The sequence below is a fragment of the Pseudomonas sp. B26(2017) genome (genome assembly GCF_002113045.1).
Lineage (GTDB): Bacteria > Pseudomonadota > Gammaproteobacteria > Pseudomonadales > Pseudomonadaceae > Aquipseudomonas.
In genome coordinates this window covers 1-111,396 of the sequence record NZ_NEJJ01000023.1, presented here as the reverse complement: position 1 = coordinate 111,396, position 111,396 = coordinate 1, and the positions used below count along the sequence as shown (strand labels likewise).

At 58.4% G+C, this 111,396-nt stretch carries 121 protein-coding genes (1 of these 121 only partly in view); 52 read left to right on the top strand and 69 right to left on the bottom strand.

Annotated features, from left to right (window positions below):
- On the top strand, positions 1-546 hold the 3' portion of the coding sequence (locus CAF79_RS27465; protein ID WP_085701204.1) for a 1-acylglycerol-3-phosphate O-acyltransferase. The gene continues 177 nt to the left of window position 1, outside the view; only the last 546 of its 723 coding nucleotides appear in the window; its start codon lies off the left edge, out of view; it ends in the stop codon at positions 544-546.
- Between the two features lie 134 nt (positions 547-680).
- A complete protein-coding gene (locus CAF79_RS27460; RefSeq protein ID WP_011333223.1) occupies positions 681-1,652 on the top strand; it encodes a magnesium and cobalt transport protein CorA in 972 nt (323 codons plus the stop codon).
- A 40-nt stretch (positions 1,653-1,692) separates the two neighbouring features.
- Here CAF79_RS27460 and CAF79_RS27455 read toward each other — a convergent pair whose 3' ends face one another.
- From CAF79_RS27455 to CAF79_RS27445, 3 genes are all read right to left on the bottom strand, one after another.
- Entirely contained in the window at positions 1,693-2,415 is a 723-nt protein-coding gene (locus tag CAF79_RS27455; RefSeq protein WP_085701195.1) for an amidotransferase, read from the bottom strand.
- Positions 2,416-2,510: 95 nt separating this feature from the next.
- Entirely contained in the window at positions 2,511-4,655 is a 2,145-nt protein-coding gene (locus tag CAF79_RS27450; RefSeq protein WP_085701194.1) for a 3-hydroxyacyl-CoA dehydrogenase NAD-binding domain-containing protein, read from the bottom strand.
- 17 nt (positions 4,656-4,672) lie between these two features.
- Positions 4,673-5,878, bottom strand: a complete 1,206-nt coding sequence (locus tag CAF79_RS27445) for an acetyl-CoA C-acetyltransferase (RefSeq protein WP_085701193.1) — start codon at positions 5,876-5,878, stop codon at positions 4,673-4,675.
- A 612-nt stretch (positions 5,879-6,490) separates the two neighbouring features.
- On the opposite strand from CAF79_RS27445, the gene CAF79_RS27440 reads away from it, so the two are divergent.
- Positions 6,491-7,288 carry a cytochrome c gene (locus tag CAF79_RS27440; RefSeq protein WP_085701192.1) on the top strand — a complete coding sequence of 266 codons (798 nt, stop codon included), beginning with the start codon at positions 6,491-6,493 and terminating at the stop codon, positions 7,286-7,288.
- A gap of 14 nt (positions 7,289-7,302) precedes the next feature.
- Here the strand turns inward: CAF79_RS27440 and CAF79_RS27435 are convergent, their stop codons facing one another.
- The 10 genes from CAF79_RS27435 to CAF79_RS27390 all read right to left on the bottom strand — a co-directional run bounded on the left by CAF79_RS27435 (position 7,303) and on the right by CAF79_RS27390 (position 16,375).
- Positions 7,303-8,112 carry a transglutaminase family protein gene (locus CAF79_RS27435; protein ID WP_085701191.1) on the bottom strand — a complete coding sequence of 270 codons (810 nt, stop codon included), beginning with the start codon at positions 8,110-8,112 and terminating at the stop codon, positions 7,303-7,305.
- Positions 8,109-9,059 carry an alpha-E domain-containing protein gene (locus CAF79_RS27430; RefSeq protein ID WP_007959974.1) on the bottom strand — a complete coding sequence of 317 codons (951 nt, stop codon included), beginning with the start codon at positions 9,057-9,059 and terminating at the stop codon, positions 8,109-8,111. The genes CAF79_RS27435 and CAF79_RS27430 overlap by 4 nt, the downstream gene beginning before the upstream one ends.
- A 12-nt stretch (positions 9,060-9,071) precedes the next feature.
- Positions 9,072-10,481 carry a circularly permuted type 2 ATP-grasp protein gene (locus CAF79_RS27425; RefSeq protein WP_039769936.1) on the bottom strand — a complete coding sequence of 470 codons (1,410 nt, stop codon included), beginning with the start codon at positions 10,479-10,481 and terminating at the stop codon, positions 9,072-9,074.
- Between the two features lie 478 nt (positions 10,482-10,959).
- Complete coding sequence (locus CAF79_RS27420) at positions 10,960-11,307, bottom strand: ribonuclease E inhibitor RraB (RefSeq protein WP_085701190.1); 348 nt, start codon at positions 11,305-11,307, stop codon at positions 10,960-10,962.
- A 209-nt stretch (positions 11,308-11,516) separates the two neighbouring features.
- On the bottom strand, positions 11,517-11,750 hold the full coding sequence (locus tag CAF79_RS27415) for a hypothetical protein (RefSeq protein ID WP_085690506.1): 234 nt from the start codon (positions 11,748-11,750) through the stop codon (positions 11,517-11,519).
- Positions 11,751-11,907: 157 nt separating this feature from the next.
- Entirely contained in the window at positions 11,908-12,783 is an 876-nt protein-coding gene (speE, locus tag CAF79_RS27410) for a polyamine aminopropyltransferase (RefSeq protein WP_085701189.1), read from the bottom strand.
- A 253-nt stretch (positions 12,784-13,036) separates the two neighbouring features.
- Entirely contained in the window at positions 13,037-13,228 is a 192-nt protein-coding gene (locus CAF79_RS27405; protein WP_003223221.1) for a PLDc N-terminal domain-containing protein, read from the bottom strand.
- A gap of 71 nt (positions 13,229-13,299) precedes the next feature.
- The gene (locus CAF79_RS27400; protein ID WP_085701188.1) at positions 13,300-13,830 is read right to left on the bottom strand and encodes a hypothetical protein; all 531 of its coding nucleotides are present in this window, start codon (positions 13,828-13,830) and stop codon (positions 13,300-13,302) included.
- Positions 13,831-13,920: 90 nt separating this feature from the next.
- On the bottom strand, positions 13,921-14,439 hold the full coding sequence (locus tag CAF79_RS27395; protein ID WP_085701187.1) for an ankyrin repeat domain-containing protein: 519 nt from the start codon (positions 14,437-14,439) through the stop codon (positions 13,921-13,923).
- Between the two features lie 97 nt (positions 14,440-14,536).
- A complete protein-coding gene (locus CAF79_RS27390) occupies positions 14,537-16,375 on the bottom strand; it encodes a long-chain-acyl-CoA synthetase (protein ID WP_085701186.1) in 1,839 nt (612 codons plus the stop codon).
- 387 nt (positions 16,376-16,762) lie between these two features.
- On the opposite strand from CAF79_RS27390, the gene CAF79_RS27385 reads away from it, so the two are divergent.
- On the top strand, positions 16,763-17,041 hold the full coding sequence (locus CAF79_RS27385; protein ID WP_085701185.1) for a DUF3509 domain-containing protein: 279 nt from the start codon (positions 16,763-16,765) through the stop codon (positions 17,039-17,041).
- 78 nt (positions 17,042-17,119) lie between these two features.
- On the opposite strand, the gene mtnC is transcribed toward CAF79_RS27385, so the two are convergent.
- The 5 genes from mtnC to aroC all read right to left on the bottom strand — a co-directional run bounded on the left by mtnC (position 17,120) and on the right by aroC (position 21,336).
- Complete coding sequence (gene mtnC / locus CAF79_RS27380; protein WP_085701184.1) at positions 17,120-17,803, bottom strand: acireductone synthase; 684 nt, start codon at positions 17,801-17,803, stop codon at positions 17,120-17,122.
- 4 nt (positions 17,804-17,807) lie between these two features.
- Positions 17,808-18,353, bottom strand: a complete 546-nt coding sequence (locus CAF79_RS27375; RefSeq protein ID WP_039770173.1) for an acireductone dioxygenase — start codon at positions 18,351-18,353, stop codon at positions 17,808-17,810.
- Between the two features lie 91 nt (positions 18,354-18,444).
- Positions 18,445-19,071, bottom strand: coding sequence for a methylthioribulose 1-phosphate dehydratase (locus tag CAF79_RS27370; RefSeq protein WP_085701183.1), 627 nt, complete (start codon positions 19,069-19,071; stop codon positions 18,445-18,447).
- Positions 19,068-20,213 (bottom strand): MFS transporter, encoded by a 1,146-nt coding sequence (locus CAF79_RS27365; RefSeq protein WP_085701182.1) that lies wholly within the window; start codon positions 20,211-20,213, stop codon positions 19,068-19,070. Before CAF79_RS27365 ends, CAF79_RS27370 begins: the two co-directional genes overlap by 4 nt.
- 31 nt (positions 20,214-20,244) lie before the next feature.
- Positions 20,245-21,336, bottom strand: coding sequence for a chorismate synthase (gene aroC / locus CAF79_RS27360; protein WP_085701181.1), 1,092 nt, complete (start codon positions 21,334-21,336; stop codon positions 20,245-20,247).
- A 130-nt stretch (positions 21,337-21,466) separates the two neighbouring features.
- On the opposite strand from aroC, the gene CAF79_RS27355 reads away from it, so the two are divergent.
- Both CAF79_RS27355 and CAF79_RS27350 read left to right on the top strand, forming a co-directional pair.
- Positions 21,467-22,420 (top strand): alpha/beta hydrolase, encoded by a 954-nt coding sequence (locus tag CAF79_RS27355; protein WP_085701180.1) that lies wholly within the window; start codon positions 21,467-21,469, stop codon positions 22,418-22,420.
- Positions 22,421-22,568: 148 nt separating this feature from the next.
- A complete protein-coding gene (locus tag CAF79_RS27350; RefSeq protein WP_085701179.1) occupies positions 22,569-23,360 on the top strand; it encodes a hypothetical protein in 792 nt (263 codons plus the stop codon).
- A 42-nt stretch (positions 23,361-23,402) separates the two neighbouring features.
- On the opposite strand, the gene prmB is transcribed toward CAF79_RS27350, so the two are convergent.
- A complete protein-coding gene (prmB, locus tag CAF79_RS27345; RefSeq protein ID WP_085701178.1) occupies positions 23,403-24,311 on the bottom strand; it encodes a 50S ribosomal protein L3 N(5)-glutamine methyltransferase in 909 nt (302 codons plus the stop codon).
- A gap of 239 nt (positions 24,312-24,550) precedes the next feature.
- Here prmB and CAF79_RS27340 point away from each other — a divergent pair, with 239 nt between their 5' ends.
- The 4 genes from CAF79_RS27340 (at position 24,551) to CAF79_RS29025 (ending at position 27,455) form a co-directional block, all read left to right on the top strand.
- Entirely contained in the window at positions 24,551-25,141 is a 591-nt protein-coding gene (locus tag CAF79_RS27340; protein ID WP_011333204.1) for a cysteine hydrolase family protein, read from the top strand.
- Positions 25,142-25,272: 131 nt separating this feature from the next.
- Positions 25,273-25,593, top strand: coding sequence for a hypothetical protein (locus CAF79_RS27335; RefSeq protein WP_007960009.1), 321 nt, complete (start codon positions 25,273-25,275; stop codon positions 25,591-25,593).
- A 74-nt stretch (positions 25,594-25,667) separates the two neighbouring features.
- Entirely contained in the window at positions 25,668-26,225 is a 558-nt protein-coding gene (locus tag CAF79_RS27330; RefSeq protein ID WP_039769915.1) for a Smr/MutS family protein, read from the top strand.
- A 381-nt stretch (positions 26,226-26,606) separates the two neighbouring features.
- Positions 26,607-27,455, top strand: a complete 849-nt coding sequence (locus CAF79_RS29025; protein ID WP_139832637.1) for a DUF2971 domain-containing protein — start codon at positions 26,607-26,609, stop codon at positions 27,453-27,455.
- Positions 27,456-27,553: 98 nt separating this feature from the next.
- Here the strand turns inward: CAF79_RS29025 and CAF79_RS29020 are convergent, their stop codons facing one another.
- On the bottom strand, positions 27,554-28,039 hold the full coding sequence (locus tag CAF79_RS29020; protein ID WP_139832636.1) for a hypothetical protein: 486 nt from the start codon (positions 28,037-28,039) through the stop codon (positions 27,554-27,556).
- A 379-nt stretch (positions 28,040-28,418) separates the two neighbouring features.
- On the opposite strand from CAF79_RS29020, the gene CAF79_RS27320 reads away from it, so the two are divergent.
- A complete protein-coding gene (locus CAF79_RS27320; RefSeq protein ID WP_085701176.1) occupies positions 28,419-28,634 on the top strand; it encodes a hypothetical protein in 216 nt (71 codons plus the stop codon).
- A 221-nt stretch (positions 28,635-28,855) separates the two neighbouring features.
- Here the strand turns inward: CAF79_RS27320 and CAF79_RS27315 are convergent, their stop codons facing one another.
- Positions 28,856-29,734 (bottom strand): DUF2971 domain-containing protein, encoded by an 879-nt coding sequence (locus CAF79_RS27315; RefSeq protein ID WP_170929803.1) that lies wholly within the window; start codon positions 29,732-29,734, stop codon positions 28,856-28,858.
- Positions 29,735-29,942: 208 nt separating this feature from the next.
- On the bottom strand, positions 29,943-31,181 hold the full coding sequence (locus CAF79_RS27310) for a Shedu anti-phage system protein SduA domain-containing protein (RefSeq protein WP_085701174.1): 1,239 nt from the start codon (positions 31,179-31,181) through the stop codon (positions 29,943-29,945).
- 299 nt (positions 31,182-31,480) lie between these two features.
- On the opposite strand from CAF79_RS27310, the gene CAF79_RS27305 reads away from it, so the two are divergent.
- On the top strand, positions 31,481-32,641 hold the full coding sequence (locus CAF79_RS27305; RefSeq protein ID WP_085701173.1) for an IS30 family transposase: 1,161 nt from the start codon (positions 31,481-31,483) through the stop codon (positions 32,639-32,641).
- A 155-nt stretch (positions 32,642-32,796) separates the two neighbouring features.
- On the opposite strand, the gene CAF79_RS27300 is transcribed toward CAF79_RS27305, so the two are convergent.
- The 3 genes from CAF79_RS27300 to CAF79_RS27290 all read right to left on the bottom strand — a co-directional run bounded on the left by CAF79_RS27300 (position 32,797) and on the right by CAF79_RS27290 (position 36,974).
- Positions 32,797-35,061 carry a restriction endonuclease gene (locus tag CAF79_RS27300; protein ID WP_085701172.1) on the bottom strand — a complete coding sequence of 755 codons (2,265 nt, stop codon included), beginning with the start codon at positions 35,059-35,061 and terminating at the stop codon, positions 32,797-32,799.
- A 217-nt stretch (positions 35,062-35,278) separates the two neighbouring features.
- Entirely contained in the window at positions 35,279-36,556 is a 1,278-nt protein-coding gene (umuC, locus tag CAF79_RS27295) for a translesion error-prone DNA polymerase V subunit UmuC (protein ID WP_085701171.1), read from the bottom strand.
- Positions 36,549-36,974, bottom strand: a complete 426-nt coding sequence (locus CAF79_RS27290) for a LexA family transcriptional regulator (RefSeq protein ID WP_085701170.1) — start codon at positions 36,972-36,974, stop codon at positions 36,549-36,551. Before CAF79_RS27290 ends, umuC begins: the two co-directional genes overlap by 8 nt.
- 95 nt (positions 36,975-37,069) lie before the next feature.
- Between CAF79_RS27290 and CAF79_RS27285 the strand changes: the two genes are divergently transcribed.
- On the top strand, positions 37,070-37,789 hold the full coding sequence (locus CAF79_RS27285; protein ID WP_085701169.1) for an SOS response-associated peptidase family protein: 720 nt from the start codon (positions 37,070-37,072) through the stop codon (positions 37,787-37,789).
- Here CAF79_RS27285 and CAF79_RS27280 read toward each other — a convergent pair.
- The 35 genes from CAF79_RS27280 to CAF79_RS27110 all read right to left on the bottom strand — a co-directional run bounded on the left by CAF79_RS27280 (position 37,770) and on the right by CAF79_RS27110 (position 65,977).
- Complete coding sequence (locus CAF79_RS27280) at positions 37,770-37,997, bottom strand: hypothetical protein (RefSeq protein ID WP_085701168.1); 228 nt, start codon at positions 37,995-37,997, stop codon at positions 37,770-37,772. The genes CAF79_RS27285 and CAF79_RS27280 overlap by 20 nt on opposite strands.
- Before the next feature lie 208 nt (positions 37,998-38,205).
- Complete coding sequence (locus tag CAF79_RS27275) at positions 38,206-39,000, bottom strand: DNA adenine methylase (protein WP_085701167.1); 795 nt, start codon at positions 38,998-39,000, stop codon at positions 38,206-38,208.
- Between the two features lie 150 nt (positions 39,001-39,150).
- A complete protein-coding gene (locus CAF79_RS27270; protein ID WP_085701166.1) occupies positions 39,151-39,693 on the bottom strand; it encodes a lysis system i-spanin subunit Rz in 543 nt (180 codons plus the stop codon).
- Entirely contained in the window at positions 39,684-40,238 is a 555-nt protein-coding gene (locus tag CAF79_RS27265; RefSeq protein ID WP_085701165.1) for a glycoside hydrolase family 19 protein, read from the bottom strand. The genes CAF79_RS27270 and CAF79_RS27265 overlap by 10 nt, the downstream gene beginning before the upstream one ends.
- Positions 40,239-40,269: 31 nt before the next feature.
- The gene (locus CAF79_RS27260; protein ID WP_085701164.1) at positions 40,270-41,319 is read right to left on the bottom strand and encodes a phage late control D family protein; all 1,050 of its coding nucleotides are present in this window, start codon (positions 41,317-41,319) and stop codon (positions 40,270-40,272) included.
- 90 nt (positions 41,320-41,409) lie between these two features.
- Complete coding sequence (locus tag CAF79_RS27255) at positions 41,410-41,616, bottom strand: tail protein X (protein ID WP_085701163.1); 207 nt, start codon at positions 41,614-41,616, stop codon at positions 41,410-41,412.
- Positions 41,591-42,436 carry a phage tail protein gene (locus CAF79_RS27250; protein WP_085701162.1) on the bottom strand — a complete coding sequence of 282 codons (846 nt, stop codon included), beginning with the start codon at positions 42,434-42,436 and terminating at the stop codon, positions 41,591-41,593. Before CAF79_RS27250 ends, CAF79_RS27255 begins: the two co-directional genes overlap by 26 nt.
- A 12-nt stretch (positions 42,437-42,448) precedes the next feature.
- On the bottom strand, positions 42,449-45,073 hold the full coding sequence (locus CAF79_RS27245) for a phage tail tape measure protein (RefSeq protein WP_085701161.1): 2,625 nt from the start codon (positions 45,071-45,073) through the stop codon (positions 42,449-42,451).
- 149 nt (positions 45,074-45,222) lie between these two features.
- Complete coding sequence (locus tag CAF79_RS27240) at positions 45,223-45,543, bottom strand: phage tail assembly protein (RefSeq protein WP_085701160.1); 321 nt, start codon at positions 45,541-45,543, stop codon at positions 45,223-45,225.
- A gap of 12 nt (positions 45,544-45,555) precedes the next feature.
- A complete protein-coding gene (locus CAF79_RS27235) occupies positions 45,556-46,059 on the bottom strand; it encodes a phage major tail tube protein (protein ID WP_085701159.1) in 504 nt (167 codons plus the stop codon).
- Between the two features lie 12 nt (positions 46,060-46,071).
- A complete protein-coding gene (locus tag CAF79_RS27230; protein ID WP_085701158.1) occupies positions 46,072-47,238 on the bottom strand; it encodes a phage tail sheath family protein in 1,167 nt (388 codons plus the stop codon).
- A 104-nt stretch (positions 47,239-47,342) separates the two neighbouring features.
- The gene (locus tag CAF79_RS27225; RefSeq protein ID WP_081794207.1) at positions 47,343-47,786 is read right to left on the bottom strand and encodes a phage tail assembly chaperone; all 444 of its coding nucleotides are present in this window, start codon (positions 47,784-47,786) and stop codon (positions 47,343-47,345) included.
- Positions 47,787-47,788: 2 nt separating this feature from the next.
- Positions 47,789-49,765, bottom strand: a complete 1,977-nt coding sequence (locus tag CAF79_RS27220) for a phage tail protein (protein ID WP_047598898.1) — start codon at positions 49,763-49,765, stop codon at positions 47,789-47,791.
- Positions 49,758-50,366, bottom strand: coding sequence for a phage tail protein I (locus tag CAF79_RS27215; RefSeq protein WP_085701157.1), 609 nt, complete (start codon positions 50,364-50,366; stop codon positions 49,758-49,760). Before CAF79_RS27215 ends, CAF79_RS27220 begins: the two co-directional genes overlap by 8 nt.
- A 1-nt stretch (position 50,367) precedes the next feature.
- The gene (locus tag CAF79_RS27210) at positions 50,368-51,252 is read right to left on the bottom strand and encodes a baseplate J/gp47 family protein (RefSeq protein WP_085701156.1); all 885 of its coding nucleotides are present in this window, start codon (positions 51,250-51,252) and stop codon (positions 50,368-50,370) included.
- Positions 51,249-51,575: a GPW/gp25 family protein gene (locus CAF79_RS27205; protein ID WP_085701155.1), complete on the bottom strand. Its 327-nt coding sequence runs from the start codon at positions 51,573-51,575 to the stop codon at positions 51,249-51,251. Before CAF79_RS27205 ends, CAF79_RS27210 begins: the two co-directional genes overlap by 4 nt.
- Before the next feature lie 5 nt (positions 51,576-51,580).
- Positions 51,581-51,811, bottom strand: a complete 231-nt coding sequence (locus CAF79_RS27200) for a hypothetical protein (protein ID WP_085701154.1) — start codon at positions 51,809-51,811, stop codon at positions 51,581-51,583.
- Positions 51,812-51,864: 53 nt separating this feature from the next.
- Positions 51,865-52,452 (bottom strand): phage baseplate assembly protein V, encoded by a 588-nt coding sequence (locus CAF79_RS27195; RefSeq protein WP_085701153.1) that lies wholly within the window; start codon positions 52,450-52,452, stop codon positions 51,865-51,867.
- A complete protein-coding gene (locus CAF79_RS27190) occupies positions 52,449-52,988 on the bottom strand; it encodes a hypothetical protein (protein WP_085701152.1) in 540 nt (179 codons plus the stop codon). The genes CAF79_RS27195 and CAF79_RS27190 overlap by 4 nt, the downstream gene beginning before the upstream one ends.
- A 1-nt stretch (position 52,989) precedes the next feature.
- Positions 52,990-53,646, bottom strand: coding sequence for a hypothetical protein (locus CAF79_RS27185; RefSeq protein ID WP_085701151.1), 657 nt, complete (start codon positions 53,644-53,646; stop codon positions 52,990-52,992).
- Complete coding sequence (locus CAF79_RS27180; RefSeq protein ID WP_085701150.1) at positions 53,643-53,957, bottom strand: hypothetical protein; 315 nt, start codon at positions 53,955-53,957, stop codon at positions 53,643-53,645. Before CAF79_RS27180 ends, CAF79_RS27185 begins: the two co-directional genes overlap by 4 nt.
- Positions 53,957-54,175 carry a hypothetical protein gene (locus tag CAF79_RS27175; protein WP_085701149.1) on the bottom strand — a complete coding sequence of 73 codons (219 nt, stop codon included), beginning with the start codon at positions 54,173-54,175 and terminating at the stop codon, positions 53,957-53,959. Before CAF79_RS27175 ends, CAF79_RS27180 begins: the two co-directional genes overlap by 1 nt.
- Before the next feature lies 1 nt (position 54,176).
- Positions 54,177-55,205, bottom strand: a complete 1,029-nt coding sequence (locus tag CAF79_RS27170; RefSeq protein WP_085701148.1) for a major capsid protein — start codon at positions 55,203-55,205, stop codon at positions 54,177-54,179.
- 13 nt (positions 55,206-55,218) lie between these two features.
- Positions 55,219-55,569 carry a head decoration protein gene (locus tag CAF79_RS27165; RefSeq protein WP_085701147.1) on the bottom strand — a complete coding sequence of 117 codons (351 nt, stop codon included), beginning with the start codon at positions 55,567-55,569 and terminating at the stop codon, positions 55,219-55,221.
- 12 nt (positions 55,570-55,581) lie between these two features.
- The gene (locus CAF79_RS27160) at positions 55,582-56,814 is read right to left on the bottom strand and encodes a S49 family peptidase (protein ID WP_085701146.1); all 1,233 of its coding nucleotides are present in this window, start codon (positions 56,812-56,814) and stop codon (positions 55,582-55,584) included.
- A 2-nt stretch (positions 56,815-56,816) separates the two neighbouring features.
- Positions 56,817-58,427: a phage portal protein gene (locus tag CAF79_RS27155; protein ID WP_085701145.1), complete on the bottom strand. Its 1,611-nt coding sequence runs from the start codon at positions 58,425-58,427 to the stop codon at positions 56,817-56,819.
- 2 nt (positions 58,428-58,429) lie between these two features.
- Positions 58,430-58,645: a hypothetical protein gene (locus CAF79_RS27150; RefSeq protein ID WP_083366729.1), complete on the bottom strand. Its 216-nt coding sequence runs from the start codon at positions 58,643-58,645 to the stop codon at positions 58,430-58,432.
- 10 nt (positions 58,646-58,655) lie between these two features.
- Positions 58,656-60,644 (bottom strand): phage terminase large subunit family protein, encoded by a 1,989-nt coding sequence (locus CAF79_RS27145; RefSeq protein ID WP_371917948.1) that lies wholly within the window; start codon positions 60,642-60,644, stop codon positions 58,656-58,658.
- Positions 60,589-61,113 (bottom strand): terminase small subunit, encoded by a 525-nt coding sequence (locus tag CAF79_RS27140; RefSeq protein ID WP_085701143.1) that lies wholly within the window; start codon positions 61,111-61,113, stop codon positions 60,589-60,591. Before CAF79_RS27140 ends, CAF79_RS27145 begins: the two co-directional genes overlap by 56 nt.
- 133 nt (positions 61,114-61,246) lie before the next feature.
- A complete protein-coding gene (locus CAF79_RS27135) occupies positions 61,247-61,585 on the bottom strand; it encodes a phage holin family protein (protein WP_085701142.1) in 339 nt (112 codons plus the stop codon).
- 525 nt (positions 61,586-62,110) lie between these two features.
- A complete protein-coding gene (locus CAF79_RS27130; protein ID WP_047598933.1) occupies positions 62,111-62,470 on the bottom strand; it encodes a hypothetical protein in 360 nt (119 codons plus the stop codon).
- Positions 62,463-64,682, bottom strand: a complete 2,220-nt coding sequence (locus CAF79_RS27125) for a VapE domain-containing protein (RefSeq protein ID WP_085701141.1) — start codon at positions 64,680-64,682, stop codon at positions 62,463-62,465. The genes CAF79_RS27130 and CAF79_RS27125 overlap by 8 nt, the downstream gene beginning before the upstream one ends.
- Positions 64,672-64,902, bottom strand: coding sequence for a TraR/DksA family transcriptional regulator (locus CAF79_RS27120; RefSeq protein WP_085701140.1), 231 nt, complete (start codon positions 64,900-64,902; stop codon positions 64,672-64,674). The genes CAF79_RS27125 and CAF79_RS27120 overlap by 11 nt, the downstream gene beginning before the upstream one ends.
- Positions 64,895-65,413, bottom strand: coding sequence for a phage regulatory CII family protein (locus tag CAF79_RS27115; RefSeq protein ID WP_047598937.1), 519 nt, complete (start codon positions 65,411-65,413; stop codon positions 64,895-64,897). Before CAF79_RS27115 ends, CAF79_RS27120 begins: the two co-directional genes overlap by 8 nt.
- A gap of 330 nt (positions 65,414-65,743) precedes the next feature.
- Positions 65,744-65,977 (bottom strand): hypothetical protein, encoded by a 234-nt coding sequence (locus CAF79_RS27110; RefSeq protein ID WP_047598938.1) that lies wholly within the window; start codon positions 65,975-65,977, stop codon positions 65,744-65,746.
- Positions 65,978-66,075: 98 nt separating this feature from the next.
- Here CAF79_RS27110 and CAF79_RS27105 point away from each other — a divergent pair, with 98 nt between their 5' ends.
- The 10 genes from CAF79_RS27105 (at position 66,076) to CAF79_RS27055 (ending at position 72,170) form a co-directional block, all read left to right on the top strand.
- Positions 66,076-66,723, top strand: coding sequence for a LexA family transcriptional regulator (locus tag CAF79_RS27105; RefSeq protein WP_047598940.1), 648 nt, complete (start codon positions 66,076-66,078; stop codon positions 66,721-66,723).
- A gap of 265 nt (positions 66,724-66,988) precedes the next feature.
- On the top strand, positions 66,989-67,579 hold the full coding sequence (locus CAF79_RS27095; RefSeq protein WP_085701138.1) for a hypothetical protein: 591 nt from the start codon (positions 66,989-66,991) through the stop codon (positions 67,577-67,579).
- A gap of 10 nt (positions 67,580-67,589) precedes the next feature.
- Positions 67,590-67,871, top strand: a complete 282-nt coding sequence (locus tag CAF79_RS27090) for a phage antirepressor KilAC domain-containing protein (RefSeq protein ID WP_085701137.1) — start codon at positions 67,590-67,592, stop codon at positions 67,869-67,871.
- A gap of 158 nt (positions 67,872-68,029) precedes the next feature.
- Positions 68,030-68,350: a pyocin activator PrtN family protein gene (locus CAF79_RS27085; RefSeq protein WP_085701136.1), complete on the top strand. Its 321-nt coding sequence runs from the start codon at positions 68,030-68,032 to the stop codon at positions 68,348-68,350.
- A 72-nt stretch (positions 68,351-68,422) separates the two neighbouring features.
- A complete protein-coding gene (locus tag CAF79_RS27080) occupies positions 68,423-68,962 on the top strand; it encodes a hypothetical protein (RefSeq protein ID WP_371917947.1) in 540 nt (179 codons plus the stop codon).
- Positions 68,959-69,501: a phosphohydrolase gene (locus tag CAF79_RS27075; protein WP_085701135.1), complete on the top strand. Its 543-nt coding sequence runs from the start codon at positions 68,959-68,961 to the stop codon at positions 69,499-69,501. Before CAF79_RS27080 ends, CAF79_RS27075 begins: the two co-directional genes overlap by 4 nt.
- Positions 69,498-70,079 (top strand): hypothetical protein, encoded by a 582-nt coding sequence (locus CAF79_RS29585; RefSeq protein ID WP_256579511.1) that lies wholly within the window; start codon positions 69,498-69,500, stop codon positions 70,077-70,079. Before CAF79_RS27075 ends, CAF79_RS29585 begins: the two co-directional genes overlap by 4 nt.
- Complete coding sequence (locus CAF79_RS27065; RefSeq protein ID WP_256579513.1) at positions 69,980-71,128, top strand: site-specific integrase; 1,149 nt, start codon at positions 69,980-69,982, stop codon at positions 71,126-71,128. The genes CAF79_RS29585 and CAF79_RS27065 overlap by 100 nt, the downstream gene beginning before the upstream one ends.
- A gap of 22 nt (positions 71,129-71,150) precedes the next feature.
- The gene (gene folE / locus CAF79_RS27060; RefSeq protein WP_085701133.1) at positions 71,151-71,696 is read left to right on the top strand and encodes a GTP cyclohydrolase I FolE; all 546 of its coding nucleotides are present in this window, start codon (positions 71,151-71,153) and stop codon (positions 71,694-71,696) included.
- A 102-nt stretch (positions 71,697-71,798) separates the two neighbouring features.
- Positions 71,799-72,170, top strand: coding sequence for a glutathione S-transferase N-terminal domain-containing protein (locus CAF79_RS27055; protein WP_039769909.1), 372 nt, complete (start codon positions 71,799-71,801; stop codon positions 72,168-72,170).
- A gap of 32 nt (positions 72,171-72,202) precedes the next feature.
- On the opposite strand, the gene CAF79_RS27050 is transcribed toward CAF79_RS27055, so the two are convergent.
- Complete coding sequence (locus CAF79_RS27050) at positions 72,203-73,369, bottom strand: PLP-dependent aminotransferase family protein (RefSeq protein ID WP_085701132.1); 1,167 nt, start codon at positions 73,367-73,369, stop codon at positions 72,203-72,205.
- A gap of 82 nt (positions 73,370-73,451) precedes the next feature.
- Between CAF79_RS27050 and CAF79_RS27045 the strand changes: the two genes are divergently transcribed.
- The 4 genes from CAF79_RS27045 (at position 73,452) to CAF79_RS27030 (ending at position 77,878) form a co-directional block, all read left to right on the top strand.
- Positions 73,452-73,895 (top strand): MarR family winged helix-turn-helix transcriptional regulator, encoded by a 444-nt coding sequence (locus tag CAF79_RS27045; protein WP_011333199.1) that lies wholly within the window; start codon positions 73,452-73,454, stop codon positions 73,893-73,895.
- A gap of 196 nt (positions 73,896-74,091) precedes the next feature.
- The gene (locus CAF79_RS27040) at positions 74,092-75,441 is read left to right on the top strand and encodes an NCS2 family permease (RefSeq protein ID WP_039769903.1); all 1,350 of its coding nucleotides are present in this window, start codon (positions 74,092-74,094) and stop codon (positions 75,439-75,441) included.
- Between the two features lie 87 nt (positions 75,442-75,528).
- Positions 75,529-76,158: a LysE family translocator gene (locus CAF79_RS27035; protein ID WP_085701131.1), complete on the top strand. Its 630-nt coding sequence runs from the start codon at positions 75,529-75,531 to the stop codon at positions 76,156-76,158.
- A gap of 139 nt (positions 76,159-76,297) precedes the next feature.
- Positions 76,298-77,878 carry a hypothetical protein gene (locus CAF79_RS27030; protein ID WP_085701130.1) on the top strand — a complete coding sequence of 527 codons (1,581 nt, stop codon included), beginning with the start codon at positions 76,298-76,300 and terminating at the stop codon, positions 77,876-77,878.
- 107 nt (positions 77,879-77,985) lie between these two features.
- Here the strand turns inward: CAF79_RS27030 and uraH are convergent, their stop codons facing one another.
- The gene (gene uraH / locus CAF79_RS27025) at positions 77,986-78,339 is read right to left on the bottom strand and encodes a hydroxyisourate hydrolase (RefSeq protein WP_011333195.1); all 354 of its coding nucleotides are present in this window, start codon (positions 78,337-78,339) and stop codon (positions 77,986-77,988) included.
- Between the two features lie 430 nt (positions 78,340-78,769).
- On the opposite strand from uraH, the gene puuE reads away from it, so the two are divergent.
- From puuE to CAF79_RS26985, 9 genes are all read left to right on the top strand, one after another.
- Positions 78,770-79,696 (top strand): allantoinase PuuE, encoded by a 927-nt coding sequence (gene puuE / locus CAF79_RS27020; protein ID WP_085701129.1) that lies wholly within the window; start codon positions 78,770-78,772, stop codon positions 79,694-79,696.
- Positions 79,693-80,208, top strand: a complete 516-nt coding sequence (gene uraD / locus CAF79_RS27015; RefSeq protein WP_007960034.1) for a 2-oxo-4-hydroxy-4-carboxy-5-ureidoimidazoline decarboxylase — start codon at positions 79,693-79,695, stop codon at positions 80,206-80,208. Before puuE ends, uraD begins: the two co-directional genes overlap by 4 nt.
- Before the next feature lie 90 nt (positions 80,209-80,298).
- On the top strand, positions 80,299-81,294 hold the full coding sequence (gene alc, locus CAF79_RS27010) for an allantoicase (protein ID WP_085701128.1): 996 nt from the start codon (positions 80,299-80,301) through the stop codon (positions 81,292-81,294).
- 117 nt (positions 81,295-81,411) lie between these two features.
- A complete protein-coding gene (locus CAF79_RS27005; protein WP_027613342.1) occupies positions 81,412-81,915 on the top strand; it encodes an ureidoglycolate lyase in 504 nt (167 codons plus the stop codon).
- Positions 81,916-81,966: 51 nt separating this feature from the next.
- Positions 81,967-83,280 carry a urate hydroxylase PuuD gene (locus CAF79_RS27000; protein WP_085701127.1) on the top strand — a complete coding sequence of 438 codons (1,314 nt, stop codon included), beginning with the start codon at positions 81,967-81,969 and terminating at the stop codon, positions 83,278-83,280.
- Positions 83,281-83,448: 168 nt separating this feature from the next.
- A complete protein-coding gene (locus CAF79_RS26995; protein WP_011333188.1) occupies positions 83,449-84,807 on the top strand; it encodes a nucleobase:cation symporter-2 family protein in 1,359 nt (452 codons plus the stop codon).
- Positions 84,808-84,891: 84 nt separating this feature from the next.
- A complete protein-coding gene (locus tag CAF79_RS26990; RefSeq protein WP_085701126.1) occupies positions 84,892-85,677 on the top strand; it encodes an outer membrane protein OmpK in 786 nt (261 codons plus the stop codon).
- Between the two features lies 1 nt (position 85,678).
- Positions 85,679-86,053 (top strand): hypothetical protein, encoded by a 375-nt coding sequence (locus CAF79_RS29010; RefSeq protein ID WP_139832634.1) that lies wholly within the window; start codon positions 85,679-85,681, stop codon positions 86,051-86,053.
- Entirely contained in the window at positions 86,050-86,835 is a 786-nt protein-coding gene (locus CAF79_RS26985; protein WP_085701125.1) for an outer membrane protein OmpK, read from the top strand. Before CAF79_RS29010 ends, CAF79_RS26985 begins: the two co-directional genes overlap by 4 nt.
- Before the next feature lie 130 nt (positions 86,836-86,965).
- Here the strand turns inward: CAF79_RS26985 and CAF79_RS26980 are convergent, their stop codons facing one another.
- Together CAF79_RS26980 and CAF79_RS26975 are read right to left on the bottom strand one after the other, a co-directional pair.
- Positions 86,966-88,138 carry a patatin-like phospholipase family protein gene (locus CAF79_RS26980; protein ID WP_085701124.1) on the bottom strand — a complete coding sequence of 391 codons (1,173 nt, stop codon included), beginning with the start codon at positions 88,136-88,138 and terminating at the stop codon, positions 86,966-86,968.
- 36 nt (positions 88,139-88,174) lie between these two features.
- Positions 88,175-89,107, bottom strand: a complete 933-nt coding sequence (locus CAF79_RS26975) for a lipid A biosynthesis lauroyl acyltransferase (RefSeq protein WP_085701123.1) — start codon at positions 89,105-89,107, stop codon at positions 88,175-88,177.
- A gap of 117 nt (positions 89,108-89,224) precedes the next feature.
- On the opposite strand from CAF79_RS26975, the gene minC reads away from it, so the two are divergent.
- The 8 genes from minC (at position 89,225) to CAF79_RS26940 (ending at position 96,476) form a co-directional block, all read left to right on the top strand.
- Positions 89,225-89,962, top strand: a complete 738-nt coding sequence (gene minC, locus CAF79_RS26970; protein ID WP_085701203.1) for a septum site-determining protein MinC — start codon at positions 89,225-89,227, stop codon at positions 89,960-89,962.
- Positions 89,963-90,131: 169 nt separating this feature from the next.
- Positions 90,132-90,944, top strand: a complete 813-nt coding sequence (gene minD, locus CAF79_RS26965) for a septum site-determining protein MinD (protein WP_085690474.1) — start codon at positions 90,132-90,134, stop codon at positions 90,942-90,944.
- Complete coding sequence (gene minE / locus CAF79_RS26960; RefSeq protein ID WP_007960071.1) at positions 90,944-91,198, top strand: cell division topological specificity factor MinE; 255 nt, start codon at positions 90,944-90,946, stop codon at positions 91,196-91,198. The genes minD and minE overlap by 1 nt, the downstream gene beginning before the upstream one ends.
- A gap of 91 nt (positions 91,199-91,289) precedes the next feature.
- The gene (locus tag CAF79_RS26955; protein ID WP_007960072.1) at positions 91,290-91,925 is read left to right on the top strand and encodes an RluA family pseudouridine synthase; all 636 of its coding nucleotides are present in this window, start codon (positions 91,290-91,292) and stop codon (positions 91,923-91,925) included.
- 46 nt (positions 91,926-91,971) lie between these two features.
- Positions 91,972-92,565 (top strand): hypothetical protein, encoded by a 594-nt coding sequence (locus tag CAF79_RS26950; protein ID WP_085701122.1) that lies wholly within the window; start codon positions 91,972-91,974, stop codon positions 92,563-92,565.
- Between the two features lie 76 nt (positions 92,566-92,641).
- Positions 92,642-93,931 (top strand): M18 family aminopeptidase, encoded by a 1,290-nt coding sequence (locus CAF79_RS26945; RefSeq protein ID WP_007960074.1) that lies wholly within the window; start codon positions 92,642-92,644, stop codon positions 93,929-93,931.
- Positions 93,932-94,063: 132 nt separating this feature from the next.
- A complete protein-coding gene (locus CAF79_RS29255; RefSeq protein WP_007960078.1) occupies positions 94,064-94,240 on the top strand; it encodes a hypothetical protein in 177 nt (58 codons plus the stop codon).
- A 76-nt stretch (positions 94,241-94,316) separates the two neighbouring features.
- Positions 94,317-96,476 carry a mechanosensitive ion channel family protein gene (locus tag CAF79_RS26940; protein WP_085701121.1) on the top strand — a complete coding sequence of 720 codons (2,160 nt, stop codon included), beginning with the start codon at positions 94,317-94,319 and terminating at the stop codon, positions 96,474-96,476.
- A gap of 409 nt (positions 96,477-96,885) precedes the next feature.
- Here the strand turns inward: CAF79_RS26940 and CAF79_RS26935 are convergent, their stop codons facing one another.
- Positions 96,886-97,599, bottom strand: a complete 714-nt coding sequence (locus CAF79_RS26935; protein ID WP_085701120.1) for a UTRA domain-containing protein — start codon at positions 97,597-97,599, stop codon at positions 96,886-96,888.
- Between the two features lie 351 nt (positions 97,600-97,950).
- Between CAF79_RS26935 and CAF79_RS26930 the strand changes: the two genes are divergently transcribed.
- The 6 genes from CAF79_RS26930 to CAF79_RS26905 all read left to right on the top strand — a co-directional run bounded on the left by CAF79_RS26930 (position 97,951) and on the right by CAF79_RS26905 (position 103,303).
- A complete protein-coding gene (locus tag CAF79_RS26930; RefSeq protein ID WP_085690470.1) occupies positions 97,951-99,015 on the top strand; it encodes an ABC transporter substrate-binding protein in 1,065 nt (354 codons plus the stop codon).
- 178 nt (positions 99,016-99,193) lie between these two features.
- Positions 99,194-100,000 (top strand): alkaline phosphatase family protein, encoded by an 807-nt coding sequence (locus CAF79_RS26925; protein WP_085701119.1) that lies wholly within the window; start codon positions 99,194-99,196, stop codon positions 99,998-100,000.
- A 5-nt stretch (positions 100,001-100,005) separates the two neighbouring features.
- Positions 100,006-100,842 carry an ABC transporter permease subunit gene (locus CAF79_RS26920; RefSeq protein ID WP_170929806.1) on the top strand — a complete coding sequence of 279 codons (837 nt, stop codon included), beginning with the start codon at positions 100,006-100,008 and terminating at the stop codon, positions 100,840-100,842.
- On the top strand, positions 100,829-101,629 hold the full coding sequence (locus CAF79_RS26915; protein WP_085690467.1) for an ABC transporter permease: 801 nt from the start codon (positions 100,829-100,831) through the stop codon (positions 101,627-101,629). The genes CAF79_RS26920 and CAF79_RS26915 overlap by 14 nt, the downstream gene beginning before the upstream one ends.
- Positions 101,626-102,615: an ABC transporter ATP-binding protein gene (locus tag CAF79_RS26910; protein ID WP_085701117.1), complete on the top strand. Its 990-nt coding sequence runs from the start codon at positions 101,626-101,628 to the stop codon at positions 102,613-102,615. Before CAF79_RS26915 ends, CAF79_RS26910 begins: the two co-directional genes overlap by 4 nt.
- A gap of 34 nt (positions 102,616-102,649) precedes the next feature.
- Complete coding sequence (locus CAF79_RS26905) at positions 102,650-103,303, top strand: HAD family phosphatase (RefSeq protein ID WP_085701116.1); 654 nt, start codon at positions 102,650-102,652, stop codon at positions 103,301-103,303.
- A gap of 45 nt (positions 103,304-103,348) precedes the next feature.
- Here CAF79_RS26905 and CAF79_RS26900 read toward each other — a convergent pair whose 3' ends face one another.
- Positions 103,349-104,311: a zinc-binding dehydrogenase gene (locus tag CAF79_RS26900; RefSeq protein ID WP_085701115.1), complete on the bottom strand. Its 963-nt coding sequence runs from the start codon at positions 104,309-104,311 to the stop codon at positions 103,349-103,351.
- 181 nt (positions 104,312-104,492) lie between these two features.
- Between CAF79_RS26900 and CAF79_RS26895 the strand changes: the two genes are divergently transcribed.
- Together CAF79_RS26895 and CAF79_RS26890 are read left to right on the top strand one after the other, a co-directional pair.
- Positions 104,493-106,577 (top strand): carboxy terminal-processing peptidase, encoded by a 2,085-nt coding sequence (locus CAF79_RS26895; RefSeq protein WP_170929802.1) that lies wholly within the window; start codon positions 104,493-104,495, stop codon positions 106,575-106,577.
- 133 nt (positions 106,578-106,710) lie between these two features.
- The gene (locus CAF79_RS26890; protein WP_085701113.1) at positions 106,711-108,501 is read left to right on the top strand and encodes a bifunctional diguanylate cyclase/phosphodiesterase; all 1,791 of its coding nucleotides are present in this window, start codon (positions 106,711-106,713) and stop codon (positions 108,499-108,501) included.
- 88 nt (positions 108,502-108,589) lie between these two features.
- Here the strand turns inward: CAF79_RS26890 and CAF79_RS26885 are convergent, their stop codons facing one another.
- From CAF79_RS26885 to CAF79_RS26870, 3 genes are all read right to left on the bottom strand, one after another.
- Positions 108,590-109,006 carry a hypothetical protein gene (locus CAF79_RS26885; RefSeq protein ID WP_085701112.1) on the bottom strand — a complete coding sequence of 139 codons (417 nt, stop codon included), beginning with the start codon at positions 109,004-109,006 and terminating at the stop codon, positions 108,590-108,592.
- Between the two features lie 519 nt (positions 109,007-109,525).
- A complete protein-coding gene (locus CAF79_RS26875; RefSeq protein ID WP_085701111.1) occupies positions 109,526-109,840 on the bottom strand; it encodes a contact-dependent growth inhibition system immunity protein in 315 nt (104 codons plus the stop codon).
- Positions 109,830-111,396 (bottom strand): RHS repeat-associated core domain-containing protein (locus CAF79_RS26870; RefSeq protein WP_139832633.1); only part of this gene is annotated, 1,567 nt, incomplete at its 5' end. The genes CAF79_RS26875 and CAF79_RS26870, both read right to left, overlap by 11 nt.

Below are 111,396 nucleotides of genomic sequence, written 5' to 3'. Positions count from 1 at the left end.
CCATTGATGAACAAACCCGACAGCTGCGTGATCATTGCCAACCACCAGTCCAACTACGACCTGTTCGTGTTCGGTAACGTGGTGCCGCGTCGTACGGTGTGCATCGGCAAAAAAAGCCTGAAGTGGGTGCCGCTGTTCGGGCAGCTGTTCTGGCTGGCGGGCAATGTGTTGATCGATCGCGGGAACGCGCACAAGGCGCGCCGGTCGATGCTGACCACCACTGACACCTTGCAGCACAAGGACACCTCGATCTGGGTCTTCCCGGAAGGCACTCGCAACCTGGGTGAGGAAATGCTGCCGTTCAAGAAAGGCGCATTCCAGATGGCCATCGCCGCCGGAGTGCCGATCGTTCCGGTGTGTGTCAGCAGCTACATCAAGCACATGCGCCTGAACCGCTGGCACAGCGGGAAAATTCTCATACGCTCGCTGCCGGCCATTCCTACCGCCGGACTGACCATGGACGACATGCCCATGCTCATCAGCCAGTGCCGCGAGCAGATGCGCGAGTGCATCGATGCAATGGATCGGCAACTGCAAGCCGCATAAAAAAGAAGCCCGCCCCGTGCGGGTTTTCTTTTGCCCGGTGAACTGTGCAGATTTCACTGACTCTCAAGCAGCGACATGGCTAAGCTGAAGTCATGTCTCCCCTGCCATCTGTCAAGAAGAAGTGAATCACCACCATGGGTCGAGTTGTTGCTGCTGCGGTTTACAGCGCCGGTAAGAAAGTCACCAATATTTCCCTCGACGAAGGCGCGGCCTGGGCCGCCAAGACCGGCCACTTCGTCTGGATCGGCCTCGAAGAGCCGAACGCTCAGGAACTGTCCAACCTGCAACGCCAGTTCAACCTGCACGAACTGGCCATTGAAGACGCCCTGGAAAAGCACAGCCGGCCGAAGCTGGAAACCTTTGGCGACGCGCTGTTCATCGTCACCTACTCGCCGGTGCGCGAACACGGAATTCTGCAGTTCATCGAAACCCACATCTTCGCCGGCAAGGGCTACATCATCACCGCCCGCAACGGTCATTCGGCGTCCTACGCCCACGTCCGCCAACGCTGTGAGGCGCGGCCACTGTTGCTGGAACACGGGGAAGATTTCGTACTGTATGCGCTGCTGGATTTCGTCATCGAAAACTATCAGCCGGTGGGTGAAGCGATCCACGCCGAGATCGATGAACTGGAGCGCAACGTGTTGTGCAGCGCACTGAATGAGCACGACATCCAGAAGCTTCACGGCCTGCGTCGCGATGTCCTGCGTTTGCGTCGATACGCCGCGCCGATGGTGGAAATCGGCGAGGAACTGCAGAAGCTGAGCTTCCCCTTCATCGACAAGAACATGCGCCCGTACTTTCGCGACGTACAGATCCACGTGAACCGGCAAATGGAAGATCTGACCACCCTGGCCGACATCGCCAGCCAGACCATCGAAATCGGCGTGCTGCTGGAAGCCTCACGCCAGAGCGTCGTGCAGCGTAAATTCGCTGCGTGGGCGGCGATTCTGGCGTTCCCGACAGCGGTGGCCGGGATTTACGGGATGAACTTCCAGAACATGCCGGAGCTGAGCTGGCATTACGGCTATTTCGGCGTGCTGGGATTTATCACGGTCGGCTGCGTGAGCCTGTGGGCAAGCTTCAAGAAATCCGGCTGGCTATAAGAAAAAACGCCCCCGTTGCAAGGCACGAGGGCGTCAGGGCTCAAGCAGCGGTCGGTTTGTGCGCCACGAAGCGCATCATCCATTCCGCCACGGTGGTGCCGTGGTGCTGATGTTCCAGACTGGCCACGCCCTTGCTGTAGACCTGCTCGCCCAGCGCTTCCTGACGCAGATCCAGCAGCGCTCGCGAATAGTCGTGAATGAATTCCGGATGTCCCTGGAAGCACAGCACCTGATCGTTGATGTGGTACGCCGCGTACGGGCAGAAATCGCTGGAAGCAATCACCGTTGCGTTCTCCGGCAGCGCCGTCACCTGATCCTGGTGGCTGATCAAAAGCGTCAGCTCTTCGCGCACCGGGCTCATCCACGGTGCCTTGGCCGCCAGTTTGTAATTGTGAATGCCGACGCCCCAACCTTGCGTAGCACGCTCGCTCTTGCCGCCCAGCAGCAGTGCCAGCAACTGATGGCCGAAGCACACGCCCAGCAGTTTGTCGCCGCGTTCATAACGGGTCAGGAGGTATTGCTTGAGTGTCTGGATCCACGGATCGGTACCAAACGAGTCGGCCTTGCTGCCGGTCACCAGGTAAGCATCGAAGGTCAGGTCATCACTCGGATAATCGCCCTGCATCACGTTGTAGACCGTGAACTCGGCGGCGATCGGTTGTTGCGAGAACAGGCGCTGGAACATCTGCCCGTAACCCTGATATTGATCGACCAGTTCCGGACGCAGGATGTCGGTTTCCAGAATGCAGATGCGTAGCGACATAAAAAATACCTGACACGTGATGGGAATAATGCACACCCCAGAGCCTGCCTTGAAACCACCCGGCAAGGCAAGCCCCGAAATGCGTTCCCAAACCGTTAGAACAACGCGCCTTTCGCAGCCTTCTCCAGCAGCAGCGCTGGCGGTGCGAAACGCTCACCGTACTGTTCCGCCAGGTACTGCGCCCGCGCGACAAAGTCCTTCACCCCGTATTGGTTGATGAACTGCAGCGCACCGCCCGTCCATGCCGCGAAGCCGATACCGAAAATCGAGCCGACGTTCGCATCCGCCGTCGACGTCAGCACGCCCTCCTCCACGCAACGTACGGTTTCAATCGCCTGCACGAACAGCAGTCGATCACGCACGTCCTTCGGCGAAATCTGCCCGTCGGCTTTCTCGAAGCGGGTTTTCAGTTCGGGCCACAGATGCTTCTGCCCACCCGACGGGTACTCATAAAAACCGCCTCCCGCGGCCTTGCCCGGCCGCTTGTATTCGTTGAGCAGCAAGTCAATCACGGCAAACGCCGGGTGCTCAATCAGCGGTTTCCCTTCTGCTTGAAGGTCTTTGGCCGTTTGTTGACGGATATGGCTCATCAGGCTGAGGGAAACTTCGTCAGAGATCGCCAGCGGCCCGACAGGCATGCCGGCCTTGCGCGCTTCGGTCTCGATCATCGGCGCACTGACGCCCTCACCCAGCATCGCAATGCCTTCATTGATAAAGGTGCCGAATACTCTCGAAGTGAAGAAGCCGCGACTGTCGTTGACCACAATCGGGGTTTTCTTGATTTGCAGTACGAAATCGAACCCGCGTGCGAGGGTTTCGTCGCTGGTTTGCGCGCCTTTGATGATTTCCACCAACGGCATTTTTTCCACCGGACTGAAGAAGTGCAGGCCGATGAACTTGCCTTGATCCGGTACTGCAGTCGCCAAACCAGTGATTGGCAAGGTAGAGGTGTTGGAAGCAATCACCGCGTCGGCGCCGACCACTTGCTGCGCCGCTGCCGAGACCTTGGCCTTGAGTTGACGATCCTCGAACACCGCCTCGATGATCAGATCGCAGCCTGCCAGATCGGAATCGCTTTCAGTGGTCTGGATACGCGCCAGAATCGCCTCACGCTGTTGCGCAGTCATCTGCCCGCGAGCAACTTTCTTGTCCAGCAACGCCGCCGAATGCGCCTTGCCCTTTTCCGCAGCCGCGAGGTTGACGTCCTTGAGCACGACGTCGATCCCGGCCGATGCACTGACATAGGCAATTCCCGCGCCCATCATGCCCGCGCCGAGGACGCCCACACGCTTCGTCACATAAGGCGCAAAACCCTGCGGCCGAGAACCGCCGGCATTGATTTCATTGAGCTGGAACCAGAAGGTGCCGATCAGGTTTTTCGAGATCTGGCCGGTGGTCAGTTCAGTGAAATAACGGGTTTCGATCAGGTGCGCCGTGTCGAAATCCACCTGCGCGCCTTCCACCGCCGCGCACAGAATCTTCTCCGGCGCCGGCAACGTGCCCTGGGTTTTGGTGCGCAGGATCGACGGCGCAATCGCCAGCATCTGCGCGACTTTCGGGTTCGACGGCGTACCGCCGGGGATCTGATAGCCCTTCACATCCCAACGCTGTACGGCCGCAGGATTGGCCAGAATCCAGGCCCGGGCCTTGGCCAGCAACTCATCGCGATCCGCCGCCAGCTCATCGATCAAACCCGCCTGCAATGCCTGTTGCGGACGAACCTTCTTGCCTTCGAGCAGATATGGCAGAGCCTTTTCAATACCGAGCATGCGCACCATGCGCACCACGCCACCGCCGCCCGGCAACAGCCCGAGGGTCACTTCCGGCAAACCGAGCTGTACCGACGCATCGTCCAGGGCCACGCGGTGGTGGCAGGCCAGGCAGATTTCCCAGCCGCCGCCGAGCGCCGCGCCGTTGATCGCCGCGACCACCGGTTTGCCGAGGGTTTCCAGGGTGCGCAACTGCCCCTTGAGGGTCAGCACCATGTCGTAGAAAGCCTTGGCTTCGGGCTTGCCAACCTTGATCAGTTCATTCAGGTCGCCACCGGCGAAGAAGGTTTTCTTGGCCGACGTGATGATCACCCCGGCGATGTCATCTTTTTCCGCCTGCAATCGGGCGACGCTTTCGGCCATGGCCTCGCGGTACACCGCGTTCATGGTGTTGGCGCTCTGGCCCGGCATGTCGATGGTCAGGAGGACGATGCCGTCCTGGCCTTTTTCGTAACGAATGGCTTGGGTCATGACAGGATTCCTTGGGGTCAGAGGCGTTCGATGATGGTGGCGATACCCATGCCGCCGCCGACGCACAGCGTCGCGAGGCCGTAGCGCAGGCGTCGGGCTTCCAGTTCATCGAGCAAGGTGCCGAGGATCGCGCAACCGGTGGCCCCCAACGGGTGGCCCATGGCGATCGAGCCGCCATTGACGTTGACCTTGTCCGGGTCGACAGCCATGTCCTTGATGAATTTCAGCACCACCGAGGCAAACGCCTCGTTGACCTCGAACAGGTCGATGTCTTCCACCCGCAGCCCGGCCTTGGCCAGCGCCTTGCGAGTGGCCGGCGCCGGGCCGGTGAGCATGATGGTCGGGTCAGTGCTGGTGACCGCCGTGGCGACGATCCGCGCCCGGGGTTGCAGGCCCAGCGCCCGCCCCTTGGCCTCGGAGCCGATCAACATCAGTGCCGCGCCGTCGACGATCCCCGAGCTGTTGCCCGGCGTGTGCACATGGTTGATGCGCTCGACATGGCTGTAGACCCGCAATGCCGTGGCGTCGAAACCCATCTGGCCGATCATCTCGAAGCTCGGCTTGAGCTTGCCCAGACCTTCAAGGGTCGACTCTGCACGAATGAACTCATCGTGATCGAGCAGGATGATGCCGTTCTGGTCCTGCACCGGCACCAATGACTTATTGAACGAACCGTCGGCCCGGGCGCGAGCGGCTTTGTGCTGCGAGTGCAGCGCGTAGGCATCGACGTCCTGACGGCTGAAACCTTCAAGCGTGGCGATCAGATCCGCGCCGACGCCTTGCGGTGTGAAATGGCTGTGCAAATTGGTTTGCGGATCCAGCGCCCAAGCGCCGCCGTCGCTACCCATCGGCACGCGGGACATGGATTCCACACCGCCGACCACCACCAGGTCTTCGAACCCGGAGCGCACTTTCATCGCCCCCAGGTTTACCGCCTCCAGCCCTGACGCGCAGAAGCGGTTGATCTGCACGCCCGCGACGCTGACGTCCCAATCGGCCACCTGCACGGCAGTCTTGGCGATGTCCGAGCCCTGATCGCCAATCGGCGTGACACAACCGAGCACGACGTCATCGACCTGGCTGGTGTCCAGTTCGGTACGAACCTGCAAAGCGCTCAAGAGCCCGGCCACCAGGTTCACCGGTTTGACGCTGTGCAGCGAACCGTCGGCCTTGCCCTTGCCACGGGGCGTGCGTAACGCGTCGAAAATCAAAGCTTGGGTCATGACGTCCTCGAACCTGTGCGGTGAGTGAAATTCGTGCTGTCACTGTTGTCTTCGCAGGTCATGGATTCAATGACCACAGCGCTCAATGACGTTGACGCGCACGCTCAGACGGACGGTCATCCGTGCCTTGGTTAACCGGTTCAGGTGCGCGAGCTGTCTAGCAAAAGGGCGACAAAGAAGCTGGCAATGGGCCTCATGCCTTTTTAATCGCAATCAGTATGAAATACATACGAAATGGATCTAAGCGAAGCGTGACGCGGGCCCTAAGGTGAAGATGTACGTCATTGTCGTCGGGTTTTGCCGAGACAGGCGTTCGCTACAGGAAGTGCAGCGCTTGCCGTCATGGATATGCAGGCAAGCATCAGGAAATAACAAAAAAGGCGGTCAAGCCATGTTCAAACAACCGAAAGTTCGTCAAGCAGGGCTCATTCTTTTCGCCACGACGCTGTTGTTGATTCTGCCGAACCTGACCAAGGTCATCGGCTGATTCAAGCGGCAGGTATTGTTCATCGCCACTGAAAATGTGCCTGGCCCGCTACCCGGGCCAGCGTGGCTGTGCCAACCTTTGCGCATTTCCACGACACGGATGGCGATCACTTGAAAAAGCTCATTATGTTTGGGGCCATGCTGCTGAGCATGCCCCTGTCTGCCGCGCAGCTGAACCTGGAGCTGGGCGCGAACAGCCGCACCTGGCAGACAGAGGAATTACTCAAGCATCCTCAGGTGCAAACCCTCACGATCAAGAATGATGTGTCTTACAAAAAGGACATGACTTATCGCGCCGTGCCGGTTGCCGCGCTGCTGACCGGCATCAAACCCGAGGATCACCTGCAAGCCGTGGCGCTGGACGGTTTTGCCGCAGAGCTGTCTGCCGCGCCGCTCCTGAACAACAAGGGTTCACGCGCATGGCTGGCCATCGAGGATCCGGCGCAGCCCTGGCCGCCGCTGTCGGAAGGCAAGCACAGCGCCGGGCCGTTCTATCTGGTGTGGACCGATCCGCAGGCCGGCAATATCAGCCCGGAACAATGGCCGTTTGAAGTGGCGAGCATCAAGCGCATGGCCCCAGTGGCCGAACGCTTCCCTGCCCTGCTGCCGGACCCTGCCTTGAAGGCCGATGACGCGGTGAATCAGGGTTTTGCGCTGTTCCAGAAGAATTGTCTGGCCTGCCATCGCCTGAATGGCGCGGGGGATGCGCAATTCGGGCCGGACCTGAATATTCCGTACAACCCGACCGAATACTTCGGCGCGGATTTCCTCAAGCGCTATATCCGCGATCCACAGAGTCTGCGTCAGTGGCCGCAAGCGAAGATGCCGGGATTTTCCGCCGAGGTGTTGCCGGATGCGGATCTGCAGAAACTGATCGGGTATTTGCAGCACATGGCCGGGCGCAAGATTGCGCCCGCCAAGTAAACCGACCACATCGTTTACTGCTGCTGCACCGAGATGATTGGCGCTGGTGTCGGCGACACCAGCACTTTCGCGTGCATCTGCTCTGAGCCGCCGCCCCGGCGCATGCCGCGCACCGGGCAGGCATCGAGGTAATCCAGGCCCACCGCCAGTTTCAAATGCCGCTCCGGCCGCGCCAATTCATTGGTCACGTCAAAGCTGTACCAGGCGTCATCGATCCAGGCCTCGGCCCAGGCATGGCTGGCCAGATGCTCGCAATCCTCGCTGTACAGATAACCCGACACATAACGTGACGGCACCCCGAGGCTGCGTGCGCAGGCCAGAAACGCGTGAGCATGATCCTGGCAAACACCCGCGCGGCCGGCAAACGCCTGCGCGGCGCTGGTGTCGACTTCGGTGGCGCCCGGCTTGTAGGTCATGTGCTGGTTAAGCCCGTGCATCAGGTCGATCAGAGCGTTGCGGTCACGCCGTTGTTTGCAGGATTTCTCGGCAAACGCCCGCAATGCCTCGTCAGCTTCGGTGAGCCGGGTGAAACGCAGGAACGGCAGCGCCGACTGGCTCTCGTGCTCCGCCTCGCGCAACTCGTCGATATCGACCTGCCCCCGGGCGCCGATGATGATCGCCTCGTGGGGCTCGTCCATGGTCAACACATGCAGGATGTTGCCGAACGGATCGAGCTGGGCGCGCACCGGGCGCGGCAGGTCGAGCTGCCAGCTCAGCACATGCTGACGCTCGCTGTCGTGGGGCGTCAGGCGCAGATACTGGATGCTCGCGCGCACCTGATCTTCGTAGTGATAGGTGGTCTCGTGGCTGATGGAAAGTCTCATGCGGCCTCCAGGTAAGAACTGTGAATGGCGTTGCCCAGCTGGCGCACCAGCGGGATGAATTCGGTGAGCCAGGCGTGCAGCCCTTCCTCGAGAATTTCCTGAATGCCGGTGTAGCGCAGACGCGCGTCCATTTCCGCCGCCAGCCGTTGCGCGGGACGACCGTTGGCCCCCGGCAACTGCGCCAGGATCTGGTCGATTTCTTCAGTGCAGGCCCGCAAGGAACGCGGCACATCGGCACGCAACAGCAGCAACTCGGCCACATGCCGGGCGCCCGGCGCATCGCGATAGATCTCGGTGTAGGCCTCGAACGATGACAGCGCTCGCAACAGCGCACTCCACTGGTAATAGGCGTGAGCGGTGCCATCGCTGACCGCTTCGGCTTGATCACCCGCCATTTCATAGCGAGCATCGAGTAGTCGCAGCGTGTTGTCCGCGCGCTCGATGAACGTGCCCAGGCGAATGAAACGAAACGCATCGTTACGCATGATGGTGCCGTAGGACGCGCCCCGGAACAGATGCGAACGTTCCTTGATCCACTCGCAGAAGCGGCTCATGCCATAGCGACTGAGGCCCTGATTGGCGATCCCGCGGATCTCCAGCCAGGTGGCGTTGATGTTTTCCCACATGTCGGCAGTGATTCGCCCGCGCACCGCGTGGGCGCTGGCTCGCGCCGCACCGAGACAGCTGTAGATGCTCGCGGGGTTGGCCGCATCGAGGGCGAAAAAGTGCAGCAAGCGTTCGGCATGCAACTCGCCGTGGCGTTCCAGATAATCGTCCAGCGTGCCGGTGATCAACAGCGGCATCGCCAGTTCGTGCAGACCGTCGCCACGGCCGTCCTGCGGCATCAGCGACAGCGAATAGCTGACATCGAGCATCCGTGCGAGGTTTTCCGCCCGCTCCAGGTAACGCGACATCCAGTACAGATCCGAGGCAGTTCTACTTAACATGGCAGGCTTCCTTCAATCCTCGACCACCCAGGTGTCCTTGGTTCCGCCGCCCTGGGATGAATTCACCACCAGAGAGCCTTCACGCAGGGCGACACGGGTCAAACCGCCGGGCACGACCCGGGTTTCGCGGCCGGATAATACGAACGGGCGCAGGTCGATATGGCGCGGCGCAATGCCGTTTTCGACAAAGGTCGGACAGGTTGACAGCGACAGCGTCGGTTGCGCGATGTAGGCGTGAGGCTTGGCCTTGATCCGCTCGCGGAATGCATCGATTTCCGCTGTCGTCGCTGCGGGCCCCACGAGCATGCCGTAACCGCCGGAGCCCTGAGTCTCCTTGACCACCAGATCAGGAAGATTGGCCAGCACGTGGGAAAGCTCGGACGGATTACGGCATTGCCAGGTCGGCACGTTCTTCAGGATCGGTTCTTCGTCGAGGTAGAAACGGATCATCTCGGTGACAAACGGATACACCGATTTGTCGTCCGCCACGCCGGTGCCGATCGCGTTGGCCAGCACCACGTTGCCCGAGCGATAGGACGACAGCAGCCCCGGCACGCCGAGCATCGAATCCGGGCGGAAGGCCAGCGGATCCAGAAACGCGTCGTCGAGCCGACGGTAGATCACGTCCACCGCTTTCGGGCCGTCGGTGGTGCGCATGAAAACCTTGTCGTCGCGCACGAACAGGTCCGCGCCCTCCACCAGTTCCACGCCCATTTCCCGAGCGAGGAACGCGTGCTCGAAAAACGCGCTGTTGAAACGACCTGGTGTCAGCACCACGACGCTCGGGTCGTCGATCGGGCTTGAACTTTTCAGGGTGTCGAGCAACAGGTTCGGATAATGGTCGATCGGGGCGATGCGCTGGGCGGCGAACAGTTCGGGGAACAGGCGCATCATCATCTTGCGGTCTTCGAGCATGTAGCTCACGCCGCTCGGCGTGCGCAGGTTGTCCTCGAGCACGTAATACGTACCGTCGCCGTCACGCACCAGATCGACGCCGGAAATGTGCGAATAGATATCGCGGTGCAGATCCAGCCCCTGCATCGCCAACTGGTATTGCTCGTTGGCCAGCACCTGCTCGGCTGGAATGATCCCGGCCTTGATGATGCGCTGCTCGTGGTAAAGGTCGGCGAGGAACATGTTCAGCGCCTTGACCCGCTGGATGCAGCCGCGCTCGACAATCCGCCACTCGCTGGCGGGGATGCTGCGCGGAATGGTGTCGAAGGGAATCAGGCGTTCTGTCCCTTGCTCGTCCCCGTAGAGCGTGAACGTGATCCCGGCACGATGGAACAGCAGATCGGCCTCGCGTCGCCGCTGGGCCAGCAATTCGTCAGGCGTCTCGGCCAGCCAGCGGGCAAACTCCCGGTAATGCGGGCGGATCTGGCCGCCGGCATCGTACATTTCATCAAAATAGGTGCGGATCATGCCGTACTCCTTGTCACTCCGGACATACAGGCCATCGCAAGGCCCGTGCCATCGGCATAAACGCTTTGATATCAATCGGTTGGATATTCACGTCGCACGCACCGCACCATTCCTGTGCGGCAAATGCCCCAACCTGATCGCCCCCGCTTCATTGCGACGCAGTCCCGTCGCCTATCACCAGCATAGTCAGAGTTGATTTCACTGCCCGCCGGCGGCTGAGGATAATCCGCGCATCCGCTGCAAAAACGTCCCTGACGAAGCCCGCAGCCCCCACTGATCCGGCTTGCCTCGGCAGCCCTCCCGGCCGTAACCCTGACCGGTTTCCTCTCCTTCCGGTCTTCCCTTTCAGCCACCTCTTCAGGTGGCTTTTTTTTGCGCCGGTTTCTTGTTTCAGGGTTTTGCCGTGCAATGTTCAAGGTGCAGAAACGACAACGGCCGACCCGAAGGTCAGCCGTAGCTCGACGTGTTGCGAGAGTAATCAGTTCAAACGGTGCCGGCTGCGGATCTCCTGTTTCACGCCCCAGCCTTCGATGATGCCGCCCAAAGGCTCGACCACCGCCGAAAAGCCCTGCTCGAAATCGCCAATATCGTCGTAGGTTGCGTACATCACTTTGCTCAATTCCAGCGACCAGGCGCCGTCGTCGCGCGCACTGACCTGGGCATTGATGGATTCACCGCGAAACTTGCCTGCCGCCCTGCGCGCCCGCTCCTCGTCCGGGAAAATGGCGTAGAACTCGATGGGATGGAATCGGGAAAAATCGAAACCGCCTTCTTTCATGCGGCGCAGCACGCTGCTGCTGATGTCTTCTTGATAGGCTGTGCTCATGAAACGTCCCCCTCGCATAGATGGATAGACTTTCCGTATTCCCTGCACCTGGCCGAACAGCCTAGGCATTACGGCAACCGCGTTGCCGCCGGGAAACAAGCATGTAGCTGACAAGACCAGACCTTAGCGATCCGTTCGCTGATCTCGCTTGCAGAGTAGCCCCAAGAGAGAGCCGCTGCCAAGGCCTGGCAAGTAATGTAAAAGAAGATTCAGATTGGGGTGATGCTGCGGATTTCGATGCTGTGCTGGGTTTTCAGGCTTTTTACGCCGGCATCGGCGGTGCGCCCTTCCAGGTCGTTCAGGTCAAGCTCGGCGGCGACCGGCAGCAATCGTTCCTTGATGAGGCGGGCTGCCCGTTCATGGCTGGGGCATTCCTCGCACTCGAAGACTTCGTCGATCGTTTCACCATGATCGTCCACGAAAGTGACTTTCCACTTTGACATCGGAGCCTCCTCGATCAAACCCGCAAGTGGGCTTACATCTATCTCGACTTTTGTCAGGATTGATCGTTCCCGGGGATTGCAGCCTTGAACATTAAAAAAAAGCCGAGGCCGGTGTGTTTTCGCACACCGGCCTCGGCTTTTTCTTACCCGCGAAGGATCAGTCGTTGCTTGGCTTGTTCACCGCTTGCAGCACGTATTGCGGCAAGGCGAAGGCGCCAATGTGAATTTCCGGGTTGTAGTAGCGGGTGACGATGCCGCTGCCGATGAAGCGCTGTTGCAGGATTTCGCGGCTCAGCTTGCGGTAGGCCGGGTTGGTCGAACCCCAGGCGAACGTCATCGAACCGCCGATGTAGGTCGGCACGGCCGCCTGATAGAAGTGCCAGTCCGGGAACAGGCTGCGCAGGCGGCCGGCGGTGGTTTTCACTTCTTCGATCTGCATGAACGGCGTGCCGTTCTGGGTCACGAGGATGCCGCCCTCGTTCAGGCAGCGGTGGCAGGCCTGGTAGAAGTTTTCCGAGAACAGCACTTCGCCCGGGCCGATCGGGTCGGTCGAGTCGGAAATGATCACGTCGAATTTTTCGGTGGTGGTGGCGACGAAGCGCATGCCGTCGTCGATCACCAGATTCAGGCGCGGATCGTCGTAGGCGCCCCTGGAGTGGTTCGGCAGGAACTCCTTGCACATGTCGACCACGGTGCCGTCGATCTCGACCATGGTGATGTGCTCGACGCTCGCGTGTTTGGTCACTTCGCGCAGCATTCCGCCGTCGCCGCCGCCGATGATCAGCACGCGTTTGGCGGTGCCGTGAGCAAGGATCGGCACGTGGGTGAGCATTTCGTGATAGATGAATTCATCGGCTTCGGTGGTCTGGATCACGCCGTCCAGCGCCATCACCCGGCCCATGCGCGGGTTCTGGAAGATCACCAGGTGCTGATGTTCGGTGCGCACTTCGTGCAGCAGTTTTTCCATGCGAAAACGCTGGCCGTAGCCTTCGTACAGGGTTTCCAGGTATTCGCTGGTCTTGGTGACGGTCATGGTGAAGTGCTCCGATGAATGCGCGGGCGCCAATCGTCAGGTTCGATTGCCCGGGAAAGGCGCGCATTCTACGTTGCCGAAGATGACAGGTCGAACCTTCCGCTGACAGACGACATTTTGAAGCCGCAGAAAGGCAAATGTGGGAGCGAGCTTGCTCGCGAAGAGGCCATCCGACTCAACACATTTGCTGAATGAAAAATCGCCTTCGCGAGCAAGCTCGCTCCCACAGGAAAGAACCTGTTCAGTTGTGAAACTAGATCCGCACATTGCCCCGCGGCCCGGCAATCGCCCAAATGATCAGGCCCAGTACCGGCAGAAGGATGATCAGCAGCACCCAAAGGATTTTCATCCCGGTCTCGGCGCCGCTTTTCAGCACATTGATGATCGCCCAGATGTCGAGCGCAAGAATGATCAGGCCGATCAGGCCGTTGAACGTGGAACCCATAGTGTCGCTCCAGAATAGTGGCATGCACTTTTAGGATAGACGGCCGCGCACAGGGTTCCCTTTTATTGCGTTCAAACGTGAACGGCGACCTTCAGGGCTTCCAGCGACGGCGCGGCAGCAATGCCGACTTCGGCGCACAGTTCCATTACCCGTGGCACGTCGTTGCCGTAGACCAGCACCACTTGCAGCTCGTCGTCGAGCAACTGGCTGAAGTTCATCAGCGTGTAACCGCCGTTTTCCTTGTTCAGGCTGCTCATCTGCACCTGGATGCGGTTGAGCGCGGTCAGCGCTTCGGTCTTGGCCAGTTGCTTGGGCTTGAGGTTGAACTCGACGCCTGGCCCGAACGAGGCAATGATCTGCGCGAACAGGTCAACGTAGGTGTCGGCCTGGAACAGCACGGTCTCCGGCAAACTGCCGACCACGACCCACTCGCCCAGCGGAATCGGGAAAGTGTCGTCGTAGTTGATGTCCGGGTTGGCGGTCAGAAAGGCGTCGGCATCGGCGTAGGCCTGTGCCGCTTCGTCAGCGACCTTCAGGATCTCGTCTTCGCCCATGCAGCCGGAGCTGATTTTGCTGATGAGTTCGGCGAGTGCGGCTTTCATGGGGGCGGATCCTGTGGCGAAGGGAATTTTGAGGGCGCGAAGGATAGCGCATTCTCGCCTTCGCCACAGAGCGGGTTCCGGCCAGCGGCTTCAGCCCAGCAGTTTTTCCAGCTGCGCGGTGGTGTCCACAGCGCCCATGGTGCGGGCAGCGTCCAGCGCGGTGATGCCGTTGGCATCCTTGGCTTTCGGGTCGGCGCCCTGGTCGATCAAGTAGTCGACGATTTCAACGCGGTTGAACATCGCCGCCATCATCAGCGCCGTGCGTCCGTCAAAGGAAGCGCCTTCGATCTGCGCCCCACCGGCGACCAATGCCTTGACCACCGCCAGATCACCCTTGAACGCCGCGCCGGCAATCGGGCTCTGGCCGTTGCCGTTGCGTTGTTCCGGGTCGGCCTTGTGCTTGAGCAGCACTTGCACCGCGTCCAAGTGACCGTAGTAGCTGGCGAGCATCAGCAGGGTGTCGCCCTTGCTGTTGGTCAGGTTCACCGGTAGGCCCGCAGTGATCAGGCGATCCAGCATCACCGCATCGCCCTCGCGCGCCTTGTTGAATACCTGTTCGGTGAATTCGGCAGCTTCTTCGGGGGTCATCTGGCGGCTTTGGTCGGACATTGGGCAACTCCACTTTCGGTCAATCGGAAAGCCGATAGTTTCCCGAGCGCGGCGATAGCTGTCATCCCCTTTTTTCCAAGACCACCGATAGCCAATATCAATAGCGGTACTTGCCTGCCCGGATATCCGCGAGAATTTCATCCGTCAACTGCACGTAGGTTTCGGTCCCCGGCAGCCAGGCATAGATCGGGTCATCCCCCGTCAGGCCGGGATCGAAGCCTTCGTTTTTCAAGCGCGTCTTCTGGTATTTGAAGGTGCCGGTGGTTTCCATTTTCACCTTGACCCGCAAGAACAGCGGCACCGCGTAGGCCGGCATCCGTTGGCGGGCGAAGGCCAGCAATTCGGCGAAATCCAGGGTTGCCAGCGACTCGGCCGGGGTGATCGCCGCCATCCCGGCGCGGCCATTGGTGTTGGGGATTTCCACGCCATAGGCCACGGCTTCGGAAATGTGCGGGTGCTGGAGCAGCAGATTTTCAACCTCGGTGGTCGAGACGTTCTCGCCCTTCCAGCGGTAGGTATCGCCGAGACGGTCGACAAACTGCGCATGACCGAAACCGATGTTGCGCAGCAGATCGCCAGTGTTAAAAAAGCGATCGCCCTTGGTGAATACGTCCTGCAGTACGACCTTGGCGGTTTTCTGCGGATCGGTGTAACCGTCCAGCGGCGCCTTGTCGTCGATTCGCGCCAGCAGCAGGCCCCGCTCGCCCCGGCCGACCTTGCGCATGAACCCGTCAGCGCCACGAATCGGCTCGCCGCTTTCCTGATCGTAGGCGACCAGCTCCCAGGCCATCAGCGAGAAACCGATGGTGTTGTCGAAGTTGAGGATGTTGGTGAAGCCGATATTGCCGTCGCTGGCGGCGTACAGCTCGCAAATGTGTTGCACCCCGAAACGGGTCTTGAACTCGGCCCACGCGCCGGGCCGCAGACCATTGCCGATCATCTTGCGCACGTCGTGACGGCTGTCGTCGGCGCTGAGCGGCTGATCCACCAGATACCGGCACAACTCGCCGACGTAACCGATGGTGGTGGCGCGGTAGCGGCGCACATCGCTCCAGAATTGCCGGGCGCTGAACTTGCGGCGAATGGCAAAGCCGGACGCGCCGTTGACCGCCGAGCCCCAGCACACGCAAAGCCCGGTGGCGTGGTACAGCGGCAGGGTGCAGTAGACGATGTCGTCCGGGCGCATGTCGAGGGCGATCATGCCGAAGCTCGCCGAACTGCGCATCCAGCGCCCGTGCTTGAACACGCCGGCTTTCGGCAAACCGGTGGTGCCGGAGGTGTAGATATAGAAACAGGGGTCGTCGAAAAAAATCTGCCGGCTGCTGGCCGGGTTGTCGCCCGAGGCGTCGGCACTGGCGCTGATCAGGTTGATATAGCCCTCGGGCGCGATGCCTGGATGGCTGAAGGTATCCTGATCGGCGACGAACCAGACACGCGTTGCCGGGATCGACACTTGCTCGCGTACCGCCGCAAATGCCGGCAGCAGTTCCTCACCGACGACGATCGCCGCCGGCATCACCAGGTTGATGCTGTGAATCAGCGTATCGCGGGTCTGCGAGGTATTGAGTAGCGCGCTGACGGCGCCGACCTTGGCCAGCGCCAGAATCGTCACCAGCAGTTCCGGGCGGTTCTCGATGAACACCGCCACCACATCGCCCTTGCCTATGCCCTGCCCGATCAGATAGTGGGCGATGCGGTTGGCCCACTGGTTGACCTGTGAATAACTCAGCACCACCTCGCCCGAGAGCAGCGCAGGGCCATCAGGGTTGCGCAGGGTCGCTTGCTCGAATGTCCAGCCCAGGCCACAGGTTTGGGTCGGATCCTTGACGTTGGCCACCTTCATGCCTTTCACCACCCGGGGGATGGCTCTGGCAATCGTCGGCAGTTTGCGGAGCATCATGCCCCAGGTAATCGTGTCGCTCGGCGCGTGGCGCATGGCAGCTCCCGTTCGACCTTGACGTGCAGGCCGGATTTTTATTGTCGGGCAATCGGGTGAGGCAACCGGCGCTTCTCGAGCGAGGGTCGAGGCCGAAAATACGTCAGGGATTCGCGGGCTGTACACGCGGTTTTTGCAATGTTTTGTATCCGCCAGCGCTACAAGACGAAGCGCGATTGCGGCAGCCCGGAATGGTTCCATCAGATCGACAACGATCCCGCAAAATGCAGGATGCACGATGGCCATTCATGCAGATTGCACGACAGGAGAAATCAATGAATTTTATATGTTATTGATTTATAAGGATTTTTAAAAACGAAAATACTGGCACAATCGCTGCAACTCCCTACGCATGCTTGCCATTCAAGTGCATACGGAGCGAAAGACATGAACCTGATCCAAGAAAAATTTACTTCCCTGTTCTCCAACTTCGCCGTCACCACTGCGCCACGTCCTGATGGCGGGATTTTGCTGACCCTGAAGAGTGCCGACGGCAAAGTGTTCAAACGCGTGCTCTCCTATCAGCAATTGCACGCCGCCGACCAATTGTCGTGGGCGATCAGCGCGATCCGCCGTGATCTCGCGGAACAAGCCAGCGAGCTGCCGCAAATCGGCATGCTGCAAAGTCAGCAGCGTTTTGCCCTGCCGACCTATCACTCGATGTAATTCGAACACCGTAAAAAAAAACAGGCCGTGAAGCTTTCGCTTCACGGCCTGTTTTTTTTACGCGTCGATTGTGTGAACTCAGAAGGCTTCCGGTTCGATCCCGGTAAAGCTGTCGACGGTCACATGCCCTTCCAGCTCCCCGCCCTCACGGGCCAGCCCGCAAGTTTGCAAACCGGCGGCCCTGGCGGCGTCGAGTTCCTGGACGATGTCGGACAGAAACAGAATTTCTTTCGGCTCCACTCCGATGGCCTGCTGGATATTGCTGTATGACTGCGCTTCGCGCTTCGGGCCCGACGTGGTGTCGAAGTAGCCGCTGAACAGCGGCGTCAGATCCCCGGCTTGCGAGCAGCCGAAAATCAGCTTCTGCGCCTGGATCGAACCGGACGAATAAACAAACAGTTGATATCCGGCCTGATGCCAGCGCTGGAGCGCTTCGACGGCGTCCGGGTAAACATGCCCCTTCAACTGCCCGGCCTGATAACCCTGTTCCCAGACCATGCCCTGCAACGCTTTCAGCGGCGTGGCTTTGCGGTCTTCGGCGATCCACGCCAGCAGAATTTCCACGACCCGCTCAACGTCGGCGTGCGGTTCGTTGCTGTCGCGGCGCACCGCGTCCAGTTGCTCGGCGACGTCAGCGCGCTGGGCATTCTGGCGAACGAAGTCCGGCAGATGTTTCGCTGCGTACGGGAACAGCACGTCGAACACAAAACTCACCGCGCTGGTGGTGCCTTCGATGTCGGTGAGAATGACCTTGATCGACATCGGCTCAGTCCTCCAGACGCGGGAAGCGGCCGGCAATGTCTTCGCCGGTGAAGTTGGCAACCCAGCCTTCAGGGTTGTTGAACAGACGGATCGCCACGAAATGCGGGTTCTCGCCCATATCGAACCAATGCTTGGTACCGGCCGGCACCGAAATCAGGTCGTTCTTCTCGCACAGCACGGCGTAGACGTAATCGTCGATGTGCAGGGTAAACAGGCCACGACCGGCGACGAAAAAACGCACTTCGTCTTCGCCATGGCGATGTTCTTCGAGGAACTTGGCGCGCAATTCGGCTTTTTGCGGATGGTCGCTGTTGAGGCTGATCACATCCACCGTGATGTAGCCGCGCTCGGTCATCAGTTTGTCGATCTGCTCTTTATAGGCTCCGATCACCTCTTCCTGGCTGGCACCGGGCTGGATTTTCGCGGCGGCCTGCCAGCGGTCGAAGCGTACGCCCTGCTCGGCCAGGGTCGAGGCGATGTCTTCGAAATGGGTCAGCACCTTGTTCGGAATTTCGGGGCTGGAAACGTGATAGACGGACAGGCTGCTCATGGGGCACTCCTCGGTATCGGCCTTGCCGTCCGGTTCTTTCAGACCGGTCGGGCACTGCATTCATCAGGCAAATGGGCTGGTTCTGGTGAAGTCAGCCTTGGCGGTTCATGACGCTGCGGGTCTTCAACTCGCATTCAAACAGGAATTCAAAGGCCTCGATCTGGCGCAACGCGTCGCTCATCTGCGCGCCCCAGGTGTAGAGGCCGTGGCCACGAATCAGATAACCGACGCAATCGGAATGGGCGTCGAGCCAAGGCTGCACCTTGGCGGCAAGGCGCGCAATGTCCTGATCGTTGTCGAAGATCGGCACGCGCACCCGGGATTCGTGGGTGGAGATGCCGCTGAAGGCCTTTTGCAGTTCGTAGTCTTCGAACTCGATAAAGTCTTCCGGCGTCAGGCGCGACAGCACCGTGGCGTTCACCGAATGGGTGTGCAACACGGCGCCGATTTCCGGACGCCAGCTATAGAGCTGGGTGTGCAGCAGAGTTTCGGCGGACGGTTTTTTGCCCGGTTCCAGGCTGTTGCCGGACAGGTCGGTAGCGAGCACATCGTCCAGACCCAACTGGCCCTTGTGCTTGCCGGACACGGTCAGCAGCGCTTCGCTCGGTGACAGGCGCGTCGAGTAATTGCTGCTGGTGGCCGGCGACCAGCCGCGACCATAAAGAAAACGCCCGGCGTCGACAATTTGCTGGGCGAGCTGTTCACGGGTAAGGCTCATGGCCTGTCCTCTTGCATTCGAATGGCAATGATAACGGCAGCGGCGAGCGCTGCGAGACTGGCAATACTAAAGGTCAATGTCGCGCCGAGGGCATTCCAGCTGTAGCCGGAATACAACGCGCCGAGCGCTCCGCCCGTGCCGGCCAGCGCTGCGTACAACGCCTGGCCCTGCCCTTGCTGGCGCGCGCCGAAGCTACGTTGCACGAACGCGATGGCAGCCGCATGAAAGCTGCCGAACGTCGCCGCGTGCAGCACCTGGGCAAACAACAGGATCCACAGGAATTCGGCGAACGAACCTAGCAGCAACCAGCGCAGCGCCGCCAGCAGAAAACTTGCCATCAGCACCCGTCGCAGGGAAAAACGCGCAAGGATCCGGCTCATGGCCATGAACATCAGCACTTCCGCCACCACGCCGACCGCCCAGAGCATGCCGATCACGCCACGGCTGTAACCCAGTCGTTCGAGGTGCAAGGTCAGAAACGTGTAATACGGCCCGTGACTCATCTGCATCAGCGCCACGCAACCGTAGAACGCCAACACGCCGGGATTGCGCAACTGTTTGAGAAAGCCTTCGCCCGTCGGCCGGTTACCCTGAGGCGGCTGAGCGTTCGGCACCCACAAACTGCTGAGCACGATGCCGGCCATGATCAACACCAGCGCCGCCGGGTAAGTGTCGAGGCTGAGCCATTCGAACAGGCGCCCGAGGGCGACCACGGTGATGATGAAACCGATCGAGCCCCACAGGCGAATCTGACTGTAGCGGGCGGTCTGGCCCTGTAAATGCGCCAAGGTGATGACTTCGAACTGCGGCAGCACCGCGTGCCAGAAGAAAGCGTGCAAGGCCATGACCATCGCCAGCCAGGCGTAGGTCTTGCTGACGAAGATCAGTGAGAAGGTCAGCAGCGTACACACCGCGCCAAAGCGCACGATCGCCAGGCGTCTGCCGGTGTAATCGCCAAGCCAGCCCCAGATGTTCGGCGCCACGCAGCGCATCAGCATCGGGATCGCCACCAGCTCGCCGATGCGCGCGGCGCTGAATCCGAGGTGATCGAAGTACAGCGCCAGAAACGGCGCCGTCGAGCCAAGCAAGGCGAAATAGAACAGATAGAAACTGGACAGCCGCCAGTACGGGAGCGCCGCCACGGTCAGACCGCGGCGGCTTTGAGATCACCCATCAAAGCTGACCCAGCACCGGAGTGCTCACACGCACGTCGGCGTTCTGGCCACGGTGACGCAACAGGTGATCCATCAACACGATGGCCATCATCGCCTCGGCAATCGGCGTGGCGCGGATGCCGACGCACGGATCGTGGCGGCCTTTGGTAATCACTTCGACCGGGTTTCCATCGATGTCAATCGAACGGCCCGGAGTGGTGATGCTCGAGGTCGGCTTCAAGGCCAGGTGCGCGATGATCGGCTGACCCGAAGAGATCCCGCCGAGGATGCCGCCGGCGTTGTTGCTGAGGAAACCTTGCGGGGTCAGTTCGTCACGGTGCTCAGTGCCGCGTTGGGCGACGCAGGCGAAACCGGCGCCGATTTCCACGCCTTTGACCGCGTTGATGCTCATCAGCGCGTGGGCCAGTTCGGCGTCGAGGCGGTCGAAGATCGGCTCGCCCAGGCCCGGCATCACGCCTTCGGCAACCACGGTGATCTTCGCCCCGACGGAGTCCTGATCGCGGCGCAACTGGTCCATGTAGGCTTCCAGCTCCGGCACTTTGTCCGGATCCGGGCTGAAGAATGCATTCTGCTCGACCGATTCCCAGGTCTTGAACGGGATTTCGATCGGGCCCAGCTGGCTCATGTAGCCGCGAATGACGATGCCCTGGCTGGCCAGGTACTTCTTGGCGATGGCGCCAGCGGCGACGCGCATGGCGGTTTCCCGCGCGGAGCTGCGACCGCCGCCGCGATAATCGCGCTCGCCGTATTTGTGGTGGTAGGTGTAGTCGGCGTGGGCCGGGCGGAACAGGTCCTTGATCGCCGAGTAGTCCTTGGATTTCTGGTCGGTGTTGCGGATCAGCAGGCCGATGGAGCAGCCGGTGGTGCGACCTTCAAACACGCCAGAAAGGATTTCGACTTCGTCGGCTTCCTGGCGCTGGGTGGTGTGGCGGCTGGTGCCCGGCTTGCGACGGTCGAGGTCGCGTTGCAGGTCTTCAAGGGAAATCTCCAGGCCCGGCGGGCAGCCGTCGACAATGGCGACCAACGCCGGACCATGGCTTTCGCCCGCGGTGGTGACAGTGAACAGCTTGCCGTAGGTATTGCCGGACATGCAGGACGCTCCGTGAAATCGAACCCAAATTCGTGATGCGCGCCAGTATACGCAGGCTAACCGAGTAGTTCATCCTCGAACCTTAGCGGTGTGGGTGAGTCCAACCGGCACCTTGGCAAATGATGGCGTGATGATGCTGCGAGTTTTGATCTTGAGTCTTTCCCTGTTTACCGGCTTCGTCCAGGCGACTGTCCTGCAACGTCCGGTCACGTTGACGACTGACAACGGCGAACTTTTCGGCTCGCTGTTGCTGCCGAAATCCGACAACCCCGTGCCGGTTGTCCTGATCCTTTCTGGCTCGGGTCCTACGGATCGTGACGGAAACAACCCCGATGGCGGGCGCAATGACAGCCTCAAGCGATTGGCCTGGGTGCTGGCCAGACACAACGTCGCCAGTGTGCGTTTCGACAAGCGCGGCGTGGCTGCCAGCCTGGCGGCGACCCCGGATGAGCGAAACCTGTCGGTGGAAGCCTATGTGGCGGACGCCGTGGCCTGGGGACAGAAGCTGAAAGCCGATCCGCGCTTCGGCCCGTTGATCCTGCTCGGCCACAGCGAAGGCGCGCTGATTGCCAGCCTTGCTGCTCCAAAGGTCGACGCAGCGGCGGTCATTTCGCTCTCCGGCACGGCTCGACCGATCGATCAGGTGCTGCGCCGGCAACTGGCCCGCAGCCTCCCTCCTGCGCTGATGCTGCGCAGCAATGAACTGCTCGATAGCCTCAAGGCCGGGCGCACCGACGACAATGTGCCGGCGCCGTTGCAGGTGATTTTCCGTCCGAGCGTGCAGCCGTACCTCATTTCGCTGTTCCGTCAGGATCCGGCAGCGGCCTTCGCCCGGCTGAAAATGCCGGCGCTGATCGTGCAAGGCAGCAACGACATTCAAGTTCAGGTCGATGATGCGAAATTGCTCAAGGCCGCCAAACCGGACGCGCAACTGGCGCTGATCGAAGGCATGAACCACGTGTTGCGCATCGTGCCCAACGACGTGAAGCGGCAACTGGCTTCCTACAAGGACCCGAATTTGCCCCTGGCGGCGGAGCTGGGGACCCGCGTCCTTGAATTTATTGACGGACTTCGCACCCGTTAAGCGCTAGGGGGCGTTCTCAGCTAGTTTTCACGCGTAAAAACTAGCTGAGAACGCCCCCAGACCCTCTAGGACTTTGAAAAACGGCCGATAAGCCTTTGTCGCCAGCGTACCGGCTGGCGGCAAGCAGCTTGGACAGGATCTCGCCGTTATGACTGATACCCAGACTTCACCCGACACCACCGCTGAAAAGGACGCACCGCCAGCGGTCGAGCTGCCATGGGCGGACGTCCACGTCGAGCACCACAAGATGCTCCGCCTGGCGCCGTTACAGACCGACCGCAACACCGGCGGACGGCCGCTGCGCTTCGTTGAGTTCGGTTACGCGGAACGCAACAGCAAAGAACACAGCCTGATGCGCATGGCGATCAAGTTGCCCGCTCAGCGCGTGCGCAAGGAACAGAATCATCTGGACGTGTGGGTCGACCACGCGACCAAACGCGTGCATTTCGGCCCGGACAGCGGTTTGCAGATCGAACCGATGAACCGTGGCATCGGCCGTTTCATGGCCGCCCAGGGCATCAATTGGGCGAAAAAGCGCTGGCCCACCTACACCGTCGACGGCATGGACTTGAACAACAAGGACGCGCTGAACGAAGACACCCGCCTGCGCCGCGACCATTTTCTGCGGGTGCATGGCTTCGACGTGGTTTACGCCGACGCCCAGCATTTGAAGGGTAGCGTCAAGGAAGTCCAGGTCGGTGACCTGCTGGGCGACTGGAACAGCGAAAAGCTGCAGATCGTCGAAATTCTTGAAGCTGCACAGATGTTGCAGCAGGCCGAGCAGAATCTGGCCGAGCAGGAAGTGAAGCTGAAGAAGCAGGAAGACAAGGTCAGCAAGTTCAAGCGCGAAGACGCCGGATTGCGCTTCACCATTACCTGCCTGGTGGCGTTTGCGGTGTTTCAGGCCGGGCTGCTGATCTGGATTGCAACGCACCGCTAAGCCAATGATCGTTCCCACCGGGGTGGGAACGATCGTTTCAGGTCAGACGCGGGAAGCGAACAGCGCCTGATGTTCGCGGCACTGTTCGGCAGTCAGCATGAACACGCCATGCCCGCCGCGCTCGAACTCCAGCCAGGCGAAATCGACTTCCGGGTACAGCGCTTCGACGTGTACCTGGCTGTTGCCCACCTCGACAATCAGCAAACCCTTCTCGGTCAGATGATCCGCCGCTTCGGCGAGCATCCGACGCACCAGGTTCAAACCATCGTCGCCGCAGGCCAGGCCCAGTTCCGGCTCGTGCTGGTATTCGTCCGGCATGTCGGCGAAATCTTCCGCATCGACGTAGGGCGGGTTCGACACGATCAGGTCGAAACGTTGACCCGGCAGCCCATCGAAACCATCGCCCTGCACGGTGAACACACGCTCATCGACGCCATGACGCTCGATGTTCTGGTTCGCCACTTCCAGCGCTTCGAATGACAGATCCGCCAGCACCACTTCGGCGTTCTGGAACTCGTATGCGCACGCGATACCGATGCAACCGGAGCCGGTGCACAGATCGAGAATGCGCGCGGGTTCGTCACCGATCCATGGGGCAAAACGGTTTTCGATCAGCTCGCCAATCGGCGAACGCGGGATCAGCACGCGTTCATCGACGATGAACGACATGCCGCAGAACCAGGCTTCGCCCAGCAGGTAAGCGGTCGGAATGCGTTCTTCGATGCGGCGCTTGAGCAGGCGCTGAAGGTTGACCAGCTCATCGTCTTCCAGCGCGCAATCGAGATAGCTGTCGGCGATTTCCCATGGCAAGTGCAAGGCACCGAGCACTAGCTGTCGGGCTTCGTCCCAGGCATTGTCGGTGCCATGGCCGAAAAACAGATCCTCCCCATGGAAGCGGCTGACGGCCCAACGGATGTGGTCGCGCAGGGTACGAAGTCGGGAAGTGATCACGGGGCAGAACTCCAGAAAAAACGACTGGCGATTCTAGCAGCCAAAACGCTCCACGACGACGCAGGAAGGATTCCGGGGCGACGGTAGGACGCTTCCGATTTTCCACTCGGCTATTGAACAGATCGTGTAACTTGACAAGGCTGCAGGCCAGCAACGACGGTGCCTACGATGGTAGCGATTCACAGAACCGCTCAGCCAGAGGACAATGTCGCAAAAGCCCCACCCGAAGGAGCCCCAGAATGTCCGTTCCAAAAACGATGTTTCAACTCAGCGGTCGCGGTTACGCAGCGGCCACGTTGAGCCATGCCACCGTGGTCATCATCGATGCCCAGAAAGAGTACCTCAGCGGCCCGCTGGCCCTGAGCGGCATGGACGCGGCGGTTGCGAACATCAAACAACTGGTTGCCGCCGCCCGTGCAGCCGGCCGGCCAATCGTGCACGTGCGTCACCTCGGCACTGTCGGCGGTCTGTTCGACCCGCAGGGCGAGCGCGGCGAGTTCATCCCCGGCCTGGAACCCCAGGGCGATGAAACCATCATCGGCAAGTTGCTGCCGAGCGCCTTTCACGGCACCGAACTCTACGATCGTCTGCAAACCATCGGCTCGCTGGACCTGATCGTCTGCGGTTTCATGAGCCACTCCAGCGTCAGCACCACCGTGCGCGCGGCGAAAAACCTGGGTTTCCGTTGCACCCTCGTCGAAGACGCCTGCGCCACCCGCGATCTGCCGTTCAAGGGCCGCGTGCTCAGCGCCGAACAGGTGCAGGAAGCGGAAATGGCAATCATGGCCGACAACTTCGCCACCCTCGCGCTGACCCAGGATCTGATCTGATCGACCGAAAATGAGCGGCTCAGCCCGCCGCTCATCTGCAAAGACCTCGCATTTGCTTCAATTACCCTAGCCTCAGGAACAACCCGGTCAACTCCCGGTCGAAGGGCCGATACCCATTGAGGAAGGTCGGAATGAAGTTATCCGATGGATTTGACGCACGCCGCTTGCGGCCCAAAGGCCAAAGCAACTGGCGATTTCGATTCGGCGCGGCGATCGCGGCCATTCTGGCCACGTTCGGCGTGCTGCTGGCGATGGCCGGGGCCGCCAGCCTGCTGGGGCGCCCGCCGGCGCTCGGCGATCTGAATGCAACACCGCTCGGCTCGGCAATCATTCTCGCGGTCGGCCTGCTGTTCCTGTATTTCGGTGTGGCCCTGTGGCGTCGGTGCCGGCGTCGCGCACGGCAATCGCGGGAGCTGAACATGTCCCCGCACCTGATGAAAAAACATGATTGAATCGACGGCCTGGCTTTTTGCCGGGCCGTTTTGTGTCTGTTTGGGTAAACTGGCCGCCCTTCGCGGAGGCTGACATGCAAGACGACGATTTTTCCCTGTTCAAAAGTGCGATCCAAGGCGTCAAGCCGATCAAGCACGACCGCGCCGACACCGGCAAACCCAAGGCTGACCGTGACCGGATCGCCAAGCTGCGCCAGTCTGCCACCGTGCGCACCGACACCACGACCGTTGACGGTTTGTCCGATCAGTTCGTGATTGACGTCGGCCCGGAAGACGAGCTGATGTGGGCTCGCGACGGGGTGCAGGAAAGCCAGATGCGCAAGCTCAAGATCGGGCAGATCCCGTTCGAAGGCAGCCTCGACCTGCACGGCATGAGCGTGGAAAAGGCCCGCGAAACCCTTTGGGCCTTTCTGGCCGAAGCGACCAAATTCGAAATCCGCTGCGTGCGCGTCACCCACGGCAAGGCTGTGCGTCTGGACGGCAAGCGGCCGATGATCAAAAGCCACGTCAACACCTGGCTGCGCCAGCACGCGCAAGTGCTCGGTTTCTGCTCGTGCCAGGCGAAACATGGCGGTGCCGGCGCCGTGTATGTGATGCTCAAACGCACCATGATGGAAGGCCGCGACGAATAATCCCGTTACACCGAACTTGCAGGGTCGTGTCCGCCACCGTACCCTTGCCCTTTGCGAAAATCCCCACAGGTAGTTTCATGTCCCTGGAACAGAATTACACCGCCATGTTAGGTAGTGTGCACTCGGTCTTCTGGGTTAATGAAATCAGGGATTTAGAGTCCCAGTCATACTTGTTGACCCATGCCAAAACACGGTTATTGGTACGGGAATTGGTACGGACTCCTGCTTCGCTATCCCGTCTGAAAGCCTCGAATCGTTAGTCGCGATACGGGGCTTTTTCCAAGATGCGGGTATCTCAATTACGGGCAGGTTCTAGATCAGAGGTGGTCGTAGGCTGTTCAAAAAATCGTTGCAATTCATGGATCAGAGGCAGCATAAGACATGGACATTCATCATTACACCCAAGCGTCGACCCTTCCTCTGATTCTTCAAAGCGGAAAAATTCGCTTTACGAGAGCTGATCAGCTCGATGATGGAAGTGAGATGCCTTTTAAAACGGCTCACATAGACGCACGTAACTTCTTCGTTAGCTCATGGACAAATTCCGTTACGGAGCATTCCGGGCAGTGGTTTCGCTATGGAGACCAACATCGAGGGATAAGGATCACTCTTCCAAGTAATCCATTTGACTTCCACCACGTCAACATTGAGCTCCGCAGAAATTGCACCAAACCACCTTTAAAAGGGAATAGTGTCGGCATCCGCGTTAAAGATGTCACAGTTCCATTTTCCATAAATGAGATGCTAGGCAATGGCTATATAATTGCTCCCTACGCAGATGACATGTCGAAAAGCTTCGGTGGCGCGGTGGAATATGTCGAGTCTCCAGCACAGCGAGCGGCAGAGCTTATTTCAGAGATTAACGGGACCACAAGTTTCGATGACACAGGCGGACTTGGTCGGATAAAATCAAAGGCTTGGGCTGATCAATTAGAATATCGTTTCGTCCTTATGGCGACAGAAGGGCCGAAATTAGATCGTATATACTCTCAACACTCTTACGATGAAGCCCTATTTGACATGTACGAACGTAGTTTGGGCGCTGGCGTTTTGTCTAGCAGTTCGGTAAAGCATATAGACCTACCGCTATCTAAATCTGCAATCAGTACAATGCTTGTCACACTGGGATCGCATATTTCCAATGAAGACCGAAAAATAGTGATGAGCGCGATTGAGCCCTATGCATCTACGATTCGTATAGCGGAGAGCACCATGAGCGTGCGTACCTAGCAACCAACATGATCTCTACGAAGGTTGATACCTTAGCGATATAATCATTTATTTTCTTGAAACCTGAGGCTAATCAATTACTAAAACCTCGTTGAGAGCTATGTCTTCGCTATAAGCTTTACTTCTAGGGAATCACTGTAATAGTTCCGACCGAGAGCGTCTTGCGCATATACTGCAAACATCTTAGACCTATCTTCAATACCTTTCATGTTATTCGCAGAAATCCAAACCTGAACAGAGTGCCCGGGCTGAATATCACATGGAAGGGGGTTATCAAGCAACCCTGAAAAATGACAATGAACATAGTTATGGAACTTTGGATTGCGCTTGTATTTTGCGAAAAATTTGATTTTTTCCCACCAAGAACTTTTTTTATAGGCATACACATAGGATAAGGAATTTATAAATACCGATTTATTTCCAGTATTTCGCAAAAGCACGACTACTGACACCTCGCTTTCGTCAGCCTTAACACCTGGCATAACCAACACATTAAATTTTTTTTGAGTTGTGGCTATCTGGTACGCAATTGTAAGAGTACTTAAAACCGCGGCGTAAATTGCTATCAAATCTGTGGTATTCACTGTAATCTCCGATACAAAGTAATTACTAAAACCAGCAATGCGATCAAACCCGCACCCGTGCTTCAATGATTTATGCGCTTCAAAGCGTTACACTGATAGATCCAGTCTATCACTCTCGTGCCGTTTTTGATGTTTCCAAAACACTAATGATTTTTTCCTAGTAGATACCAGCACATGTCGATGACACCTCTAATCCGGGAGAGGCCGCTGGGTCGCTTCGATGATGGATTGGTCGTAGCCCCTCGTCTGCACCCCGGCCAGCTTGGTCACGCCCTTAAAAAGACAATGCTTTGTAGCAATTTCTAAGCATTGAGCAACTACCGCCCACAAAGGGCACTACCGGTACTATGCTTTTCCTTTTGCGAAAGGAGTCGATGCTGTGGCTGACGAATATTCGTTATCGGATGTGCTGGAAAGGATCTACCAGAATCAGCTCGGCCTAGAAGCAGCGCTGATGGAGTTGACGCTCCATGTTGAACAGCAAGGTTTCACTGAAGTCGGAGACAACGTCCGCGGGGCCTTGTGGGCGATTGGCGAAAACGCCGGATACATCAAGCAAGGACTGGCCAAGCTGAAGGGAAAGACTGGGAGCTAACCCTCACCCACCGAGGTCTGCTTTCGGCCAAAAGCAGACGTCGGTGACTGGTAGCTGGCGACCAAATACTCACTACTCTCATCGTTGCTATTAGTCATAAAAATAACTGTTCGCCTATCCCTTATTTAGGCCTCCATGGTGACGTGTTGATTGACTAACCATCAAGCTAAGGGTTGGCTTCCACAGTCTCAGTGAGTGGAGCGAACGTCTTAAGCTACTTGTTAGCAGGCATACTCCATACGACTTATTACTCCACCAATCATTTCTAGCTGATACAGCTCACAATGAGCATAATGAGAAGAGATTAGTTTCAAAATTTCAGCTTTGATCTCTGGGTTCAATTTCAAACCAAACGTAATAGATTTTAGTTCATCAGGATAGAATTTAAAATCCGTATAGAGAGAATCTCTTACAGGGTTTACTTTGTGAATCACCCGCCACTCTTTTTCGTATTCCCAGTCTTTTGTTTTTGTATGATAGATAGCCAATCTTGTTTCTTTGTTTTGTTCTGAGCTAGGCCCATACAGAAGGAAATCCACAGCACTGCCAATTATTGGAGCTTCATTGGTGTACCTTACTTTTTCGGCCGCACCGAATGGGGTTGAAAGCTCATCAATATGCTGAAATCCTAGCATGCAGCCTTTATAACTGTCCCCATAGTGCGCCCACATTAAAGTGTTGAGTTCGCTTTCAGTTAAACAGAAGCAACGGAGGGTGCCATTGTTATTCAATTCTGTGCTTTTTCTAAAAAGTCTCTCTAAGCTTTCTGTAGTTTTCGGAATAACTGATTCGAGTTTTTTTAATATTGTCTTTTGAGGTGCGCCTTGTTTTTTTAGTTGCCGCAGCATTCCAATAATTTCTTGTGTCCACTGCGAATAAATAGACAGATTGGCATCCTTGCCAGAATACGCAATTTCAACAAGCTTGTTTGAATAAATAGATTTTGACTCATCGAAGCCTGGAGATAATATCGGCATTCGTTGGAGCTCACTAGCATCATTAAATTGGCATGGACTTTGCCACCTCAAGCGCCCCGTTCTTAATACTATTTGTGTAGTGCTGGCAGTTGTATATTTATAAAGAATATCTGGTACTTTCACTTTCTCTCCTGAAAAATAACCATAAATAGACGACATAAGTGATGCTGGGCAGGTGCCGATAAGCTGAATCGTTTTTCGAGTGAAGCGAACCGCCCATTTCAGCTATGGGCGGTAGACTGCTGCAAGCGGCGGTGTTTACGACCGCCCGCTTCCGGTAGACGGCAGTTTGATGTGCTAAGGGTGATTTATTTTAGCTCAACAATTGATTTCATTTATAGAATTGCACCACAACTCCATCTATTAAATCGTCAAAGGTTATTATTTCCAAATCTCGATGGTCTGACATGATTTCCCGCCATACATCAGACTCAAAATCGCTTCTACGTCCGACGACAAGCCATCTGCGAGGTTTGTGAACTTTAAATCCATACTTTTCTTCAAACCATCTTCTGTTGTTCGGGTCATCAAAATAAGTAGCATATACCCTGGTCTGAGAAATATAAGAATTTAGCCAGGAAGAAAATGTTTCTCTGTTTTGACCGCCAACAATGAAGCCCTTGTCAATTTCCGGAAGCTTGAACTCGACGATATCTGCATAGCCGTTGGGTTGCAAAACAAAAAAATCTGGCCTTATGTTATTCCTTTTTTCGCTCTGCCACTCACAAGTTAATTCGGAAAATACATCCTTTGCACCAAACTTCATGGTTAGGATGAATTTATTTTCTTCCTTCGATAAGTGGGAGGTTATATCAGGCTCTGTGCTTTTGGAGTTGCCCCACACTTCGATGAATCTATTGATCTTCGGTAGCTGAATGTATTTGTAGTCATCAGGCATAGGATAAGAGTAATGAGCGTCATGCTCTACAAATTTTTTAATCTCATGCAGATTAAAACCAATGCGGTCGAATTTTTCATCACTGCTATCAAAATAAATAGGAAAGAAGTCTAGCCATTTTATATGCCTAGTCCTTAATCCAGAGTCGTCAGCGTCAAAAAACATTCCGTTTACGACTCTAGTAAATTGCCCTTTCATAGGCGCTGGGCTTGGCACATTAAAACCCATAATGCTATTTTGAGCTGCAAAATTCCATTTCAACTCTGTGAGCTTGTCCCAGCCCTTGTTTGTCGGCAGCACCAAGTCTTCACTGAATGGCGGCAAAGGCATTGAAAGTATACGGCTTGAGGTTGAATCATATTCAAAACCTATGATTTTTTCGAACAGATTACACTCTTTTACCGAATAATCATGATATCTCAGGTTCAGTATTCCGTCGGTATTTAGCTTCTCAGTGACCTCTGATCCCACGTACTCTATAGCGATGTGGGTTTGACCGATATACACAACAATTTCTTCAGGATTTAGCAGGAAGCCAGGAGCTGTTTTTATGAGGCTCGGGTTCTCCTGCATATATTTCCATAGTGGGGCCAGATAATTGCTCATCACCCCCTGCATAAAGGCCATTGTCAATTTTTTTGCTGAGGAGTCTACTTTCTCTTCTTCGTACATTTATATAGAACCTAAATAATGATCAATTGAAAATGATCGCCAAGACATAATTTTTATAAATACTAGTTTTGTCACATAAAATTCTGCTCGTGCGTGACTGCTTGTCTGGACTGAATGCTACTGCGAAAATGCCAAACAGATAATAGACAATACAAATTGGATGGTGTGCAGATTACGAAGTCATGAGCAGTATGTCTACAGTCTGCGTGTGGCCGCTTACGAATGGCAGCTATTGGCTGTGGATTCAACCGGTCGACGCAACACGACTAAATTCTGTGTAAGCAGAAGGAGTGTTGCAGATGAAGCAGAGACCTCGGATCTATTACACCGAAAGCCAGAAAAAACTGATGTGGGATCACTGGCAGAAAGGCGACTCTCTCCAGCACATCGCCCAACTATTTGATCGAAACCATTCATCGATACAGCGCATCTTGGCGGAAACAGGCGGTATCAGACCCGCTGTACGCCGCAGATCCAGATTGGCGCTGACGTTGGCTGAGCGTGAAGAGATTTCGCGTGCCGTGGTGGCAGGTAACTCGATCCGTTCCATGGCTGTGTTGCTAGGGCGAGCAGCCTCTACGATCAGCCGTGAGATCAGACGCAACGGTGGCCAAGGATGCTACCGGGCTAATCAAGCTGATCAGGCTGCCTGGGATCGCGCCCATCGACCCAAGGTCTGCAAACTTGTTGAGAACCGAACGGTGGCGCAAATTGTTGCAGACAAGCTTCAATTGCAGTGGTCACCGGAACAAATTGCCGGTTGGTTGAAGCGCACGTACCCGGACGATACGAGCTATCAGGTGTCACACGAGACGATCTATCGCACGCTCTTCATACAGGCTCGCGGGGCTCTGAAGAAGGAGTTGCTTGAGCATTTACGGCGCACGCGGGCCATGCGTCGCTCGCGTCATCACACGCAGAAAAAAGAAAATCACGGACGAATCACTGATGCTGTATCGATCCGTGAACGCCCGGCCGCGGCTAAGGATCGGGCGGTGCCAGGTCACTGGGAAGGCGACCTGCTGTGCGGTAGCAGGAACAGCCAAATTGCCACTCTTGTTGAGCGACATACCCGCTACGTAATGCTAGTGAAATTGGACGGTAAGGATAGCGAGACGGTCATCAGCGCCCTAATTGAAAACGCCCGTAACTTGCCCCAAGAACTCTACAAATCGCTGACCTGGGATCGCGGTAAAGAGATGGCTGACCATAAACGCTTTACGGTGGCTACCGACATCAAAGTCTACTTCTGCGATCCTCATCGTCCTTGGCAACGAGGATCAAATGAGAACACCAACGGGTTGTTAAGGCAGTACTTCCCGAAAGGAACCGACCTTGCGGAGCACTCGCAAGCCACGCTCAATGAAGTGGCAAGGCAGCTAAATAGCCGCCCTCGGAAAACGCTAGACTACGAAACACCGGCAGAACGATTTAGCCAATCTGTTGCGTCGACCGGTTGAATCCACAGCCGTTTGCAGCCCTTCGCAACAGGCAGCAAACGGCCATTAGCTGCGACTGCAGTCGGCAAAATGAAGACCTTGAAAGTACTTGGAAACCTAGGGCGAACCAAATCCATCATATTATTCATCCGCAATACGAATTCAGGATGAATGCTTTAATCACGCGAAAACAAATCGTCAATTGGATCGATAGCACTAAATAATCGCTCGGCCAAACTCACGCGTTGATCTCTATAAGACTCATAATCTGGCTCACGCTCTGTTTCATTAAAATATTTATCGTAGAATCTATCTACGTCAACTAAGTCTACAACACCATCAGCCACACTGGATGAATCATTAGCACCCAACTCGAAAGCTTTTTCATCCATTAGCTCCATAAATTTTCTGCGAGCTGCTGATTGCGAACCACCATCAGAAAACACCTCTGCATCTGGAAACTCATCTTCAACTGACGCAATTAGGTAGTCCGTGACGACTTGGTCATATGCATCGTAAAGCGATTGATGCTCTACAACTTTAAAGCATTTGACAATCTGACTTAAAATCAGTAGCTCGTCATAATTTGGGTCATTGGCAAAGGCTCCAGCCAAGAACGCTTCCACAGTCATTTTATCAACACTGCCACTGCGCAGCGCCCATAAAAACACTCGTGCCGATGCCAAGAAGGATCGGTCACACTTCTCGCCGCAAATAAAATTAATCGCTTTTAAAAGACTTTGGTCTGCTAAGTTAAACTTTTTACCAAGCTCAGACCTCGAAATACATAATTGAGCTACAAATTCGGAATTAGACCCAAGGAAATTAACATCTAAAACGGATGAAAAGATATGACCTATCACTTCGGTCGCCACGCCAGCACTGATTATCTTGTTATCCAGCATATCCTTCAGCGTTTTCAATGAAGACTGGGTCTTCAGGCTACCAAAGCACTGCCGTAAAACAGGGGTGTTACTAGCATATCTATTGAGTACGAAGTCACCTAAAGACGGGTTAAATAACCGAACAAAAGTCTGGTTTTCGCTTACTACTAATCTCGTGAGCATCGAACCAGATAGGTGACGGAGGTTTAATAGAAAATCTTTTTTTCCAGTAAGACTGGCGGCTCCTGGATTCTCTAGGTATCGCGCAAATGCCTCTGAAAGCTCAGGCTCAGTAATCACGCGCCCGTTCATAGCGACCAGCAAAACCAAGGCACGGCCACAGTCATCCAGTTGCGCTTGAAATGGATGATCCCAGACCTGAGACGGATCATCTAGCAAACCAGCTATATGCGCCCAATAAGACTCGGATGGGACATCCTCCAATCGCTGGGCATCGGTAATAAATCGGATTAGCCGAGGATTAAAATTCCTATGATCAATAATAGTTCGATAACGTTTATGAGAATACAACTGCTCAATATATTCAGCATCTATTTCAGAATGCCAGATATGGTTGTAAAGAATTCTCGCCTTATCAATCTTCACCAAAGATTCAAGTGTTATCTCAAACTCATTTCTATTTATATTTGAGTTGTAGAAAACATCGTTTAAAATTTTTCCTTGATTGAGAATAGTAGTTCGAGATGTCAATACAAATCGCTTTTTTGGATTCTTGACTATGCGCCTAATAAAACCAACAATCTTGGCGCCCTCATGGCCAGAAAGCGCTTCTAGGTAGTTGCGACCCAAAAAATCATCGAAATAGAAAATTTGCTTTGAGTCAGGGTCGAAGATACTCTCGGCCTCTTTAATATCATCAGAAATGACCGAAAGCTCAAACCCGTCTGCGACGTACTGTAGGATTAGCTGCCCAGCCAATGTTGTCTTACCAATGCCAGCTGGACCCGTAATGATAACAACACTGGTAGATTCCAGTTTATCAATCGCTTGATTATGATTTACCGTAGCTACATATACCTTAGAGGCCTCAATAATCTCACCAAGCTCAAACTGGCTCCTGTCATGTATGGGCTTATTAAGCATGTACGCAAGAACATTCGAACTAGCAATCCAGAGCTTATAGTGCCGTCTTTCAATATCTGGATGCTTCGCGAGTATATCACTCAAATCCTGTCGGCCCAGTATATCTGCTGGAGATAAAACAAATGGTGAAAGTTTCTGCATCAATATTTTTTTATCATTAAGTGAAAGCGAGTGAGACAAGGCTAAGATATAGCGACTTGGCGATAATTTCTGAACTTTGAGGCTTTCAGAATCCGCAATAGATTTAACGAGCTTTTCTAACGGCGTCGAAATCCAATGCTTACACTGGAGAATCCATTCATCCCCCTCGGACCTAAAAAAGCGCCCATCCACTCCAGCGTCACGTCCGGGCTTGAATCTTTCGAATCTAACCCCCTCCCTCGCGCTTAGCAGGTCAGCGCAAAAGACTTCGAACTCTTTATCGTTTAGCCGCGAAAAATCGTAATCGCTCACAAAAGCCTCGCTCAGAAATGGACCATATGCCAGTAAACCGCTCGGCATTAAAGTGTAGTTGATGGAAGCGGCACACGAACTATCGCAGTGATAGCAGCAATGATGCGTGCTTTCTTTGGCTGGTCAGCCAGATGACTTAGTGCATTGCTCCAATACAGCAACGCGATGTCGAACGGATGATCTGACCGGCTGCTTGTGGCCGATAGCAGACGTCTCACTACCTACAGTTGATCGTCCACAAATGATCCATGCGAGTCGTGTAGCTCTGGCTCATCATTTCACGCCGCATGGCCCACTCTGGCTTGCTAGGGACGCTCGCCGCTCGCAGCGTCCCCCTTCCCCAACGGTCGTTGATCTGATCCAGTACGGCCATGACCTTGGAAGATTCCGCCGGTTGAGAAGCCGCAAACATATCGTCCGTGTATTCACCTGGCTGACACAGGTTCATCAGCAACACCTCTGCCTTGCTGTACTTAAACCCAGGGCGATATACCCGATCCAGCGCATCGACTGCAGACTTGGTCAGTAGCCGGACGTCATCAGTGGGGTAAGGCATATCGATCACCACACCATTGGCGTACTTCGCCTCCTCCGGGTTGAACATACCGGTGCGGATGCTCACGCGCACTTTCTTACACAGCGAGTTTTGCGCCCTGAGTTTTTCTGATGCGCGCATCATGTACGTGGCCACCGCTTCCTTGATCGGCGCTAGTTCGGTGAGTCGAGAACCGAACATCCGGCTGCAGCAGATCTCCTGTTTGGGCGGATCGGGTTCATCCAGCTCCAGACACGGTGTACCCGCGAGTTCTCGCGCCGTCTTTTCGATTACAACGCTGAAGTTTTTACGCAGCGTCCATGGGTCAGCCTTTGCCAGATCCATCGCACTTTTGATGCCCATAGCGTCGAGGTGCGCTTTCATACGCCGCCCTACCCCCCAGACCTCCGCGACGTCGGTATTGCGGAGAACCCAATCACGCTTTACGGGATCGCATATATTCACCACCCCTCCCGTCTGAGCTTGCAGGCGCTTGGCAGTATGGTTGGCGAGCTTGGCGAGGGTTTTGGTGTGAGCGATCCCTACACCTACCGGAATGCCCGCACACCTAAGCACCCGGCTCCGAATCTCTCGGCCCAGGCTATCCAGTTCGTGGATGCCAGCGAGGTCGACGAACGCTTCGTCAATGCTATACACCTCGACTGCGGGCACCATCGACTCAATCAACGTCATGACCCGCTCACTCATGTCGCCGTACAGCGCATAGTTCGAGGAAAAAGCGACGATGCCGTGCTGCTTTAGCTTGTGCTTGATCTGAAAGTACGGCTCGCCCATCTTCACGAACGGCTTGGCATCGTAGCTTCGAGCGATCACACAACCGTCGTTGTTCGACAGCACGACGATGGGCACCCTTGCCAGATCCGGACGAAACACTCGCTCGCAACTGGCGTAGAAACTGTTGCAATCGATCAGGCCGAAAACCGGCAGGGCGTTAGACATGGCTGCGCACGCTGCCGATGATCACACCCCAGATTGACAGCTCATCTCCCTCCAGCACGTATCGGGGTGGGTACTTCGGATTTTCTGACAGAAGGATGACGTCCTTTCCCCGGATGCACAGGCGCTTGCACAGTGGGTCGTTGTTCAGCAAAGCAACGACTATGTGCCCGTGTACGGGTTCAAGTGAGCGATCCACCACTGCCAGATCGCCATCAAAGATTCCCGCGCCCTGCATGCTCTCACCGGAAATTTTCACCAGGTAGACATGAGGCGCTCGGATGTTGAGCACCTCGTCCAACGAGATATGCGCCTCGATGTGATCCGCCGCAGGCGAGGGAAATCCGGCGGGCACGCGAAAAAGGCAGAGTGGTAATTTCCGACCGGCCACAGCAATTGGGCCTACGATTGAAAAGCTCATGACGCACGACTTCCAGAACTGTACGAATATACAGTTAACTTTCAGATCGTCTTGCGGTCAATTTCTGTAGGAAATATCTGATAGGCGGCCAAGCGATGTGTGGACGACTTTCACAGTACGATGGCATTCACGACTTCGTGGCCGCCCTCAGCATGCCGAATGCTCTGATCAACTCGACCGGCGAGCAGCCGTTTCGACGTTATAACGCCGCGCCAACCATGCAGCTCGCCCTCTTCCACCAGGAAGGTGATTACCTTCACGCCGATATGGTTAGGTGGGGATGGCGACCACACTGGGCGAAGGATCGTGCCGCACCGATCAATGCTCGAGTGGAAAAGGTCGCCCACGGACCATTCTTTCGCGCGATCTGGCCGCACCGAGCGATCATCGCGATCAATAACTGGTTCGAATGGGTCGACGAAGGCGAGTCAAAAAAGCAGCCCTATCTGATCAGGCATCGGGATCGATCCCCCATTCTCTGCGCGGCCATTGGCCAATACCCGCATGAACAGCAACGTGCCGGTGAGCACGACGGCTTTGTAATCATCACCGCTGACAGTGAAGGCGGCATGGTCGACATCCATGACCGCAGGCCGGTAGTTCTCTCACCTGAGTTGGCAAGGGAATGGTTGGACCCAGCCACGCCTAAAGAGCGCGCCGAGCAAATGGCGCTTCTCCAGGGAGAACCAGCGCAGAAGTTCGAATGGTTCAGGATTGATCGGGCCATCGGCAACGTACGCAATCAAGGCCCACATTTAATGGCCCCAATCGACGCGAATCAGGCTGATGACTTATTCAGCGCGCAAAGGCCTTGAGCCGCTCAACAAGAGCCGCTTCAAAGATGACATATAACCGGTCTGCATCACCGTCCCTCAACGCCCTGGCGGTCTCCAAACCTAGAACAAACCCATCTGCTCTGGCGCCCGCTTTTACAGCAACAATCATAGAGTCAGCGCCCACGATTTGAGCGAGCAGGCGGTCAGCCTCTCGCTTCATTTTGTCATTAAGCACTACGCCTTCCATCGTCCCTTACCTTCACTGCGACATCAAATACATCACCAACAGCACTACAGTGACCCAGCTCAGCGTCATTAGAAAAGAAAGCGCAGCCAGGGTCTTGTTCATGTTGATCTATCACTTAGATGAATGAGGATGATGGGTCACAAATCCGGCACCAGCAATAATGGCCAAAAGCCACAACAAGAAGCTCAATGCATGTCCACTTGCGTGGTTAAAAAAGGCCTCCAAGCGCAGCCGGCTCCCAGTTGAAGATCACCAGTTCGCCACTGACCTCGGCCTTCCCCTGCCGTTGATTGGCTGTGGTATAGCGGATGTCCAGAGTCTCGAAGTGGAAGCCGTCGAACACGCGGCGGATGTCGGGATGATCGTTGATGCTGACCATCACTCTGCCTTTGCAGCGGCGCATGAAGTCTGCCATTCGCTCGTAGTTTTCGAACGGAAAGTCCACGCCATAGCCGGCGGTCTGCCAGTAAGGCGGGTCCATGTAATGGAAGGTGTGGGCACGGTCGTAGCGTTCTGCGCATTCAAGCCAAGGGAGGTTTTCGACGTAGGTGCCGGACAGGCGCTGCCACGCGGCCGAGAGGTTTTCCTCGATGCGTAGCAGATTGATGGCCGGGGCAGTGGTCGCCGTGCCGAACGTCTGCCCTGAGACCTTGCCGGCGAAGGCATGGTGCTGCAGGTAGAAGAATCGGGCGGCGCGCTGGATGTCGGTGAGGGTTTCAGGGCGGGTCATCTTCTGCCATTCGAACACCTGCCGCGAACTGAGCGCCCATTTGAACTGGCGCACGAATTCTTCGAGGTGGTTCTGCACGACGCGATAAAGCGTGACCAAGTCGCCGTTGATGTCGTTGAGGACTTCGACGGGTGATGGCTGGGGCTTCATGAAGTACAGCGCGGCACCGCCGGCAAAGACTTCGACGTAGCATTCGTGTGGCGGAAAAAGCGGAAGGAGGCGGTCGGCCAGGCGGCGTTTGCCGCCCATCCAAGGAATGATAGGTGTAGACATTGAAAGCAAGACCTTTACTGTATGGATAAACAGGTGCTAGGCTCGCCGCGCTTTGTGCACGGAGCAAGAGCCCTGGCTGGACTTGCAGGGACCATCTGCAGGGACGGCGGTCGATCCGGATGTTGACGCATCCGGACCGGCCGCTCTTTTTCACTTCGGTGTTGAGACTTCTTTGGCGTATGCCTGACAGGCTGCGAGGGCAATCAGCCCCCGGTCGCCGTCATCGGTGACGGCGATAATTCGTTGAGCATGCGCTGGGTCAAGTTCGGCTCTTGTGGGGCCATGAACCACGCCGCCGGTGGCGGTGGCGGCTGACACCGATCCGTTGCCGGCGCCGCTGGTGGCGTCGAGTAGGACTGACAGGCGCAGATCAGCAGTGGCAAGGCGGTCGCGCAGGCGACCTTGATCACGTTGGACATCGCTCAAGGCTCGGTAATGGGTTTGTTCACTGGTTGCCAGGCGCTGCTCGAGCGCGAGGCGCTTGTCTTGTTCGTCACGCTGCTGCGCGGCCGAGGCTAGGGCCAGTTGATTGAGGGTTTCGGTGTGGAGGCGGCCCTGTTCGGCGAGCTGTTTGCCGTAGCGCCAATCCTGCACTTGCCAGGTAATGGACGCAGAACCACCGGCCAAGACGACCAGCACCAAGCCTTTGGCCAGGAGCCGATACGGCGCCGGGATCAGTTCACCTAGACGCATAAAACCGCCCTCGCCCGCCCCCACAACTCCAGCCGATTCTGCAGGCCATTGAGGCCGCCGTTGATCCTGCGGGTTATCGCGTTGAATTCGTTTTGATCGGCCAGCGCGTTCAGCCCATTCACTGACCAGAACCACGCAGCCGACTCGGCGGCCCACTGTGGGAGTTCCAGCAGCTCAGGCGTGCGCAGCAATCGCTCGTCACCGAACAGCGCCAAGCTGCAGCGCAGGTAATTGTCGTGGCCGGTGACCTGGATCAGACCCCGACCGCGATAACGCTGGCCATCACCATCCGCTGCCGGGGTGTTACCCAGTTTCGCAGCCAGGGTGCCGGTGTCGTATTTGCTCAGGTACTGGTCGCCGCCCAGTTCCCGGACGTACTGCAGCTGACCCGACTCGTGACCGACTTGCGCCAGGAACGCGGCTTGCCGTTTCGGTGTGTTGATCTGCCGATGGGCCATGGCTGCGTTGAGAGCAGATACAAAAACGCCCGCTTGGCGGCGGGCGTTGGGCATGATGGATTGCAGTTGCTGTTCGGTCAGTGACATCGATGTCTCCTTGAGTTGTGAGAATGCGGCGCTATTGCTTGAGCTGAACGACCTTCAGATCCTTCGCCGCTTTTTTCTTCTTGCCCTTGGCTTTGGCTTTACCCTTCTTGCCGCCATTGCACTCGACTGTCGTACTCCAGCCGGCCTGGGTGAACACTTGCTCCACCGAGTCGACCAAGTACTCGCCATCGAGACCGACCTTGAAACCCTGGGCATTGATCGAGCGCTCGGCGAATAAGTCGGTGCGCCCTGCCATCTCCAGCCGGACGCCGGCCGTGGAACGGTTAAACGCGGTGAGACGTGCCTTGGCGGCGGCTTCGGCGGCGGACTTGTTCGGGTATATGTGGCGGTCGCTGTGCACTGGTGGCAATCCGTCCGGCGATTCGTCGTTGTCCAGAGTCACCACGGCGAGCTTTCCGGTTTTCTTGTCCTGATGCTTGGTCGATACCGCCTTGTGCGTGTTGCGATCACCGAGCCGAAACTGAAAGCGACTGACGTCGCGACGCTGGATCAGCACGACGCCGAAGGACTTGCCCGAGGCGCTCTGCCCGCCCTGACGTGACATCACCAGAAGCTTTCCGTCGGCGACCTTGGCCGTGCAGTCATAATGCTTGGCCAGACGGGTGATGAAGTTGAAATCCGATTCATTGAGCTGATCGGCACGCGGCACCTTGGTTTGCACCGGGCACACCGGTTGCCAGCCATTGCGTGCGGCGACGTCGGCCACAATTCGTGACAACGGTACGTTTTCCCAACTACCGCTGCGGATCGTCTTACCACTGCCGCGCATGTCGCTGGCCTTACCGGTAATCACAAGAGTGTCTGGTGGACCGGATAACTCGATCTCGTCGACGACATAGCGGCCAGTACGGGTCAGCGACGTTTCAACATAGCCCAAGAAGATCTCGATGCTGGCACCGCGGGGAGGCAGCACCACCGCGCCGTCACGGTCGTCGATGCGCAGCTCGAACTCATCGGATTCCATGCCGGGTTTGTCAGTCGTTTTGAGTTGCAGCAGTCGGTCGTTGATCCGCTGCGTGATGTCGGCGCCGTCGGCGACGATACGAAAGGCAGGAGTCATTTATTTTTTCCATAAAAAAACCCGCACGAGGCGGGTTTTGAAGGTTTGTAGCTGCAGGTACAACAAAGGCTACGCTATGACTGTAGACCATCAATTCCACAGTGCCAGGCCTTCTTCAATGGGACCAGGCAGATCCGGCAGTTCGATCACGATGCCGGCGCGATACGGTTGCGGCTCATCGGCCAGCCCCTGATTGGCATCAAGCACCGCCTCGACCGTGCCCTCAAGATGCCCATAAGCGTGGTAGCACAGGGTGTCCAGCAGATCCCCGTCAAACGTTCTGCAGGTCGTCGCCATAACGCACAAACTCCAATGTAAACGCCTGCTTGCGCGGGATCCCGCCCTGCAGCAGCGCGCTCTGTTCTTCTTCCACGCTTTTCAGGCACCAGGTGCCAAGCACGTCGCCATAGCCGGTGGTCAAGGTCAGCGGCTTGAGTTGGGCACCGAGGCTGCGCAGGGTGTCCAGTTGTTTGATCCCGCCTTTGAAGCCGGGAAAGATCGCACCCTTGAGCGTGATCTTTTCCTCACCGATACCGACCGCTTGCTGTGCCGGCCGACGGGTGAGTCGCTCCTGCGAGGCCCATCTAAACTCAGTCGAGCGCCGCAGTTCATCAAAGGCTGCGGTGTCCAGATTGAAGTAGTAGGGCTGCGCCTGCGGATCCTGTGGTTGCACGATCAGCAGATGCGGGAACGGCTTCACCGCTTCCGGCAATGGGGTGGCATCACCACCCAGCGAACCGGTCGGCACGATGTTGGCCAGCGACGGGCTGACCTTGCCGGCGACTTTGTTGATTGCGGTGGACGCCCGGGCGGCCTGTTCCTTCAGCTCACCCATGCGTTCATCGATCTGCGATACAGCACGCGTGGCTTTGTTGTACGTGGCCACCACCTGGCCGACCTTGGCCTGAGCGGCATTGACGCCGCGCATAACGCGCTGCAGCTTTGCCCCCATCGCCGGACCGACAAAGGGAATTCCCTCAAGCTCCGAGGCCGCGCCGCTGATCTCGCTGATGGCACCGTTGACTGGCCCCATCATGCCGTCGAGGCTGCGCCGGCCACTCTCTCCTGCTGCCGCCAGATTTTTCAGTCCCGACTGCAGCTGTTCCATGTAGGCCATCGGCCCTCCTTGTTACACATGCGGTTCGTCGAACAGCGAGCGGTTTTGCAACTGCTGCGTGGACTGACGCCACTGCTGATCGATGTAGGGTTGAAGCTCTCGCGCCAGTTGCGCCGGATCCTTCACGTCGCCCTGTACGGTGACATGCAGAGGCGCCTGAATATCGAACCGCTGCTCGACCTTGGTTGACTGAGGTTTCGCAGCTGCAGGCGGTGCGAGCATCGTCGGTACCGCTGGGGATGCCGGCTGATTTAATGCACGCGTGACATCCCCCATTGCTGTTGCAGTCGACTCCCGTTCAGGCAACAGTGGCTTGGAAACAGGCGGCGTTGGAACCTGCGCCGGCAGCGCTTGCGTTGGCGCCAGTAGCGGCTTGGGACTGTCGAGAGTCGATTGAGGAACGGGCGCAGCTCCGGTCAGTAGAGGCAACATTTTCGGTTGCGGCTGGACCATGTTTTTGACGACCGGTACCGGCGCAAATGAACGGGCGATATCGCCCATCACCGGCGGGATGTTCTGCCCGGCATTGACCATCATCAGCGGCCCGGCATCCGGCACTTTCTTGAGCGCGTCAGGGGTTCCGAATAGCTCTTTGCCCGCAAAGCCGCCGAGTGCGTCGCCGCCCATGTAACCGAGATAGCCACCAATCAATCCGCCGACCATGGTGCCAATGATGGGGATGGCCGATCCGATAGCGGCCCCCGCTGCAGCGCCGGCCAGTGTGCCGGCCAATCCACCCGCCGCTTGCCCGTAACCCTCAGCTTTTTCATCTTGAGTTTCGGCGTTCTGATAGGTATCCCATGCCTTGTATCCCGCTTCAGCGATGGCGACCACGGCGGTTCCTTTCACCACAGAGCCAACGCTAGGACCACCCCCGCCTCCACGAGTGATACCCTCTTTGCCGCCGCCCTTACCGCCTTTTCCGCCCTTTCCTTTTTTCCCATCACGACCGGTATCGAAGTCGCCGGCATCCAGTCCGCCGCCCATGGCCGAAAGGTTGGTGACGATGACCTTTTGCGGAATGTTCGGGTTGCCCATCAAGGTGCCGCGCCCGATATTCATCAGGCCCTTACCCATCTTGAATGCGCTGACGGCCCCCTTGAGCGCGATCATGCCCGCCACAGCGGTACCGATAGCCGTCACCAAACGCGGTGACTCATCGGACAGTCCCGCGAGCTGACGGCTGACATTCGTGATCCCATCCGCCACCGCATCAGTGACCGGGCGAATCGCATCACCGATGCTGCGCATGGCATCATCCATGCTCTGGGCCATCTCGGACCACTTTTGCGCAGACGTTTGCCGGCGCTCCGCCAGGTTCTTGTCGAGGATCCCGGTGGCATTGGCCGAGTCTTTCTTCAACTGCTCATACAGATCCTTGTTCTGCATGTACGCTGTCAAAGCGGCCTTGACCTGCATATCAGCGAACAGGTCACCGGTACGCAAAGCCTCCTCCAGCGACTTCATCATAGCTTTGGCTTTCTCGGGATCAGCCTCTTTACTGATCGCCGCTGTGGCCTTGGCCATCTCGGCCGCCCGCTTCGGATCGGTCGCTTCAATGTACTTCTGGGCCAGCGCAAAACTGGATTCCAGTGTGGATTTGCCATTCTGCAAACCCGTCTGCATCGACCCCTTATAGTCGATCCCGGCCTTCTGGTAGGCCTTGACCGTTTCACCCGAGCCTATTTTCTCCATCCAGTTTTTGAGGTTGTTCGCCGCCTCGTCCGACCCACCGGCCGTTTTCATTTGCACCTGCAGCATCGCGCCCAGCTGCGTCACCGAATCCATGCCGGTGATACCCAGTTTGCCCATACCGGCCAGTAACTCAGGAAACCACTTGGCCATGTCGACCGCTTCAAAACTGCCCGCCTGGCCCTGGTAAGCAATGGCCTCCAGCGCCTGCTGCATTACCTTGGGGTCAGTGATCTTGGCGTTCTGCCCCAAAGCGTTGATCATCTTCGCAGTTTCAGTGCCTTCCGATCCTTGGCCCACCGCGAATTTGGCTGCGGTCGGTGCATAGGACAGCGCCTTGTCCAACTCCATACCGGCGCCGACCAGGGCGTTGACTACCTCGGCCACCTGATTGCGCGCCATGCCAGTATCCCGCGATGTGTCGATCACGGTTTTGGAGAGATGCGTTTCTTCTGGTGTGTTGGCAATATTGGCCTTGATCGCGATGTCACGAATGATCGCGCCGTAATCCGCGCTGACCTTGGTAGGAATCGCTACGGCAGCAGTAAGTGCACCGGCCTGGCCGAGGGTGGTTTTCATCCCCTGCCGACCTTCGTCCAGTTGCCGATGGCCGAGCGCCTTGAGTTCAGCGCCGGCCGCAACGCGACCCATCGTGGCGTAGGCCTTACTCAGCCGTCCGACCTCGACGCCCTGTTTCTTGAGAAGGTCGAGGTTCTTTTCGTATTTGGACAACAGCTTGTCGGCACCGGCGGCGCCAGTTGCGTGCGCCTTGCGCCATTCCTCACGCAGACGCATGGTGTCGCCGATGGTGTTCTGCAGCACCCGGGCTTTACTGCCGACCGTGTCCAGGTGCTTGATCTTGCTTTCGACGTCCTTGAACGCTTTGCCCACCGTCGGATCGACGGCGCCGCCGATGACAAAGCCGAGTGCGAGGTTCTTCGCCATGTGCGTGTCCCTGGGGTCGAGGATGATTGGAAATGGCTCAGTCCGTGAGCCACCACACGATGTCGTTGAAGGGCATGGCCATGATCTCGACAGCCGAGAAACCGGTCTCCTTGGCCAGCCGCTTGGCCAGCCCTTTCAACGTTGGTCCATCAAACCTCGTCGTCTTGGACCAGACGAAAATAGCCTTTTTGCAGGCGCATGTAGTCGACCAGCTTGAGGGCCATCAGATCCTGTTCCGGGGTCTGAGTCAGCGAAGAAAACAGCGACATTTCGCGCTTTTCTTCATCGCCGTTGCAGGTCGCTTGCGCGGCTCGAATGTCTCGCACGCACGGCGCACGGATGGTCAGCGTGTCGACCAGCACACCCGACAGTTCGGTTGGGTGTCGCAGTGAGATGCGAAAGCCTTCCTCGGTCAGTTGCAGCCAGCTTGGCAGTGGTTTTTCTTGAGTGGCTTGATTCGTTTGCGTCATTTCATCGTGTCCTTAAAGGCCGAGGGCCGAACGTTCGTCAGCGAGCTGGTCGACGCCGTCGACGACCAGGACCATCCCCAGCATGTCGATCTCGTAAACCACCCGACCGGCAACTTCGAGTTTGTAGTAGGTCAGTGCCATGTTGTGTTTGGTCTCGGCCTTGTCGCCGGGCTTCCAGTCGCCCATGTCGACTTCCTTTATACCGCCACGCATGGTGACGATGACTGGGGTGACCTTACCCTTCAGGCCTTTAAATGAGCCTCGGAACACCGCGCTGCAGGCGGTGCGATCAGACAGGCCGAAAAACTTCAGCGCTTCGCGACGAACACCGTTGGTGGTGAAACCGGCTTCAAGCTTTTCCACGCCGGTCGAGATCTCGACCTCGCCGGCCATGCCGCCGCCTCGGTAGGCTTCGGTTTTCAGGACCACCTTGGGCAAGGTGAGGCTCGGCATTTCACCGGCAAAACTGACGCCGTCGATAAACCCGGCGCAGTTAGAGAGAACTTCAGGAATCATCAGGGTGCCTCCTTAGGCAGCTTCAAGCACTTCGGTCATCCACTCGTTGGTGACCTCGAAAAGGAAGTTCGGGTTTTCAGCCGGCGGTACGTCGGTGAAGCGGATCCGCCAGTACACCTTGCCCTGCTCGATCTGGCTGGCCGTGTTCAATTCGTGATCCGGGAACACCTCGAAGTTGATCACCGCGCCTTGGTTTTTCAGGTCGCGCATGAACGCTTCCAGGCCGTCGGTGACGTCCTTGACGTAGGTCTTGGTGATCGAGCGGTCGACCGCCCATTTATGGCCGGCCTGTACGGCATCCATGAGGATGAACAACGTGCGCACGCGGGTGACGAACGCCCATTTCGGGTCGCTCGACAGCGTGCGGTTGCCCCAGAGACGGAAACCATCGTCACGAATGATCGTGGTGATGTTCGCGTTGTTGAGCAGGTTGGCTCGGCAGGTCTCGTCACCGTCCAGGTACTCCACCGCACGGGTGGTACCGGTGATGCCGGTAAACTCCTTGTTCGACGGCGAAGCCCAGAAGCCGTAGGTCGCATCCGTCCAGGCAAACAGGCCGGCAGTCCAGGCAGAACCAGGCGCGTCCACCGTCTTGCTTTCACCGGTGTCCCAGAATTGCACACCGGGGTCGACCATGAACAGGTTGCGACTGCCAAAGTTTTTCGCGTAGGCCATGGCGGCCTCATCGGTGGTGCATGGCCCGTCGATGATCCCAATAGCCCGTAGCTTCTGCGCCAGGCTATCCATGGCCGTGGCCACCGCTTGCGTAGCCGAATGGCCGGGGGCGATCAGCAATCGCGGCTGTGCGTTGAACAGACTCTTGCCATCGAGCAACGCCTGCAGGCCAGTACGTTGACCGGACTCCAAAACACCGCCAATGATGGCCGAGGTCTGCAGCGCCGGGTCGTCCATCTTCGGCACACCGATGGCGACGATCACCGCCTTGGCCTTGGCGTAAATCGCCTTGCAGGCCTTGGTGATCGCTGAATCGGCGCCGAACGCTGCAATGGCTTCACGTTCGGTGGTGATCAGCTTGAGTTCGCCGGCCTTGGCCGTACCGCCACCCACCAAGCCAGGGCTGAAGGTGTCGCACAGGCCGATGATCGACGAGGACGGCAGCGAGATAGTGCGTGCGCCGGTATCGACCGAGGTGGTCGTGACGCCGTGAAAGAAACTCATAAGGCTCGTTCTCCAAAAACGAAAAAGCCCCGCATAAGCGAGGCTGTGAAGGGGGTTCGTGTTACGCGTAACGGAAAAGAAAACGCCCCGTCAGTGCGGGGCGTTTATTGAGGCGGCTCGGTCAACCACTGCGGCGCAATCGGTCGATGCTCGGCGAATGGGAATTGCGAACCTTGCGGCCAGTCGCGCAACTGGCGGCGGTAAGCCTGCAGCTCTGCGTACTGCTCAGCGGTGATCGAGGTCACACCGCCCTCCTCGATCTCGTCGCGGTGCCGGGAGACCAACGGATCGGTCAAAGCCAACTGCGCATCGCGCCAGGCGCGCTCACCCGCCGCCAGTTCCTCAGCATCAAGCGGCGGCGGATCAATCAGCACTGGCTGACCGTTGGGCCGAGAGGACATTTTTTTAGGGCTAACCGCCAACTCGTCCAGCAGCGACTGCCAAACACTTTCCGACACCTCGACAACGTCCGGCGGCATGTTCGCGCCATGAATCTCTGCGCGATAAGCCCCGCACACGGACGGACTGAAAAACACGGTTTTGCTCATCATCAATTTCCTACTGCTCGCCATTGAACCGACCAGAGCGCCTGGGCAGTACCCGCCGCATTTTGCACGCGCAACGTACAGCCGGACGCACCCAGTCCCGCCCCCATGAGCGCGTGCATCAAACACATTGACCCGACGTGCGTGAGCGTGATGTTGCGCGGCGCGTTAGGGAACGGAATAGGGAAAGTCACGTAGACGTAACCGTTCGCGTCCGTTACGCCTGTACCCCATTGCTCAATCGCACCGGATGGCAATCGTTGGTAACCACTATTCCCAAAAGAGCTGCCGAACTCAGGCGCATATTTCAAAGCGGACATACCGTTCTCAACAACCCACTGCCCATTGCCTGCGGTGATCACGATGGTGGACAGGGACTGAAGGGGCACAGAGGTCATGGAACTAACAGACAGCGCGGAAATAACGTCTGTACCCTGCCGGACAATGTTGACCACACCCGGCGTCGTGTTGAACAGGAAAAAATTGGTGCCGGTGGGTACAGAACTAACAGGCGGCAGGGTCAATGTCCCCGATGCAGAAAGCACAATACGCTGGCCAGCAGCCGCGACACTCAATGTCGCCGGCAGCGCTGCAATATCGAAACGCCCAGAGAAATTACCCATTGCCCGCTGCACAAACTCAGTAGTCGCCAATGACTTGCCGTTATCGAATTGCGGCTGCGTCTCCCAATGCGCCCCCCGCAAAATCGGCGAATACTTCAGCGCGCCATCGCCCCCTTCCAGCGCCCAGCCTTGACCGTTATTCAAGCGCCGGAAGGCCGAGATTGTCGATTGAGGCTGAGTAAACGGCCCCAACGCGCCGTTGATCGCAATCAGAGACTGCCCGGCCTTCGCCTTGAAGGTCGCACCATTCAAGCCCGCGAGAACCGTTACGACAGCCCCCTGAGGAACAGCGCTCGCATCCGGCAGGGTGACAGTCGAACCCGACCCGCCGGGCGCGACCAAGCGCCCAACATCAGCCGGCGACAAATCAACGCTCCCGGGATAGGTCACCAGATCCGCATAACTCCCCTGCGCTCGCTGGGCAAACTCGGTCGTCGCAAGCGACTTACTGTTATCGAACAGCGCCGGCGTCGGGGCTGTCGGGTTGCCAGCGAAACTCGGCGAAAACAACCGGGCAAACCCGTCTGTAATGTCCTTGAACGTCAGCGCAGTAGTTCCTACAACAATCGGGGCATCTGTCACCAGTTGCCAAATCGTATCAGCCTGCGTCGAGCCGGCTTCTACCGCCACTGTCAGGTTGGGCGTTATCTTGGCATTGCTATCGGCATCCTTGGCCCGCACCCAAGAACCCACGGCCACGACATATGGCCCGTTATCCTTGGCGGCCGCCTGATTTTTTACCAGCACCCGATCACCGACCGCGAGCGCTACACCGTCAATCGTCTGCAGACCGACCAGACTGATGTTGGCGGTGGTAGCAGCGCGCACCGACTGCTTGATGTCGAGCTTGCTAAGCTCGTCCAGAATGCGCGAATCGACGTATTCACGCGTCGCCAGCACCACCGCCGGGTCGATCTTGAGGGTGATGTTCCCAGTACTGGATACCACAAAATTCATCCGCACCACTTGCGTGCGGCCGGAGCCTTGCGACAGCAGCGGCTTGAAGCTCGGCGCACAGTTGGCCACCGCCACCAGATCCCCGTCCGCGTCGTAAAGGCCGATTTCGCGAATCCATTTACCGCCCTCATCGGCCGGAATGATTTGCTCCGCGATGATCACCGCCGGGTTGACCGGGTCAACGCGAAGCTGATTCAACGGCTTGCGGCGCCACTCGCTGAGCAGCTTGGTCTGAGTGGCCGCCGGCACTGGGTTGGGCGGGTCGGCCAACCCTCCCGGGTTGGCATCGCCCACCCCCATTTCGGTGATTCTCCAGGCAACGCCGAGCGCGTCGGCGTTCGCCTGTTTGGCCATCCCCACGTTCGTGAGGATCGCGAAAAACTGCGAATTCGCATCAATCATGATAAACGTCCAGAGTGTCTATGGTGTGTTCGCGGCCGACCACGCTAATGCTGCCGGTGACCTCAATGTCACGCATGACGGGCGGGTAAACGTCGATTTCATCGCCGTCGTAGAGGGACACGGCAATGTCTAAATTGCCTTGGGTTTCCAGGCTGATGGCCAAGCCGGTAAGTTGTCGGCTGACGGGCTTGGCGTCGTCGATTAAGCGTTCAAGTTCGAGATACATTTCCTCGGTGATGCCGGTGTCCAGCACCCCCACCTTCAGCGCGAAGGTGCCCGGCACGCCCTGCGGCACGGTGTTGAACCATTCGACGATCTCGATCAGGTAGCCCAGCGGCTCAACCACTCGACGCAAGGCGCCGATGGTGCCCTTGTGCTTGTGGATGAAGAACGACGCCTTGATGGCGGCACGCTTGACCGACTCCGACCACGAAGGGTCCCAGCGGTCGACCGACCAGGCCCAGGCCAGATGCGGTAGCAGGTGTACCGGGCAGGTGTCGGGGTTGTACAAGGTGCGCAACGGAATCAGCGTGGTTTCGGCGAACGTTGCCTCGATACCCCGTTCCAGGGGAGTGCTGTTGAGCGGCAAGAGACTGCGCATATCAACCTCCCAGCACGACGGAATAACCGGTGCAGTACGCCGCCTGCGCCTTGGTCGGTTTGAGATCCAGCCAGTCCGTCAGCTCCACGCGGGCCACGCCGGCAACGTGCAGCTGCGCATCGACGCCAGAACGCGCCACTTCGACGCCCAACCGGCGGCGTGGATTGATCCAGGCCTCAAGCCGCTTGATCGCCTCGGTAAGCGCGGCGTCGTTCTCCGGGCCAGCACCTTTCATGTGCAGCACGGCGTCGACGCGGTAGCGCAGGATCTGCGCGCCGCGCACCGTGACGCGATCACCCACCGGGCGCACGTCGTCGTCATTCACCGCCGTGGCGACCAGCTTCAACAGTTCAGGACTGGCCGTGCCGTCACCTTCAAGGCCCAACACCGTGACATCCACACAGGCCGGTGACGGGCTTTCAGCCGTTGCATCTGCCACCAGCGCTGAAGCATTGCGCGCATGCAGTATGTAACTGTTACGCGGCCCTGCCGTGGTCAGTCCCTCATAGGCCAATTGCACGCGCTCGCGCAGAGCGTCGTGTGATTCCATCACCGCCTCGACCGGTGGTACCGCCAGCGGATCGGCAGGTTGAATCACCAGGCGCTTGAGATTGACGTTAGCCGCAAGGTGCTCCAGATCGGCGCCCGTCGCATAGGCCAGGAGTTGCGATTTGGCCGCGTCGTTGACCCGTGCCCGGTTGCCGAGCTTGATGTAGCTGGCGACCTCCAACAGCTTGGTCACCGGATCACTTTCCAGAGAGGCCGTCCAGTTCCCACCCATGTGGCCGCGAAACACGTCGAGTGCCTCGCCATACACTTCTTCAAAATCCAGCGGTTCCAGCACGTCCGGTGCCGGCAGCTCCGACAGATCCACCAGGGTACTCATACCCACACCTCCAACGTGCCGCGCACACCGAGGTATTCGCCGCTGACTTGTATGTTGATTTTGCCGCCCAGCACGGACAGCACACGCACCCGTTCCAGCTTCAAACGTGGCTCCCACCGGCCCAGTGCCCGGGCGGCTTCAGCCTGCACGGCGCTTTTCCAGCCCTCATTGACAGGCAGGTCGACCATGCGCCGCAGTTTGCTGCCGTACTCGGGGCGCTCACGGCGACTCACCAATGGCGTGCCGAGGATGTCCCCGACGGACTGACGTAAATGCTCGATGCCGGAGATGGGTTGCCCGGTGTGGCGATCCATTCCGATCATCAGGTTTACTCCTTGAGTTGCTCGAACTCGGCATGGGCTTTGAGCGTTTTCAGCGCCACATCGTCGGCGCTATCGACCGTGACCTTGTTCTTCGCCACGGCGAGAGTGCGGCCGTCCGGCAGGACAACCGTGCGCGAGGTGTAGAGCGTGTCGCGAAAGGTCACGGACATGGGCATCAGCACAGCGCTGATGGGGGTGGACTCAGACGCAGTGGATTCATCTTGATGTTTGGCCATGGGAACTCCAGGCATGAAAAAGCCCGCACGCGGCGGGCTGAATGAGTGATGAGTTAGTGCTTGTGGTGGTTGTCACTTTGGCCGGCGGCCAGAATGTCGGCATCGCTGGTGATGCTTTGAGTAGCGTGCAGCGGGCCATCGATGTTGACCGGCCCTTTGATGTTCACGGCGCCCTCCAGATAGATCGTTCCCGACTTCACGCTGACAGCGTTGTCGGTGACTTCGGCCAGGGTTGAACCGACCTTGATGGTGACCGTACCGCTCGGCAAAGTGATGGTGTAACTGTTGGCCTGCCAGTCGTAGACCAGTGAGCCTCCATCATCGAACCGCCAGACTTCGACGTGATCGCGGTTGTCCGGCGGCGCGCCGCCATTCCCATAAAGACCAGGAATGAATGTGCCCTGCGCCACCTCGCCACTGGCACTGATCAGAGTGCCCTGCTCGTTGAGACTCGGCGCCCGCCAGTGCCGCGCCTTGCCGGCGGCGATGCTGTGCCAGCGTACCCAGCCACTGACCCATTCACCGTCCGACACCCGGCACACCGGTGGTGACGCTACGAGATCCACCGCCACGACATAGCAGTCCTTCACAAGCCCAGCGAGCATGCGGTCATGCTGGGCGCTCACATAGCCACCACTCATGCCAGACTCTCCGGCGCAACGTACTTGTCCCGGTTGGCTGGCCCTGCATCAGGATCAACGCCTAACAGCAGGGTGCCCGGTGGCTGATCCGGCCATGGCCATTCGGCCTCACCGAGGTAGATCTGCTGCGTCCATTCCACGACCCAGACGGTATAGCCGTCCAGTTCGGGTTTGGTCCAGTCCTGCATGGCCTGAACGAACTCAGCCGGTTCGACCTCAACACCCCAGCACTGCATGCGCAGCAACGTGGCGAGGTGGCCCGCCAGGAACACCGCTTGTTGATGATGATCCGCCTGAATCGGATCGGTGATCACCCGTGCCTCGAACCTACAGGCCAAGCCGGTTTCACCGGTTCCCGGATCGAGACCCGGCTCCATCTCAGCCAGTTCGATCAGTACCGCTGGCAGCGGTAAGCGATCCAAATCATCCGGCCACATGGACACCGTCTGCAGGCCCGGGAAGTGTTCCTGAATGCGCCGCTCGATGGCGTGATACAGCTGTTCAAGACTGAACGGCTCGTCGACTTGATCCGTCACGTCATTTCCCCTTCAAGTGCTTCTGCACTTCGAAATTGAGTTCCTGCTGCAGGACATGCACTAGATGTTCGTCAGCCTTGCGTACCCAGCTCTCGAAATGTGGGCGAGCCTGCTCCAACGACACCTTGGCCTTGGCCAGCGGGAAGCGGTTGTCGTGCTCGGCGATCCAGCCCGAACTCGCGCCGACCGCACCGCTGACATCGCTGTCGGGATAATCGCTCGCCCTGAAGTGCCTGCTGCCGGTACGAATCCAGACGTCTGCGCTGTTGCCGTAGACCTTCTTGAAGAATGCACCTTGAAAGCGCCGGCCGGCCACCGAGACACCGGAGCGACTCTGCCGAGGCCGGCCGATGCGGCTGGCCTCCATGGCGTTGAGGCCGAACCACAATTTGCCGCTGTTCGCTCCACCGCTGACCGGGTAGGCCCGCAGCCGCTGCCGAACAGCAGCGACTGCAATCCGTTCCTGTCGGCCGACAGCGCGGGCGATGTGTGTGGCAAGCCAACGCAAAGTTTTGTTGATGGCTCGGCGCTGGGCGTTGGCGGCTGCTTTTGGCAGCACGGCGGCAAAGTCCTGAAAGGCTTTCAGGTCTGCCGCCGAGGTCTGCAACGAGATCATCCCGCCGCCAGCCGAGGGCTTGAAGTGACTGCCAACGCTCATGCTTTAGGCCTCAATAGCAATGCTACCCAGCCGGTGCCGTCTGGCTCCAGTTTGACCAGGTCGTACTGGCCTCCCCCGTCTTGTCTCGCAAGATCAACAACCACCAGCTGTCCCGGCTCTACACCTGCAGCATCGACGACGCGAATCTCAAACTGCGGCTCGCGCAATGCGGTGTTGATTCGCCCCATGCGCGGCTGCAACCAAGGCGCAGAAAAGAAACCGGCGATCTCTCGACCGCCGACCGCTGCCATATCGCCCAAGCCATCCAGAACAAAGGCATCCATGTCATCGCTCAATTCGCGAAAGCCCATCACTCACCTCCGCTGTCTTCGTCCTCATCAGCAACGTCTGACTGTTGGCGCAGCAGTTCTTGTGCTCGCGGATCCTTGAGCGGGGCGATACGCCCCTCAGCGAGTAACGCTTCCTCGATTTCTTTATTCGGCGGACTGTATGGCTCGCCCTTTACGACAACGACGCGACCATCCTGCACGCAACCATCGATCACCAGAAATTCGGCTTTCTTGGCCATGTCACACCACCTTGGCGTAGATGAAGGCATCCGGTTCGAGCAGGCCAGCCAATGCTGCACTCTGGAGCTTCAGCCAACGAGCGCTTGGCTCTTGGGTCACCCAGCTTTTCGGAAAGCGCGCCGCTTCAACCAAGCCGCTTTCCACGGCTTCCAGATCCTGGATCGCGCCATACAACATGGCGTTGCGCGTCGAGGTGGAACCGAGAATCAGGCCGCCGGCCGGAATCATCGGCTGTTCTTCTTCGTCGTCATCCAGGTACCACTCGTCATAGCCGTAAAGGTCGACGCCGGGATCATTCAGATAGCCGAGGTACGTCACACCGTCGGGCAGTTCCTCAGGCTTGATCAGGCCCATATCGACGCGGCGAGTGTTGAGCTGCTTCATCACCGTCGCATTCGACTGGAAGGCATCCAGTGCTTCACCGCTCATGGCGACGGTGTTAGCTGTACGTCCAGAGTCCTTGGCGATTTTGCGTTTCCAGCCACGCAGATTGGCAATAGGGTCACCGTCAGAACTGTTCCATTGCCCGCTGCCCAGGCTGATCTTGTGATCACTGGACATCAGGAAGTCGATGGTGTCGTCCACTCCTTCGCCGATCACGCGGACTTTGCCGGTGGTGAGGGCTTGAGCACACATCCACTCCTCACGGCGTACGATTTCATCGTCCAAGTCGCGCAGATCCTTGCCGAGCAACTGCCCTGCCCGCTCCAATGGAGTACGCGAAGAAAACGGGTTGTCACCAGCCGAACGCTTGAGTACCAACTCGGCAGTGGTTTCGCGCTTGGGTTGGATGTAAGGCGGGGTATAGTTGCTGGTGGTGTAGCCCTCACGCAACGACACACTGCCAGGCAGACGCGGGTGAACAAAGGGAGCCATTTTTCGCTTGCCCTTGATAATGTCGATGTCGACCGTTTTGGTCGGGAACGTCACTGGGCTGCCACCGTTGAAAAACGTGTTCACCAAAAAACGGCGCGCAGTCGGCATCTGCTCAACCGCTTCGAGCATGGTGCGGGTATCAAAAATATCCATTTAGAACTCCGAATTAACGAACGAACAGGCTCAGGGCACGTAGCGCGGCTTTCGCCTGCGCCAGGGTGAAGCCCTCGCCGAGAGTGAGTTGGCTGGCCAGCACTTCGCCGGTCAGGCGGATAGGCGCGATCTGCGCGCCTTTGGTCGAATCGGTGGCCTGATCGAGGATTGCCACTGGCGTCTCGGAGCCATCAGTTGCTGACACTTTGGCCAGGACAAACTCACCACTGGTTTTGACCTGACCGAGGACGGCGCCTCGGTTGAGTTTTTGTCCGGAAGCAATCACGACGGTATCGATGATCACCGGAAACGCGCCCGCCGACAGTTGGTCGGGGACGTAGGTTTGGCGTTCAGGATTACTCATGAGGATCTCCAATCAGCGGCGCGAGGCGCCTTCAACAATGGCGTTCACAACTGCTTTACGTTCACCCTGAGCCGCATCGCCCGTCGGAGTAGATGTCGATGCGCCGGTGGCATCAGCCTTGATCGCACTCAGTGAAATACCGCGATCCTGCGCCGCCTTGAACAGCTGCAGAGCGGTGGCCTCGACCGAAGTGCCGGCATCGATGGCGGCGGCGATCTCGGCCTCGAAACCCTTGCTGGCCATGGCGTTGATACCAGTGATGCGCTGTCGCTCGGCGGTAGCACCCTCCTCACGGCTTTGGGTGCGAACACTCTCAAGATCCGGTTGACCGGCTTGAGCGATCTCGATGGTTTGCGGATCCGTGCCGGCGGCCAGCGCCTCACGCAACTCCGCCGTGCTGCTGACGGTGGTCATGTTGTATTTCCTCGGTTGGGTTGCGGCCGGTTTGGCCAGTTCTGTAATCAATGTTTCGAGTGAGCCAAGGCGGTGCGCCAAGCCGGACTCAACGGCGGCGGCGCCCACGCGCAAACCGCCGAAGTCGCCCATCTCGGGAACGCGCTCAGGATCCACGCCCAGGTTGCGGGCCACCTTGGCCACGAACACGTCGCCCATGGCGTCGACCGTCTCGCCGACCTTGGCCCGACCTTCTTCGGTGGCCAGATCCAGTCGCTTGTTGGGCGCGTTGCGACTGACGATCTGGTAGCGCTTGCGACCGTTGGCTTCTTCACCGCCGACGACAGCCTCGACAACCACGCCGATACTTCCGGCAAGGGCCGTCTCGTCGATAACGATCTCGCTGGCTGCCGATGCGATCCAGTAGGCCGCGCTGGCACCAGTGCCGCCGATGTAGGCGACAATGCGTTTACGATCACGGGCCGAATGGATCTGATCGGCCAGCTCGTTGATGCCAGCCGCTACGCCGCCGGGGCTGTCGATGTTCAGGATGATTGCACTGACCTTGGGATCATCCAGCGCCGTTTGCAGGTCGGTGGCTAACACCTGAGTGCTCGTCGCACCGCTGATCTCAGTGAAGAGATTGGCGTAACGAAACACTGGGCCAACCACTGGAATGATGGCCACGCCATTGCGCACACTGACGGTGCGGCTGTTTTCCAGCCGCATGCCGGTACGGGTTTCCAGCGCTGCCGGATCGCCCATCCGATCTGCAATGGTCAGCAGGTTGTCCAGGGCGCCAGGCAGCATCAGCCAAGGCTGCGATGCAGCCAGCTCAAATGCGCGGGGCATGGTTATTCCTCGTTGGGGTTATTAGGCGGTGGGGTTTCCTGTTCGCGTCCTTTGGGCAGGACATGCAGGCCATCCTTGCGGCGTTGCTCGACCTCGCGGACACGCTGTCGGTACACCTGCTGCCACGGTTCACCGGTCATTGCGGCTGTTTCCAGCGTTTCATTGCTGACGCCGATTTCGATGCGCTTGCCGGCGGCGTTGGCTTCCTTGAGTTCATCAATAGCGCCACGGGCCGGACCGATCCAGATCGCTTGGCAGTACGCTTTGCGTTTTGCGGGATCGGCGTAGCCCGGCAATTTGATCAGCCCCCTCGCCACCGCTTCATCAATCAACAGCTCTCGACTGGGCTGACAGAAGTCACAGATCAGCCACCAACGACGCAGGCTGTAGAACCGCCATGCCTGCAACATGGCGGCGCGGGCAGCGCTATAGCTGCTGCTGTAATGCAGCAAAAGCTCTTCCATTGGCTGTTCGAGCGCGGCGCCAATTTCCTTAACTACGGCGGTAAAGAACGGATCGAATTGCGCGTTGGGTCGCGCTGGGTTTGCGATCACTGGCTCTTCACCTTGGCCCAAATCGACAATGGCGCCCTCGCCCAAGGCCAACTCACCATCGCCGGTGGTGTCGCCTCCAACGCCGTCACCTTCGTTGGCCAGTGCCGTCAGCGGCAGATTGCCCACCTGAAAGTCATTGGTCTTTTTGATGAACACGGTGAACATCGCCGAGATCACCGCCGCCATCAGTTCGGCACTGCTGTAGCGCTCCAACTTCTGCAGCGGCTCCAGCACCGGAGCCAAATAGGGCGCGCCACGCTTTTGCCCTGGCCGCTCCTTGTCCGCCATGACGTGCATCACACGGCGCCGGCCAGTGGCCTCTCCGAAGGCCGGCAACCGTTCCCACTTAAGTGCTTGGCCGGAGGTGTATTCGTTCTGGTAGCCGCTGCAGACGTGATAGGCCAACGGCGCGCCGAGCCGGTCAAACTCGACACCGTCCACTAGGTACGCTCCATCTAGTTGCCCAGCCGGATTGCACACCCGATCCGATTCGATCAATTGCAACCGCGTACTGAATACACAGCCTGGACGCTCATCGTCGGGACTGGCCACCAATACATCGCCGCCTACCATCGACGAGATCAACACCAATGCCTGTAGCTGGTAGTGGTTGAGCGACGCCTCAGCGTCACATTCTCGAGGATCATCGGCGTACAACGACCACAAACGATCAAGCTGAGCGTTGATTGCATCGGCCTGCAGCTCGTCGAGGCCAAGCGCGTCATGGTCGATCTGTGCGCGGCAAACCAGTCCAGTGCCAACGACGTTGGTACGCAAGCGAGTGATGGCTGCACGGGCGATCAGGTGATTGCGCATGGCATCCCGCGAACGAGCCACCAGCATTCGCCGCTCATTCTGATCGAGATCCCGACGCGGGCTACCAAGACCGGGTATCCAGCTGGCCATGCTACGCAGCACCCGGGAGGCACCGCGCCACCGAGTTTCAACACCACCACCGCCGCCTTGAGCGACGATAGGTCGGGCTTCGTTTGCCGACTTGGCGAGCTTGATCGCCTCACGCATCAGCAACTCGGCCGGGTCTTTTCGAAAAAATCCCATAGTCAGATCTTCATGTAGGAGATGCGGTTACGGCCGCGTCCCTGTTGTTGAGCCTGTTCCAGCGCGACCTCCTTCGCGTATTGCTGCTCTAGTAGGCGAAGGCTGTTCAGCTCGGCGCGATACAGTTCGCGATCCGCACGACGCAAGCGCTGGCCTTTCTTCAGGACGTCAGAGATCGCCGCCCGGACTTCCGCGAGGCGCTGTTGTGCGTCTGTCATGTTTGTTTTCCTAGTAGCCCGCGCGACTGCGGGTGCCCCGCCCACGAGCGACGGCTCGGCGCGGTACCGGTGCGACCGGTTGTTCGGTGGTGAACAGAGTTGGCTGTAGCAGCTGCTGCTCCAGCTGATCCCATTCGTGATCGCGCAGCAGATGGGTTTTCAGACTGCGCGCCGCATGCAAGGAGTACACCTCGCAGTCGAGCGCTTCGTTGCGCCGTCCGGCTTTTTTCTGCCAAACCATCTTGCTGGGGTTGCGTGGGTGCGGCGCCAGCACTTCGTTGGTGAGCTGCTCGTAGTAGTCCGAGCGGATCTCGCTATACCAGTGCATTCGGCCAGGCCCTGCGCCTTTCAGCCGAAGTCGGCCGTCGATCAGAGTCTTGGCTTTGTGCGTGCCAACGATGTGGACCCTCAGCCCGTATTTGGCAGCCTTGGTGTTGTCTTGCGAGGTGTCCACCGACTGCGGCGGCTTGGTAAAAATCTCCTTGTCACGGCTGTCAACGGAAGCACCTTTGATCGCCATGACGTTGTAGCGTTGACGATCACGCACATACGCATAAACCGCATCGCTGGTATTACCGTCAGAGCTGTCGATGCTGACCGCCGACACCGCCAGTTGGGCGCCGCTTGCGATGGGAATCGGTCTGGAGATGACCCTGTCCAGCTCTTGCCAGACAGCGTCATGCGGATCGATGGGGTTACCGTGCAGCTCGCCCCAATACAAACGCCACGACTCTTCACCCCGCCCCCATCCAGTGATCACTAGCGCCAAGCGGTCGCCTTGCACGTCAACACCAACGGTGACCAAGAGCACACCTTGGGGCGCGGTGAGTTCCGCGTATGGTTCGGCGCGCTTCTCCAGTTCGTCAGTCTTCGGAGCATCGCTCTGGTATTCGTAGCTTTCACCTTTGGAGCTGTTGACGAAGGCGATCATTGGGCCGATGTTGCCCTGCGCCGCCGCGTGCTCAGCCTGGAGTTTCTTTTCCATCAGCACCTCAAAGCGAGATCCCCAAAACGTTGCGTAGAGCTCGTTGAGGATGTAGCCCGCGATACCGCGAAACTCCGCTGTAGCTGACCAGCGTCCATGCTTGAGGTTGGCGTTTTTCTGGTTATCGTCCCAGATCCCGCCGCAGTGCGGGCAGGAGTAGAACGTCTGTTCCGGACGCTTCTTGCCGTACACCTCATGCTGGTACTCAGGATCCTCATCGCAGTGCAGGTTGTCGAAGCTCAGCGCGTGCTCTTGCCCGCACTCGTGACAGGGCACCAAGCCAACACGCTTGTCTGATAGCTCCAACTCCGCATCGATGGCCGATAGACCTTTGATGGTCGGTGTGCCGCCGATGATGATTTTCGAACGACGAAAGGTTTTGAGTCGCTCCTTCGCCAGCTTGATGCTATCGCCCTGCCCACGCAGGTTGAGGTTGCAGTCGTCCGGTTCCTCAATGGCCACCCGTGGCACTGGCGTGGACTTCACGCTAGCCGGGCTGTTGGAGCCAACCATTTTCAGGAAGCCACCAGGGAAACGCTTGAAGTCCTGCCTTTGTTGAAGCTTGCGGCTGCGCAGGTCGACTTTCTTGCGCAGCCGTGGCGTGGCTTCGATCATCGGTTCGAGCTTTTCGCCGACGTACTGTTTGGCCGCTTCGGCTTTGGGAAACAACACCAGGATCGGGGACGGGTCAATGTCGATCCATTTGCCCAGGGCATTTCCCAGAACGCCAGACGTCCAGGCCACCTGCGCCGATTTGCGGCCGACGATCTCACTAACAGTTGGATCGTCCAGTGCCTCCAATGGCCCACCGGGCCAGATCAGGTGAGGCGTCACGTCAAAGCGATATTTGCCGGGGCGTGCCGCTTCTTCCGGTGCGAGCCAGCGGTACTTGTCTGCCCACTCGATAATGCTCATGCGGGGCGGCGGCGCCCACTTGCGGCAGGCGCCGCGCAGCGCTTTAGTCGCCGTCTTCCTCAAGGCCCTCCGAATCGTCCGGTTCGTCAGAATATCCATCTGACGGGGCATCATCCTTGTCATAGTCAGAAAGCCTCCTCAGGATGGCTTCAATGGGGTCGCGGATGAGCTGCTCATCAACTTCCACGTCGTAGCGCGCCGACAATTCAGCGGCTAACGCGTCCGGAAAGGAATTGAGCAGCTCCACTTTGGCAGCGGTGATCATGGCTTCGAAACGCTCGACCAGATCAGCCGCAATCACAACCTCGCCCAGATCCTTGGCCATCGCGAGCTCTTCGCGGTCGGCACGGATCCGGTCGAGCCGGTCGCGTGAAGATTCTTTTTTGCCGTTGAGTGCAGCCTGGTGCATCAGCCACTGAATGACGGCTTCGGTGTCGTATTGGTTTTCGTTGCCCCGACCGAGGCCGAACTCGGTCACAGGCATGCCGTCGTTCTGCCATCGGGTCAGGGTGCGTTCATCACGGCCGACGATCTCGCTCAAGTCGGCCTTGCTAACTGACCTGCCCATATCTAACCCTTTGAAAAGACGGACATCCCTGCCAAATTCTCAGCTGCAGAGATCCCGCGAGTTCGCTAACCCGTGTAGGGGGCGGCCCTCGGGGAGGACCCGGAAAAATGGCGCCCCACACCCGTCCGCCGACCTAGCTTCGGTCGGTCGATGCCGACTCCGAAACGCCCAACCGCTTGGCAGCCCAGCGTTCGTACAACCCGATGGCAACATCGGCACCGGCCATTGCCGTCAGGCAACCCAAGGCGCCCGCCGTCCAGATCGTCATGCCGGCGGCGATCATCAACATCATCGCCGAGACCCCGCAGACAATGCAGGCACCAGACCGAAGCGCGAGGCGGCGCAACAATGCCCAGCCCCGCGCACCGTCCTTGTCGGCACGCCACATCTCCCCCGATACGCCACCGACCAGGGCCAGGACGATCACTAACCAGATCGGCATCTCTGCCAGCGCTTGTTGCTCGTTTGTCATCGCCAACCCCTAAACGCAAAAACCCGGCGCAATGGCCGGGTTTGGTGGTGTGGTGCCTGCCGCTCTCTGCGGTCGCACCTATCGAAGATGGGTACTTTTTACAGGGCGATTCCGGTGGCAGCAAGCGAGTTTTAATGCCATGGAACAATACGGGTGCAATATGGGTACGACGCGGGTGTAACAGGGGTACAACGTATTTACTCGGCTATCGCTTTTGATTCGGCGTCCCATCCGTCCCACCTTTAAAAATCGAAGTGGGACGCTTGAGAGCGCCTAGATTCGGGGCCTCGCCCCACCGTCCTACTTATTTATCTCCTTTCTCGTGTAAAGGGAGAAATTTAAGAACACGCTTGCGCGTGAAACGCGCGTGCATGTGCCTGCTACGCATATGCGGGCGGGTGACGCTGAAAGGTGGGACGGTGGGACAACCCAGTAAAGACAAGGCCCGCACCTGTCCCACTACGTCTAAACATAGTGGGACAAGGCGGGCCGGTGGGACAGCAACTGCCGGAGCCGTGCCAGGGGTCAAGCAGCCACCCCCATCATGACTCCAAGAATCTGCAGGTGTGCGTCATGCAGGCGCTGATAATAAGTGTCACGCCCGCAGCCGCAGTGCGCATATCGCAAGCGCATGCCGACATCGAGGGTGCAGTAGTGCTCTCGCACCACCGTCACAAGCTCGGGCGCAAGGTGCTTGTTCACGATCAACTCAATATCTAACGAGCTCTCCAACGGCGCACGAAATGCACGCCGCCCACGGATCAACTGGCCATTGCTTTCCATCATCATCGCGACCATGTTGCCACCTGCCAGCCCCCCTTTCGAATGATCGGAGTGCAGCTCCTGAGCCCACTTCTTCAGCAACGAATCAATCTCCTTAATCATCGAAGCAAGGCTCCTCGAAAGCAGATTGCTCCAAAGCAGACGCCTTGCCCCAGCCCTCAGGTTTCTTGTAACCCCACAAACGAATCCGACTCTTGGTCATCGCACCGAGCCGGTAACGACTCCAACCTAGCCGGTGCAGAATCGCACCGACCCGCATCTGCTCCGGTTTGCCCCAATGCCCCGGATCAAGCTTGAGGGCTTGCGTCAGAATCTCGCTGCCGGTGGTGGTCTCGCCGATCTGCGACTCTTCAAGCCAGGTCAGGATCGGCGTCTCCCATTCGTCCACCACGAAACGCTCGTCCTGCTCCTCGGCGAACAATGTCGCCTCATCTCGCGTCACCCACCAGAGGTCACCCGCGTCGTAACAAAACACAGCCTCGGCCCATAGCTGGTCGCGAATGGAGCGCAGCAGCTCTAGGTCCACCTTGGTACAGGCTACCGGCCAATACCGCCGGTTACCGGTGGCGTCCTTCAGGTACTCCTCCTGGTTGGTGGTGCCGACAAAGACGCACTGACGCGGTACGTCCATGGTGCGACGACCGTAACTCTCGCGGTAGGTATCGGTGGACGCCGAGAAAAACTGCTTGGCCTTTGTACTTTCCGCTTTGTTGAAGCTGTCCAGCTCGCCAAGTTCGACGATCCACTTTCCCCGGATCGCCTGAAAACCGTCTTTGTCGCCCAGGGCGAACGGTGTGTCCATGAACCATTCACCGCCGAGAATGCTCATCGCCGTCGATTTACCAGCACCCTGCGCACCTTCGAGGATCATCACCGAGTCAGCCTTGCAGCCCGGTTTCATCACCCGCGCTACAGCCGAAATCATCCAGCGCTTGCCAACCTTGGACGAGTAAGCAGAAGCCCTAACGCCCATGACGTCCGTCAACCAGCATTCCAGACGCGGCACACGATCCCATTCCAGCTTTTTTAGGTATTGCCGCACTGGGTGAAACTCGTGGTCATGCGCCACGACACTCACCGCCTCGATCACATGGGACGCTTTGACCCGCAGGTTGTAATGCTGCGCGAGCCATTTCATTACCCGCACATCATCAATGTCAGCCCAGTCGCCCGTACCCCCGCCATAAGGCGCTGCACGGAGCTTGACGATCTTCGAACTGAACGCGCTGAAACTGATGACTCCGGCCCAGCGAGGATCATTGGCGAGGATCAATTCAACGTTTTGCATGTGTGCAATCAGTGCGCCGCTGTCACTACGGGCCAGGAGATCTTTCCACCCGCCTGCGGCCGGCGGCTTAACCACCGCCAACACTTGACGGCGCACCGCCTCCAGCCCCTCTGCGACGTGCAAATCGTTGAAGTCGGTCCATTTATCACCGCGCTCACCGGAAAAGATTGGTGCAACCACCTGGCCACCGACGATGAGTGCCGCGTTATTGGCCTTTTCTTCACCAGGGTTCCAGGCATCACCGTTCGGCTTGGTAGTTTTCCAGTCATCATCGCGGCAAATGATCAGCGGACAGCCCGCGAACCGCTCACGCATGGCCTTACAGACCGCAAGCAAGTTACCCGCATCGAATGCTACGGCGACGGTAAGCGAGGTCGCCATGTGAAGGCTGGCGCCAGTCGCGTAGCCTTCACACACCAGCACGGGATCGCCCGGATCGGCGTCCGGTCCTAGGAGATGGAAAGCCCCCTCTTTCGACATCCCGTAAGGCCAATACGTCTTGTCCCGGCCAGTGTCTTCCTGTTTGTTCGGGTAAATCACCTGAAGCCCGACGATGTCGTCCCGCGCATTGCTCATGGGGACCAAGACTGCCCCGGAACGCGGCGCGTATCGCACCCGGATACCGACAATTTGCTTGCGGTCCAGGTATTCGCTGCGGCCTTTCTCTGGCATCCGCTGGAACAAGGCATCCGCTCGCTTCGCCGCCCGGCGCGCCGCATTGGCCGCAACCTCAGCAGCACGACGCTTGCCCTCTTCCTGCCGAGCGCGCATCACTTCGCGTTCTTCGGGTGACATCCGGCCGGCCTTGACCTTGATCTTCTGCGTCTCACCCGAACGCCAATCGCCGAATGAACCGAAAATCAGCGTCTCACCTTTCTCGGTGCGGTGTTCATGGGCGACGTACCAGCCGTTTTTCTCGGTACCCTTATCCTGCGCCGTCTTGCACCGGGTGAGCTTGCCGAACACCAGCGGTTGCGCTGGTACAAGGCCGTAATCCGCGAACTGCGCCAAAAGTTCATCGAGCATGACGACCTCCCTTCAATTCCGCGAGCGAAAGACAGTCCACACAATGGGTGCAGCCTGGTTGCGCGACACGACGTGCCTCTGGAATCGGATCTTCGCACTCTTCACAGAACAGATAAGAGTGTGCCGCCAATGCAGGTTTGGCGGCGATGCGACGTGCTGCGAGCGCTTGGTCGACACGCTCTTGGACGAGATCATTAGCAAAGTCTGCGATGTCAGCCACGGTCAGCACCTCGCGTCGTCTGATTGACATAGGTGGCGCGGTTGAACAACCCGAGCAGCCCTTGAATACCCCGGAACACCTGCAGACGAATCGCGGCGAGTTCCTGATCGGTGACGACGCCGTCGCCGATGCTCTTGGCCCAGGTATCGGCGAGATCCGCGACCTGCCGAAAGTACTCGGCGATACCAGTCGTGAGGGTTTCAGGCATGTCGTTGGTGTAGGTGTCGGCCAACTCCTGCCAGACCGTGTCGCCGACCAGCGCGTGCACCGCATCCAGAATACGGCGATCCTTGGTCAGTTCGAGGATCTCGCCGAACTCCTGAATGTTGATGGAGTGGCTAGGGTGGGTCGGCGACAGCTTGTGCTGTAGCGTGGTCGGGTTGCGGCCGGTCGTGGCGGCGATGGCCGCAGCGCCGCCTGGGTATTCGCGAGCGGCGTGGTACAGCGCTAAATCGAGCGGCAGGACTTCCCGCTGGGCCCGATCTACGGAACTCAGAGCGATTCGGCTCATGGCATTAATCCTTGAATGTTGCCAGTGCCGCACGACAGGGAGTGGTGGTACATTTGTCGTGTGGCGTGTAAGTGCCCAAACGCCGGCGAGGTTTCATAGACCAACACCGGCACCGTGCTGGGGCGAACAATCCGTTGCTCACCCCTAGCGCAACAGCTGCCAGCTCTGTGGTGGAAAAGGCAGCAACACCAAAGCTTCCGAGCCTTGGAAAACGCGAGAAGAGTGGGTGGTTTGCATTTGGTTTGCCCCCTACTCCTAACGCGGCCCGACAGCGCTGTGGTGGTGCGTGTCGGGAGGAACTGGGCGACCTTTGGGTCGCCTTTTTTCTAACTATGCTGCTTCGCTCGGCGAGACATCGTCCATGATCCCAAAGTGTTCAAGTACTTCTGAGATCGTCACGCAGCCATCACTTTCGCGGGCCAATGACTTGATTAGAGAAACGCTTGGATCTTTGCTCGCATATTTCACGTGTAAGCGAAGGTAGCTATCAGCTATACGGCAGCGCTTCGCATAGGCCTTTAGTTTTTCCTTATCCATGTTGCTGATGTAATCACGCAGGTTCATTGAGTAATCCTCCGAGCGCTAAATTAACCTTTGAGGTTATTTTTTGCAATACCCGTGGAGACATTCACCTCAAAGGTTAATGAAGCCAAAATCATCACATGAAAATTTCAGATACCCGGCTTCACAACTTTCGACGAATCATCGCTGAGCGGAATCTTCGCTTGACGGACGTAGCTGAGCGCCTAGGTAAAGCGCCTGCGCAGGTCAGTGCTTTCGGAGGGAAGAATCCTACGAAAGGGATTGGTGACCAGATTGCACGCGAGCTCGAAAAAGCTCTGAACTTGCACGAGGGTTATCTCGACATGCCATACGGTGTTGGTGAGTTCAATAACGCTACTGTGTTAAGCCATACAGGACGTAAGCTTCCCGTTATAGGCTCCATTGCTGCGGGTTCATGGTGCGAGGGTCAAGGGAGTTTTGATCCAAGAGATGCGGAGGAATGGATTGATGCTCCGGGACCAGTGGGCCCAAGCGCATTCATTCTTAGAGTTGAAGGTGTGAGCATGGAGCCAAAGTTTATGGAGGGAGACAAGATCGTGATCGATCCATCCCTCGAAGCTTTACCAGGCCATTTTGTTGCAGCGAAGCGAGTTAGAGATGAAGCAGCAACACTCAAGCAACTCAGACAAGAGGGTAGCGAACGTTATCTCTATGCAGTCAATCCTGATTGGCCGGAACGCATAATCCGAATGACTGAAGAATGGAACATATGCGGCCGAGCTAGGTGGAAAATTTCCGACCTTTAAAAATTAACCCCAAAGGTTACTTTTTCTTGACCAAATAACCTTTAGGGTTAAAATTGCCTCACTCTCCACCATAGAGCGAGGCTTCACCCATGCTACCTAGCGCTACCCTCCACGTTCACCCGGCGTGCGTCAGCAACAAAAAAATGATCGAGCAGCTGCAGCTCGCCACGGGCCGCCTGGTCGTCATTCATAACTGCAAACCCAAGCTTGTCGCCAAGTCCTGCCAGCCCTCTCCTGTCGATCCGAACGGCGGAGGGCACGCGGCATGATCAAGTACAAGATCGACAACCGCACCCTGCAGTTGCTTAATGCCCAGGTCAATCTGACCGAGACCTTCGACCACGTCCTGCGTACAGCACCGAAGCGCGAGTGCCTGGCATTCCGTCTAAAGGCCGAACGCGGCACATTGGAAAGCACTTTTGTCATCGAGCTGGGCAGTGAACGCCACACGCTGACTCTGCCGAACGACAAGAAGATGCACCTCAAGCTGGCCGACTTCATCGAAGAGATTGCCAACGGCCCGCTTGAACCGAGCAGCACCAGCGACCAGGTACATCGCGCGCATGCCGATCGCCAATACGGCCGCTTTGACGTCCAGGACAAGCAGCGGGTATTCGAGTTGATCCGCACCGGCGGCATGCTGAGCCTCGACATGGGCTTCAATCTGCCGCTGCACGTGGCTATCCATCGCCCGCACACTCTCTCCTGCATCACCGCCATCCTCAGCATCGGCAAAAAGAGCCCGCGCACACGGTGTTTTACCGCGTGCGGTACCGATGTCGAAATCTACGGCAAGGTCAGCGAATCCATCAGTCAAATTGCCGCAGCGGCCACTCCTGCCGCACACGCGGCTTAAGGAGGGCGCCATGGAACGCACCCTCGCCCAAACAGCTGCGCATCTCGGCCTGACCCGTCCCAAGCTCATCGCCTACATGCGGGAAAAGGGTCTGCTCAATGGAAACCTACCGGCGGATCTGAAACGCGATGGCCAGTATCTGCGGATCAAAGACAGCTCTTGGTACGACGAGAAATACGGCATGCAGTACAGCCAGTCGACTCGGGTCAAGCAGGCCGGAATCCGCTGGCTGGCTGACCAGTTGGGTATCGACCTCCCCGCCATTCCGGCAGACCGCCGTGACGTGGCCTAGGGAATACGCCCGACAGATCATCGCAATGCGGACACGTGAGGAGCGCAATGCCGCGCTCCAGGAGGTGCCCGAACATCTGCGGGAATTGACCAAACGCCATTGCCTGAACGCCTGGAACCACCCATCACGATCCAAACGCAAGGAGGCTCAATAGCCACATGAACAACGCGAACCAAACACCGCTGCGACTGCTTCCAGCGCCTGATAACTGCACCGTTGACATGCTTTACCGTCTTTTCGGCGACGTACTCATTCCACTTGAAAAGCTGCGTGTCCACTACTTCAAGAACCTCAACGAAAAGACGTTCACAGAAGCGATCAATAGCCGCCGGATTCAAATTCCCGTGACCACTATCGACGAAAGCGGAAAAGCATTGAGGTATGCCCACATCAAGCACGTCGCGGCTCTGATTGATATCCGCGCCTACAAGGCTGATGAAGAGATGCAACGACCGCTAGACGACAAGCCGGACGCGTAATACCCACCCGAGATAAAGCGACACCCCTATTTGGCTGCCACCACCAGCCAAGCGAACCTAGGAGCAAACCAAATGACAGCAATTCAAATCTGCGCACTCATCGCCCTAATCACTCTGGCCGGCCTATTAGTCTGGGCTGGATACTTCATGGGCCGTACCGACGGTATTTCCGCTGGCATGAAACAAAGTGACGACATCCTGCGCGCCGAAAGCGCCAAGACCATTCGCGAGTTAAGGGCCTCCCTCGACTTCATCAAGGCCGACCACGCTCACTTGGCGCAATTCAGCAAACGCCTGCAGAAAGCGTTGACACTCGGCGATCCCGAACGCCAGTCACTGCTCGAGATCGCCGAAAAGCTCCGCATTGCCGCTGAGACTTTCGCTGCCTTCCGCACCGGGAAAAAATTGGAACGCGAAACCCGCGCCCTGCGCGACGAGGCGCTCGCCATGGCCGAATTACTGAAACCCGCCGAAATAGCAGGCCGTGCAAAGGTAGAAAAGGTGTCTCCTCGCATTCCTCTCTGCAAGGAAGATGCAGAAAAAGCTGCTCTTTTTTTCCAGCAGCTATCTCAAGACGAAACCGCACACGCAGCAATTGGGGGTGCAGCATGAGCTGGATCCTCACCTTCACCGGCAAGCAGTTCGACCTTTACGACCCAGACGTCGAACTGATCGACCCTCGAGACATTGCTCATTCGCTCGCCAATCTGTGCCGATTCAACGGCCACACCCGCGAGTTCTATAGCGCGGCGCAACACTGCTGCCTGGTAGCCGATCTGGTGCAAGAGGAAGACAAATTGGCTGCCCTGTTGCACGACGGAACAGAAGCCTACGTCGGCGACATGGTGCGCCCACTAAAGCAGTGGATGGATGCTTATCAGGACGTCGAGGAATGGATCTGGGAGCGCATATGCACCCGGTTCAAGCTCGACACCGAACTGCCTGCAACCGTGCGACGGGCCGACCTGATAGCACTGGCCACCGAGCGCCGCGACCTCATGCCAACCGATTCGGCTAGCTGGGATTGTCTGGTAGGCATCGAACCTGCTGCCGAAACCATTCGCCCTTGGTCACCTAACGAGGCGCGACTCACGTACCAGCAGCGCCTGATGGATCAACTCGCTATCGAGCACCGGAGGAAAGCGGCATGAGAAACGTACAGAACACCACCGAGACCCTGCCCGCTTTGCTCCGTATAAACAACGGGATCGCCACGCCTGTAAACAACAACTGCTGCGCAGCAGCACGCATTATTGCCTCTTACAGCAGCACTGCCGAGGGTCTGATAGCCCACGAAAAGCTGCGCGAGGCAGCCATCCATAATGCGACGCTGAACGCTCAGAAACGCTCGCCCGCGCAGCTTGTCGAGGGGTATACGCAATGTGATGAGGCAGCAGAGCCATCGTTGCCAACCTATCACCTCGACAAGATTCCAGAAGACAAGATGGCCGAACTCGTCGGTACCACGCGCCGGGCATTACAAGGCAAGCGCGCCAGAGGCGTCATCCCCAAAGGCGTCTGGAACAGCATCGATAGCCGCATTTATTACAGCCTAAGGAGATACGAAGCATGGCTCGAGAGCCAATGGGATTGCCCACCGGAGTTGAATTTGCTGGACAGTCCGTCCGCATTCGCTTCACCTGGAACGGGCAACGCCGTTGCGAAACCCTCCCCTATCCCCAAACGTCGAAGGGGATTAAGGCTGCCGCCGACTTACGCGCTAACGTAACCAGCCTGATCAAGCACGGCGTGCTGGACGATCAGCGCTACGCCGAACTGTTCCCAAACTCCACCTATGCCAACTACTCAGCGACTCCCCGCTTCGGGGAGTACGCCCAGGAGTGGCTCAACAGTCGCGAGATCGTGGCGGGGACACTCAAGAACTACCTCGGCTCGCTCAATCTGTACTGGATGCCGTATCTGGCAATGCTGCCCATCGACAGCATCACGTCGGTGATGCTGCGCAAGGTCGTAGCCAACACAGAATGGCCGACGCCGGGCGTGAAGCGTGCGGCGATCCAGCGCCTGACCACTGTGTTCGGCACTGCGGTAAAAGATGGCCTGATCAACCGTAACCCGGTGGAATCCATCGAACTGCCGGTGAAAGCCAAAAAACCCATTGATCCCTTCACGGTCGGTGAGGCCAACCAGATAATCCAACACCTATATAAGACGCTGACCCATTCGATGCGGATCTACGCGGCGTACTTCGAGTTCGCCTTCTATACCGGCATGCGCCCCAGCGAGATCGCGGCGCTGCGCTGGGAAGAGGTAGATAAGGAAAAGCGACTGGTCAACGTGTGTCGGATCGTCGCGGACTACAAGATCGAGGAGCGCACCAAAACCCGGAACGCACGCCAAGTCATGCTCAATAGCCGAGCGTTGCACGCCCTCGAGCAGGCAAAGCTGGAGGCGCAACAACGCGCCCTGCAGGGCCGTCGTAAACGCGCCGAATCGCCCTTTGTATTCCCGCCAACGAAGAACTTCGAGTTCATTCAACAATCGAGCGTGACCGACAAACACTTCCAGGCTGCACTGAGCGAATTGGGGATTCGCGCCCGCCGGCAATACAACTGCCGACACACATACGCTACCATGTGCCTCATGGCGGGTATGAACCCTGCGTTTATTGCCACTCAGCTCGGTCATAGCGTTCAGATGTTGCTATCGACTTACGCCCGATGGATCAATTCCAGTACTGACTGGGGTGAACTCGGTAAGCTCGAAAACAGCTTGATTGGTACAAAATTGGTACAGACTGAAACAGTACCCCTCTGAAACCCTTATGGAATCAGCCCCTGTGACACTGGAACAGAACTACACCGCGATTCTCGGCCAATTGGGCGAGGACGTCTCCCGCGAGGGCCTGCGCGACACGCCAAAACGTGCCGCCAAAGCCATGCAGTACCTCTGCCGCGGTTATGAACAGACGCTCGAAGAGGTCACCAACGGTGCCCTGTTCAGCTCCGACAACAGCGAAATGGTGCTGGTCAAGGACATCGAGCTCTACTCGTTGTGCGAACACCACCTGCTGCCGTTCATCGGCAAGGCCCACGTCGCGTACATCCCGAGCGGCAAAGTGCTGGGCCTGTCGAAGGTCGCGCGGATCGTCGACATGTACGCCCGCCGCCTGCAGATCCAGGAAAACCTCAGCCGCCAGATCGCCGACGCGGTCCAGCAGGTCACCGGCGCGCTGGGCGTGGCGGTGGTGATCGAGGCCAAGCACATGTGCATGATGATGCGCGGTGTGGAGAAACAGAATTCGTCGATGATCACCTCGGTGATGCTCGGTGAGTTCCGCGAAAACGCGGCGACCCGCAGCGAGTTTCTCAGCCTGATCAAGTAATTGATTGCAGAAAAGAACCGGCGTTGATCGCCGGTTTTTTTTCGTCCGTGAAAAATCGGGTAAGCTGCGCGCCTTCTTCAATGTCCCTGTGAGGCTTGTAACGTGTTCGTCAAAGCGCTTCGTGTCGGCCTCGGCCAACTGATCATCTTCGTTGATTTCCTGACTCGCCCAGGCAAGAAACAGCGCCCCGCCGCTGCCCAGGCTCAGGTTGACGCCGCCGCCAAGGACCTGACCCTGTATCAGTTCCACGCCTGCCCGTTCTGCGTGAAGACCCGCCGCAGCCTGCGCCGCCTGAACGTTCCGGTGGCCCTGAAGGACGCGAAAAACAACGAGCAGGATCGTCAGACCCTGCTGGAACAGGGCGGCAAGATCAAAGTGCCGTGCCTGCGCATCGAAGAGAACGGCCAGACCACCTGGATGTACGAGTCCAACACCATCATCGAATATCTGAACCAGCGGTTCGCCGCAGTCTGACTCAAAAAAAACCGGCCTGAGGGCCGGCTTTTTCATGCCGCCTGCGCCGCCTGCGCCTGGCGCACCACCGCTGCCAGCCGCTTGAGCCCTTCGTCCAGACGAGCCGGATCAATGTGGCTGAAGTTCAGGCGCAGGTGGCCGGGATTGCGATCGGGCTCGGGAAAGAACGGTTCGCCTGGCATGAACGCTACATCATTGGCCAGCGCGGTATTCAACAACGTTCGGGTGTCCAGCGGTTGCTTCAGTGTCAGCCAGAAAAACAGCCCGCCTTGCGGCGTGTTCCAGTCCGCCAGGTCGGCGAAATGGATTTCCAGCGCTGCTTGAAATGCATCGCGGCGCTGACGGTAGAAGCTGCGCAATTCACTCAAGTGCTGCTGATATTTCTCACTGCCGATCCACTGCAATGCTTGCCACTGACCGATACGATTGGTGTGCAGATCTGCCGATTGCTTCAGTTTGAGCAGGTGCGGGAACAGCTCCGGGCTGGCGATCAGGTAGCCGACACGCAAGCCTGGCAACAGGGTTTTCGACACGGTGCCGGTGTAGATCCAGCTGGATTTTTTCAGGCGTCCGGCAATCGGCTGGGCGCTGCCGCCGTCGAAGGTCAGTTCGCGGTAGGGTTCGTCTTCGATCAGGGTCACGCCGAATTCGTCGAGCAATGCCGCAACGGCTTCGCGCCTGGCTTCGCTGTAGCGCACGGCAGACGGGTTCTGGAAGGTCGGAATCAAATAGATGAACGCCGGACGATGCTGCTCCAGACGCTGACGCAATTGCGCAAGGTTCGGACCGTCAGCCTCCAGCGGCACGGTCAGGCAATCGGCGCCGAACAGTTGGAAAATCTGCAAGGCCGCCAGATACGTCGGCGCTTCGAGCAGGATTTCGGTGCCTTTGTCGATGTACAGCTTGGCCGCCAGGTCGAGGGTCTGCTGAGAACCGCTGACCACCAGCACCTGACTCGCCTCACACGGCAAACCCAGCGCCCTCGCCTCTGCCGCCAGCGCTTCGCGCAGTGCAGGCTCTCCTTCGCTCATGCCGTACTGGCCGAGAGACAGCGGCATGTCGGCCCACTCGACCTTCGGCAACATGGCTTCTGCAGGCAAACCGCCGGCAAAAGACATGACTTCCGGGCGCTGGGCCGCGGCAAGGATTTCACGGATCAGAGAACTTTTGAGGCGCGAGACACGTTCGGAAAAAGCCATGGAAGTCACCGCTAGCGAGGCATGGGAAAAATGAGTCAAACTTGTTGACTGAAATTACGACACCCTCACTGGAAGCGTCAATATGCTTGACCTTAAAAACTGCGCCAGCCAACAACAGGCCATGGAAGCCTTTTTCTTTGGTTACCAGGCATTCACCGCCAAGGCCGATGAAATGCTTGAGCGTCGCGGCTTGTCCCGAGTACACCAACGCATTGTGTTTTTCATCGCCCGCTACCCGAACCTGAGCGTCAAGGAATTGCTCGCGCTGCTCGGCGTCAGCAAGCAGGCGCTGAACATGCCGTTGCGTCAGTTACAGGAAATGCATCTGGTGGACAGCGTGGCGTCCGAGACTGACAAGCGCAAGCGCCTGCTGGAGCTGACGGTTGAAGGTGCGAAATTCGAACAGGCGCTGCGCCGCGAGCAGGTGAAATTGCTCGAGCGGGTCTTTGCCGAAGCCGGCGAAACGGCGGTCAACGGTTGGCTGGCGGTGAATCTGGCGCTGGGAACCAATCGCCCGAACGAGTGATATAGCTCGATCGCCGATCTTTTCGTCCACAAAATCAAAAACAATATTTGCTTTATTTGTACACAAAAGCATAATCCACAGCGTGCGAGTTCCTGACCGCATGGTCAACAAATTCGCGTATGCCTCAAAGGGCCGCTGCCACCCCTCATGGGTCCGGTCCTGGAAATAACAATAAAACTCTTGAGGAGTACTCGCTGTGGAAAGCCGCAAATCCGAAGCATCGACGCTGGAACTCTCGCCGCCGTTACGCACTGGCCTGCTTGAGCGCATCTTCAAACTCAGCTTGCATGGCACCACGGTGAAGACCGAGCTGATTGCCGGTCTGACAACCTTCATCACCATGGCCTACATCATTTTCGTCAACCCGAACATCATGGCCGATGCCGGGATCGATCACGGTGCAGCCTTCGTCGCCACCTGTATCGCCGCTGCGCTGGGCTGCCTGCTGATGGGCCTCTACGCCAACTGGCCGGTAGGCCTGGCGCCGGGCATGGGCCTCAACGCGTTTTTCACCTATACCGTGGTCGGCACCATGGGCTACAACTGGGAAACCGCCCTCGGTGCGGTGTTCGTCTCGGGCGTGCTGTTCATGATCCTGACCTTTTCGCGGATTCGCGAATGGCTGCTCAACAGCATTCCGGTCAGCCTGCGCTATGCAATGGGCGCCGGCGTGGGTCTGTTCCTCGGGCTGATCGGCCTGAAAACCGCCGGCATTGTGGTCGATAGCCCGGCCACCCTGATCAAACTCGGCTCACTGCGTGAACCCGGCCCGCTGCTTGCCGCCATCTGCTTCCTGATGATCGCGATCCTCAGCTACCACAAAGTGTTTGGCGCGATCCTCATCAGCATCATCACCGTCACCCTCGCCGGCTGGGGGATTGGTCTGGTGCACTACGAGGGCATCATGTCCGCCCCGCCAAGCCTGGCGCCGACCTTCATGGCCATGAACGTCGCCGGCGTATTCAACGTCAGCATGATCAGCGTGGTACTGGCGTTCCTCTTCGTACACATGTTCGACACCGCCGGCACCCTGATGGGCGTCGCCCAGCGCGCCAACCTGGTGAACGCTGACGGCCGCATCGAAAACCTTTCCCGCGCGATGAAAGCCGACTCCGCCTCCAGCGTATTCGGTGCAGTCGTCGGCGTTCCGCCGGTCACCAGTTACGTGGAAAGTGCTGCCGGTGTAGCGGCTGGTGGTCGGACTGGTCTTACCGCAGTCACCGTGGGTGTGCTATTTATAGCCGCGATGTTCTTTGCACCGCTGGCCGGCATGATTCCCGCCTATGCCACCGCCGGCGCGTTGATTTACGTAGCGATGCTGATGATGGGCGGCATGGCGCACATCGAATGGGACGAAGCGACCGACAGCATTCCGGCGATCGTCACCGCGATCATGATGCCGCTGACCTTCTCGGTTGCCGACGGTATCGCGCTGGGCTTCATTACCTATGTCGCGCTGAAGGCCGGCACCGGTAAATACAAAGAGATCTCCGTCAGCCTGTGGGTGCTCTGCGCGATCTTCATCGCCAAGTTCATCTTCCTGTAAGCGCTACGCGGTTCACGCTTCAAAACAGCCTCACCCCAACGGGTGGGGCTTTTGCACATTCTTGATAACGATAAAAAGGAGCAAGTGATGAGTCTGGAAACCTGGCTGCTGTTCAGCGGCGCTGCGCTGGTGGTGATCCTGATTCCGGGGCCGCTGTCGTTGCTGATGATCAGCAACAGTCTGAATTACGGTTTGCGCCGTTCCTATCCGGCCTTTCTGGGAGGTGTGAGTGCGTCGATCTGCCTGCTCAGCGCTTCGGCACTGGGGTTGGGCGCCCTGCTGCTGGCCTCGGAAAAACTCTTCAGCGCATTGAAGATCGTCGGTGCGCTGTACCTGTTCTACCTCGCCTGGCAGAGCTGGCAGCAATCGCGTCAGCCATCGGTTGGCGCAGAAGTACCGCAGGCGGCGCCTGTTCCACGCTTTCGCGCGCTCTTTGGACGTGCATTCATGCTGGGCGCCAGCAACCCGAAAGACATCCTGTTCTTCGCCGCTTTCCTGCCGCAGTTCCTCAATGCCGAGCAGCCGTTTCTGCCACAACTGCTGGTGATGATTGCGACCTGGACAGTGCTTGATCTGCTGTGCAAGTTGACCTACGGCCTCGGCGCTCACGGTGCAGCACGCTACCTGCGCAGCGGCAAGGGCCAGAGCTGGTTCAACCGCATCAGTGCCGGTTTGTTCGGCGGCGCTGGGGCAGCTTCGTTGTTGAGCAGTCACTGAGGCCACAGAGGGCGGGCAACACCCGACTACATTTCGCCTCACACATAGATATATGTACCGCACTTCGCGACGTTGATTCACCGAACATCCGGCCCTTCTGGCCAGATCAACGTGAATCAACCTTGCGAGCGAAATACCCATGAGCCCCAAACGCCCGATAAAACCCGGTGCCTCGACCACCTCCCCCGAAACGCCTTTCACCCGTCCCGATGTCGGGCTACCGCCGCTGCACAGGCTGCCGCTGAACGTCGCCCTCGACGATGCAGGCAGAATCTCTGTCGACCCGCCAGCTCAATCATCCTCCTCCCAACCATTGGCTTTAGAGATCGTCGATCTTCCGGGCGACACCCATATCACCCCTGTCATCACCCATGCACCGATCGAGCACTTTTTCCTTCCGCCCAATCACTTGTCCCGACTACCGGCGCCAAATGCACTTTCCGGCATTCGAGAACTCGGGACGCAAAGGCACTTCGTCGACCTCCAGGAAGGGGGGACGATATTGCTGGGCATCGATTCGGAAAACCATTTTCGGGCCCGATTGAACAGCGACCACAGACCCACCGGGCCACGCGTCGAACAGGTTGAGGGCTCGCTCTTGTGGCGCGTCAAACCCACTGACAACAGCGCTGGCAGCAGCGATTCCACATTAACGCTCAAACGCCTGCGCAACCCGGATGAAGATCCTGAAGAGATTGTCGCGCCCAAACGCTCTGCCACTACGACGGATGATGAGTGGTCCGATCCCTGGAAAAACTGGGGTGTTTCACTCGAGCACGCTCCCTTCGGCAGCATTGAAGTCGATGGCATCCGGTTTCCACTGATGCCTCGAGGCAGCGACCCGGATCACCCGATCGCCTACATCAAGAATCCGAACCACTGGGTATACGATTTCGATTACATGGAACGCATCCTTGGCACAGACCTGATGCAGCAACCCAGAGGCGCGATCCGCGTTCCGCCCGCCAATCAGTGGGAGATAGATCCGAATCTCCCCTTCCAACATCCACTGAAGCAATACATCGCCACTTTTTTTCCTCAACTGTCCGAAACCTCAGTGAACAAGGTGGCCAGGCATCAATTCGGTCTGGCCAATGAAGGGGACATGGCAACCAGCGTCGGCCTGACCCGGCTCAGGCAGACATTCAATGACTGGAAAAGTGGCAACAGCACTCCCCGCCCGGAGCTGGCCGATCCGTTACTGATGCTCCCGATACTGCCAACCACCAGCGAGGGGGGATTCAACCGGATTCTGGAACTACCCTCCGCGTCCCCGGAAGGTCCTCTCCAGCGACTGGACTTCGATCTGACGAAGAAGGAATGGGACTATTTCAAAACAACGCAGTCAGGCACAGAACTCAAGCGCGTCATGGCCGGTGTCCTGAACCGGCAGGGTTATGACGTTTTTACCCCGACCCAGGCAGATGCTTATCCGGCGCTGGTGTTTCGTCGCAAGAATCATCCTTTTGTTTTTTTCATCAGCCTGTACCGCATCAGAGGAAAGAAAATTTACCAACACTTGAGGTTCGCTCCCGAGGCAGCCGATATGCGCCTGACCACTCAGGTTGGCTATTCGGCCCATCAGGAAATGCTTCAGGCGCATGCCGAAAAAAGGCTGGTCTGGCTCAAGGGAGGATCGCAGATCCTGGCTTCGCAGACCGATTCCGTTTTCATCGTCAGGGATGATGATTCGAAGTTTGGAGCGCTTCCCGACCGTTAATCCGGGACGTCTTTCGGGGCACGAAAAAAAGCCCGCAGTGTGAGCGGGCGAAAGACCAAAGAAGCTATATGCGCAGTCGCTTCCCGGCAGGGGCAGCCGCTTGGGGGTCAGCTGCCCCGATAGGTGGAATAGCTGTAAGGCGAGATCAGCAACGGTACGTGGTAGTGATCCTGTTCGGCAGAGATGCCGAACCGCAGTACGACCACGTCCAGGAATGCCGGCTCCGGTAACTGGACGCCACGGGCGCGGTAATAATCGCCGGCGTGGAACTGAACCTGATAGACACCGGTACGGTAGTCATCGCCTTGCAGCAGCGGCGCATCAACCCGGCCATCGCTGTTGGTAAGCGCACTGGCGACCAATTCCAGGTGCGAACCTTCAACGCGGTACAGCTCGACCTTGATCGAGCTGCCCGGGCAACCGTGTGCAGCGTCCAAAACGTGTGTTGTCAAACGTCCCATTGATTCTGCGCGCCTGCCTGCGTGGAGCAGTCAGACTTCGCGCCTCCCGAAGTCAGTTGAAAAGGAGACCGCACCGTTTCGGAGCACGAAAAGCTGCGGCGAGCGATTGATTAAGACACTTTTCAAAAAAATTGTACACAATAAAAACGACATTTTTCCTGCCACCCCCGCCATCCTTCGATTTTCCGGTGATTTGCCGTGCAACCTTGCATTCATTGAACCCCCAATCCATTAGCTGACTGGTCAGGCAGGTTTCTTGCAGGTTCACGCCATTAACAGCAAAAGATGACAGCCGGCGAAAAATGCGAAAAATCAGGCTTACAAATTGAGAATAAAGTTGTATACAATCAGCCCATCGCTGTGACGCCAGCCTGCCATCCAAATTTCAGGGCGCCACACAATCTGTCAACGAATAAGAAGGAAGACTGCAGTGAGCGCTGACTACCCACGCGACCTGATCGGTTACGGCAGTAACCCTCCTCACCCACACTGGCCGGGTAACGCCCGGATCGCCCTGTCGTTCGTACTCAATTACGAAGAAGGCGGCGAGCGCAACATTCTGCACGGCGACAAAGAATCGGAAGCCTTCCTCTCGGAAATGGTCGCGGCCCAGCCTCTGCAAGGCGTGCGCAACATGAGCATGGAGTCGCTTTACGAGTATGGCAGCCGTGCCGGCGTCTGGCGGATTCTGAAACTGTTCAAGGAATTCGACATTCCGTTGACCATCTTTGCCGTGGCCATGGCCGCCCAGCGTCACCCGGACGTGATCCGCGCGATGGTCGATGCCGGTCACGAGATCTGCAGCCACGGTTATCGCTGGATCGACTACCAGTACATGGACGAGGCGCAGGAACGCGAGCACATGCTCGAAGCGATCCGCATCCTCACCGAACTCACCGGCGAGCGCCCGCTGGGCTGGTACACCGGCCGCACCGGCCCGAACACTCGTCGCCTGGTGATGGAAGAAGGCGGTTTCCTCTACGACTGCGACACCTACGACGACGACCTGCCCTACTGGGAACCGAACAACCCGACCGGCAAACCGCACCTGGTGATCCCGTACACCCTGGACACCAACGACATGCGCTTTACCCAGGTCCAGGGTTTCAACAAGGGCGACGATTTCTTCGAATACCTCAAGGATGCGTTCGACGTGCTTTATGCCGAAGGCGCCGAAGCGCCGAAGATGCTGTCGATCGGTCTGCACTGCCGTCTGGTGGGCCGTCCGGCGCGTCTGGCTTCGCTCAAGCGCTTTATCGAATACGCTAAAAGTCATGAACAGGTGTGGTTCAGCCGCCGCGTCGACATCGCGCGTCACTGGCACGAAACCCACCCGTACCAAGGGGCTGCCAAATGAGCACCTTTCAAACCCTGAAACCGTCGACCCTGAGCCGCGACGCCTTCGTCAAAGCCTTCGCCGACATCTACGAACATTCGCCATGGGTGGCCGAGAAGGCCTTCGACCTGGGCCAGGACGCGTCGATCGACCAGATCGAAACCCTGCACCAGCGCATGAGCGACATCCTGTTGAGCGCCGATCACGCCAGTCAACTGGCACTGATCAACGCTCACCCGGACCTGGCCGGCAAAGCTGCCGTCCAGGGCGAGTTGACCGAAGCCAGCACCAATGAACAGGCTGGCGCCGGTATTCACCAATGCACGGCCGAAGAGTTCCAGCGCTTCACCGAGCTGAACGACGCCTATAAAGCCAAGTTCAAGTTTCCCTTCATCATGGCGGTAAAAGGCAGCAACCGGCATCAGATCCTCGCGGCGTTCGAAACGCGCATTCACAACCCGGTCGACACCGAGTTCAAATGCGCGCTGGCGGAGATCAACAAGATCGCCCTGTTCCGATTACTGACTCTCTAGCAAGCCTGGCCCGAGAAACCTCTAGAACGCTTGCGTTTCCCAGGGCCTTGCAAGCATCCCCAGCCACTTATTTAAAGGCAGACAAGAAGAATGAAAGCTTACGCCGTACCTTTCGAGAAGTTCGTCAACCTGGCCGACGCCCGTCTGGGCACCAAAATCATCTCGGTCACCGATGACTGGTTCGCAGACGCCAATCGTCTGTTTCAGCCGACCCCGGCCGTGTGGAAGGAGGGCGTGTTCGATGACAACGGCAAGTGGATGGACGGCTGGGAGTCCCGCCGCAAGCGCTTCGAAGGCTATGACAGCGCGGTGATCCGCCTGGGCGTGCCGGGTTCGATCAAAGGCGTGGACATCGACACTTCATTCTTCACCGGCAACTTCCCGCCATCGGCCTCGCTGGAAGCGTGCTTCCTGGCGTCGGGCGAGCCGGACGAAAACACCCAGTGGACAGAAGTGCTGTCGGCCGTCGAACTGCAAGGCAACAGCCACCACTACCACGAAATCAGCAACGACAAGGCGTTCAGCCACCTGCGCTTCAACATCTACCCGGATGGCGGCGTGGCCCGTCTGCGCGTGTACGGCATTCCGTTCCGCGACTGGTCGGCAGTTGGCGACAACGAGCAAGTCGACCTGGCAGCAGCCCTCAACGGTGGCCGCGCCCTCGCCTGCTCCGACGAACACTTCGGCCGCATGAGCAACATCCTCAACCCGGGCCGTGGCATCAACATGGGCGATGGCTGGGAAACCGCCCGTCGTCGCACGCCAGGCAATGACTGGGTGATCGTCGCGCTGGGCCATCCGGGCGAGATCGAAAAGATCATCGTCGACACCCTGCACTTCAAGGGCAACTACCCGGACAGCTGCTCGATCCAGGGCGCGTTCGTCAAGGGCGGCACCGACAGCCAGATCGAAACCCAGTCGTTGTTCTGGCGCGAACTGCTGCCAAGCCAGAAGCTGGAAATGCACGCCGAACACACCTTCGTCGAGCAGATCAAGGCACTGGGCCCGATCACCCACATCCGTCTGAACGTGTTCCCGGATGGTGGCGTGAGCCGCCTGCGCGTTCTCGGCAAGGTAGCGAAGTAAGCGGCGCGACCATTCGCGAGCAAGCTCGCTCCCACATTGATCGCAACTCCTGTGGGAGCGAGCTTGCTCGCGAAAGCGTCAGATCAAACAACACAGAATTCGGAAAAGAAGAACAGCATGCGCACACTGACGATTGAACCGCTGACCAAAGAAGCCTTCGCCCCTTTCGGTGACGTGATCGAAACCGACGGCAGCGATCACTTCATGATCAACAACGGTTCGACCATGCGCTTCCACAAACTGGCGACGGTCGAAACCGCGACGCCAGAGGACAACGCGATCATCAGCATCTTCCGCGCCGACGCGCAGGACATGCCGCTGACCGTCAGCATGCTGGAACGCCATCCGCTGGGCAGCCAGGCTTTCATTCCGCTGCTCGGCAACCCCTTTCTGATCGTGGTCGCGCCACTTGGCGATGTACCTGTATCAGGCTTGGTCCGCGCCTTCGTCACCAACGGCAGGCAGGGCATCAATTACCATCGCGGCGTCTGGCACCACCCGGTGCTGACGATCGAAAAGCGGGATGACTTCCTGGTGGTTGATCGCAGTGGCACAGGCAATAACTGCGATGAGCATTTTTTCAAAGAGGATGAGCGTTTGATCCTCGCCCCCCACCAATAAGAGAAGGTCTGATCACTCGACAACAAGAGTGACAGGCGAGAGGTAAAGACTGTGGAAGCACATCTGTTGGAATGGCTGAACCTGAGCGTGCGCTGGGTTCACATGATCACTGGCGTGGCCTGGATCGGCGCGTCGTTCTACTTCGTCTGGCTGGAGAACAACCTCAACCGCGTCAACCCGAAAACCGGTCTTGCCGGTGATCTGTGGGCGATCCACGGCGGCGGTATCTATCACCTGGAAAAATACAAACTGGCCCCTCCGTCGATGCCGGAGAACCTGCACTGGTTCAAATGGGAAGCCTATTTCACCTGGATGTCGGGGATCGCGCTGCTGTGCGTGGTGTTCTACTCCAACCCCGTGCTCTATCTCGTGGCACCCGGCAGCGGCCTGACCGGCCCTGAAGGCGTGGCCATCGGCATCGGTTCGCTGATCGCCGGCTGGTTCATCTACGACTTCCTTTGCGATTCACCCCTCGGCAAGAAACCCGCCCTGCTCGGCTTCATCCTGTTCGTGCTGATCATCGGCGCGGCGTATGGCTTCAGCAAGGTGTTCAGCGGTCGTGGTGCGTACCTGCACGTCGGCGCGATCATCGGCACCATCATGGTCGGCAACGTGTTCCGCATCATCATGCCAGCGCAGCGCGCACTGGTTGCCGCGATTGCCGAGAACCGCACGCCGGATCCGGCCCTGCCGGCCAAAGGCCTGCTGCGTTCGCGTCATAACAACTACTTCACCCTGCCGGTGCTGTTCATCATGATCAGCAACCACTTCCCGAGCACTTACGGCAGCCAGTACAACTGGCTGATCCTGGCCGGGATCGCAGTGTTGGCGGTGTTGGTGCGTCACTACTTCAACACCCGTCACGACAGCCACAAATTTGCCTGGACCCTGCCAGTGGCAGCAGTGGGCATGATCAGTCTGGCGTACGTCACCGGCCCTGCGCCGATGTCGACCGCTCCGGACGTGGCCAAGGCACCTGCGAAAATCGAGTACCAGCCGCTGCCGGAAACGGCTTTGGGTGGTCGCGCGAAACCGGCTGAAGCGGCGCAGCCAGCAGCCCCTGCTGCACCGGCCGCCGCTCCCGCTCAGGCCTCCAACGCCGGCCCTGCGTTCGACAAGGTGCACAACGTGATCCAGGAACGCTGCGCGGTCTGCCACTCGGCCAAACCGACCAGCCCGCTGTTCAGCGCTGCACCGGCCGGTGTGATGTTCGACACCCCCGAGCAGATCCGCCAGAACGCGGCGCGGATCCAGGCGCAAGCCATCACCACGCAGATCATGCCACTGGGCAACATCACACAGATGACCCAGCAGGAACGTGACCTGATCGGTGCATGGATCGCCCAGGGAGCCCAGACCAACTAAGCCGTAAAAACATCGCTGGCAAGCCGGCTCCCACAGGATTTTGCACTGCCTGTGTGGGAGCTGGCTTGCCAGCGATCAGCCGCAACGCGGTTTACCTGATGCAAAGAAACAGCTGTGAGCAACCCGGCAGCTGTTCATCACAAGAATAAAAAAGATCCGAGGTGTTGCATGTCCGAGCTGTCCAAAGCGCGCATCCCCGACGCACCCGCCATTCAGCGTTTGCCCCTTTTGCAACTGATCCTGGTCGGTTTGCAACATGTACTGCTGATGTACGGCGGCGCCATCGCGGTACCGCTGATCATTGGACAGGCCGCTGGCCTGAGTCGTGAAGAAATTGCCTTCCTGATCAACGCCGACCTGCTGGTCGCCGGCATCGCCACCATCGTGCAATCCTTGGGGATCGGCCCGATGGGCATTCGCATGCCGGTGATGATGGGCGCCAGTTTTGCCGCCGTCGGCAGCATGGTCGCCATGGCCGGCATGCCCGGCATCGGTCTCCAGGGAATCTTCGGCGCAACCATCGCCGCCGGGTTCTTCGGCATGATCATCGCGCCGTTCATGTCCAAGGTCGTACGCTTCTTCCCTCCCCTGGTGACCGGCACGGTCATCACCTCGATCGGTTTGTCGCTGTTTCCCGTGGCCGTGAACTGGGCCGGTGGCGGCGCTGGCGCCGCTCAATTCGGTTCACCGATTTACCTGGCCATCGCCGCACTGGTGCTGGCCACCATTCTGTTGATCCACCGCTTCATGCGCGGTTTCTGGGTCAACATTTCCGTGCTGATCGGCATGTGCCTGGGCTACGTGCTCTGCGGCGCCATCGGCATGGTCGACCTGAGCGGCATGGCCAACGCGCCATGGGTTCAGTTCGTCACCCCGCTGCATTTCGGCATGCCGAAGTTCGAACTGGCGCCGATTTTGTCGATGTGCCTGGTGGTGGTGATCATCTTCGTCGAGTCCACCGGGATGTTCCTTGCGCTGGGCAAGATCACCGGCCAGGAAGTCTGCCCGCGCATGCTGCGTCGCGGACTGCTGTGTGATGCCGGGGCATCGTTCTTCGCCGGATTCTTCAACACTTTCACCCACTCTTCCTTCGCGCAGAACATCGGACTGGTGCAGATGACCGGCGTGCGCTGCCGCTCGGTGACCATCGTTGCCGGCGGCTTGCTGATCGTCCTGAGCCTGCTGCCGAAAGCGGCGTTCCTGGTGGCGTCGATTCCACCGGCGGTGCTGGGCGGGGCGGCGATCGCGATGTTCGGCATGGTGGCGGCGACCGGCATCAAGATTTTGCAGGAAGCCGACATTGGCGACCGGCGCAATCAATTGCTGGTGGCGGTGAGCATCGGCATGGGCCTGATTCCCGTGGTCCGTCCGGAATTCTTCGCCCACCTGCCGTTGTGGATGAGCCCGATCACCCACAGCGGGATCGCCATGGCCACCCTGAGCGCGCTGACGCTGAACCTGTTGTTCAACATTCTCGGTGGCGCCGAACGCGCCGCGATCAACGACTGCCACGCACACCCGCACTGATCCGAAGAGAAAAAAAGGGGCTCGCCAACGCCAGCCCCTCGCGACAGCTTTGCCTCAAACAATAAAAATAAGAGGGAGCAACAGATGATCCGGACTCAAACCAACGTGTTGTTGAGCGGCGGCCTGCTGGCCGCATCCCAGGCCATGGCCGGCGATTTATTGCTGTGGCAGACCAACAGCCTGAGCTACCTGTACGGCAAGAACTTCGCGATCAACCCGTCGATCCAGCAGACGGTGACGTTCGAGCACGCCGACAAATGGAAATACGGTGACAACTTCCTGTTCGTCGACAAGATCTTCTACAACGGTAAGGAAGACCGCAACAAAGGCCCCCACGCGTTCTACGGCGAATTCAGCCCGCGCCTGTCGTTCGGCAAGATCCTCGACAGGAAGCTGGAGTTCGGCCCGATCAGGGACGTGCTGCTGGCCATGACCTACGAGTACGGCGAAGGCGACAGCGAGGCCTATCTGATCGGTCCCGGCTTCGACCTCAAGGTGCCGGGTTTCAACTATTTCACCCTGAATTTCTATCGCCGCCAGACCGAAGGCCCGCGCCCCGGCGATGGCGTCTGGCAGATCACTCCCGGCTGGTCCTACAGCATTCCCGTGGGCAATTCCGACCTGCTCATCGACGGCTATCTGGACTGGGTGGTCGATAACGACCAGAACTCGCGCGGCACCTATCACGCCAACCTGCACATCAACCCGCAGATCAAATACGACCTGGGCAAAGCCCTTGGCTGGGGCGAAAAGCAGGTGTACGTCGGCACCGAATACAGCTACTGGAAAAATAAATACGGCATCGAAAACACCCACAGTTTCGACACCAATCAGAACACCGCCAGCCTGCTGGTGAAGGTGCACTTCTAAGATGACCCGCAACCGTGCGCCTTACCTGTCGTCGGTGCTCTGTTGCGGGGCACTTGAGGCCTGGCCGTTGAGTCAGTATTCTCCGCGGCCTCCTGAATTCGGTCTAAAAAAAAGCCCGAATTTAATTCCTGACCGAAAAGCCAACTTATCCCGGCCGCGGTCAGTACCGAGGCATCCCGAAAACACGCTCAATCGACTGTTTTTCAGCAGCCGACGGGCGTTTTTTTGTTTTTCGAAAAGCCTTGGCTCAGCTCTTGCTAACAGCATGAAAGCTGACCGGATGGATGATTTTTGCTGCAACGAAAAAAGGCGCCACACCAGAGCGCCGACTCAAAAAAATAAACGTGGAACACCTACTTTGGGAGCAACCGAATGAAACGTATGTGCACCAGCCTGATGCTCGCGGGATCGCTGCTGGCAGGGGGTCAGGCCATGGCCGACGGTCTGCTGCAATGGCAGAACAACAGCCTGACCTACCTTTACGGCAAGGACTTCAAGGTCAACCCGGCCATCCAGCAGACCGTCACCTTCGAGCACGCCGATGCCTGGAAGTACGGGGACAACTTTTTGTTCGTCGACAAGATTTTCTACAACGGCAAGCCTGACGGTGGTGTCGGCAACAACACTTACTACGGCGAATTCAGTCCACGCCTGTCGTTAGGCAAGATCCTCGATCAGAAGATCGAATTCGGCCCGGTCAAAGACGTGCTGCTGGCGATGACCTACGAGTTCGGCGAAGGCGACGTCGAGTCCTACCTGATCGGTCCAGGCTTCGACCTGGCGATTCCCGGCTTCGACTACTTCCAGTTGAACTTCTATCAGCGTCACACCGAAGGCTCGCGTCCGGGCGACAATGTCTGGCAGATCACACCGGTCTGGTCTTACACCATTCCGGTCGGCGACTCGAACATCCTGATCGATGGTTTCATGGACTGGGTGGTCGACAACGACGTTAACAGCAAGGGCGAATACCACGCCAACCTGCACTTCAACCCACAGGTCAAATACGACCTGGGCAAGGCGCTGAATTTCGGCGAGAAGCAGCTGTACGTCGGTGTTGAATACGACTACTGGAAAGACAAGTACGGGATCGATGATACCCGTGCCTTCACCACCAATCAGAACGTGACCAGCTTCCTGGTGAAGTTCCACTTCTGATCCGGCGGCGTCCTTATGGACGCCATCGCGAGCAAGCTCGCTCCCCCAGGGTCACGCGCCGTTCACAGCGGTTGTGTACACCGCAGAACCCTGTGGGAGCTGGCTTGCCAGCGATTGCTGCGCCCAAATCTCAAGCGGGAACAAGCGCCTCGCCGATCCCGAGAAACCGGCACAGCTCATCGCGCTTGGCCAAGGCATCGCGCCGCCCAAGGTCGATCAATTCGCTGCAATACCCCGCCTCGAACAGCAAGTAACTCAACACCCCTGCCCCGCTCGTCTTGGTCGCCCCCGGCCCACGCAAGAACAACCGCAACGCCGCCGGCAGTTCCTGGCGATGCCGCGCCGCGATTTCATCGATCGGCTGACTTGGTGAAATCACCAGCACTTCCACCGGCGCCACACCCAGCGCGCGGGTCGGCGTGCCTTCGGGCATCAGCCGGCTGAACTGGTTGAGACGCTGAAGCAGTTCGATATCGCTTTCCAGGCTATCAATAAAGGTGCTGTTGAGCATGTGCCCGCCGATCTGCGCCAGTGTCGGCTGTTGACCGGTGTAGGTGCGCTCCAGTGGTTGCGCCGGGTCAAATCCGCGCGGGTTGCCGCTGACACCCACCACCAGCACCCGGCTCGCCCCCAGATGCAGCGCCGGACTGATCGGCGCTGACCGCCGCACCGCGCCATCGCCAAAATACTCCTCGCCGATTTTCACCGGCGCGAACAACAGGGGGATCGCCGAACTGGCCAGCAAGTGCTCAACCGACAAATGCGTCGGCACGCCGATGCGACGGTGACGCAGCCAGGAATCGATGGTGCCGCCGCCCTGGTAGAAGGTCACCGCTTGCCCGGACTCGTAGCCGAATGCCGTCACTGCAACCGCGTGCAATTGCTTGCGCGCGATGGATTCGGCGATGCCGGGCATGTGCAGTTTTTCATTGAGAAGATGACGCAGCGGCGAACTGTCGAGCAGCGCCACCGGCACTTGCCGGCCCATGCCCAACAGACTGTGGCTGACAAAACGACTGGCCTGGCGGATCACCCCCGGCCAGTCGCTGCGCAGCACGCGATGGCTGCGAAAGCCTTGCCAGAACAGCGTCAGACGTTCGATGGCGGCGCGAAAATCCGTGGCACCGCTGGCCAGGCTGACCGCGTTGATGGCACCAGCAGAAGTGCCGACGATCACCGGAAACGGATTGTCCGCCCCCAATGGCAGCAATTCGGCGATCGCCGCCAGCACTCCCACTTGATACGCCGCCCGAGCCCCACCGCCGGAAAGAATCAAACCTGTGACCGGTTCAGCTGGGCTCATCGCAACGCTCCGTGGTGCTTGTGGGGATGGGTCAAATCAACCGCGTTTGGCGTACAGCTTCGGCTCGCCCGGTGGCCGGCTCTTGAAGCGTCGGTGCGCCCACAGGTATTGCTCGGGGCATTCACGCAACACGCTTTCGACCCACTGATTGATGCGGATGCAATCTTCCTCTTCGGTCTCGCCCGGGAAACCTTCCAGCGGCGGATGAATCACCAGACGATAACCGCTGCCGTCGGCCAGACGCTCCTGAGTAAACGGCACCACCAGCGCCTTGCCCAACCGGGCGAACTTGCTGGTGGCGGTGACCGTTGCAGCCTGAATGCCGAACAGCGGCACGAAGATACTTTGCTTGGCGCCGTAGTCCTGATCCGGTGCATACCAGATCGCCCGGCCGGAACGCAGCAGCTTGAGCATGCCACGCACGTCGTCACGCTCCACCGCCAGCGAATCGAGGTTGTGCCGCTCGCGACCCTGACGCTGGACGAAGTCGAACAGCGGATTCTTGTGTTCGCGGTACATGCCATCGATGGTGTGCTGCTGGCCGAGCAGCGCCGCGCCGATTTCCAGGGTGGTGAAATGCACCGCCATCAGAATCACGCCCTTGCCTTCGCGCTGGGCCTTTTGCAAATGCTCCAGACCTTCGACGTGAGCCAGTTTGGCCAGACGCTGACGCGACCACCACCAGCTCATCGCCATTTCAAAGAAGGCGATGCCGGTGGAGGCAAAGTTTTCCTTGAGCAGGCGCTTGCGTTCGGCGGCGGACTTTTCCGGGAAACACAGTTCCAGATTGCGCTTGGCGATGCGCCGCCGGTCGCCGGCGAAGCGATACATCAGGGCACCGAGAAAACGACCGATGGCCAGCAACGCCGGATAGGGCAGTTGCACGATCAGCCACAACAGCCCGAGGCCGCACCAGAGCGGCCAGAAGCGCGGGGCAAGAAATGCTTTTCGAAAACGCGGGCGATCCATTAAAGCTTCCGTAAATACAGTGGCCGCGCATTCTACATCGTTCGACCCGGCTTGCGGCCTGCGGGCGTTCTCGTTATAAGTCTCGGCACTTTTAGTGACAAGCCGTTGTATGCCGACATGAGCCAAACCGAACCGAAAGACCAAGATCCCGTGTTCCAGCTGAAGGGCAGCATGCTCGCCATTACAGTGCTGGAGCTGTCCCGCAACGACCTGGACAGCCTCGATCGGCAATTGGCCGCCAAAGTCGCCCAGGCACCGAATTTCTTCAGCAACGCGCCGCTGGTTCTGGCGCTGGACAAACTGCCGCCAGGCGAAGGCGCTGTCGACCTGCCGGGCCTGATGCGCGTGTGCCGTCAGCACGGCCTGCGCACCCTGGCGATCCGCGCCAGCCGCATCGAAGACATCGCCGCCGCCATCGCCATCGACATCCCGGTGCTGCCGCCGTCCGGCGCCCGCGAACGACCGCTGGAAAGCGCTGAACCCGTCGCACCGAAGAAGCCGGAAAAACCGCCGGAGCCGGCCGTCAAACCGACCCGCGTCATCACCACGCCAGTACGTGGTGGCCAACAGATATATGCCCAGGGTGGCGATCTGGTGGTGGTGTCCTCGGTCAGCCCGGGGGCGGAACTTCTCGCCGATGGCAACATCCATGTATACGGCCCGATGCGCGGTCGTGCGCTGGCCGGGGTCAAGGGCGACACCAAGGCGCGGATTTTCTGTCAGCAATTGAGCGCTGAACTGATCTCCATCGCAGGCCACTACAAGGTTTCCGAGGACCTGCGTCGCGATCCGATGTGGGGCTCGGGCGTACAGGTCAGCCTGTCGGGCGACGTGTTGAACATCATTCGGCTTTAACGGATACTGCCGCATTTTCCAAGCATCTCTAAAACGTAGCGAAAACGGCTCAAACGAAGTAGGAAAAAGGCCAAAAGCCGAATTCCAGCCAAGGCTGTCCGACTGCAGTAGTTTTCTAGAGATGTTTTTCAGGGGCTGAACAGTCCTTCTTCCTTAGGGGTGAAACACCTTGGCCAAGATTCTCGTGGTTACATCCGGCAAGGGTGGTGTGGGTAAGACCACCACCAGCGCCGCTATCGGTACCGGCCTCGCTCTGCGCGGCCACAAAACAGTGATCGTCGACTTCGACGTGGGCTTGCGTAACCTCGACCTGATCATGGGTTGCGAGCGCCGCGTGGTGTATGACTTCGTCAACGTGGTGAACGGCGAAGCCAACCTGCAACAGGCCCTGATCAAAGACAAGCGCCTGGAAAACCTCTACGTGCTGGCCGCCAGCCAGACCCGCGACAAGGACGCGCTGACCCAGGAAGGCGTGGAAAAAGTCCTGATGGAGCTCAAGGAGCAATTCGAGTTCGTCGTCTGCGACTCCCCGGCGGGCATCGAGAAAGGCGCGCACCTGGCCATGTACTTCGCTGACGAAGCGATCGTCGTGACCAACCCGGAAGTGTCCTCGGTACGTGACTCCGACCGCATGCTGGGCCTGCTGGCCAGCAAGTCCCGTCGCGCCGAAAAAGGCGAAGAGCCGATCCAGGAACACCTGCTGATCACCCGCTACCACCCGGAGCGCGTCGAAAAAGGCGAAATGCTGGGCGTCGAAGACGTCAAGGAAATCCTCGCCGTACGCCTGCTGGGCGTCATTCCGGAATCCCAGGCCGTACTCAAGGCCTCCAACCAGGGCGTACCTGTGATCCTCGATGATCAAAGCGACGCCGGCCAGGCCTACAGCGATACCGTTGATCGCCTGCTGGGCAAGGAAAAAGAACACCGGTTCCTGAATGTCGAGAAGAAGGGATTCTTCGAGCGTCTGTTTGGAGGTAGGTAATGAACCTTTTTGACTTCTTTCGTGCCAACAAAAAGCCAAGTACCGCCTCGGTCGCGAAAGAGCGTCTACAGATCATCGTGGCGCATGAACGCGGCCAGCGCAGCACCCCTGACTACCTGCCATCCTTGCAGAAGGAACTGGTGGAAGTGATCCGCAAGTACGTCAACATCGGCAACGACGACGTACACGTGGCACTGGAGAGCCAGGGCAGCTGCTCGATTCTGGAACTCAACATCACCCTGCCAGACCGCTGAGTCGATCCGGCAGGAACGACGGCGGCTCAGGGCCCTTCCGATAGTGGAGGGGCCCTGAGCCGCCGTTGGCATTTGTTACGAGGCTGTTTTAATGCCGTTGTCCAACGTCCAAATCATTCATCAGGACGCCGCCGTTCTGGTGGTGAACAAACCGACCCTGTTGCTCTCCGTCCCCGGCCGGGCCGACGACAACAAGGACTGCCTGATCACCCGCCTGCAGGAAAACGGCTACCCGGAAGCGCGAATCGTCCATCGCCTGGACTGGGAAACGTCGGGGATCATCCTGCTGGCCCGCGACGCCGATACCCACCGCGAACTGTCACGCCAGTTTCATGATCGTGAAACAGAGAAAGCCTACACCGCGCTCTGCTGGGGCCAGCCGGAACTGGACAGCGGCAGCATCGACTTGCCGTTGCGCTACGACCCGCCGACCAAACCGCGCCATGTGGTGGATCACGAACTCGGCAAGCACGCGCTGACTTTCTGGCGTGTACTGGAGCGTTGCGGCGACTGGTGCCGCGTCGAACTCACGCCGATCACCGGCCGCTCGCACCAGTTGCGGGTGCACATGCTGTCGATCGGCCATCCGTTGCTCGGTGACGGCCTCTATGCCCACGAGCAAGCCCTCGCGGCCTGGCCACGACTGTGCCTGCACGCGAGCATGCTCAGCTTCACCCACCCACAGTCCGGCGAACGCTTGCGCTTCGAATGCCCGGCACCGTTTTAAGCACTGCCTGACCGGCAGTCGCCCGTTTTAAAGGATTTTGTTCCGGATGAGTTGTACTGATTCCCTGGCAACACCCGTCAAGAAGACCCGTCATCAACTGCTCTACCTGATTTACGGCAATCAGGATGTCTACCGGCGCGAAGCCAAGTTCAGCATCCTCACCGCCCTGTCCCAGGCCAAAAACGGCAAACGTCCGGCGATCAGGATTCTCACTGACCGGCCGCAGGACTACGAAGGCTGGCCGGTCGACACCGTGTTGCTCGACGAAGCGACCCTGACGCGCTGGCAGGGACACAACGGCTACCACCATCGGCGCAAGGCCTGCGCGATTGCCGCCGGTATGCAACTGGCCGAGAAAACCCTGTTCGTCGACACCGACACCCTGTTCACCAGCCCCCCGAGCAGCCTGGTTCAATACATCGATGCAAATCGGTCGGTGATGGATCACCCCTACTACAGCGCCTGTCGTCATGAATGGTGGGAATGCGCGTCGCGGGAGATTCTGCGCTGGGACGAGAGCCGCCAGAAAAAGCTGCTCAATCAGAGCCGCTGGCCAAAACAACTGCCTCGTCCGGACAAGCCTGAAGACGAAAAAGTGATCATGAACTATCTGAAAAAAAGGGTGGCCGCCGCTCGTTGATGCGAGTGGCACATGTCTTGTCCCAAGCATCAGGCCGATGCGTTAAACTCCCGCCCATTGCTGTCTGGAGCTTCTTATGCGCGAAGAGTTGAACCAAGGCCTGATCGACTTCCTCAAGGCCTCCCCTACCCCGTTCCACGCCACCGCCAGCCTTGTTCAACGGCTGGAGGCCGCCGGTTATGTGCGCCTCGACGAGCGTGAAACCTGGCACACCGAAGCCAATGGTCGTTACTACGTCACCCGTAACGATTCCTCGATTGTCGCGATCAAGATGGGCCGCAACTCACCGCTGCACGACGGCATCCGTCTGGTCGGCGCCCACACCGACAGCCCGTGCCTGCGAGTCAAGCCACAACCTGAGCTGCAGCGCCAGGGCTTCTGGCAGCTCGGCGTCGAAGTCTACGGCGGTGCGCTGCTCGCACCGTGGTTCGACCGCGACCTGTCGCTGGCCGGCCGCGTCACCTTCCGCCGTGACGGCAAGGTCGAAAGCCAATTGATCGACTTCAAGGCCCCGATCGCGATCATTCCCAACCTGGCCATTCACCTCAACCGTGAAGCCAACCAGGGCTGGGCCATCAACGCCCAGACCGAACTGCCACCGATTCTCGCGCAGTTCGCCGGTGATGAGCGGGTGGACTTTCGCGCGGTGCTCACCGACCAACTGGCTCGCGAGCATGGCCTCAACGCCGACGTGGTGCTGGATTACGAGCTGAGTTTCTACGACACCCAAAGCGCCGCCGTCATCGGTTTGCATGGCGACTTCATCGCCGGTGCGCGCCTGGATAACCTGCTGTCGTGCTACGCCGGCCTGCAAGCCTTGCTGACCGCCGACACCGAAGAGACCTGCGTGCTGGTGTGTAACGACCACGAAGAAGTCGGTTCCTGCTCTGCCTGCGGCGCTGATGGCCCGATGCTGGAACAGACCCTGCGCCGTCTGTTGCCGGAAGGTGACGAGTTCGTGCGCACCATCCAGAAATCCCTGCTGGTCTCGGCCGACAACGCCCACGGCGTGCACCCGAACTACGCCGAAAAGCACGACGCCAATCACGGTCCGAAACTCAACGCCGGCCCAGTGATCAAGGTCAACAGCAACCAACGCTACGCCACCAACAGTGAAACCGCCGGTTTCTTCCGCCATTTGTGCATGGCCGAAGAAGTCCCGGTGCAGAGCTTCGTGGTACGCAGCGACATGGGTTGCGGCTCGACCATCGGCCCGATCACCGCCAGCCACCTGGGCGTGCGCACCGTCGATATCGGCCTGCCGACGTTCGCCATGCACTCGATCCGCGAACTGTGCGGCAGCCACGACCTGGCCCACCTGGTCAAAGTGCTGAGCGCGTTCTACGCCAGTCGCGAACTGCCGTAGGACACAGTCGGGATCGCAGCTTCGGGCTGCGATCCCTCGGCCTGTAAAACCGGCTCGGTTCTGATACAGATCACCACCGGTCGGCCAAATCCCACCTAGACTTAAATCATTTCCTTCGACAAGGCTGTCGCCATGATCTCGATGTCTGCGTTTCACTCCATGCTCATTCCCATCCTGTGCGGAATGATTCTGCTGGCCATCGGCTTCAACTTCCGTGACAAGAACGCCGGTGTGTTCGCCATGTGGATCGGCATGCTGATGATCCTGGCCACCGTGGTCTACAAGATCCTCGCCAAACTCAACGAATAAATCCGCCCCCGGCTCGCATTGAATCCGGCGGGCTCGTACACTCGCCCGATCCGCCCCTTGCGAGGTTGACCGCCTAGTGTTCGCTCGTCTTTTTGCCCTGCCCTGCCTGTTTCTCGTTTGCCTGATGACCCTGATGTCGCCGGCACCTGCCGATGCTGCCGGTCTGCCGGGCCTGCTCACAGGCTCAGGCAATACTCAGCCCGAAGCCCAGGCACCGCTCGGCCAGTCCCTGGACGAAGTCATCAAGTCGCTGGAAAACGACAAGCAACGCGCCCAGTTGCTGACCGATCTGAAAAAACTGCGCGACGCCACGAAAAAGGCCCAGGCCAGCCCGGAAGAAGGCGTGCTGGGACTGATCGGCGGCACCCTCGCCAGCTTCGAAAAACAGTTCACCGGCGCCGACAGCCCGCTCAATCGCTGGTCCGCCGAATTCGACATGGCTCAGGACGAGCTCAAAGGCCTGATGCTGCCGGCCAGCGAATGGCTGCCGATCATCTTCGCCTTCGCCGTGATCCTCGCGGTCTGGAGCCTGCTCGCCGCCGCGCTGATCTGGCTCGGCCACCGGGTACGCATGCGCTTCGGTCTGACCGAAGAACTGCCGCAAAATCCCCGGGCCCTCGACATGTTGCGCTTCGCCCTGCGCAAGCTCGGGCCATGGCTGATCGCGTTGGTGATCACGGTTTACATGAGCTACGCACTGCCCTCGTCACTGGGCAAAAGCCTGGCGATGGTGCTGGCGTATGCGCTGGTGGTCGGCACCTGTTTCTCGGCCATCTGCGTGATCGCCTTTTCCGTACTCGACGGCCCGCACCGCCATCGCGCGTTGTACATCCTGCGTCACCAGGCCTTCCGCCCGTTATGGCTGATCGGCAGTTTCGCCGCCTTCGGTGAAGCCCTGAGCGATCCGCGACTGGTGGCCGGCCTCGGTGTGCACCTGGCCCACACCGCCGCCACCGTCGCCAATGTCCTTGCGGCGCTGTCGACCGGGCTGTTCATCCTGCGCTTCCGCCGGCCGATCGCCCACCTGATCCGCAACCAGCCGTTGTCCCGGCGCCTGACCCGCCGCGCCCTCAGCGACACCATCGAAATCCTCGGCACCTTCTGGTACGTCCCGGCACTGGTGCTGGTCGGCATTTCCCTCTTCGCCACCTTCATCTCCGCCGGCGACACCAGCACCGCACTGCGCCAGTCACTGATCTGCACCGTGCTGCTGGTGTTGTGCATGGTCATCAACGGCCTCGTCCGCCGCCACGCCCTCAGCCCCCAACGTGGCCCGAAACGTCATGCGTTGTATTCCGAGCGCCTGAAAAGCTTTTTCTACACCCTCGCCCATTTACTGGTGTGGCTGGCTTTCATCGAACTCGGCCTGCGGGTCTGGGGCATGTCACTGATCGGCTTCACCGAAGGCGAAGGCCACGACGTCAGCGTAAAAATCTTCAGCCTGATCGGTACGCTGATCTTCGCGTGGCTGATCTGGATTCTCAGCGACACCGCCGTCCACCACGCCCTCACCCGCTCCCGCAAAGGCCTGGCCAACGCCCGCGCGCAAACCATGATGCCGCTGATCCGCAACGTGCTTTTCGTGGCGATCTTCATCATCGCCCTGATCGTCGCCCTGGCAAACATGGGCATGAACGTCACGCCCCTGCTGGCCGGTGCCGGCGTGATCGGTCTGGCCATCGGCTTCGGCGCCCAGTCGCTCGTAGCGGATCTGATCACCGGCCTGTTCATCATCATCGAAGACTCCCTGGCCATCGACGACTACGTCGACGTCGGCGGCCACCTGGGCACCGTCGAAGGCCTGACCATCCGCACCGTTCGCCTGCGGGACATTGACGGCATCGTCCACACCATCCCGTTCAGCGAAATCAAAAGCATCAAGAACTACTCCCGCGAATTCGGCTACGCGATCTTCCGCGTGGCCGTGCCGTTCAACATGAGCATCGACGAAGCCATCAAACTGATGCGCGACGTCGGCCAGAAAATGCGCACAGATCCGCTGCAACGCCGCAACATCTGGTCGCCGCTGGAATTTCAGGGCGTGGAAAGCTTCGAATCCGGCAACGCGATACTGCGCGCAAGGTTCAAGACAGCACCGATCAAACAGTGGGAAGTTTCACGGGCGTTCAACCTGTCGCTGAAACGGCATCTGGATGAGGCCGGCCTGGATCTGGCGACGCCGAGGATGAATGTGCAAGTGATCACCGCAGGCGGTGGTGGCCAAACTCAAGAATAGATCCGGCGAATCTGACCGACTTCCGGCCGCCATCGCTGGCAAGCTAACTCCCACCACTCACCACGATGAGCGTTAGCTCGAGTAAAGCTTTTGATCTTTTGGCCCCATCGGAAGGCTGAGTGGAGGGATTTATCCGGGGGTGGGAGCGCAGCGACCGTGCGGCGCAGCCGCATGCATCGAGAGGAGGTGCAGCGAAGCAAACCGTAGGCGATGCCCCCGGATGAATCCCGGAACGAAGGAACACCGAGCCTCAGCGAGGTGCCGAACGCAGGGGCCCAGCGTTTTGGTTACTTTGGGGCGTTTGCCAAAGTGACTCGCCGTAAGGGCGAAACCGTCAGCGGCAGCACCCGAAGCAACGGATATTCACCCAAAACAACCCAAAACCTGGTCGGCCCAGAGGCCGCCAAGGTCAAACCACATCAACCCCCACGTGAATCGCATCATGCCGCCAAAACTCCAGATCACAATCAATCAACCGCCCGGCCTGATCATAATTAACCCGAGCAATCCTCAACCCCGGACTCCCCACCGAAACCCGTAAAGCCGCTGCCGCATCCACCGACAACGACGTCGGCACAATCTCGAACCGCACCCGCCCATAGTGCAAATCGTAATGCCGCGCATACAGCTCGGTAATCGACTGATTCAAATCAAACTCCAGAATCCCCGGAAAAAACTGCGGATTCAGATAATGCTCCACATACAACACCAACCGCCCATCGATCCGCCGCGACCGGCAAATCTGAATCACGCTCGACAACGCCGGCAACTGCAACCAGGCACATACCGCCGCTGACGCCGGTTGCAACCGCGCCGAAATCACCTCGGTCGACGGCACCCGCCCCTGCGCACTGACCATCGCGTGAAAGTGACTGCGCTGCATCAGGTTGTAGGCCAGACGCGGTGGCGACACGAACCAGCCCCGCCGCTCCTCGCGATAAATCTGCCCTTGCGCCTCCAGTTGCAACAAGGCTTCACGCACCGTAATCCGCGTCGTGCCGAACAGCTCACTGAGCTTGCGCTCGGCCGGCAACTTGCTCCCCGCCGCCAGCAACCCGTGATCGAGCTGCTCCTGAAGGATCTGGCCAATCGCTGTCACCGCTTTTGTTGCCTCATCGCGCATCAACGTTACCTATCTGGACTAGACCAGCACTGTTTCGGGGCAAAACCGCACAGCTATTGCGCCATTCGGTCGTGTTGCAAGCCTAGGCAGTGCAGATGACCGAGAGATGACAAAACTACCGAACGGTCGCCCTGACAACTTGCAATACATCGGCCAAGTCCCTTGCCCACCGGGACTTTGAGGGTGGTCTACGCTTAGCGGGCAGCCGACGATATCGGCGAAATAAAGGGCGGGTCAGGTATCCGCCGACATCAAAGTGTCATCCAGCCCCCCTACATTGGCTCAGGTATTGCTGACCTAGACCAACACAAACCGCAATCGCAGCGTTGAACACGACCAAGGAGCTTCGGAATGAAACAGCTTTTCCTGGCAACACTGTTAGGCTCGACCATTGCCATGTGCACCGCCGCCATGGCGGCTGATGATCTGAAAACCCTCGAAGCCGCTGCGAAAGCGGAAGGCGCCGTCAACAGCGTCGGCATGCCCGATGACTGGGCCAACTGGAAAGGCACCTGGGAAGACCTGGCCAAGAACTACGGCCTGAAACACATCGACACCGACATGAGTTCGGCCCAGGAAATCGCCAAGTTCGCCGCCGAGAAAGACAACGCCACCGCCGACATCGGCGACGTCGGCGCGGCTTTCGGCCCGATCGCGGTCAAGCAAGGCGTGGTGCAACCGTACAAGCCGACCACCTGGGATCAAGTACCGGACTGGGCCAAGGACAAGGACGGCAACTGGGCACTGGCCTACACCGGCACCATCGCTTTCATCGTCAACAAGAAGCTGCTGCACGGCTCCGAAGTTCCGACCAAATGGGCTGACCTCAAGGGCGGCAAATACAAGGTTTCCATCGGTGACGTGAGCACCGCTGCACAAGCTGCCAATGGTGTACTCGCCGCTGCGCTGGCCAACGGCGGCGACGAGAAAAACCTCCAGCCTGCCCTGCTGCTGTTCGCAGACATCGCCAAGCAGGGTCGCCTGTCGATGGCCAACCCGACCATCGCCACCATGGAAAAAGGCGAGATCGAAGTCGGCGTGGTCTGGGACTTCAACGGCCTGAGCTACAAGGCCAAGATGGCCAACCCGGATGACTACGTGGTGCTGATTCCGTCTGACGGCTCGGTGATTTCCGGCTACACCACCATCATCAACAAATACGCGAAGAACCCGAACGCCGCCAAGCTGACCCGCGAATACATCTTCAGTGACGCCGGCCAGACCAACCTCGCCCGCGGCAACGCTCGCCCGATCCGCGCCGAGCACCTGCAATTGCCGGAAGACGTGAAAGCCAAACTGCTGCCGAACGAGCAGTACAAGAAGGTCACGCCGATCAAGGACGCCGATGCGTGGGAAAAAACCTCCAAGGCCCTGCCGCAGAAGTGGAACGAAGAAGTCATCGTAGAAATGAAGTAAGCCCGTAAGTCCCGCTTCCGGGATTGCTGGAGATCCCTGTGGGAGCGAGCTTGCTCGCGAATGCGGTCTTTCGTTCAACATTGATGTTGGCTGACACGACTCCTTCGCGAGCAAGCTCGCTCCCACAAGGGCTCCCGACTGAATCTGAAATTTTCTGTTTCGCGGAGTTTTTGCCCCTATGAAGCACACCGTCATCCTTGTCGTGCTCGACGGCCTCAGTTACGAGGTTGCGTGTCACGCCATGGGGCATCTGCAGGCTTACGTTGGCGCAGGACGCGCCGCGCTCTACCAGCTGGAGTGCGAGCTGCCGGCCCTGTCCCGACCGCTTTACGAATGCATCCTCACCGGCGTGCCACCGATCGAGAGCGGCATCGTCCACAACAACGTCTCGCGCCTGTCCAACCAGCGCAGCATTTATCACTACGCCCGCGATGCCGGTCTGAAAACCGCCGCCGCGGCGTACCACTGGGTCAGCGAGCTCTACAACCGCTCGCCGTTCGTGGCGGCTCGGGATCGGCATACCGATGACCCGACGCTACCGATCCAGCACGGCCACTTCTACTGGAACGATCACTACCCCGACTCGCACCTGTTCGCCGACGCCGAAAACCTGCGCCTGCGCCACGCCCCGGATTTTCTGCTGATCCATCCGATGAACATCGACGACGCCGGCCACAAGCACGGCCTCGACACCCCGCAATACCGCAACAGCGCGCGCAGCGCCGACATCATCCTCGCCGACTACCTGCAAGGCTGGCTCGACGCCGGTTATCAAGTGCTGGTGACTGCCGACCACGGCATGAACAACGACCGCTCGCACAACGGCCTGCTGCCGGAAGAACGCCAGGTGCCGTTGTTCGTACTCGGTGACGCCTTCAGCCTGCACGCCGGCGCCACGCCGAAGCAGACCGACATCTGCGGCACCGTCTGCGAACTGCTCGGCGTACCCCACGACAAACCTGTTTGCCGGGAGTTGCTCAAGTGAACTCAATGACTCGCGGCAAATGGCTGGCCGCCCTGTGCCTGGTGCCTTTCGCGCTGTTCTTTATCGCGTTCGAAATCGCCCCGCTGATCTGGGTGATGATCAACAGCCTGCAATCGGAAGAATTCGGTTGGGGCTTCGCCAACTTCAGCAGGATCTTCAGCTCGAAGTTCTACCTGCAGGCGATTCAGTACAGCCTCGAAATCAGTTTCTGGTCGAGTGTGTTCGGGATCATCATCGCGGTGCTGGGTGCATACTCCCTGCGCCGGGTCGATTCGAAACTGCGCAACTTCGTCAATGCCTTCGCCAACATGACCAGCAACTTCGCCGGCGTGCCTCTGGCGTTTGCCTTCATCATCCTGCTCGGCTTCAACGGCAGCATCACCATCATGTTGAAGCAGGCCGGGATCATCGAAGACTTCAACCTGTACTCGAAAACCGGGTTGATCATCCTCTACACCTACTTCCAGATTCCCCTCGGCGTCCTGCTGCTGTACCCGGCATTCGATGCGCTGCGTGAAGACTGGCGCGAATCCGCCGCCCTGCTCGGCGCTGACAGCTGGCAGTTCTGGCGCCACATCGGCCTGCCGGTGCTGACCCCGGCCCTGCTCGGCACCTTCGTGATCCTGCTGGCCAATGCCCTCGGCGCCTACGCCACGGTTTACGCGCTGACCACCGGCAACTTCAACGTATTGCCGATCCGGATTGCGGCGATGGTGTCCGGCGACATTTCCCTCGATCCGAACCTGGCCAGCGCCCTGGCCGTCGTGCTGGTGGCGCTGATGACCCTGGTGACCGTCGTGCATCAACTGTTGCTGAAGAGGAGCTACCATGTCTCGCGCTGAATCCGGCCCGGCCGGCGTCTACCACCGCGTCGTGGTGTATCTGCTGTTCGCCATCCTGCTTCTGCCGCTGCTGGGCACGCTGATCTACTCGATCGCCAGCAGCTGGTCGGCCACCATCCTGCCCAGCGGTTTCACTTTCAAGTGGTACGTCCAGTTGTGGAGCGACCCGCGCTTCCTGCACGCCTTCGGCCAGTCGCTGCTGGTGTGCGTCGGCGCGCTGATCCTGTCGGTGGTGCTGATCCTGCCGCTGCTGTTCGTGGTGCATTACCACTTCCCGAAACTCGATGCGCTGATGAACATCCTGATCCTGCTGCCCTTTGCGGTGCCGCCGGTGGTGTCGTCGGTGGGGCTGTTGCAGCTTTACGGTTCCGGGCCGTTCGCGATGGTCGGCACGCCGTGGATCCTGATCGGTTGCTACTTCACCGTTGCCCTGCCGTTCATGTACCGGGCGATCACCAACAACCTGCAAGCGATCAACCTGCGCGACCTGATGGACGCCGCCCAACTGCTCGGCGCCAGCACCTTCCAGGCAGCTTTCCTGGTGGTGCTGCCGAACCTGCGCAAAGGCCTGATGGTCGCCTTGCTGTTGTCGTTCTCGTTCCTGTTCGGTGAGTTCGTGTTCGCCAACATTCTGGTCGGCACCCGCTACGAAACCCTGCAGGTCTACCTCAACAACATGCGTAACAGCAGCGGCCACTTCACCAGTGCGCTGGTGATCTCCTACTTCTTTTTCGTGCTGGTCCTGACCTGGGTCGCCAACATCTTGAACAAGGACAAAAGCGAATGAGCTATGTCAGCGTCCAACACCTTCAGAAAAACTACGCGGGCACCACGGTGTTCAGCGACATCAACTGCGAAATCCAGAAGGGTGAATTCGTCACCCTGCTCGGCCCATCGGGTTGCGGCAAATCCACCTTGCTGCGCTGCATCGCAGGCCTGACGCCGGTGGATGGCGGCAAGATTCTGCTCGATGGCGTCGACATCGTGCCGCTCACCCCGCAGAAACGCGGGATCGGCATGGTGTTCCAGAGCTACGCGCTGTTTCCCAACATGACCGTTGAACAGAACGTCGCCTTCGGTTTGCGCATGCAAAAGGTCAACGCCGACGACAGCCACAAGCGGGTTGCCGAAGTGTTGAAACTGGTTGAACTCAACGATTTCGCCAGCCGCTATCCGCATCAGCTGTCCGGCGGTCAATGCCAGCGTGTCGCCCTCGCCCGCTCGCTGGTCACCCGTCCGCGCCTGTTGCTGCTGGATGAACCGCTGTCGGCCCTCGATGCACGGATTCGCAAACACCTGCGTGAGCAGATCCGTCAGATCCAGCGCGAACTCGGCCTGACCACGATTTTCGTCACACACGATCAGGAAGAAGCGCTGACCATGTCTGACCGGATTTTCCTGATGAATCAGGGAAAGATCGTACAAAGCGGCGACGCCGAAACCCTCTACACCGCGCCGGCCGACGTGTTCGCTGCCGGCTTCATCGGCAACTACAATCTGCTGGATGCCGAAAGTGCGTCGAAGCTGTTGCAGCGGCCGATCAACCACCGCATCGCGATTCGCCCGGAGGCCATCGAATTGAGTCTGAGCGGTGAGCCCGACGCGCAAATCCGCAGCCACAGCCTGCTGGGCAACGTGATTCGCTACCGCGTCGAAGCCCGGGGCGTGGAACTGGTGGTGGATGTGCTCAACCGTTCGGCAGCGGATCTGCATCCCGACGGTCAGCGCCTGTCACTTTCCATCGATCCCACCGCCCTGTGTGAGGTAGCCTGATGACTTTGCTGACACCCAAGAGGGAACTGAACTGATGGCCCTGGCAATTTTTGATCTGGACGACACGCTGATTCATGGTGACTGCGCAACGCTATGGTGCGAGCAGATGGGGCGCCTGGGCTGGGTCGATCCCGAGTCGTTCATGCGCAGGAACAATGAGCTGATGGACGCCTACAGCCATGGCAAGTTGCGCATGGAGGACTACATGGACTTCAGCCTCGAGCCGCTGATCGGCCGCACCTCGGAAGAAGTCGAGCATCTGGTAGCGCCGTGGGTTGAAGACTTCATAGAACCCATCATCTTCAGCGATGCCACCAGGACCATCGCCGCCCACCGCCAGGCCGGCGACCGGATTCTGGTGATCTCGGCCTCGGGCACGCACCTGGTGAAACCGATTGCCGAACGGCTGGGTATCGACGAAGTTCTGGCCATCGAACTGGAAGTGGCGCATGGCGTGTACAGCGGCCAGACCGTAGGCACCCTGACCTACCGCGAAGGCAAAATCACCCGGTTGCTGGAATGGCTGGACGCCGAAGAAGAAAATCTTGAGGGCGCGAGTTTCTATTCCGACTCACGCAATGACCTGCCGCTGCTGCTGAAAGTGGATTACCCGCATGTGGTCAATCCGGATCCGGTGTTGCTTGCGCAGGCCGAGAAATCCGGCTGGCCGATTCACCTCTGGAAGTAAGCGATTGCCTTGTGGGAGCAGGCCTGCTCCCACAAGCATCGATGATCAACTCAGGCTTTCGTCGATCACCAGCACCAGCTTCCCCGCCACCGTGTTGCTCGCCAGCTCGGCGAACGCCGCCTCCGCATCCTTGATCGGGAACGCCTTGGCCAGTTGCGGCTTCAGGCGCCCTTCGGAAAACAGCGGCCACACGTGCTGGCTCAGATCGCTGAACAGATCGGCCTTGAACTGATCGTCACGGCTGCGCAGGGTCGAGCCCAGCAGTTGCACGCGCTTGGCCAGCACCTGGGCCAGATCCAGTTTCGCTTCACGGCCACCCATCAGACCGATCAGCACCCAGCGGCCGTCCTGAGCCATCAGCTTCAGATTCAGCGCTGAATAATTGCCGCCGACCGGATCCAGAATCACATCGAACGGCCCGAAATCCCGGAGACTTTCCAGATCGTCGGTGCGCACCACCCCGCCCTGGGCACCCAACGATTCGCAATAGGCCAGTCGCTCAGCCGAGCCGACGCTGACCCAGCATGGATTGCCGAAAGCCTTGCACAGTTGAATCGCGGCTGAGCCGATGCCACTGGCCCCGGCGTGCAGAAGAACTTTCTCACCCGGTTTGAGCGCAGCGAGTTGAAACACATTCAGCCAGACGGTCGCGTACACCTCGGGCAAGGCAGCGGCCTCGATCAGCGATACACCTTCCGGAACCGGTAGCACATGCCGTCCGTCGACGACCACCTCTTGCGCCATCCCGCCCCCGGCCAGCAGGGCGCAGACCCGGTCACCGACCTGCCAGGAAGAGCCCGCGCCGACCTCGCAGATCACCCCGGAGCACTCAAGACCCAGCACCTGGCTGGCACCCGGAGGGGGCGGATAAAGTCCGGCTTTCTGTAATAAATCCGCACGATTGAGGCCCGCTGCCGCTACTCGGATGCGAACTTGTCCTACATCACATGTAGGACTTGGTTCATCAACCCATGCCACTTGACCTTCAACGCCTTGCAATGCCTTCACAGTGCCTCCATAGTGAGTCTGGACTGAGCCCGAAGCTGTAGCGCCGGGCTTTTTGCATTATGCGACCGGCCCTGGGGTCTGAACGAACGCTGAACAGCAGTTATCGTACAGAGCGTAGAGGTACCGGCGACTTCAAAGACGGCCTAATATGCGTTATCAATTGTCCCCGCGTCGAATCAGCATGAAGCATCTGCTCCCCAGCACCGCCCTCGCTCTTTTCATCGGTATCGGCCTGTTGCCGGTGTCGGGCACCACCTTCGCAGCCAACAGCTGGGACAAGTTGCAGCCTGATCGCGACGAAGTGATCGCCAGTCTGAACGTCGTCGAGTTGCTCAAGCGTCACCACTACAGCAAGCCGCCGCTCGACGATGCGCGCTCGGTGATCATCTACGACAGCTACATCAAGCTGCTCGACCCGTCGCGCAGCTATTTCATGGCCAGCGACATCGCCGAATTCGACAAGTGGAAGACCCAGTTCGACGACTTCCTCAAGAGCGGCGACCTCAACGCCGGGTTCACCATCTACAAGCGCTATCTGGACCGCGTGAAGGCGCGTCTGGACTTCGCCCTTGCCGAGCTGAACAAAGGCGTCGACAAGATGGACTTCACCACCAAGGAAACCTTGCTGATCGATCGCAAGGACGCTCCTTGGCTCAAGTCCACCGCCGAACTCGATGACCTGTGGCGCAAACGCGTCAAGGACGAAGTGCTGCGGCAGAAGATCGCCGGCAAAGACCCGAAGCAGATCCAGGAAACCCTGACCAAGCGCTACAAGAATCAACTGGCGCGTCTGGACCAGACCCGCGCCGAAGACATCTTCCAGGCGTACATCAACACCTTCGCGATGTCTTACGATCCGCACACCAACTATCTGTCGCCGGATAACGCGGAGAACTTCGACATCAACATGAGCCTGTCCCTCGAGGGCATCGGCGCCGTGTTGCAGAGCGACAACGACCAGGTGAAAGTCGTGCGTCTGGTGCCCGCAGGCCCGGCCGACAAGACCAAGCAGGTTGCTCCGGCCGACAAGATCATCGGTGTTGCCCAGGGCAACAAAGAGATGGTCGACGTGGTCGGCTGGCGTCTGGACGAAGTGGTCAAGCTGATCCGTGGCCCGAAAGGCACCGTGGTGCGTCTGGAAGTGATTCCGGCCAGCAATGCGCCGAACGACCAGACCAGCAAGATCGTGCCGATCACCCGTGAAGCGGTGAAGCTCGAAGACCAGGCCGTGAAGAAGTCCGTGCTGAACCTGAAACAGGACGGCCGCGACTACAAGCTCGGCGTGATCGAGATTCCGGCGTTCTACCTCGACTTCAAGGCCTTCCGTGCCGGCGATCCGGACTACAAGAGCACCACCCGCGACGTCAAGAAGCTGCTGACCGAACTGCAGAAAGAGAAAGTCGACGGCGTGGTCATCGACCTGCGCAACAACGGCGGCGGTTCCCTGCAGGAAGCCACCGAGCTGACCAGCCTGTTCATCGACAAGGGCCCTACCGTGCTCGTGCGCAACGCCGATGGCCGGGTCGATGTACTTGAAGATGAAAACCCGGGCGCGTTCTACAAAGGCCCGATGGCGTTGCTGGTCAACCGCCTGTCCGCCTCGGCTTCGGAGATCTTCGCCGGCGCCATGCAGGACTACCACCGTGCGCTGATCATCGGTGGCCAGACCTTCGGCAAAGGCACCGTGCAGACCATTCAGCCGCTGAACCATGGCGAACTGAAACTCACTCTGGCCAAGTTCTACCGGGTTTCCGGTCAGAGCACCCAGCATCAGGGCGTCCTGCCGGACATCGACTACCCGTCGATCATCGACACCAAGGAAATCGGCGAAAGCGCCCTGCCGGAAGCCATGCCGTGGGACACCATCCGCGCGGCGATCAAACCGGCGAGCGATCCGTTCAAACCGTACCTGGCCCAGCTGAAATCCGAGCATGACACCCGTTCCGCCAAGGACGCGGAGTTCGTGTTCATCCGCGACAAGCTGGCCCTGGCGCAGAAGCTGCTGGAAGAGAAAACCGTCAGCCTCAATGAAGCCGAACGCCGTGCCCAGCACGCCGATATCGACGCCAAGCAACTGGCGATGGAGAACATCCGTCGCAAGGCCAAAGGCGAAGAACCGCTCAAAGAGCTGAAGAAAGAAGACGACGACGCCCTGGCAGCCGCCGAGCCGGACAAGGTCAAACCGGAAGACGACGCCTACCTGAGCGAGACCGGGCGTGTACTGCTGGATTACCTGAAGCTGAGCAACCAGGTCGCAAAGAAATAAGGTGATGGCAATTTAATGCTGACGATCCCCGGATCGTCATCAAACAGTCATCATTCTGTCGTGCAATAAAGGACTGGGAGCGGTTCTCTTCATCGAGAACGCTCCCAGTCCTTTTTTATCGCCAGAGATTGCCATGACCACGACCGAACAGCTGAGTGCCTTGAGCTCGATCCTGACTCAAAGCGGTTTACACAGTCTGTTCCAGCCGATCATTTGCCTCTCCGAACGGCGCATTCTCGGCTACGAAGCCCTGACCCGCGGCCCGTCCAACAGCCCGCTGCACTCCCCCATCGCCCTGTTCGCCGTGGCCCGCCAGGCCGGCCGCTTGAGCGAACTGGAAATCGCCTGCCGCCAGAGTGCCTGTCGTCGTTTCAACGAACAGCAATTGCCGGGCAAACTGTTTCTCAACGTCTCTCCCGAATCCCTGCTCGAAGCCGCGCACCAGCCGGGGCGGACACTGCAGTTGCTACAGGATTTTGGTATTCCGCCGAGTCAGGTGGTGATCGAACTCACCGAACAGACACCGATCGACGACTTTCAGTTGCTGCAAACCGCGCTGCATCACTACCGGGCGATGGGTTTTTCGATTGCTCTCGACGATCTGGGCGCGGGTTACTCGAGCCTGCGCCTGTGGTCGGAGCTGCGGCCGGATTACGTGAAGATCGACCGGCACTTTATCGACGGCATTCATCAGGACGCGTTGAAGCGTGAGTTCGTCGGATCGATCCTGCAAATCGCCAAGGCCTCGCGGGCGCAGGTGATTGCCGAGGGCATCGAGTTGCCGGAAGAGTTGGCGGTGCTGACCGAGATGGGCGTTGATCTGGTGCAGGGCTATTTGCTGGGGCGCCCGCAGGAACATCCGTCACGCGACGCCCGGACCCTGATGCCCAAACACGACAGTAGCGCCGTGGCGCTGAATGACGAAGGCAGCGACCTGAGCGCCCTGCTCATCGATCAACCGGCCGTGAATCGCGACACACCGACCGCCACCGTACTGGAAGCCTTCCGCCGCCAGGCCAACCTGAACTCACTGGCGGTGCTCGACGAACAGGGTCAGCCGTGCGGCATCGTTCATCGTCATTCATTGTCCGATGCCCTTCTCAAGCCGTTCGCCACCGACCTGTTCGCTCGCAAACCGATCAGCCGACTGATGAACGACGACTTCCTCGCCGTGGAAATGAGCCAGTCACTGCAACAGGTCAGCCGTCTGATCACCAGCCGCGCCCGGCAACGCATCGAAGAAGACTTCATCATCACCCTCAACGGCAGCTACTTGGGCCTGGGTCGGGTGATCGACGTGCTGAAACTGATAACCGAACTGAAAATCCAGCAGGCTCGGTATGCCAATCCGCTGACTCTGCTACCCGGCAACGTACCGATCCAGCAATGCCTGACACGGTTGCTGCAACAGGGACGGGAGTCGGTTATCTGCTATGTCGATATCGACAGCTTCAAACCCTTTAACGATATCTATGGGTATGGGCGCGGGGATGAGGTGTTGTTGTGCCTGGCGCAATGCCTGAACGAACGTGTCGACCCGTCCCGCGATTTCGTTGGCCACATCGGTGGTGACGATTTCCTGTTGGTGCTCGGCCCGGAAGATTGGCGCAAACGGCTGAACCAATTGCTTGATGATTTCCAGAGCCAATGCCGTCGCTTCTACCGCCCCGAACACCTGGACGCTGGGTGTTTTGTTGCGCCGAACCGCCAGGGTATTCGTCAGGAGTTTCCATTGCTGTCATTGTCCATTGGCGTGGTGCATTTGCATCCTGAAGCTTGTGCGCAACTGGATGCGAGTCAATTGGCGGAAATGGCTTCACAGGCGAAGCATCATGCGAAGAATGTGCCGGGGTATAGTGTGCATTTGATTGATAGCCTGTTCGCGCAGATACCCGTCGAAACACTCACACTCGGACATCGGTGATTCGAATATACGAATCTCATGCAACCCGTATTTTCATCCTATAAATGCCCCAAAGCTTACAAAAATCGCAGTGAGCACCAATTCGCGCCTACCAAGTTGATGAGTCTTCTTGACTGGCTTTGTAAAGTTCGTCCATCCATGCTTCAGACAACTGAAAGTACATGTTTTCGAAAAACGCCTTTGGATCACTCATCTCATCCCAGCCGTCTGGTAACAAGGAGTGAGAGTATGGATCATGCTCCAGCACTTCTTGGAAGACATCATCACTTTTTTCAAGTGCTTCTCCCAGCACAGTAAACAAAACAAACTTATGCCGATGGCTCAATTTTGAAAATCGCTTGATTACGTACCTAGATATTAAAAAACTTCTATCTGATTGATTTTCAGGATCGTACGCGGCCAGTGCTTCACCCAAATTCTCCTCGCGATCATATATATCAAACCCACCGAGAAAGTGAGACAGCCGTGGGCGATAAGGAATATCAAGATAAGGATGCATCAACATTATACTTTCTCTATCGGATATAGAGCCCAAGGCTCCAGAGTCTCGAAATCAAACCTCATTTCAAAACCATGCATTTCAGGGATGTAGCGTGGATCAGATGGATCTGCAGGATTTGGCTCATATCCTTCACCTATATTTTCAATCTCCACTCTCACTACCAGATTTCACATACTATCCTCTCCGGTGAAACTTGGCATTTTTCTAGACTCTCTCGTCATTGCATCGGTATATGCACTCATCTGGGCTCTGTGACTCAAAAATCGAGAGCTATGAACCCCTCGAAATTTTCTAACTTCAGCAACCGGCCCTTCATTTGATTCTTGCCGCTTGCTAGCAGAATATCCAACCTTCTGAGCCTGACACTTCGCCCGCTGCACTAAAAACATCCCGATACCTTTACACCAAAACCAAAACCTTAACAGCAATCTAACTTTACGATTACGCGCAACCACAATAACCAACCTCCTTGAAAGCCACCTTCTCACTCGAAGAACAATCAGAACAAGACAAATAAACAGCTTAAATATTTTTGTGTAACGCCTCACTGATAATTACAGAAATGTGCTTCAACCACGCAATTCCGTCTTGCCACTCATTCCAATAACAATAGCAACACCCATTTTTCTTCAGCAAAAAATCTCGAACTTCACTCTCTTTAATTTTCATCGCTAAAATTAAATCAATTTCCTTTACCACCGCCTCAAGCACGCAACATTCCGAGTCCGCTATGAAAGATTTAACAACATCATCTGCTGATTCAAGCTCACACATCCAGTCCTCATGAAAATAGGCTCCGAGAAATTGAAATAAGCTAGGAAAATCTTCAGTTGTCATTTACAAACCCCGTCAAGATAAAATAGCCAAGCGGTGAGCTTGTATCTCGCCGCAACACCAACCTAATACTAGACAGTGGCTCCAGGCTTCCACTCTGTCTCACCACACCTACGCCAGCAGGAGTAGACACTTGCTCATTAATCACAAGTTTGCTTGCGTTACCCTGCACAAAGTTATCAATTGTGAGTTTGTTGTTTTTTATAACATTAGAGAGTGCAGCCTCAGCTTCTGCCCTACTAAGGAATGTTGATGCAATAGGTATGTGCGGTTCAGCCGCTAGTCTAGCTCTGAGTTGGGCTTCCGACCTATTTACATGTCTCGCAATAGCATGCCCACCTCGAGATTCGTGAGCCTCTAAGCCACCACCTGGAACAATTTCGCTATACGGCCCCTCAGCAGAAATGGCTCCTGGACAGTTACAACTCAACCCCAACGGATCCACCCACCCCGTCGGATTCGGCACGTACCGGTACTGGTTCAGCCCACCCGCCAGCTTCACCGGATCCGGCGTCAGGTACCGGCCCACCTCCGGGTCGTAATACCGATGCCGGTTGTAATGCAGTCCGCTTTCGTCATCGAAGTACTGCCCCTGAAAGCGCAGCGGCTGGTTCAGGTAGTCCTCGGTCGCCAGTTCCAGCGAGGTGACCTTGCCGTAGGCGCTGTATTTGGCCGACCAGACGATCTCGCCGCTGTAGTCGGTCAACTCCTGCGGCGTGCCGAGGTGGTCGAGCTGGTAGTAGAACGGGCAGGCGCGTTTCGGGCCTTTGCCGTCGAGCATCGCCAGCGGGCGGAAGGTCCCCGGTTCGTAGATGAAGCTGCGGTGTTGTTGTTTGCTGCTTTCGGCGATCAGGTGGTCGCCTTGCCAGAAGAACTCGGTGGTCTGGCCGTCGACGGTCTTGCGGATGCGCCGGCCGAAGGCGTCGTATTGGTAGGTAGCGCTGGTGCCGTCGGGACGGGTGAGGCCGATCAGGCGGTGCTGGCTGTCGTAGCGGTATTCGGTGACGAGTTGTTGGGCGCGGCCGCGGCGTTCGCGGATCAGGTTGCCGAAGGCGTCGTAGTCGTAATGGCGGTCGCCCTGCATCAACAGGCGGTTGCCCTTGATCTGGGTCGGGCCGGGGCGGTCCTGCATCAGCAGGTTGCCGGCCGGGTCGTGGGCGAAGTTTTCCGGCACATCGTCGCGGGTGTGGCGCACGCGAATCAGCCGGTCGAGGGCGTCGTAGGTGTAGCTGCGCTGGCCGTGGCGGGTGTCGGCAATGTGTTCGAGGTTGCCGTTGGCGCTGTAGGCAAAGTCGCGGCGGTACAGCGCGCTGCGTTGATGGCCTACGGCGTGGGACTGCAAGCGGCCCTGTTCGTCGTAGGCATATTCGCTGAGCAGCAGGCCTTGCTGGCGCTGCTGTTCGCGGCCGTTCTGGTAGACGTGGCGGGTCAGCAAGGCGCCGTTGAGGTCGATCGCGGTCAGCGCACCGCCCTTGGCGTAGTGGTAATCGAGCTTGCTGTTGTCCGGCAGGCGCAGGCGGGTCAGTTGGCCGCAGGCGTCATAGGTGTAACGCAGGGTG

Coding starts and splice junctions, on each gene's coding strand:
- CAF79_RS27460 (WP_011333223.1), top strand. CDS start 681: ATGGGTCGAGTTGTTGCTGCTGCGGTTTACAGCGCCGGTAAGAAAGTC.
- CAF79_RS27455 (WP_085701195.1), bottom strand. CDS start 2,415: ATGTCGCTACGCATCTGCATTCTGGAAACCGACATCCTGCGTCCGGAA.
- CAF79_RS27450 (WP_085701194.1), bottom strand. CDS start 4,655: ATGACCCAAGCCATTCGTTACGAAAAAGGCCAGGACGGCATCGTCCTC.
- CAF79_RS27445 (WP_085701193.1), bottom strand. CDS start 5,878: ATGACCCAAGCTTTGATTTTCGACGCGTTACGCACGCCCCGTGGCAAG.
- CAF79_RS27440 (WP_085701192.1), top strand. CDS start 6,491: ATGTTTGGGGCCATGCTGCTGAGCATGCCCCTGTCTGCCGCGCAGCTG.
- CAF79_RS27435 (WP_085701191.1), bottom strand. CDS start 8,112: ATGAGACTTTCCATCAGCCACGAGACCACCTATCACTACGAAGATCAG.
- CAF79_RS27430 (WP_007959974.1), bottom strand. CDS start 9,059: ATGTTAAGTAGAACTGCCTCGGATCTGTACTGGATGTCGCGTTACCTG.
- CAF79_RS27425 (WP_039769936.1), bottom strand. CDS start 10,481: ATGATCCGCACCTATTTTGATGAAATGTACGATGCCGGCGGCCAGATC.
- CAF79_RS27420 (WP_085701190.1), bottom strand. CDS start 11,307: ATGAGCACAGCCTATCAAGAAGACATCAGCAGCAGCGTGCTGCGCCGC.
- CAF79_RS27415 (WP_085690506.1), bottom strand. CDS start 11,750: ATGTCAAAGTGGAAAGTCACTTTCGTGGACGATCATGGTGAAACGATC.
- speE (WP_085701189.1), bottom strand. CDS start 12,783: ATGACCGTCACCAAGACCAGCGAATACCTGGAAACCCTGTACGAAGGC.
- CAF79_RS27405 (WP_003223221.1), bottom strand. CDS start 13,228: ATGGGTTCCACGTTCAACGGCCTGATCGGCCTGATCATTCTTGCGCTC.
- CAF79_RS27400 (WP_085701188.1), bottom strand. CDS start 13,830: ATGAAAGCCGCACTCGCCGAACTCATCAGCAAAATCAGCTCCGGCTGC.
- CAF79_RS27395 (WP_085701187.1), bottom strand. CDS start 14,439: ATGTCCGACCAAAGCCGCCAGATGACCCCCGAAGAAGCTGCCGAATTC.
- CAF79_RS27390 (WP_085701186.1), bottom strand. CDS start 16,375: ATGCGCCACGCGCCGAGCGACACGATTACCTGGGGCATGATGCTCCGC.
- CAF79_RS27385 (WP_085701185.1), top strand. CDS start 16,763: ATGAACCTGATCCAAGAAAAATTTACTTCCCTGTTCTCCAACTTCGCC.
- mtnC (WP_085701184.1), bottom strand. CDS start 17,803: ATGTCGATCAAGGTCATTCTCACCGACATCGAAGGCACCACCAGCGCG.
- CAF79_RS27375 (WP_039770173.1), bottom strand. CDS start 18,353: ATGAGCAGCCTGTCCGTCTATCACGTTTCCAGCCCCGAAATTCCGAAC.
- CAF79_RS27370 (WP_085701183.1), bottom strand. CDS start 19,071: ATGAGCCTTACCCGTGAACAGCTCGCCCAGCAAATTGTCGACGCCGGG.
- aroC (WP_085701181.1), bottom strand. CDS start 21,336: ATGTCCGGCAATACCTACGGCAAGCTGTTCACTGTCACCACCGCGGGC.
- CAF79_RS27355 (WP_085701180.1), top strand. CDS start 21,467: ATGATGCTGCGAGTTTTGATCTTGAGTCTTTCCCTGTTTACCGGCTTC.
- CAF79_RS27350 (WP_085701179.1), top strand. CDS start 22,569: ATGACTGATACCCAGACTTCACCCGACACCACCGCTGAAAAGGACGCA.
- CAF79_RS27340 (WP_011333204.1), top strand. CDS start 24,551: ATGTCCGTTCCAAAAACGATGTTTCAACTCAGCGGTCGCGGTTACGCA.
- CAF79_RS27335 (WP_007960009.1), top strand. CDS start 25,273: ATGAAGTTATCCGATGGATTTGACGCACGCCGCTTGCGGCCCAAAGGC.
- CAF79_RS27330 (WP_039769915.1), top strand. CDS start 25,668: ATGCAAGACGACGATTTTTCCCTGTTCAAAAGTGCGATCCAAGGCGTC.
- CAF79_RS29025 (WP_139832637.1), top strand. CDS start 26,607: ATGGACATTCATCATTACACCCAAGCGTCGACCCTTCCTCTGATTCTT.
- CAF79_RS27310 (WP_085701174.1), bottom strand. CDS start 31,181: ATGTACGAAGAAGAGAAAGTAGACTCCTCAGCAAAAAAATTGACAATG.
- CAF79_RS27305 (WP_085701173.1), top strand. CDS start 31,481: ATGAAGCAGAGACCTCGGATCTATTACACCGAAAGCCAGAAAAAACTG.
- umuC (WP_085701171.1), bottom strand. CDS start 36,556: ATGTCTAACGCCCTGCCGGTTTTCGGCCTGATCGATTGCAACAGTTTC.
- CAF79_RS27290 (WP_085701170.1), bottom strand. CDS start 36,974: ATGAGCTTTTCAATCGTAGGCCCAATTGCTGTGGCCGGTCGGAAATTA.
- CAF79_RS27285 (WP_085701169.1), top strand. CDS start 37,070: ATGTGTGGACGACTTTCACAGTACGATGGCATTCACGACTTCGTGGCC.
- CAF79_RS27280 (WP_085701168.1), bottom strand. CDS start 37,997: ATGGAAGGCGTAGTGCTTAATGACAAAATGAAGCGAGAGGCTGACCGC.
- CAF79_RS27275 (WP_085701167.1), bottom strand. CDS start 39,000: ATGTCTACACCTATCATTCCTTGGATGGGCGGCAAACGCCGCCTGGCC.
- CAF79_RS27270 (WP_085701166.1), bottom strand. CDS start 39,693: ATGCGTCTAGGTGAACTGATCCCGGCGCCGTATCGGCTCCTGGCCAAA.
- CAF79_RS27265 (WP_085701165.1), bottom strand. CDS start 40,238: ATGTCACTGACCGAACAGCAACTGCAATCCATCATGCCCAACGCCCGC.
- CAF79_RS27260 (WP_085701164.1), bottom strand. CDS start 41,319: ATGACTCCTGCCTTTCGTATCGTCGCCGACGGCGCCGACATCACGCAG.
- CAF79_RS27255 (WP_085701163.1), bottom strand. CDS start 41,616: ATGGCGACGACCTGCAGAACGTTTGACGGGGATCTGCTGGACACCCTG.
- CAF79_RS27250 (WP_085701162.1), bottom strand. CDS start 42,436: ATGGCCTACATGGAACAGCTGCAGTCGGGACTGAAAAATCTGGCGGCA.
- CAF79_RS27245 (WP_085701161.1), bottom strand. CDS start 45,073: ATGGCGAAGAACCTCGCACTCGGCTTTGTCATCGGCGGCGCCGTCGAT.
- CAF79_RS27240 (WP_085701160.1), bottom strand. CDS start 45,543: ATGACGCAAACGAATCAAGCCACTCAAGAAAAACCACTGCCAAGCTGG.
- CAF79_RS27235 (WP_085701159.1), bottom strand. CDS start 46,059: ATGATTCCTGAAGTTCTCTCTAACTGCGCCGGGTTTATCGACGGCGTC.
- CAF79_RS27230 (WP_085701158.1), bottom strand. CDS start 47,238: ATGAGTTTCTTTCACGGCGTCACGACCACCTCGGTCGATACCGGCGCA.
- CAF79_RS27225 (WP_081794207.1), bottom strand. CDS start 47,786: ATGAGCAAAACCGTGTTTTTCAGTCCGTCCGTGTGCGGGGCTTATCGC.
- CAF79_RS27220 (WP_047598898.1), bottom strand. CDS start 49,765: ATGATTGATGCGAATTCGCAGTTTTTCGCGATCCTCACGAACGTGGGG.
- CAF79_RS27215 (WP_085701157.1), bottom strand. CDS start 50,366: ATGCGCAGTCTCTTGCCGCTCAACAGCACTCCCCTGGAACGGGGTATC.
- CAF79_RS27210 (WP_085701156.1), bottom strand. CDS start 51,252: ATGAGTACCCTGGTGGATCTGTCGGAGCTGCCGGCACCGGACGTGCTG.
- CAF79_RS27205 (WP_085701155.1), bottom strand. CDS start 51,575: ATGATCGGAATGGATCGCCACACCGGGCAACCCATCTCCGGCATCGAG.
- CAF79_RS27200 (WP_085701154.1), bottom strand. CDS start 51,811: ATGGCCAAACATCAAGATGAATCCACTGCGTCTGAGTCCACCCCCATC.
- CAF79_RS27195 (WP_085701153.1), bottom strand. CDS start 52,452: ATGAGTGGTGGCTATGTGAGCGCCCAGCATGACCGCATGCTCGCTGGG.
- CAF79_RS27185 (WP_085701151.1), bottom strand. CDS start 53,646: ATGAGCGTTGGCAGTCACTTCAAGCCCTCGGCTGGCGGCGGGATGATC.
- CAF79_RS27180 (WP_085701150.1), bottom strand. CDS start 53,957: ATGGGCTTTCGCGAATTGAGCGATGACATGGATGCCTTTGTTCTGGAT.
- CAF79_RS27175 (WP_085701149.1), bottom strand. CDS start 54,175: ATGGCCAAGAAAGCCGAATTTCTGGTGATCGATGGTTGCGTGCAGGAT.
- CAF79_RS27170 (WP_085701148.1), bottom strand. CDS start 55,205: ATGGATATTTTTGATACCCGCACCATGCTCGAAGCGGTTGAGCAGATG.
- CAF79_RS27165 (WP_085701147.1), bottom strand. CDS start 55,569: ATGAGTAATCCTGAACGCCAAACCTACGTCCCCGACCAACTGTCGGCG.
- CAF79_RS27160 (WP_085701146.1), bottom strand. CDS start 56,814: ATGCCCCGCGCATTTGAGCTGGCTGCATCGCAGCCTTGGCTGATGCTG.
- CAF79_RS27155 (WP_085701145.1), bottom strand. CDS start 58,427: ATGGGATTTTTTCGAAAAGACCCGGCCGAGTTGCTGATGCGTGAGGCG.
- CAF79_RS27150 (WP_083366729.1), bottom strand. CDS start 58,645: ATGACAGACGCACAACAGCGCCTCGCGGAAGTCCGGGCGGCGATCTCT.
- CAF79_RS27145 (WP_371917948.1), bottom strand. CDS start 60,644: ATGGATATTCTGACGAACCGGACGATTCGGAGGGCCTTGAGGAAGACG.
- CAF79_RS27140 (WP_085701143.1), bottom strand. CDS start 61,113: ATGGGCAGGTCAGTTAGCAAGGCCGACTTGAGCGAGATCGTCGGCCGT.
- CAF79_RS27135 (WP_085701142.1), bottom strand. CDS start 61,585: ATGACAAACGAGCAACAAGCGCTGGCAGAGATGCCGATCTGGTTAGTG.
- CAF79_RS27130 (WP_047598933.1), bottom strand. CDS start 62,470: ATGATTAAGGAGATTGATTCGTTGCTGAAGAAGTGGGCTCAGGAGCTG.
- CAF79_RS27125 (WP_085701141.1), bottom strand. CDS start 64,682: ATGCTCGATGAACTTTTGGCGCAGTTCGCGGATTACGGCCTTGTACCA.
- CAF79_RS27115 (WP_047598937.1), bottom strand. CDS start 65,413: ATGAGCCGAATCGCTCTGAGTTCCGTAGATCGGGCCCAGCGGGAAGTC.
- CAF79_RS27110 (WP_047598938.1), bottom strand. CDS start 65,977: ATGAACCTGCGTGATTACATCAGCAACATGGATAAGGAAAAACTAAAG.
- CAF79_RS27105 (WP_047598940.1), top strand. CDS start 66,076: ATGAAAATTTCAGATACCCGGCTTCACAACTTTCGACGAATCATCGCT.
- CAF79_RS27095 (WP_085701138.1), top strand. CDS start 66,989: ATGATCAAGTACAAGATCGACAACCGCACCCTGCAGTTGCTTAATGCC.
- CAF79_RS27090 (WP_085701137.1), top strand. CDS start 67,590: ATGGAACGCACCCTCGCCCAAACAGCTGCGCATCTCGGCCTGACCCGT.
- CAF79_RS27085 (WP_085701136.1), top strand. CDS start 68,030: ATGAACAACGCGAACCAAACACCGCTGCGACTGCTTCCAGCGCCTGAT.
- CAF79_RS27080 (WP_371917947.1), top strand. CDS start 68,423: ATGACAGCAATTCAAATCTGCGCACTCATCGCCCTAATCACTCTGGCC.
- CAF79_RS27075 (WP_085701135.1), top strand. CDS start 68,959: ATGAGCTGGATCCTCACCTTCACCGGCAAGCAGTTCGACCTTTACGAC.
- CAF79_RS29585 (WP_256579511.1), top strand. CDS start 69,498: ATGAGAAACGTACAGAACACCACCGAGACCCTGCCCGCTTTGCTCCGT.
- CAF79_RS27050 (WP_085701132.1), bottom strand. CDS start 73,369: ATGGCTTTTTCCGAACGTGTCTCGCGCCTCAAAAGTTCTCTGATCCGT.
- CAF79_RS27045 (WP_011333199.1), top strand. CDS start 73,452: ATGCTTGACCTTAAAAACTGCGCCAGCCAACAACAGGCCATGGAAGCC.
- CAF79_RS27035 (WP_085701131.1), top strand. CDS start 75,529: ATGAGTCTGGAAACCTGGCTGCTGTTCAGCGGCGCTGCGCTGGTGGTG.
- CAF79_RS27030 (WP_085701130.1), top strand. CDS start 76,298: ATGAGCCCCAAACGCCCGATAAAACCCGGTGCCTCGACCACCTCCCCC.
- uraH (WP_011333195.1), bottom strand. CDS start 78,339: ATGGGACGTTTGACAACACACGTTTTGGACGCTGCACACGGTTGCCCG.
- uraD (WP_007960034.1), top strand. CDS start 79,693: ATGAGCACCTTTCAAACCCTGAAACCGTCGACCCTGAGCCGCGACGCC.
- alc (WP_085701128.1), top strand. CDS start 80,299: ATGAAAGCTTACGCCGTACCTTTCGAGAAGTTCGTCAACCTGGCCGAC.
- CAF79_RS27005 (WP_027613342.1), top strand. CDS start 81,412: ATGCGCACACTGACGATTGAACCGCTGACCAAAGAAGCCTTCGCCCCT.
- CAF79_RS26995 (WP_011333188.1), top strand. CDS start 83,449: ATGTCCGAGCTGTCCAAAGCGCGCATCCCCGACGCACCCGCCATTCAG.
- CAF79_RS26990 (WP_085701126.1), top strand. CDS start 84,892: ATGATCCGGACTCAAACCAACGTGTTGTTGAGCGGCGGCCTGCTGGCC.
- CAF79_RS29010 (WP_139832634.1), top strand. CDS start 85,679: ATGACCCGCAACCGTGCGCCTTACCTGTCGTCGGTGCTCTGTTGCGGG.
- CAF79_RS26985 (WP_085701125.1), top strand. CDS start 86,050: ATGAAACGTATGTGCACCAGCCTGATGCTCGCGGGATCGCTGCTGGCA.
- CAF79_RS26980 (WP_085701124.1), bottom strand. CDS start 88,138: ATGAGCCCAGCTGAACCGGTCACAGGTTTGATTCTTTCCGGCGGTGGG.
- CAF79_RS26975 (WP_085701123.1), bottom strand. CDS start 89,107: ATGGATCGCCCGCGTTTTCGAAAAGCATTTCTTGCCCCGCGCTTCTGG.
- minC (WP_085701203.1), top strand. CDS start 89,225: ATGAGCCAAACCGAACCGAAAGACCAAGATCCCGTGTTCCAGCTGAAG.
- minE (WP_007960071.1), top strand. CDS start 90,944: ATGAACCTTTTTGACTTCTTTCGTGCCAACAAAAAGCCAAGTACCGCC.
- CAF79_RS26955 (WP_007960072.1), top strand. CDS start 91,290: ATGCCGTTGTCCAACGTCCAAATCATTCATCAGGACGCCGCCGTTCTG.
- CAF79_RS26950 (WP_085701122.1), top strand. CDS start 91,972: ATGAGTTGTACTGATTCCCTGGCAACACCCGTCAAGAAGACCCGTCAT.
- CAF79_RS26945 (WP_007960074.1), top strand. CDS start 92,642: ATGCGCGAAGAGTTGAACCAAGGCCTGATCGACTTCCTCAAGGCCTCC.
- CAF79_RS29255 (WP_007960078.1), top strand. CDS start 94,064: ATGATCTCGATGTCTGCGTTTCACTCCATGCTCATTCCCATCCTGTGC.
- CAF79_RS26935 (WP_085701120.1), bottom strand. CDS start 97,599: ATGCGCGATGAGGCAACAAAAGCGGTGACAGCGATTGGCCAGATCCTT.
- CAF79_RS26930 (WP_085690470.1), top strand. CDS start 97,951: ATGAAACAGCTTTTCCTGGCAACACTGTTAGGCTCGACCATTGCCATG.
- CAF79_RS26925 (WP_085701119.1), top strand. CDS start 99,194: ATGAAGCACACCGTCATCCTTGTCGTGCTCGACGGCCTCAGTTACGAG.
- CAF79_RS26920 (WP_170929806.1), top strand. CDS start 100,006: ATGACTCGCGGCAAATGGCTGGCCGCCCTGTGCCTGGTGCCTTTCGCG.
- CAF79_RS26915 (WP_085690467.1), top strand. CDS start 100,829: ATGTCTCGCGCTGAATCCGGCCCGGCCGGCGTCTACCACCGCGTCGTG.
- CAF79_RS26910 (WP_085701117.1), top strand. CDS start 101,626: ATGAGCTATGTCAGCGTCCAACACCTTCAGAAAAACTACGCGGGCACC.
- CAF79_RS26905 (WP_085701116.1), top strand. CDS start 102,650: ATGGCCCTGGCAATTTTTGATCTGGACGACACGCTGATTCATGGTGAC.
- CAF79_RS26895 (WP_170929802.1), top strand. CDS start 104,493: ATGAAGCATCTGCTCCCCAGCACCGCCCTCGCTCTTTTCATCGGTATC.
- CAF79_RS26890 (WP_085701113.1), top strand. CDS start 106,711: ATGACCACGACCGAACAGCTGAGTGCCTTGAGCTCGATCCTGACTCAA.
- CAF79_RS26885 (WP_085701112.1), bottom strand. CDS start 109,006: ATGTTGATGCATCCTTATCTTGATATTCCTTATCGCCCACGGCTGTCT.
- CAF79_RS26875 (WP_085701111.1), bottom strand. CDS start 109,840: ATGACAACTGAAGATTTTCCTAGCTTATTTCAATTTCTCGGAGCCTAT.